General features: G+C 49.8%; 91 protein-coding genes and 6 tRNA genes (2 of these 97 cut by a window edge). 66 read left to right on the top strand and 31 right to left on the bottom strand.

Annotated elements, in window-relative coordinates; genetic code table 11:
• Window positions 1–1,187: the start of a transcription-repair coupling factor gene (gene mfd, locus L9P87_RS00300; RefSeq protein WP_237442688.1), read on the bottom strand. It extends 2,257 nt beyond the left edge of the window; the window shows 1,187 of its 3,444 coding nt (coding positions 1–1,187); its start codon is at window positions 1,185–1,187; its stop codon lies beyond the left edge, outside the window.
• Between the two features lie 283 nt (window positions 1,188–1,470).
• Here mfd and L9P87_RS00305 point away from each other — a divergent pair, with 283 nt between their 5' ends.
• From L9P87_RS00305 to nqrM, 9 genes are all read left to right on the top strand, one after another.
• Entirely contained in the window at window positions 1,471–2,934 is a 1,464-nt protein-coding gene (locus L9P87_RS00305; RefSeq protein WP_237442689.1) for a glyceraldehyde-3-phosphate dehydrogenase, read from the top strand.
• Between the two features lie 216 nt (window positions 2,935–3,150).
• The gene (locus L9P87_RS00310; RefSeq protein WP_237442690.1) at window positions 3,151–4,491 is read left to right on the top strand and encodes a Na(+)-translocating NADH-quinone reductase subunit A; all 1,341 of its coding nucleotides are present in this window, start codon (window positions 3,151–3,153) and stop codon (window positions 4,489–4,491) included.
• Window positions 4,491–5,720 (top strand): NADH:ubiquinone reductase (Na(+)-transporting) subunit B, encoded by a 1,230-nt coding sequence (locus tag L9P87_RS00315; protein ID WP_237442691.1) that lies wholly within the window; start codon window positions 4,491–4,493, stop codon window positions 5,718–5,720. The genes L9P87_RS00310 and L9P87_RS00315 overlap by 1 nt, the downstream gene beginning before the upstream one ends.
• A complete protein-coding gene (locus tag L9P87_RS00320; RefSeq protein ID WP_237442692.1) occupies window positions 5,707–6,495 on the top strand; it encodes a Na(+)-translocating NADH-quinone reductase subunit C in 789 nt (262 codons plus the stop codon). The genes L9P87_RS00315 and L9P87_RS00320 overlap by 14 nt, the downstream gene beginning before the upstream one ends.
• 3 nt (window positions 6,496–6,498) lie before the next feature.
• Entirely contained in the window at window positions 6,499–7,161 is a 663-nt protein-coding gene (locus tag L9P87_RS00325) for an NADH:ubiquinone reductase (Na(+)-transporting) subunit D (RefSeq protein WP_237442693.1), read from the top strand.
• A gap of 8 nt (window positions 7,162–7,169) precedes the next feature.
• On the top strand, window positions 7,170–7,778 hold the full coding sequence (nqrE, locus tag L9P87_RS00330; protein WP_237444337.1) for an NADH:ubiquinone reductase (Na(+)-transporting) subunit E: 609 nt from the start codon (window positions 7,170–7,172) through the stop codon (window positions 7,776–7,778).
• A gap of 49 nt (window positions 7,779–7,827) precedes the next feature.
• Window positions 7,828–9,063 (top strand): NADH:ubiquinone reductase (Na(+)-transporting) subunit F, encoded by a 1,236-nt coding sequence (gene nqrF / locus L9P87_RS00335; RefSeq protein WP_435531780.1) that lies wholly within the window; start codon window positions 7,828–7,830, stop codon window positions 9,061–9,063.
• 140 nt (window positions 9,064–9,203) lie between these two features.
• Window positions 9,204–10,133, top strand: coding sequence for an FAD:protein FMN transferase (locus L9P87_RS00340; RefSeq protein WP_237442694.1), 930 nt, complete (start codon window positions 9,204–9,206; stop codon window positions 10,131–10,133).
• 91 nt (window positions 10,134–10,224) lie between these two features.
• Entirely contained in the window at window positions 10,225–10,455 is a 231-nt protein-coding gene (nqrM, locus tag L9P87_RS00345) for a (Na+)-NQR maturation NqrM (RefSeq protein WP_237442695.1), read from the top strand.
• A 5-nt stretch (window positions 10,456–10,460) separates the two neighbouring features.
• On the opposite strand, the gene L9P87_RS00350 is transcribed toward nqrM, so the two are convergent.
• Together L9P87_RS00350 and L9P87_RS00355 are read right to left on the bottom strand one after the other, a co-directional pair.
• The gene (locus L9P87_RS00350) at window positions 10,461–11,183 is read right to left on the bottom strand and encodes a glycerophosphodiester phosphodiesterase (RefSeq protein ID WP_237442696.1); all 723 of its coding nucleotides are present in this window, start codon (window positions 11,181–11,183) and stop codon (window positions 10,461–10,463) included.
• Window positions 11,180–11,506 carry a hypothetical protein gene (locus tag L9P87_RS00355; RefSeq protein ID WP_237442697.1) on the bottom strand — a complete coding sequence of 109 codons (327 nt, stop codon included), beginning with the start codon at window positions 11,504–11,506 and terminating at the stop codon, window positions 11,180–11,182. Before L9P87_RS00355 ends, L9P87_RS00350 begins: the two co-directional genes overlap by 4 nt.
• Window positions 11,507–11,634: 128 nt before the next feature.
• Here L9P87_RS00355 and L9P87_RS00360 point away from each other — a divergent pair, with 128 nt between their 5' ends.
• Genes L9P87_RS00360 through L9P87_RS00370 form a run of 3 tightly spaced genes read left to right on the top strand, consistent with a single transcriptional unit; the run spans window position 11,635 to window position 14,846 of the window.
• Window positions 11,635–12,897 (top strand): lipoprotein-releasing ABC transporter permease subunit, encoded by a 1,263-nt coding sequence (locus tag L9P87_RS00360; RefSeq protein ID WP_237442698.1) that lies wholly within the window; start codon window positions 11,635–11,637, stop codon window positions 12,895–12,897.
• A gap of 16 nt (window positions 12,898–12,913) precedes the next feature.
• Window positions 12,914–13,609, top strand: a complete 696-nt coding sequence (gene lolD / locus L9P87_RS00365) for a lipoprotein-releasing ABC transporter ATP-binding protein LolD (protein ID WP_237442699.1) — start codon at window positions 12,914–12,916, stop codon at window positions 13,607–13,609.
• Window positions 13,602–14,846 carry a lipoprotein-releasing ABC transporter permease subunit gene (locus L9P87_RS00370; protein WP_237442700.1) on the top strand — a complete coding sequence of 415 codons (1,245 nt, stop codon included), beginning with the start codon at window positions 13,602–13,604 and terminating at the stop codon, window positions 14,844–14,846. Before lolD ends, L9P87_RS00370 begins: the two co-directional genes overlap by 8 nt.
• Window positions 14,847–14,862: 16 nt before the next feature.
• On the opposite strand, the gene L9P87_RS00375 is transcribed toward L9P87_RS00370, so the two are convergent.
• Complete coding sequence (locus L9P87_RS00375; protein ID WP_237442701.1) at window positions 14,863–15,372, bottom strand: DUF2062 domain-containing protein; 510 nt, start codon at window positions 15,370–15,372, stop codon at window positions 14,863–14,865.
• A gap of 131 nt (window positions 15,373–15,503) precedes the next feature.
• Between L9P87_RS00375 and L9P87_RS00380 the strand changes: the two genes are divergently transcribed.
• From L9P87_RS00380 to L9P87_RS00450, 15 genes are all read left to right on the top strand, one after another.
• Window positions 15,504–17,807 (top strand): DNA internalization-related competence protein ComEC/Rec2, encoded by a 2,304-nt coding sequence (locus L9P87_RS00380; protein WP_237442702.1) that lies wholly within the window; start codon window positions 15,504–15,506, stop codon window positions 17,805–17,807.
• A 101-nt stretch (window positions 17,808–17,908) separates the two neighbouring features.
• Window positions 17,909–18,544 carry a MotA/TolQ/ExbB proton channel family protein gene (locus tag L9P87_RS00385; protein ID WP_237442703.1) on the top strand — a complete coding sequence of 212 codons (636 nt, stop codon included), beginning with the start codon at window positions 17,909–17,911 and terminating at the stop codon, window positions 18,542–18,544.
• Between the two features lie 10 nt (window positions 18,545–18,554).
• Window positions 18,555–18,965: an ExbD/TolR family protein gene (locus tag L9P87_RS00390; RefSeq protein ID WP_237442704.1), complete on the top strand. Its 411-nt coding sequence runs from the start codon at window positions 18,555–18,557 to the stop codon at window positions 18,963–18,965.
• A gap of 45 nt (window positions 18,966–19,010) precedes the next feature.
• Window positions 19,011–20,825, top strand: coding sequence for a lipid A export permease/ATP-binding protein MsbA (gene msbA, locus L9P87_RS00395; RefSeq protein WP_237442705.1), 1,815 nt, complete (start codon window positions 19,011–19,013; stop codon window positions 20,823–20,825).
• A 4-nt stretch (window positions 20,826–20,829) separates the two neighbouring features.
• Window positions 20,830–21,861: a tetraacyldisaccharide 4'-kinase gene (gene lpxK, locus L9P87_RS00400; protein ID WP_237442706.1), complete on the top strand. Its 1,032-nt coding sequence runs from the start codon at window positions 20,830–20,832 to the stop codon at window positions 21,859–21,861.
• 16 nt (window positions 21,862–21,877) lie between these two features.
• Window positions 21,878–22,636, top strand: coding sequence for a 3-deoxy-manno-octulosonate cytidylyltransferase (gene kdsB, locus L9P87_RS00405; RefSeq protein WP_237442707.1), 759 nt, complete (start codon window positions 21,878–21,880; stop codon window positions 22,634–22,636).
• Entirely contained in the window at window positions 22,630–23,646 is a 1,017-nt protein-coding gene (murB, locus tag L9P87_RS00410; protein ID WP_237442708.1) for a UDP-N-acetylmuramate dehydrogenase, read from the top strand. The genes kdsB and murB overlap by 7 nt, the downstream gene beginning before the upstream one ends.
• A gap of 151 nt (window positions 23,647–23,797) precedes the next feature.
• The gene (gene uvrY / locus L9P87_RS00415) at window positions 23,798–24,451 is read left to right on the top strand and encodes a UvrY/SirA/GacA family response regulator transcription factor (protein ID WP_237442709.1); all 654 of its coding nucleotides are present in this window, start codon (window positions 23,798–23,800) and stop codon (window positions 24,449–24,451) included.
• A 179-nt stretch (window positions 24,452–24,630) separates the two neighbouring features.
• A complete protein-coding gene (gene uvrC, locus L9P87_RS00420) occupies window positions 24,631–26,472 on the top strand; it encodes an excinuclease ABC subunit UvrC (RefSeq protein ID WP_290368488.1) in 1,842 nt (613 codons plus the stop codon).
• A gap of 79 nt (window positions 26,473–26,551) precedes the next feature.
• Window positions 26,552–27,103, top strand: coding sequence for a CDP-diacylglycerol--glycerol-3-phosphate 3-phosphatidyltransferase (gene pgsA, locus L9P87_RS00425; RefSeq protein WP_237442710.1), 552 nt, complete (start codon window positions 26,552–26,554; stop codon window positions 27,101–27,103).
• Between the two features lie 138 nt (window positions 27,104–27,241).
• Window positions 27,242–27,316: transfer RNA gene (locus L9P87_RS00430), tRNA-Gly, on the top strand.
• Window positions 27,317–27,322: 6 nt separating this feature from the next.
• Window positions 27,323–27,396: transfer RNA gene (locus L9P87_RS00435), tRNA-Cys, on the top strand.
• A 70-nt stretch (window positions 27,397–27,466) separates the two neighbouring features.
• Window positions 27,467–27,541 (top strand) — tRNA-Gly (locus L9P87_RS00440).
• A 92-nt stretch (window positions 27,542–27,633) separates the two neighbouring features.
• Window positions 27,634–27,707, top strand: a tRNA-Cys gene (locus L9P87_RS00445).
• A 69-nt stretch (window positions 27,708–27,776) separates the two neighbouring features.
• Window positions 27,777–27,851, top strand: a tRNA-Gly gene (locus L9P87_RS00450).
• 107 nt (window positions 27,852–27,958) lie between these two features.
• Here L9P87_RS00450 and L9P87_RS00455 read toward each other — a convergent pair.
• The 5 genes from L9P87_RS00455 to L9P87_RS00475 form a co-directional block, all read right to left on the bottom strand.
• Entirely contained in the window at window positions 27,959–30,121 is a 2,163-nt protein-coding gene (locus L9P87_RS00455) for a PQQ-dependent dehydrogenase, methanol/ethanol family (protein WP_237442711.1), read from the bottom strand.
• 11 nt (window positions 30,122–30,132) lie between these two features.
• Window positions 30,133–31,047: an alpha/beta fold hydrolase gene (locus L9P87_RS00460; RefSeq protein ID WP_237442712.1), complete on the bottom strand. Its 915-nt coding sequence runs from the start codon at window positions 31,045–31,047 to the stop codon at window positions 30,133–30,135.
• 5 nt (window positions 31,048–31,052) lie between these two features.
• The gene (locus tag L9P87_RS00465) at window positions 31,053–32,351 is read right to left on the bottom strand and encodes a hypothetical protein (protein WP_237442713.1); all 1,299 of its coding nucleotides are present in this window, start codon (window positions 32,349–32,351) and stop codon (window positions 31,053–31,055) included.
• A 109-nt stretch (window positions 32,352–32,460) separates the two neighbouring features.
• Window positions 32,461–33,639 (bottom strand): helix-turn-helix domain-containing protein, encoded by a 1,179-nt coding sequence (locus tag L9P87_RS00470; RefSeq protein ID WP_237444340.1) that lies wholly within the window; start codon window positions 33,637–33,639, stop codon window positions 32,461–32,463.
• Window positions 33,640–33,803: 164 nt separating this feature from the next.
• Window positions 33,804–34,364 carry a VPLPA-CTERM sorting domain-containing protein gene (locus L9P87_RS00475; RefSeq protein ID WP_237442714.1) on the bottom strand — a complete coding sequence of 187 codons (561 nt, stop codon included), beginning with the start codon at window positions 34,362–34,364 and terminating at the stop codon, window positions 33,804–33,806.
• A 633-nt stretch (window positions 34,365–34,997) separates the two neighbouring features.
• Between L9P87_RS00475 and L9P87_RS00480 the strand changes: the two genes are divergently transcribed.
• Window positions 34,998–35,084: transfer RNA gene (locus tag L9P87_RS00480), tRNA-Leu, on the top strand.
• A gap of 250 nt (window positions 35,085–35,334) precedes the next feature.
• Here the strand turns inward: L9P87_RS00480 and L9P87_RS00485 are convergent.
• The 3 genes from L9P87_RS00485 to L9P87_RS00495 all read right to left on the bottom strand — a co-directional run bounded on the left by L9P87_RS00485 (window position 35,335) and on the right by L9P87_RS00495 (window position 38,947).
• On the bottom strand, window positions 35,335–37,803 hold the full coding sequence (locus L9P87_RS00485) for a TonB-dependent receptor (RefSeq protein ID WP_237442715.1): 2,469 nt from the start codon (window positions 37,801–37,803) through the stop codon (window positions 35,335–35,337).
• A 116-nt stretch (window positions 37,804–37,919) separates the two neighbouring features.
• Complete coding sequence (locus L9P87_RS00490; protein ID WP_237442716.1) at window positions 37,920–38,126, bottom strand: hypothetical protein; 207 nt, start codon at window positions 38,124–38,126, stop codon at window positions 37,920–37,922.
• A gap of 2 nt (window positions 38,127–38,128) precedes the next feature.
• The gene (locus tag L9P87_RS00495; protein WP_237442717.1) at window positions 38,129–38,947 is read right to left on the bottom strand and encodes a hypothetical protein; all 819 of its coding nucleotides are present in this window, start codon (window positions 38,945–38,947) and stop codon (window positions 38,129–38,131) included.
• Between the two features lie 239 nt (window positions 38,948–39,186).
• Between L9P87_RS00495 and L9P87_RS00500 the strand changes: the two genes are divergently transcribed.
• From L9P87_RS00500 to L9P87_RS00525, 6 genes are all read left to right on the top strand, one after another.
• Window positions 39,187–40,611 carry a carotenoid oxygenase family protein gene (locus L9P87_RS00500; protein WP_237442718.1) on the top strand — a complete coding sequence of 475 codons (1,425 nt, stop codon included), beginning with the start codon at window positions 39,187–39,189 and terminating at the stop codon, window positions 40,609–40,611.
• A gap of 435 nt (window positions 40,612–41,046) precedes the next feature.
• Window positions 41,047–53,775: a VCBS domain-containing protein gene (locus tag L9P87_RS00505; protein ID WP_237444341.1), complete on the top strand. Its 12,729-nt coding sequence runs from the start codon at window positions 41,047–41,049 to the stop codon at window positions 53,773–53,775.
• 55 nt (window positions 53,776–53,830) lie between these two features.
• Window positions 53,831–56,026, top strand: coding sequence for a type I secretion system permease/ATPase (locus tag L9P87_RS00510; RefSeq protein WP_237442719.1), 2,196 nt, complete (start codon window positions 53,831–53,833; stop codon window positions 56,024–56,026).
• A 1-nt stretch (window position 56,027) separates the two neighbouring features.
• Window positions 56,028–57,359 carry an HlyD family type I secretion periplasmic adaptor subunit gene (locus tag L9P87_RS00515; protein ID WP_237442720.1) on the top strand — a complete coding sequence of 444 codons (1,332 nt, stop codon included), beginning with the start codon at window positions 56,028–56,030 and terminating at the stop codon, window positions 57,357–57,359.
• 65 nt (window positions 57,360–57,424) lie between these two features.
• A complete protein-coding gene (locus tag L9P87_RS00520) occupies window positions 57,425–58,741 on the top strand; it encodes a TolC family outer membrane protein (RefSeq protein ID WP_237442721.1) in 1,317 nt (438 codons plus the stop codon).
• Window positions 58,728–59,459: an OmpA family protein gene (locus L9P87_RS00525; protein WP_237442722.1), complete on the top strand. Its 732-nt coding sequence runs from the start codon at window positions 58,728–58,730 to the stop codon at window positions 59,457–59,459. Before L9P87_RS00520 ends, L9P87_RS00525 begins: the two co-directional genes overlap by 14 nt.
• A gap of 37 nt (window positions 59,460–59,496) precedes the next feature.
• Here L9P87_RS00525 and L9P87_RS00530 read toward each other — a convergent pair whose 3' ends face one another.
• The 3 genes from L9P87_RS00530 to trhA form a co-directional block, all read right to left on the bottom strand.
• The gene (locus L9P87_RS00530) at window positions 59,497–60,342 is read right to left on the bottom strand and encodes an alpha/beta hydrolase (RefSeq protein ID WP_237442723.1); all 846 of its coding nucleotides are present in this window, start codon (window positions 60,340–60,342) and stop codon (window positions 59,497–59,499) included.
• A gap of 2 nt (window positions 60,343–60,344) precedes the next feature.
• The gene (locus L9P87_RS00535; protein ID WP_237442724.1) at window positions 60,345–60,785 is read right to left on the bottom strand and encodes an SET domain-containing protein-lysine N-methyltransferase; all 441 of its coding nucleotides are present in this window, start codon (window positions 60,783–60,785) and stop codon (window positions 60,345–60,347) included.
• A 67-nt stretch (window positions 60,786–60,852) separates the two neighbouring features.
• Window positions 60,853–61,503 (bottom strand): PAQR family membrane homeostasis protein TrhA, encoded by a 651-nt coding sequence (gene trhA / locus L9P87_RS00540; protein ID WP_237442725.1) that lies wholly within the window; start codon window positions 61,501–61,503, stop codon window positions 60,853–60,855.
• A 113-nt stretch (window positions 61,504–61,616) separates the two neighbouring features.
• On the opposite strand from trhA, the gene L9P87_RS00545 reads away from it, so the two are divergent.
• From L9P87_RS00545 to L9P87_RS00600, 12 genes are all read left to right on the top strand, one after another.
• Complete coding sequence (locus L9P87_RS00545; RefSeq protein WP_237444342.1) at window positions 61,617–62,129, top strand: MOSC domain-containing protein; 513 nt, start codon at window positions 61,617–61,619, stop codon at window positions 62,127–62,129.
• Between the two features lie 170 nt (window positions 62,130–62,299).
• Complete coding sequence (locus L9P87_RS00550) at window positions 62,300–63,520, top strand: hypothetical protein (RefSeq protein WP_237442726.1); 1,221 nt, start codon at window positions 62,300–62,302, stop codon at window positions 63,518–63,520.
• Window positions 63,521–63,522: 2 nt separating this feature from the next.
• Entirely contained in the window at window positions 63,523–64,401 is an 879-nt protein-coding gene (locus L9P87_RS00555; protein ID WP_237442727.1) for a hypothetical protein, read from the top strand.
• Between the two features lie 270 nt (window positions 64,402–64,671).
• Window positions 64,672–65,289: a hypothetical protein gene (locus L9P87_RS00560; RefSeq protein WP_237442728.1), complete on the top strand. Its 618-nt coding sequence runs from the start codon at window positions 64,672–64,674 to the stop codon at window positions 65,287–65,289.
• A 125-nt stretch (window positions 65,290–65,414) separates the two neighbouring features.
• Window positions 65,415–66,014 (top strand): class I SAM-dependent methyltransferase, encoded by a 600-nt coding sequence (locus L9P87_RS00565; protein WP_237442729.1) that lies wholly within the window; start codon window positions 65,415–65,417, stop codon window positions 66,012–66,014.
• Complete coding sequence (locus L9P87_RS00570) at window positions 66,011–67,147, top strand: HNH endonuclease (protein WP_237442730.1); 1,137 nt, start codon at window positions 66,011–66,013, stop codon at window positions 67,145–67,147. The genes L9P87_RS00565 and L9P87_RS00570 overlap by 4 nt, the downstream gene beginning before the upstream one ends.
• 2 nt (window positions 67,148–67,149) lie before the next feature.
• Window positions 67,150–68,631, top strand: coding sequence for a type I restriction-modification system subunit M (locus L9P87_RS00575; RefSeq protein ID WP_237442731.1), 1,482 nt, complete (start codon window positions 67,150–67,152; stop codon window positions 68,629–68,631).
• Complete coding sequence (locus tag L9P87_RS00580; protein WP_237442732.1) at window positions 68,632–69,936, top strand: hypothetical protein; 1,305 nt, start codon at window positions 68,632–68,634, stop codon at window positions 69,934–69,936.
• Window positions 69,936–71,411, top strand: coding sequence for a type I restriction-modification system subunit M (locus L9P87_RS00585; RefSeq protein ID WP_237442733.1), 1,476 nt, complete (start codon window positions 69,936–69,938; stop codon window positions 71,409–71,411). Before L9P87_RS00580 ends, L9P87_RS00585 begins: the two co-directional genes overlap by 1 nt.
• Before the next feature lie 2 nt (window positions 71,412–71,413).
• Window positions 71,414–72,514 (top strand): restriction endonuclease subunit S, encoded by a 1,101-nt coding sequence (locus L9P87_RS00590; RefSeq protein ID WP_237442734.1) that lies wholly within the window; start codon window positions 71,414–71,416, stop codon window positions 72,512–72,514.
• 2 nt (window positions 72,515–72,516) lie between these two features.
• Window positions 72,517–75,486 carry a type I restriction endonuclease subunit R gene (locus L9P87_RS00595; RefSeq protein WP_237442735.1) on the top strand — a complete coding sequence of 990 codons (2,970 nt, stop codon included), beginning with the start codon at window positions 72,517–72,519 and terminating at the stop codon, window positions 75,484–75,486.
• A 27-nt stretch (window positions 75,487–75,513) separates the two neighbouring features.
• Window positions 75,514–76,881 (top strand): cell envelope integrity TolA family protein, encoded by a 1,368-nt coding sequence (locus L9P87_RS00600; RefSeq protein WP_237442736.1) that lies wholly within the window; start codon window positions 75,514–75,516, stop codon window positions 76,879–76,881.
• A 155-nt stretch (window positions 76,882–77,036) separates the two neighbouring features.
• Here L9P87_RS00600 and L9P87_RS00605 read toward each other — a convergent pair whose 3' ends face one another.
• A complete protein-coding gene (locus tag L9P87_RS00605) occupies window positions 77,037–78,140 on the bottom strand; it encodes a hypothetical protein (protein WP_237442737.1) in 1,104 nt (367 codons plus the stop codon).
• 516 nt (window positions 78,141–78,656) lie between these two features.
• Here L9P87_RS00605 and L9P87_RS00610 point away from each other — a divergent pair.
• From L9P87_RS00610 to L9P87_RS00630, 5 genes are all read left to right on the top strand, one after another.
• Window positions 78,657–79,673 carry a type II toxin-antitoxin system RelE family toxin gene (locus L9P87_RS00610; protein ID WP_237442738.1) on the top strand — a complete coding sequence of 339 codons (1,017 nt, stop codon included), beginning with the start codon at window positions 78,657–78,659 and terminating at the stop codon, window positions 79,671–79,673.
• Window positions 79,661–80,371, top strand: coding sequence for a hypothetical protein (locus L9P87_RS00615; protein ID WP_237442739.1), 711 nt, complete (start codon window positions 79,661–79,663; stop codon window positions 80,369–80,371). The genes L9P87_RS00610 and L9P87_RS00615 overlap by 13 nt, the downstream gene beginning before the upstream one ends.
• A gap of 126 nt (window positions 80,372–80,497) precedes the next feature.
• Window positions 80,498–80,830: a DUF6482 family protein gene (locus L9P87_RS00620; RefSeq protein WP_237442740.1), complete on the top strand. Its 333-nt coding sequence runs from the start codon at window positions 80,498–80,500 to the stop codon at window positions 80,828–80,830.
• A gap of 48 nt (window positions 80,831–80,878) precedes the next feature.
• Window positions 80,879–81,142, top strand: a complete 264-nt coding sequence (locus tag L9P87_RS00625) for a DUF3081 family protein (RefSeq protein ID WP_237442741.1) — start codon at window positions 80,879–80,881, stop codon at window positions 81,140–81,142.
• Between the two features lie 76 nt (window positions 81,143–81,218).
• Window positions 81,219–81,470, top strand: coding sequence for a hypothetical protein (locus L9P87_RS00630; protein ID WP_237442742.1), 252 nt, complete (start codon window positions 81,219–81,221; stop codon window positions 81,468–81,470).
• A gap of 88 nt (window positions 81,471–81,558) precedes the next feature.
• Here the strand turns inward: L9P87_RS00630 and L9P87_RS00635 are convergent, their stop codons facing one another.
• On the bottom strand, window positions 81,559–83,256 hold the full coding sequence (locus tag L9P87_RS00635) for a DUF885 family protein (RefSeq protein WP_237442743.1): 1,698 nt from the start codon (window positions 83,254–83,256) through the stop codon (window positions 81,559–81,561).
• Window positions 83,257–83,564: 308 nt separating this feature from the next.
• Here L9P87_RS00635 and L9P87_RS00640 point away from each other — a divergent pair, with 308 nt between their 5' ends.
• A complete protein-coding gene (locus L9P87_RS00640) occupies window positions 83,565–84,131 on the top strand; it encodes a hemerythrin domain-containing protein (protein ID WP_237442744.1) in 567 nt (188 codons plus the stop codon).
• 34 nt (window positions 84,132–84,165) lie between these two features.
• On the opposite strand, the gene L9P87_RS00645 is transcribed toward L9P87_RS00640, so the two are convergent.
• Window positions 84,166–84,537 (bottom strand): VOC family protein, encoded by a 372-nt coding sequence (locus L9P87_RS00645; RefSeq protein ID WP_237442745.1) that lies wholly within the window; start codon window positions 84,535–84,537, stop codon window positions 84,166–84,168.
• Between the two features lie 205 nt (window positions 84,538–84,742).
• Window positions 84,743–86,272 (bottom strand): PQQ-dependent sugar dehydrogenase, encoded by a 1,530-nt coding sequence (locus L9P87_RS00650; RefSeq protein ID WP_237442746.1) that lies wholly within the window; start codon window positions 86,270–86,272, stop codon window positions 84,743–84,745.
• A 105-nt stretch (window positions 86,273–86,377) separates the two neighbouring features.
• Between L9P87_RS00650 and L9P87_RS17845 the strand changes: the two genes are divergently transcribed.
• From L9P87_RS17845 to L9P87_RS00660, 3 genes are read left to right on the top strand one after another with little or no spacing between them, the layout of a single operon-like run.
• Window positions 86,378–86,503: a hypothetical protein gene (locus L9P87_RS17845; protein ID WP_290368469.1), complete on the top strand. Its 126-nt coding sequence runs from the start codon at window positions 86,378–86,380 to the stop codon at window positions 86,501–86,503.
• Between the two features lie 10 nt (window positions 86,504–86,513).
• Complete coding sequence (locus L9P87_RS00655) at window positions 86,514–87,026, top strand: hypothetical protein (RefSeq protein ID WP_237442747.1); 513 nt, start codon at window positions 86,514–86,516, stop codon at window positions 87,024–87,026.
• Entirely contained in the window at window positions 87,026–89,122 is a 2,097-nt protein-coding gene (locus L9P87_RS00660; RefSeq protein WP_237444343.1) for a patatin-like phospholipase family protein, read from the top strand. Before L9P87_RS00655 ends, L9P87_RS00660 begins: the two co-directional genes overlap by 1 nt.
• Window positions 89,123–89,177: 55 nt before the next feature.
• Here L9P87_RS00660 and L9P87_RS00665 read toward each other — a convergent pair whose 3' ends face one another.
• From L9P87_RS00665 to L9P87_RS00685, 5 genes are all read right to left on the bottom strand, one after another.
• Window positions 89,178–90,347, bottom strand: coding sequence for an MFS transporter (locus tag L9P87_RS00665; RefSeq protein ID WP_237442748.1), 1,170 nt, complete (start codon window positions 90,345–90,347; stop codon window positions 89,178–89,180).
• 282 nt (window positions 90,348–90,629) lie between these two features.
• A complete protein-coding gene (locus L9P87_RS00670) occupies window positions 90,630–92,624 on the bottom strand; it encodes a flavohemoglobin expression-modulating QEGLA motif protein (protein ID WP_237442749.1) in 1,995 nt (664 codons plus the stop codon).
• Window positions 92,608–93,654: a glutathione synthase gene (gene gshB / locus L9P87_RS00675; protein ID WP_237442750.1), complete on the bottom strand. Its 1,047-nt coding sequence runs from the start codon at window positions 93,652–93,654 to the stop codon at window positions 92,608–92,610. The genes L9P87_RS00670 and gshB overlap by 17 nt, the downstream gene beginning before the upstream one ends.
• A gap of 321 nt (window positions 93,655–93,975) precedes the next feature.
• The gene (locus L9P87_RS00680) at window positions 93,976–94,677 is read right to left on the bottom strand and encodes an SDR family NAD(P)-dependent oxidoreductase (RefSeq protein ID WP_237442751.1); all 702 of its coding nucleotides are present in this window, start codon (window positions 94,675–94,677) and stop codon (window positions 93,976–93,978) included.
• Window positions 94,678–94,796: 119 nt separating this feature from the next.
• The gene (locus L9P87_RS00685) at window positions 94,797–95,819 is read right to left on the bottom strand and encodes a medium chain dehydrogenase/reductase family protein (RefSeq protein ID WP_237442752.1); all 1,023 of its coding nucleotides are present in this window, start codon (window positions 95,817–95,819) and stop codon (window positions 94,797–94,799) included.
• A gap of 284 nt (window positions 95,820–96,103) precedes the next feature.
• Between L9P87_RS00685 and L9P87_RS00690 the strand changes: the two genes are divergently transcribed.
• The gene (locus L9P87_RS00690) at window positions 96,104–97,846 is read left to right on the top strand and encodes an alkaline phosphatase D family protein (protein ID WP_237442753.1); all 1,743 of its coding nucleotides are present in this window, start codon (window positions 96,104–96,106) and stop codon (window positions 97,844–97,846) included.
• A 119-nt stretch (window positions 97,847–97,965) separates the two neighbouring features.
• Here the strand turns inward: L9P87_RS00690 and L9P87_RS00695 are convergent, their stop codons facing one another.
• Both L9P87_RS00695 and L9P87_RS00700 read right to left on the bottom strand, forming a co-directional pair.
• Window positions 97,966–100,365, bottom strand: a complete 2,400-nt coding sequence (locus tag L9P87_RS00695; protein WP_237442754.1) for a penicillin acylase family protein — start codon at window positions 100,363–100,365, stop codon at window positions 97,966–97,968.
• A gap of 170 nt (window positions 100,366–100,535) precedes the next feature.
• Window positions 100,536–101,405: a phytanoyl-CoA dioxygenase family protein gene (locus tag L9P87_RS00700; RefSeq protein WP_237442755.1), complete on the bottom strand. Its 870-nt coding sequence runs from the start codon at window positions 101,403–101,405 to the stop codon at window positions 100,536–100,538.
• A 388-nt stretch (window positions 101,406–101,793) separates the two neighbouring features.
• On the opposite strand from L9P87_RS00700, the gene L9P87_RS00705 reads away from it, so the two are divergent.
• From L9P87_RS00705 to L9P87_RS00720, 4 genes are all read left to right on the top strand, one after another.
• On the top strand, window positions 101,794–103,005 hold the full coding sequence (locus L9P87_RS00705) for an ammonium transporter (protein WP_237442756.1): 1,212 nt from the start codon (window positions 101,794–101,796) through the stop codon (window positions 103,003–103,005).
• Between the two features lie 269 nt (window positions 103,006–103,274).
• Window positions 103,275–103,577, top strand: coding sequence for a DUF6122 family protein (locus L9P87_RS00710; RefSeq protein WP_435531790.1), 303 nt, complete (start codon window positions 103,275–103,277; stop codon window positions 103,575–103,577).
• A gap of 113 nt (window positions 103,578–103,690) precedes the next feature.
• Window positions 103,691–104,356 carry an SDR family oxidoreductase gene (locus L9P87_RS00715; protein WP_237442758.1) on the top strand — a complete coding sequence of 222 codons (666 nt, stop codon included), beginning with the start codon at window positions 103,691–103,693 and terminating at the stop codon, window positions 104,354–104,356.
• Window positions 104,357–104,495: 139 nt separating this feature from the next.
• Window positions 104,496–105,230 carry a tRNA (adenine(22)-N(1))-methyltransferase TrmK gene (locus tag L9P87_RS00720; RefSeq protein WP_237442759.1) on the top strand — a complete coding sequence of 245 codons (735 nt, stop codon included), beginning with the start codon at window positions 104,496–104,498 and terminating at the stop codon, window positions 105,228–105,230.
• Here L9P87_RS00720 and L9P87_RS00725 read toward each other — a convergent pair.
• Window positions 105,220–106,287 (bottom strand): NAD(P)H-dependent amine dehydrogenase family protein, encoded by a 1,068-nt coding sequence (locus L9P87_RS00725; RefSeq protein ID WP_237442760.1) that lies wholly within the window; start codon window positions 106,285–106,287, stop codon window positions 105,220–105,222. The two genes, L9P87_RS00720 and L9P87_RS00725, sit on opposite strands and share 11 nt — an antisense overlap.
• 212 nt (window positions 106,288–106,499) lie before the next feature.
• Between L9P87_RS00725 and L9P87_RS00730 the strand changes: the two genes are divergently transcribed.
• Complete coding sequence (locus tag L9P87_RS00730) at window positions 106,500–107,396, top strand: LLM class flavin-dependent oxidoreductase (RefSeq protein WP_237442761.1); 897 nt, start codon at window positions 106,500–106,502, stop codon at window positions 107,394–107,396.
• Window positions 107,397–107,426: 30 nt separating this feature from the next.
• Here L9P87_RS00730 and L9P87_RS00735 read toward each other — a convergent pair whose 3' ends face one another.
• From L9P87_RS00735 to L9P87_RS00745, 3 genes are read right to left on the bottom strand one after another with little or no spacing between them, the layout of a single operon-like run.
• Window positions 107,427–107,879, bottom strand: a complete 453-nt coding sequence (locus L9P87_RS00735) for a hypothetical protein (RefSeq protein ID WP_237442762.1) — start codon at window positions 107,877–107,879, stop codon at window positions 107,427–107,429.
• Between the two features lie 11 nt (window positions 107,880–107,890).
• Window positions 107,891–108,271: a hypothetical protein gene (locus L9P87_RS00740; RefSeq protein ID WP_237442763.1), complete on the bottom strand. Its 381-nt coding sequence runs from the start codon at window positions 108,269–108,271 to the stop codon at window positions 107,891–107,893.
• Between the two features lie 10 nt (window positions 108,272–108,281).
• On the bottom strand, window positions 108,282–109,625 hold the full coding sequence (locus L9P87_RS00745) for a class II 3-deoxy-7-phosphoheptulonate synthase (protein WP_237442764.1): 1,344 nt from the start codon (window positions 109,623–109,625) through the stop codon (window positions 108,282–108,284).
• A 199-nt stretch (window positions 109,626–109,824) separates the two neighbouring features.
• Between L9P87_RS00745 and L9P87_RS00750 the strand changes: the two genes are divergently transcribed.
• Complete coding sequence (locus tag L9P87_RS00750) at window positions 109,825–110,226, top strand: NINE protein (protein ID WP_237442765.1); 402 nt, start codon at window positions 109,825–109,827, stop codon at window positions 110,224–110,226.
• A gap of 22 nt (window positions 110,227–110,248) precedes the next feature.
• Here L9P87_RS00750 and L9P87_RS00755 read toward each other — a convergent pair whose 3' ends face one another.
• The gene (locus tag L9P87_RS00755; RefSeq protein ID WP_237442766.1) at window positions 110,249–112,492 is read right to left on the bottom strand and encodes a mechanosensitive ion channel family protein; all 2,244 of its coding nucleotides are present in this window, start codon (window positions 112,490–112,492) and stop codon (window positions 110,249–110,251) included.
• Between the two features lie 243 nt (window positions 112,493–112,735).
• Here L9P87_RS00755 and L9P87_RS00760 point away from each other — a divergent pair, with 243 nt between their 5' ends.
• From L9P87_RS00760 to L9P87_RS00775, 4 genes are all read left to right on the top strand, one after another.
• Window positions 112,736–113,539 (top strand): META domain-containing protein, encoded by an 804-nt coding sequence (locus tag L9P87_RS00760; RefSeq protein WP_237442767.1) that lies wholly within the window; start codon window positions 112,736–112,738, stop codon window positions 113,537–113,539.
• A 44-nt stretch (window positions 113,540–113,583) separates the two neighbouring features.
• Complete coding sequence (locus L9P87_RS00765; protein WP_237442768.1) at window positions 113,584–114,000, top strand: hypothetical protein; 417 nt, start codon at window positions 113,584–113,586, stop codon at window positions 113,998–114,000.
• A gap of 69 nt (window positions 114,001–114,069) precedes the next feature.
• Entirely contained in the window at window positions 114,070–114,540 is a 471-nt protein-coding gene (gene ybaK, locus L9P87_RS00770) for a Cys-tRNA(Pro) deacylase (RefSeq protein ID WP_237442769.1), read from the top strand.
• A gap of 137 nt (window positions 114,541–114,677) precedes the next feature.
• Window positions 114,678–115,343, top strand: the 5' portion of a protein-coding gene (locus L9P87_RS00775; protein WP_237442770.1) for a DUF3581 family protein. It continues 45 nt past the right edge of the window; only the first 666 of its 711 coding nucleotides appear in the window; the start codon lies at window positions 114,678–114,680; its stop codon lies off the right edge, out of view.

Here is a 115,343-nt window from a genome sequence, read left to right on the forward strand (position 1 = left end):
CGGCCGGCGCTTTCGCAGCAGAATATAACCCGGCCCTGATAATTGGCCAGATATTCTGTCAGCCCCTCGTAGGGCGAGGCCGTCGGGGTGTCGGTGAAGCTGGTAATGCTGTTGATTGGAAGATTATGTTTGCCGCTGCCGGCGTCGATCGGCAGGCCGGACAAGCTGATATTGGTATAGTTTTTCAACTGCGCGAAAAGATCTTCGAGTGAGTTGAATAGATATTGTGGTGGCAGTATGGGCTGTCTGGGGTCGATTGCCCGTGTTTCGTAGCGTTCGCAGACGTCGTGCCAAAAGGTTTTGCCGGCGTCGAAGGCGCCTGTTTGAGACAGTGCCAGGGTGTTGTTGGGGAGGAAGTCGAGCAGGGTTTGGGTCTGCTCAAAGAATAGCGGTAGATAGTACTCGATGCCGGCGGGTGCAATTCCCTGAAAGACGTCTTTAAACAGCGTGCTGTCTTTGGCGCGATCACCAAAGAGTTCATAACTCTGGTTTTTGAACAGCCGGATGCCGGCTTTATCGAGGGGGTATTCCCGGGCGGGCAGTAGCTTGATTTCGTCAACCTTGCTGATAGTTCGTTGGCTTTCTATGTCGAAGCTGCGCAGTGTTTCAATTTCATCGTCGAATAAATCGATACGATAAGGGTGTTTGCTGCCCATAGGGTATATGTCGATTACGGCGCCGCGGACCGCAAACTCCCCGTGTTCGTAAACCGTATCGACGCAGCGGTAGCCAGATTCTTGCAGTCGGGTGCGGTACTGGTCGCTGTCGAGTGAGTCGCCGGTCTTGTGAACAAAGGCATTAGCTTCGATAAAGCTGGCAGGAGTCAGTCGATGCATTAATGTTGAGATGGGGGTTATCAGAACGCCACGGCGCTGTCTCGGTAATTGGTGTAGGGCCTGTAAACGCTCGGATACGATGTCTTGGTGAGGAGAGAACGTGTCGTAAGGCAGTGTTTCCCAATCGGGGAAGTGGATGACCGGGATGTCGTCCTCGGCGGCTAAGAAGAAACTGACTTCTTGCTCGAGTCGATTGGCTTCGGCACTGCTAATGGTGGTGACCAGTAGAATGCCGTCATAGGCGGCAGCGGTTTCGGCGATGGCAAGCGACTCGCTACATCCGGACAATCCGCCCCAGTGTATTTTGTTGCCTTTGATGGTGTTGTTAAGACTGGGTAAGACCTCGGCCACGGTGAATCCTTCAATTGATCTGTTGCGCGCAAGCGGGAGACGCGGTGATAAAGCGTTGGCGCTATTGTACTGAAACAGCGCTAATAGTTAAGGCAAAAAAGTCACTAAAACGCTTGTTGATATAGCGTTGTGTGATTCTTATACAGGCATAAGTTTAATAAACCGTAGCGACTGACGTTAATTGTCGTGTTGAGGGGTTAAGTGTCTTGCACCGAAGGCAATATAACACCATAATACGCGCAATTTGCTAACCGAAATATTTAACCACTTAGGGTATTTTACTGTGACCGAAAGAAAACGACAGAGACCTGGCGATTATTTTGCTGACTGGAAAGAGCGCGAAGAACTGGCTGAGCGCATGATTCCGCTTATCGGTAAGCTCTACCGTGAATGTAATGTGAAGACCTACATTTATGGTCAGTCACTGGCAAATATCTCTGTTCTCGACATCATGAAGGCGCACCGCGTTGTCCGTGAAGTTGAGCAGAACGAATTGTCAGAGTTTGAGACTTTTCCTGTTATTGAGGCGTTGGCCAAGCACGATTTGGGTACTTCCCATATCGATGCAGGTCGTATCGCTGTTAACTACGAAACAGTAAAAGATTCGGGTATCTCTGTCGATGACTATGTTAAACAGCAGGTTGAAGCGCTGATTGGCGGTAGTCACGACGAGAAAACGCATCGCGATGTCGTTCTTTACGGTTTTGGTCGTATCGGTCGCTTGATGGCGCGCTTGCTGGTTGAGAAAGCCGGTGGCGGTAACGCCTTGCGTTTACGTGCCATTGTTGTTCGTGATGGCGGTGCAGAAAACGATTTAGCCAAGCGCGCCAGCCTGCTACAGCGCGACTCAGTGCACGGCCCTTTCGATGGCACCATTCGTGTCGATGAAGAGCGTCAATCGATCGTTGCCAACGGTAACGAGATCCGCGTTATATACTCTAATAGCCCTGACAGTATCGACTACACCGATTACGGTATCAGCGATGCCATCGTCATCGATAACACCGGTAAGTGGCGTGATCGTGAAGGGTTGTCGTTGCACCTGCGTGCCAATGGTGTTGGCAAGGTTATTCTTACCGCACCAGGTAAGGGTGATCTGAAGAACATTGTTTACGGTATTAACAGCGATGATATTTTGCCAGAAGATACCATTATTTCTGCTGCATCTTGTACCACCAATGCAATTGCCCCACCACTGAAGGCGCTTGATGATAAGTTTGGTGTTGATCAGGGGCACGTGGAAACAGTTCACGCGTACACCAACGACCAGAATTTGATCGACAACTACCACACCGGGCCGCGTCGTGGCCGTAGTGCAGCATTGAACATGGTTATCACCGAAACGGGTGCTGCCAAGGCTGTTGGTAAGGTGTTGCCTAAGATGATTGGTCGTTTAAGCGGTAATGCTATTCGTGTACCAACCCCCAATGTATCGTTGGCTATTCTTAAACTGACTCTCGAGAAAGAGACAACGAAGGAAGAGCTGAACGAGTATATGCGTCAGGTTGCGCTACACTCACCGCTACGTAAGCAGATCGATTACTCGAACTCACAAGAAGTGGTTTCCAGTGATATGGTTGGCTCTCGTCACGCCTGTATCTTTGATGCAGAGGCAACGATTGTTAACGGCACCAGTGCCGTGCTGTATTGCTGGTATGACAACGAATTTGGCTATAGCTGCCAGGTTCACCGTGTTCTTGAGCAGATGGCCGGTGTTGAATATGCCGTCTACCCTAAAGAAGACTAAGTAAATCAGCGACGTTGCTCTCTTGGGGTACGTCGCATAAGCCGTATTGCTTTGAAGATATTGAGCTCAAAGTTATCTGCCAGAGAGTAAACCCTCAGCAGATAGTGTGCTAATAAAAATATCGATAAGTTATAGGGCTGTTGGAATCAGCTTTGTTCAGCCTGTGCTGGGCGAAGCTTTTGTTTTTTAACTAAAACTCAAAAACTAGGCTGAAGTATGATAAACATCAAGCGGGGCTTGGATCTGCCCATCTCCGGTGCCCCGGAGCAAGCTATTGCTGATGCTGCTGATGTCCGCCACGTGGCTGTAATCGGATTCGATTACATCGGTATGAAACCAACCATGGCGGTCAAAGTAGGCGATCAGGTAAAGCTTGGACAATTGTTGTTTGCTGATAAGAAAACAGAGGGTGTGAAATATACCGCACCCGGCGCAGGTAAGGTGGTTGCTATCAACCGCGGTGCCAAGCGTGTTTTCCAATCGCTAGTCATTGAACTAGACGGTAATGAAGCAGAACAGTTTGCCAAGTATTCCGAGGGGGAATTAAATGGTTTGAAACGTGATCAAGTCCAAGACAATCTGGTGAATTCCGGTTTGTGGACTGCGTTGCGCACTCGACCATTTAGCAAGGTTCCGGCTTTAAATAGCCAGCCGAAAGCGATTTTTGTAACGGCGATGGATACCAATCCATTAGCGGCTGATGCCGCCGTTGTTCTCGCCGCTAATAAGCAGGCGTTTAGCCAGGGTTTGACCGTGCTGTCAAAACTGACTGAGGGCAAGGTATTTGTCTGTAAGGCACCTGGCAGTGATATTCCTGCAGACGGCGACAATGTTGTCAGCGAAGAATTTGCCGGCCCTCATCCGGCAGGTCTTGCCGGTACGCATATTCATCACCTGTCGCCGGCAGCCACTGTGGCGCAGACAGTTTGGTCGATTAACTACCAAGATGTTGTGGCCATTGGTCAGCTGTTTACCACCGGTCAATTGAATGTCGAACGTGTTGTTGCACTAGCCGGCCCCAAGGTTAATCAGCCGCGCTTGCTGAAGACTCGTATTGGTGCCAGCTTAGATGAGCTAACGGCCTCTGAATTGGCTGCTGGTGACATACGTGTGGTGTCTGGCTCTGTGCTCAACGGCCGCGCTGCTGCCGATGTGACGGCTTATCTTGGTCGTTACCACCAGCAGGTCTGTGCTATCTCTGATGAGACTGACCGCCCAACATTCCACTTCTTCCGTGCCGGTGTTAACCGCCACTCGGTGACAGGTAGCTATATCTCTCGCTTCATGAAGAAGACCTTCGATTTCACGACCTCAACAAATGGTAGTGAGCGAAGCCTGGTACCAGTAGGTACCTATGAGCGTGTAATGCCACTGGATATTCTACCGACCCAATTGCTTCGTGCACTGGTAACCGGTGATATTACTCTGGCTCAGGATTTAGGCGCGCTTGAATTGGATGAAGAAGATTTGGGACTGTGTACCTATGCTTGCCCTGTTAAGTATGAGTATGGCCACATCCTGCGTAAGAACTTAACTACTATTGAGGAGGAAGGTTAATGAAGTTTTTGACTAACTTCTTCGATAAAATCGAACCCAACTTTGAAAAAGGTGGTAAGTACGAGAAGTACTTCGCACTTTTTGAAATGTTCGACACATTTATCCGTCAGCCCGCTGACAAGACCGTCGGCCTATCACACGTTCGTGATGGTGTTGACCTTAAGCGTATTATGATTACTGTCTGGATCGCCGCTTTCCCGGCGATGTTTTACGGTATGTATAACGTAGGTCTGCAGGCAAACACGGCAATGCTTAACATGGGTATTGACCCGTTAGCTGTTAATGATTGGCATGTGTCTTTAATTGCTCTTTTCGCTGGTTTCGATCCCAACAGTATTTGGGATAATATGATTCACGGTGCGGCTTATTTCCTTCCTATTTACCTGGTCACCTTTGTGGTTGGTATTGCTTGGGAGATGATTTTTGCCGTGGTTCGTGGTCATGAAGTCAACGAAGGTTTCTTTGTTACCTCTATCCTGTTCGCTCTTATCGTGCCACCCGATATTCCGCTATGGCAGGTTGCCCTGGGTATCAGCTTCGGTATTGTTATCGGTAAGGAAGTCTTTGGTGGTACGGGTAAGAACTTTTTGAACCCTGCATTGACCGGTCGTGCTTTCTTGTTCTTTGCCTACCCTGCGCAAATTTCAGGTGAAAACGTCTGGACAGCTGTGGATGGCTTCAGTGGTGCGACTGCATTAGGTCAAGCTGCCTCAGACGGCTACCAGAGCATTCAAACAGCCTTTGGTCAGCAAATCACTTGGATGGACGCCTTTATCGGTAATATTCAAGGGTCGATTGGTGAGACGTCTACGTTGGCCATTCTCATTGGTGCGGTCATTCTGATAGTGACCAAAATAGCTTCTTGGCGAATCATCTTCGGTGTCTTCATCGGCATGGTGGCTACAGCGATGTTATTCAATGTCATTGGCTCGGACACCAACCCCATGTTTGCCATGCCGGCTAGCTGGCACTTGGTATTGGGTGGCTTCGCCTTTGGTATGGTCTTCATGGCAACGGATCCAGTCTCTGCGTCCATGACTAACACCGGTAAGTGGTTATTTGGCATATTGATCGGTTTGATGGTGGTGTTAATTCGTGTTGCTAACCCAGCATTCCCCGAGGGTATGATGTTGGCAATTCTTTTCGCTAACTTATTCGCTCCTCTGATTGACCATTTTGTAGTACAGGCAAACATTAAGCGGAGGTTGGCACGCAATGGCAGCGTCTAAAGATAGTCTCAAGCAAACCATATTTGTAGCACTGATCATGTGTGTGGTCTTCTCTGTTATCGTCTCGAGTGCGGCGGTTATATTGAAGCCAATGCAGGAAGCTAACAAAGCATTGGATTTGAACAAGAACGTATTATCGGCAGCCGGCTTGCTTGAGCCAGGCATGAGTGCTGATGAGGTGAACGCTGAGTTTGCTAAGTTCCAAGTTAAACTGGTTGATATAGCTACGGGTGATTACCTTACCGACGATCAAATGTCTGGCTTAGGTATTACCGCTGAAGGTTATGATCAAAAATCTGCGGCAAAGGATCCTGCGTTTTCAAATGCGTTGGATTCGAAGGTAGATATTGCTCTGATCAAGCGTCAGGCCAACTATGCCACTGTTTACGTGCTGGAAGACGACAACGGTCAACTTGACCGTGTTGTACTGCCAGTTCACGGCTACGGGCTATGGTCGACCATGTATGGTTTTCTCGCTCTTGAAGGCGATGCCAATACAATCTTGGGTTTGAGTTTCTACAGTCATGGTGAGACTCCGGGTCTGGGTGGTGAAATTGATAACCCAAGCTGGCGCGCACAGTGGCCGGGCGTTAAGTTGTTCGATGCCAATGATCAGTTGATCATCACGGTTGACAGCAAGGCCAGTGGTGACAGCGTTATTGACGGACTTTCTGGCGCTACGCTGACTACTCGCGGTGTTGATCATCTGGTTAAATTCTGGATGGGTGAACATGCTCTGGGTCCGTACTTAGAAAAACTAAAGGCGGGGGTTTAAGACATGTCTGAAGTAAAAGCAAAAGAAGTATTGGTCAACCCAATCTTCTCAAATAACCCGATTGCGTTACAGATTCTCGGTGTATGTTCGGCGTTAGCTGTAACAACCGGTATGAGTACTGCAATGGTGATGAGCTTGGCGCTGACAGTGGTCTGTGCCTTCTCCAACTTGTTTGTATCGATGGTGCGTAATGTATTGCCTGGCAATATTCGTATGATTGGTCAGATGATTATCATTGCCTCACTGGTTATTGTTGTCGATCAGATTTTGCAGGCATATGCCTACGATATCTCAAAGCAGTTGTCGGTATTTGTTGGTTTGATTATTACTAACTGTATCGTCATGGGCCGTGCTGAGGCATTCGCCATGAAGAACCCACCAGGTGCCAGTTTTCTGGATGGTATCGGTAACGGTCTTGGTTACAGTGTGGTGCTGTTGGCCGTTGGTTTCTTCCGCGAATTATTCGGTTCTGGTTCACTGTTTGGTGTTGAGATTCTTCCTCTGATCCAAAACGGCGGCTGGTATCAGGCCAACGGTTTGATGTTGTTGCCACCGAGTGCTTTCTTCATTATTGGTCTGTTGATCTGGGCGCTGCGCGCATGGAAGACTGATCAGGTTGAAGAGAAAGAATACCAGCTCTATAAACACACAGCGAAAGAGGCGTAAGGGTTATGATTGAGCATTATCTTGGCCTCTTTGTTAAGGCTGTATTTCTAGAAAACATGGCGCTGGCCTTCTTCTTGGGCATGTGTACTTTTCTTGCTATCTCGAAGAAGATTCAGACAGCTATTGGTCTTGGTATCGCGGTCATTGTTGTTTTGACCATTACAGTACCAGTTAACAACCTGATTTATACTTATCTGCTGAAAGACGGTGCATTAGCTTGGGCAGGTTTGCCCGATGTTGATCTAAGCTTCTTAGGGTATTTAAGCTATATCGGCGTTATTGCGGCAATTGTTCAGATCTTGGAAATGTTTCTCGATAAGTACGTGCCTGCACTGTACGCCGCGCTGGGTGTTTTCCTGCCGCTGATTACCGTTAACTGCGCCATTATGGGTGCAGCGTTGTTCATGGTTAACCGTGATTATAACTTCGGTGAGAGTATTGTTTATGGCATGGGTGCCGGCTTAGGCTGGGCTCTAGCGATTGCGGCATTGGCCGGCATTCGTGAGAAGCTTAAGTACAGCGATGTACCTGATGGCCTTCGTGGCCTAGGTATTACCTTTATCACCGTTGGTTTAATGTCTTTAGGCTTTATGTCTTTCGGCGGTATCGCTCTTTAAGAGCGATATTGAAACCAATTTAAGCAACAGGTTATAAGGCTGTAGCAGAATGATAGATACACAAGTAATCGGAATTGGCGTAGGCATGTTCACCGTGATAGTAATGTCACTGGTATTCATTATCCTATCGGCCCGTTCTAAGTTAGTAAGTTCTGGCGACGTTACTATTGAAATCAATGGTGATCCAGAGCGTTCAATCACTGTACCTGCTGGCGATAAGCTATTAGGTACCCTGGCCAATGCTGGCATCTTCCTCTCGTCTGCCTGTGGCGGCGGTGGTACCTGTGCCCAGTGCCGTTGTCAGGTGACTGAGGGTGGCGGTTCAATCCTGCCGACCGAAGAGCCTCACTTCAACACCGGCCAGCGTCGCGAACACTGGCGTCTTGCCTGTCAGGTCGCGGTTAAGCAAGATATGAAGGTTGAGGTTGATCCTGAGTTCTTCGGTGTTAAGCAGTGGGTATGTAAGGTTGAAAGCAACCCGAACATGGCGACGTTCATCAAAGAGCTGACGCTGAAACTACCGGAGGGCGAAAACGTAGATTTCCGCGCCGGTGGTTATGTTCAGCTTGAGTGCCCGCCGCATACTGTTCACTATAAGGATTTCGATCTAGGTGACGAGTATATTGGTGACTGGGAGCGTTTTGGTTTCCTAGACGTCACCTCGGTTTGTACCGAGACGACTGTTCGTGCTTACTCGATGGCTAACTACCCAGAAGAGAAGGGTGTGGTTAAGTTCAACATCCGTTGTGCGACACCGCCGCCAAACAACCTGGCGCTGACACCAGGTATTATGTCCTCGTGGGTATTCGGCCTTAAGCCGGGTGATGAAGTGAATGTGTCTGGTCCTTTTGGTGAGTTTTTCGCCAAGGAAACCGATGCAGAAATGGTCTTTATCGGCGGTGGTGCGGGTATGGCGCCAATGCGTTCACATATCTTCGATCAGCTTAAGCGTCTAGAGAGCAAGCGTAAGATCTCTTTCTGGTACGGTGCTCGTTCGTTACGTGAAGTCTTCTATGAAGATGAATACGATATGTTGGCGGCTGAAAATGAAAACTTCGATTGGCATTTGGCGTTGAGTGATCCTCAGCCAGAAGACAACTGGACTGGCCTAACCGGCTTTATCCATAACGTCTTGTTGGAAGAGTACCTCAACAACCACGAAGCACCTGAGGACTGTGAGTTCTATATGTGTGGGCCACCAATGATGAACGCCGCGGTAATCAGCATGCTAGAAAATCTAGGTGTTGAGCGCGAGAACATCATGTTGGATGACTTCGGTGGTTAATCGTTACGATGATTAATCTACTCGACGGAGTAAACAAAGCGAGGATGCTGTTAGCATTCTCGCTTTTGTTTTTTATAGCCATCCTAATATCAGGCTGTGCCGAGAAAAATCCTCAGCACTGGTTGATAACCGGTTATACCATGGGTACCAGCTATCACATTACGGTAACCGCCCCGAGTCAACTCGGTGAACTGTCGCGGACGGACTTAGAGGCGTTGATAAGGCAGAAGCTCAAGCTGATTAATCAGCAGATGTCGACCTATATTGATGACTCTGAATTGTCGGTATTTAATCGGGCGCCAATCAATACCGATGTGCCGGTATCGGCTCCTTTAGCGTATATGATTGAACGTTCTTTGCAGATATACCATCAAACCGATCATAGTTTCGATCCGACAATCGGTGCGCTGGTGAACCTTTGGGGTTTTGGCCCGGAGAATCAACCAGAGCGAGTGCCATCGCAGCAGCGCATTGATCAGTTGTTAGCTATTCATGGTATGGACAAGGTTCAGGTCGATACAGCCAATAACACCCTGCGCAAAACCTCGTCGGTGTATGTTGATTTATCGGCCATTGCCAAGGGTGATGGTGTCGATCGTTTGGCAGTATTGCTGGATGAGCTTGGTGTTACTGACTACTTGGTGGAGATCGGGGGTGAGTTGCGAAGCCGGGGGCTTAACCCCCGAGGCTCGGCTTGGCGAGTAGCGATCGAAGTTCCCTCGGATGGGCTCAGCGAGGTGGTGTTACAGGCGGTATCTATTGCCGATATGTCGATAGCGACCTCAGGCGATTATCGTAACTACTTTGAGAAAGATGGCGTGCGTTACTCCCATACCATCGACCCTCGTACGGGTTACCCGGTGGGGCATACGCTGGCCTCGGTGACGGTGATTACTGCCAGTTCAGGGGACGCCGATGCCTATGCCACTGCGATCACTGTGTTGGGGGCTGAGCAGGGTATGGCCTTGGCTGAGGAGATCAATTTGCCTGTGTTGATGGTAGTGCGAAGCATCAATGGCTTCGAGACGATTAAAAGCACGGCTTTCGCGCCGTATATCGAGTCAAAATGATCAGGCTTTTGAGCCCGTAGTCGATATAGCGTAGAATGGACGTATTCATGGTTGGCCGGCAGCGGTCAGCCATCTTATTGTGAGGTGTATTATGGCTGTATTTCTTTTAACGCTTGGTTTTGTGATCTTGATGGTTGTTGGTATGTCTGCAGGTGCGCTGGCCGGCAGAGGTCCGATCAAAGGCTCTTGCGGTGGCATGAGTGCATTGGGTATCGATACCGCCTGTGATATCTGTGGCGGTAACCCTCAAAAGTGCGACGAAGAGCAAGAACGTATCGCCGACGAAAAAGTCGACAGTGATTTCTACGATGCCAGTAAGTAAACGCTTTAATTTTCTTTATTGAAGTGCTGTAGAGCCCGACTGGGGAAGTCCGTAATCATACTGTCGATCCCCAGGTGCAGGCACTTATCCATGTCGGCCACCTCGTTGACAGTAAATACAGAGACCTGTAATCCCTGCTGTTTGGCTCTGGTTATCTCCACGCTATCCAGTAATGGGTAATCCCAAATCACCCAGTTACAACCCAATTCTATCGCTGTTGCGACGGCGTCTATGTCTGCTTGCTCGCAGAGAAAACCGCGGGTTATGTTGGCGTCAATACGACGGGCAACCCGGAGTACATACTGGTCAAAACTGGTGATGACAACCCGTTGCTGTTGCTGGAATTTTTGCACTATGGCAATAATCTCTGGTACTAACCGATCAATCAAATCAGGGTAGTCTGTCTTTACTTCCAATTGGCTGAGTTCAATATCACTGCAGTGTTCAAACACTTGCTCAAGACTGGCAATAGTGGCCGCTGGCGATGCGATAAAGTCGGCATTGGCTGACAATGCTTGAAGTTGACTGAGCGTTTGAGTGGAGGCGACTGTATCGATGCCGCAGGTTCGCGCTAGGCTTTCATCGTGCAGTGTAAATACGGCTAAATCACGGCTGAGTCGCAGATCGTATTCAAGTTGGCGGATGCCAAGCGCCTGAGTGTATTCAAAGCCCTGCAGGGTGTTTTCGGGGTATTCGCCGCGCGCCCCGCGGTGGCCGACAATAATCAAGGCTGTCGCTCATCGTTTGTGGTGGTAGGGTGTTTTGGTCGATGAATCGTCACCGCGTGGATAACATGCTGGTGTTCAAACACCACGATAAATTCTTGATATTGCCAGCGTGTGATTGGCGGCTTGCCCATGGGGGGCTTTTTTTCTAATGGCTGGCCGAATTGTTCGCTTACCGACGACATGGTTTGGTGCTTTTTGGGCAGCTCAATAGTGTTGTCGGGCTGCTGTTGACTAACCGGTATGGTTATTGTTTGAGCCTGGCCTAAAATACTGACGTTGACCGCGAAGATAAAAATCAGTGATTTAATATGGGTGGTTATCATTATTGCAGCCTTATTAGCCAATTTGGTGCGTTATGGTAGTTTATGGTCGCTATCGTAGATTGACTTTGACACAATGTAAATTAGCCATTATTGACGGCATTAGCCATCTAAAATTAATAAGTTACTTTATGTATAGACCGTTAGAATTATTTATTGGATTGCGATATACCCGCTCGAAAGCTCGAAGTCAGTTCCTCTCACTTGTGTCACTGTTTGCCCTGTTGGGTATGGTCTTAGGCATTGCAGCGTTGATAGTTGTCAGCTCGGTAATGAACGGGTTTGGCGAGGAGTTACAGGGGCGGATCTTGCGTTTCGTGCCCCATGGCTATGTTGACCAGGTTGGCGGCGTCAAGGATTGGCGCGCTGTGATGGCCACCATTGAACAGCAGCCCACTGTTGTTGCCGCCTCGCCCTATATTGGCGGCGGTAGCATGTTGAGTTTTGCCGGTGAGGTAAAAGGGGCCGAGGTGAGGGGGATCATGCCAGCATTGGAGCATCGCGTTTCTGGTATCGCTCCGTTTATGACGCGAGGTTCGTTAGAACAATTGGTCGCCGGTGACTACGGTATTGTATTAGGGGCAATTTTAGCTCGACAATTGCGGGTGACAGTCGGCGATAAAGTCACTTTGGTCATCCCCAAGGTCAGCGTCACCCCCGCGGGTGTATTTCCTAGAATGAAACGCTTTACTGTCGTCGGTTTGTATCAGGTCGGCGCCCAGCAGGATGCCACCGGTGCGCTGATTCACCTGGACGATGCGGCGGTATTGTATCAGCGTGGAGACCGGGTTGATGGTTTGCAGCTCAGAGTGGATGATTTGTTCACTGCTGCGACGACGGTGCCCTCGGTGGTGTCTGTGCTCAATACCGGCAGTGACGAAAATAATAGGCCGTTTGATGGTCGAGATTGGACGGTAACTCAGGGCAGTCTATTCAAATCGGTCAAAATGGAAAAAACCATGGTGTCGCTGTTGCTCTTGAGTATTGTGGCAGTGGCAGCTTTTAATATTATTTCAATTTTGACCATGATGGTGGCAGAGAAGCGCAAGGATATTGCGGTGTTGAGAACCTTGGGGATGACGCCGTTGTCGGTGGTGAGAATTTTCCTGGTACAGGGCATGTTTGTCGGTCTTGGTGGCACATTACTGGGGTTGCTAATCGGCATTCCGCTAGCCTATAACATCGGTGAAGTCGTCACTTTTTTTGAACAATTACTGGGTTTCCATGTTTTTGATCCTCGGGTTTATTATATCTCTAAGCTGCCGTCGGTGGTTAAGATGGACGATGTTATTGTGGTTGCCAGCAGCGGTTTTATTCTGAGTATTTTGGCGACCTTATATCCTGCCTGGCGTGCGGGACAGATACAGCCTGCAGAAGCCCTCCGTTATGAATAGTAGAGTGAATCAATCAATGAACAGTGCAAGCGTATTAAGCTGCCATCAACTGACCAAGTCTTACCAGCAGGGCCCTCAGTGCTTGGTGGTATTAGAGCGGGTTGAGCTCGATGTTAAGGCCGGAGAGAAGGTGGCGATTGTCGGTGCTTCTGGTTCGGGTAAATCGACTTTGCTCAATATGCTGGGAGGGTTGGATACGCCCTCCAGTGGCAAGGTGGTTATCAGCGGCCAGAATATGGCAGATTTGTCGGCTAAGCAGCGCGGATTATTGCGCAATAGTAAACTCGGTTTTGTCTATCAGTTTCATCACTTGTTGGCGGAGTTTACCGCGCTAGAAAATGTCGCGATGCCGCTGATGATTGGCGGGGTAAAAAAGGCCGAAGCGCAGCGGGTGGCAACAGAGTTGCTGGTCAAGGTGGGGTTATCGCAACGCTTACAGCACAAGCCTGCAGAGCTTTCTGGCGGCGAGCGTCAACGGGTGGCCATTGCACGGTCACTGGCGACGTCACCGGGTTGCGTGTTGATGGATGAGCCGACAGGTAATTTGGATCGGGAGAATGCTGAGCGTATCGAGGCGCTGTTAAGCGACCTCAATCGCGATTTGGGCATTTCTATTGTTCTGGTCACTCATGATATGACTATGGCGAAGAAAATGGATCGTATTTTAAAGCTACAAAATGGCTGTCTAACCGAGGTGGTTGAGGGTGTTTAATTCGGTACCGGTGTTTATCGGGCTGCGTTATCTCGGCGCCGGCAACAAGAGTCAGCTGGTTGCTTTTCTATCTCGGGTGTCGATGTTGGGTTTGATTCTCGGCGTTGCCTTACTGATTACTGTGCTGTCGGTGATGAACGGCTTCGATAAGGAATTGCGTGAGCGTATTCTCGCTGTTGTGCCTCATTTAAGTGTTTATCATGCTCGCGGCATGGAGGAGTGGCAGCCGCTGGTTGAGCGCAGTGAAAAAATTGATGGCGTCACCGCCGCGGCTCCGTTTATACATCTGCAGGGGATGTTGATGCGGGGCAGTAAAATCGAAGGGGTTTTGGCTTATGGCATTGATGTCGACGCTGAAATCAAAGCTTCTGTCATTGATGATTATATGGCGAACGGGACCTTTGAAGACTTAAAACTGCAGCCCGATGGTATGGTTGTCAGCCAGAAACTAGCCGATGCTTTATCGGTAGAGATTGGCGATAAGATTACCTTGGTTGTGCCAGAAACGAATCGCCTACAGTCATCAGGTTTGGTGCCACGGTTGGTGCGATTAAACATAGCGGCAATCTACGATACCGGTACTGAACTCGATAATGCCTTGGTTTATCTCAACTTACATAAGGCGCAGACGTTGTGGGGTAATGGTCATTTGGTTGAGGGTGTCCGCTTACAATTGGATGACCTGTTTGTTGTTAATCAGGTGGCAATGTCTCTGACTGAGGGTCTGCCGCCGGGGACTTTTCTGCGTGATTGGCGTCGTACTCACGGCAATTTATACCAGGCTATTCAGCTGTCGCGTAACCTGGTCGGCCTGTTGTTGTTTATTATTATTGCCGTGGCTGCATTCAATGTGGTGACGACGCTGATTATGGTGGTAATGGACAAGAAGGATGCGATAGCGATATTGCAAACCCTGGGTTTGACGCCGGGGCAGGTGATGATTCTATTTATGGTTTATGGCAGCTTTATCGGCTTGCTTGGTTCGCTGTTGGGGCTTTTGCTGGGCGTGGTGTTGTCCTATTCGATTACCCCGTTGGTGGCCTCTGTCAGCGAGATGTTTAATGTCCATCTGTTGCAGTCGGATGTTTACCCAGTCAATTACCTGCCCTCGGATTTTCGCTTGGAAGATGGGGTGTTAGTAGCCGGTGTTGCCGTGGTAATGTGTTTTTTTGCCACTATCTATCCATCGTGGCGGGCAGCCAAATTGCAGCCAGCCGATGCCTTACGGTATGAGTAGGGGCGGTTAGCCGTCATTATCGGTGTTTGCGGTTTTTCCAGCGGGTAATCACATGGAAGCGCCAGGTGGCCCTCACCACGACATAGCCAATCGTGCCGCTGATAACGCCGCAGATAACAGAGCCGAGTAGTAATGGCTGCCAAACTTTTGCAATCTCCTCGATCAGCCATTCAAGAGAGAGTTCAAAGGCAAAGTCCTGAGTCGGTACCTGCAGAATAATCGCCCCAACTTTATAGGCACCGTAAAATATCGCCGGCATAGTCACGGGATTGGTGATCCAAACCAGTAACACCGAGATGGGGAGGTTGCAGCGCACTAGAATTGCCAGCGCAGCGGCAACAATCATTTGGGACGGAATAGGCAGGAAAGCGACAAATAGGCCGATAAAAAAGGCCAGTGACGCAGAGCGACGGTTGAGATGGAATAGGTTTGGATCGTGCAGCCAAGTACCCATAAAACGAAGCGACTTATTCGATTTTATTTTCTCGGGGTCAGGCATGTAGCGCTTGAAAAACTTACGCGCCATGATCTTTTATTCTATTCTGCAAAAGCGTCGTTACTCCTTAGTCGTTTTTAGCAATCGAGCTAAATAGTCGACGGCGGCACATTATGCCTTGATTTTTATCATTGCTCTATAGCTATTCACGGATGAACGCTATGAAGTTGTTGCTAGTTGTCTCTATTTTGACGCTGATTATTATTGTCTGGCTGCCAGCGTTCCCTGGCTGGCCGATTATCAGCGGGTTTTTAGCGGTTTTCGCTTTCATGTTTACAGTTTGTCATCGTCGTATTGGCCAGGTCATCGTAGGGCTGTGTCTTAGTATAGTGGTTGGTTTTTGGCATATGGAACGCGATGTCGAAGCATTATCGCTGAATCAATATGCCGATGAACCGGTCGTTATTGAGGGGCAGATAGTCTCCGTTGTTGATCGGCAAAAACGGTTCAATCAACCCTATGCTGGTTTCGACCTTGCGGTGTCAAAGGCCGATTCAGCGAATCTGGCCGATGATAATCAATGGCCATCATTGTTGGAGGGTAGACGAATTCGCGTGGCTTGGCATAACGTGACTTCAGTGCCTCAGTTGGGACAGCGATATCGGTTGGTGTTACGACTAAAGCCGCTGGTCTCACTGCATAATCGCGGGGGGGTTGACTATGTGCGGTCCAGGCTTGCCGAGGATGTTGTACTCAAGGGCAGTGTGGTGTCGACAACACCGCCGGTTTTGCAGCCTGCGGTTTTCAACACCTTTTGGCTAAGATCTTGGGTGAGACAGCGTTTATTGGTGGTGACGGCAGGTATGTCGTCGCAGCCACTGTTGATCGCTCTGTCAGTAGGTGACCGCAGTTTAATCTCGCCGTTTCTTCGTCAAAGGTTGATCGATCTTGGGGTGGCTCACCTTTTGGTGGTCTCCGGTTTGCACATTGGCTTGGCGGCGACAATTGGTTTTTATCTGGTGATGCTGCCGGCAAGACTGTTTATTCGACCGTTATTATGGCGTTATTGTGAGCTGACTGCCTGCATGAGTGCCGCCTCGCTGGCGTTATTTTATACCCTGATATCGGGCTTTGGTATTGCCAGTATTCGCGCCTTGATCATGGTTTTAGTGGTGCTTTTTTGCCGTTTGTCATGGCGCCGGACATTGGTGTGGCAAAGCTGGCTATTGGCTCTTTGGTTTGTGTTGCTGCTAGAGCCGTTACAGCTGTTTTCAGCGGGGCTGTGGCTGTCTTTTAGTGCTGTATTTGCGCTGATCTACCTGTCTATTGGTCGATATGGCAAAGGCTGGTTGGCACTGCAACTGGGTCTTTTTGTGATGATGGTCGTCCCATCGGCGGTGTTTTTTTCCCAGCTTCCGCTGTTGGCGCCGCTGGCCAATGTGGTGGCGGTGCCAGTGATCAGCTTTGTTGTCGTGCCTTTGCTGCTGTTGGCGACGGTAACGGCGATGGTGTCATTATCGCTGGCGATACCTATTTTCGGTGTCTGCGAGTTATTGATGTCGACGGCGCAGCAATTCATAGTCGCCATGCCTCTGTCGGCGACAGTGATAAAGCTACCAGCGTTATCGCCCGCGGTGTCGCTGTTTTTCTTACTCGGCGCCATGGTATTGTTAATCCCCCGCGGGCTGCCAGGGCGTTGGTTGGGTGGGGTGTTGATGTTGCCCTTATTCCTTGAGGTGTTATACCCGCCGCCACCGGCATTTTTCACCATGACGGTGTTAGATGTGGGACAGGGCTTGGCGGTGGTTATTCAAACGCCGGCTCAGGTGGTGGTTTACGATACCGGGTTTGGCGACGGTCAGGCGTTTAGTATCGGGGGGAGGGTGGTCGGTGACTGGCTGCAACAAAATGGCATCGACCACATCGATTATTTGATTGTCAGTCATGGTGACAGCGACCATGCCGGTGGTGTTGGTGAGTTAATTCGTCGCTTTAGCATTGGCAAAATTATCTCGCCGCAGCAAGACTGGCGCTGGCAATCAATGGCATCGCGCTGGCAAGCCTGCTCGCTGGCGCCGAACTGGTCTGCTGCTGGCACACGCTTCTCTTTGCTCCAAGCTAAGGCTGTCACTGGAGATAATAACCATTCCTGTGTGTTGCTGATTGCAACAGGCAATACTCGCTTATTGTTGACCGGCGATATCGAACGTGAGGCAGAACTCTATTTGCTGAACAGTGGGGTGCTGCTGTCTGCCGATGTGATGGTCGTGCCTCATCATGGCAGCAAGACCTCCTCCAGTCCCGCCTTTATTAATGCGGTATCACCGGTGCTGGCGATTATCAGCGCCGGTCAGCACAACCGTTTTTCCCATCCGAACCCGGCAGTTCGTCGGCGTTATCTCAACCGTGGCGTGAGGCTGTTAAGCACGGCGTCGAGTGGCCAGATAGATCTGACCAAATTAGCGCCGGATCAAAAAATAACCGTCCAGACGCGACGATGCTGCTATCGACATTATTGGCAATAGCCATATTGTTGATTAATGCGTTTTTGCTGAGACCTGTTGCTGGTTTATAAGCTTTTGATTGTGGTAGAGTTGGCTAATAATAAATGATCGAGGGTGTTTCCGTGTTTGAGATTTTACAGTCTGGTGGTTGGATAATGCTACCGATTTTACTGTGTTCAATTTTAGCCTTGGCTATTTCTGTTGAGCGCCTTTGGGCATTGATTCCCACAAAAATTGCGCCGCCGAATCAGCTGGCTGAGGTGTGGCAAAAGGTGAAGGCTAATAGTATCAATCCTGGCTATTTGCGAGAGCTAAAGGATTCATCGCCACTGGGTGCCTTGTTGGCATCGGGCTTGAGTAACTCTCGTTATGGTCGCGATATTATGAAGGACTCAATCGAGGAGACCGCCTCCCATGTTATTCATGATATGGAACGAAACCTGAATGCCCTCGGTACCATTGCCGCCATTGCGCCACTGCTGGGCCTCCTTGGCACCGTGGTTGGTATGATTGATGTATTTGCACAGATTGTAGATCTGGGTACCGGTAATGCAGGTGTGCTTGCCGGTGGCATTTCGCAGGCCTTAATAACCACGGCAACAGGGTTGGCGGTGGCGATACCGGCACTGGTGATGCACCGTTATTTACATCGCCGTATCGACAGCATGGTAGTCGGCCTAGAGCAGGAGTCGGTCAAGTTGGTTGACGCTCTGCACAGCGAGCGTAAAGTCGCTGTTAAAGCCAGTAAACAGAAATAAGGGGCCGACGGTGAAATTTAAACGTCAGGCCAATAGGGATGTCGATGTGAACTTGGCGCCACTGATCGATGTGGTGTTTCTATTGTTGATTTTCTTTATGGTATCGACCACCTTTACCGAAGAGACGCATTTAACCGTCGATTTGCCTGAGGCGGTGGGTGTCACCGGTGATGTTGCCGAAAATATAGAGGTCGCTATTAACGCTGCTGGCAATTACACTATCAACGGTAACGCACTTATTAATCAGCAGGCTGCGACGTTGAAGTCGGCGCTGGCTGAGTTTGCTGGTCAGGACTTACATCTGGTCATTACTGCCGATGGGCAAACGCCACATCAATCCGTAGTGACAGCGATGGATGTAGCCGGTCAGTTGAAATTTGTGCATTTGAGTATCACGACGCGCAAGCCGTTGGAGCAATAATCTACAGCGGTAACGCCCGGTATCTTGGGTTTATAGTAAGTTAACATGTCGAGCAAACAAGCAAACAAGAAAACCAGCGACTGGGCCACCTACGGTCGCTTGTTAAGCAACTTAGGCAGTTTAAAACTGCCCTTTATTGTCAGTATTTTTGGCTATCTCCTTTATTCATCCTCTCAAGTATTAGTGGCAGACTGGACCGGTTTTATTATTGACAGCCTCGGCGGCTCGGGCATGTCTGAAAAAGGCTTGATCAGCCAACTCTACGAGCGGATGTTTGATGCCGCCGAATTAACCGCCAACCAGAAAAATATGATTGTTGCCGGTGTCGCCATCCCATTGGCTGTCATGCGTGGCCTCGGTTTTTTCCTCGGTAACTATTGGCTTTCCTTCGTCTCGCTCAATATTGTCCATCGTATTCGAATGCAGGTGTTCAACAAGATGTTGGTCGTGCCGTCGCATTACTACGACGAGCATTCCAGTGGTCAGATGATTACCAAGGTGACCTACCATACCAGTCAGGTGACAACGGCAGCCACCGAATCGATTAAAACCGTGGTGCGCGAAGGTTTGTTTGTTATTGGCTTGCTGGCCTATATCTTCCATATCAACTGGCAACTGTCCTTGATATTCCTCGCGGTTGCGCCGATGTTAGGGATTTTTATTGGCTATATAGGCAAGCGCTTGCGCAAATACAGCCGTCGTATTCAAGACTCGGTCGGTGGCATTACCGAGGTCTGTACCGAGACTATCAATGGCTATAAAGAAGTACGGCTTTATGGTGAGAAAGAAAAAGAAGAGGCGCGTTTTCGCTCGGCCAGCCATCATAATATGACCCAATCGCTGAAAATGTCGTTGTTCAGCGCCGCCTCGTCGCCGATAGTCCAGGTCATGCTGTGGTGTGCCATGGCGGTGATTGTATGGATGGCGCTGGGCATGTTTGACACCGGCACCGCCGGTGATTTTGTGGCCTATATTGGCGCTGCCGGCATGCTGGCCAAACCTATTCGTCAGTTGACAGAAGTTTACAGTCAGATACAAAAGGGCCTGGCGGCCTGCGACGATTTATATGAATTCATCGACAGTGATGTCGAGGTCGACAGTGGCGATTACAGCGTCGATCGGGTACAGGGTAAGATCGAGTTTAAGAACCTATCCTTTGCTTACCGCAACAGCGACCAAGACGTGATCAAGAATATCAATCTGACCATCGAACCGGGGCAGACAGTGGCATTAGTTGGTCTGTCGGGCAGTGGGAAATCGACGTTGATCAGTTTGTTGGCACGTTTTTACGATCACGATCGTGGTCAGTTATTACTTGATGGCGTCGATGTCACCGAATACTCTCTGGTCAATTTGCGCCGTCAGATTGCCATTGTCAATCAGAGTGCGACGCTGTTTAACGATACTATCTACAACAATATTGCCTATGGTAATCCGACAGTTGAGGCTGATGACATTCATCGCGCAGCAGAGACGGCCCACGCCAATGAATTTATTGCCCGTTTGGATAAGGGGCTGCAAACCCCGGTCGGCGAGGATGGAACACTGCTTTCCGGTGGTCAAAAACAGCGTATTGCCATTGCTCGGGCCATTGTTAAAGATGCACCGATCCTGGTATTTGATGAGGCCACGGCTTCATTGGATAACAAGGCCGAAAACCATATTCAGCAAGCGATGGAAGCCGTGATGGCGAATCGAACGACGCTGGTTATTGCTCACCGTTTATCAACCATTGAGCAAGCCGATGTGATTGTGGTCATGGAGGAGGGTGAAATTGTCGAACAGGGCTCTCACGCGGATTTGATGGCACAAAATAAACGCTATGCTCAGTTGTACGACCGCCGCTTCGATGAGGGCTGATTGAATGGCTCGTCTACAGGACCGCTGGTATCAGCCAGAGTCTGTCGACGATTGGTCGGTGCGACTGCTCAAGCCCTTGGCGGCGGTGGTAAAAACCGTTGCCCGTCGCCGTTACCGCGATTTTACCGCCAACCCTGCAGCCCAGGATAAGCCCCGATGCCCTGTCATCGTGGTGGGTAATATTACCGTCGGCGGCACGGGTAAAACCCCAGTGGTTATTTATCTGATCGAATTATTGCGCCGTCAGGGTTTCACTCCTGGTGTGGTTTCTCGGGGATATGGCGGCAAGGCCGGGCATTACCCGATGCGGGTGACTGCCGATAGTCTCGGCAGCGAGGCCGGCGATGAGCCGCTGCTGATTGCCAGCCGCACCGGCTGCCCGGTTGTTGTCGACCCTAATCGAACGCAGGCGATTAGCGCGTTGCTGTCACAAACCGACTGCGACATTGTCATCAGCGATGATGGCTTGCAGCATTTTGCCATGGCGCGAGATCTAGATATTGTCGTCGTCGATGGCCATCGCGGATTAGGGAATCAGCTGTGCCTGCCGGCGGGTCCGTTGCGAGAGCCTGTGGAGAGGCTGGCCGATGTTGATTTCATTCTACACAATAGTACTGAGGCGACGTTGCCGACTGCTGCCAATGGCGTGGCGCAAGCGGTGTTTACCCTGCAGCCGGGTGATGCCATTAATTGCTTCGATCACAGCCGCCGGGGTGTCAAGACACTGGCCGAGCTTGGCGACATTGCTGCCATTGCCGGTATAGGTCATCCACAACGTTTTTTCAGCATGTTAACCACGCTGGGGTTGTCGACCACAAATACCGGCTATGCCGATCATTATGCCTATAGTGCCCAAGACTTAGCCGATAAGCACGAGCCCGTCATCGTGATGACGGAGAAAGATGCGGTAAAATGCCGTGATTTCGCCGATCGCCGCTGTTGGTATATACCAATAGAAGCGATATTCCCGCCATCGTTTGATCGGCAGCTAATCGATGCTATAAATCGTATTACCTCACTTACTAGTGCCCAATAGCCAAAAGAGTTTTGCCATGAGTTTTACTGTCATCATACCCGCCCGATATGGGTCCACTCGACTACCGGGCAAGCCGCTAAAAGACATCGCTGGCCAGACAATGATTGAGCGGGTCTATCGCCAAGCCTGTTTGAGTGAGGCCAAAAAAGTCGTGATTGCCACCGATGACGAGCGCATTGCCGCGGCGGCAAAGAGTTTCGGAGCCGAGGTGTGTATGACTCGCAGCGATCATGAGTCAGGCACTGACAGGCTGCAAGAGGCGGCGGCACAGTTGTCGCTGGCAGAGAATGACATTGTGGTGAACGTGCAAGGCGACGAGCCTTTGGTGCCGCCGACAGTGATTAATCAGGTGGCGGCCAATTTGGCGGCCAACCCCGTCGCCGATATGTCGACGCTGTCTAATCGAATCGAGCATGCAACGGAATTCTACGACCCTAACTGCGTCAAGGTCATTGCCGATATCAATGGCTTGGCACTGTATTTCAGTCGAGCCCCGATACCTTTTCCCCGCGATGAGAATCGGGGTGAACTGCCGTCGTCAATGACGGCACAGCGACATATCGGCATCTATGGCTATCGCAGCCGCTTTCTCAATGACTTCGTGCAATGGCCGATAAGCCCGCTGGAGGCCAGCGAGAAGCTGGAGCAGTTGCGGGCGATGTGGCAGGGCCGGAAAATACATGTCGAACAGGCCTGTGAACTTCCGCCCGCCGGTGTCGATACCGCCGAAGATTTGCAGCGGGTAATCGATATCGTCGTGGCGCAACAATGCTAGTCGAGCAACAATTCTCACTGCAGCTCTACAATACCTTGGGGCTGCCGAGTACGGCTAAGTTCTGCGTAGAGGTCAGCCATTCGAGTCAGTTACCTCAGGTCATTGCCCTTGCCAACAAGCATTCACTGCCGGTTATTGTATTGGGTGAGGGCAGTAATGCGATCTTGGCTCCGGTCATCGATGCGGTGGTGGTGCTGATGCGTATTCAGCATCGTCAAATTGCATTCGAACCACAGCTGCAGCAGGCTGTCGTCACCTTAGGGGCGGGTGAAAGCTGGCATGAAGCCGTGTGCTACTGCCTTGAAAACCACTGTTATGGTTTGGAGAATCTAGCGCTGATACCGGGGTGTGCCGGTGCTGCCCCAGTGCAGAATATCGGTGCCTACGGCCGTGAACTCAGCGATTTCTTGCTCTCAGTAACAGTGTTTAATCCCCAGACGCTGCAGCTGGAGGTCATGTCGGCAGAGCAGTGTCAGTTGTCGTACCGAGAAAGCATTTTTAAGCAACAGCTGAGAGAATTGATTATTGTCGATATCACACTCTCATTATCGATGCAGGATAAACCACGTTATGGTTATCAGGCGCTGCAGCAACAATTGACTCTCCCGGCCGATGAGATAACGGCAAATGACGTTTTTGATGCGGTGGTGGCAGTACGCAGTCGTAAGCTACCAAACCCGGCGATTTTGGCCAATGCGGGTAGTTTCTTTAAGAATCCGGTGGTCAGCGCCAGTCAATATCAACAGTTGCGGGCCGAATTTCCACAGTTAGTGGGATATGTTCAGGCTGATGACAATGTCAAATTAGCGGCCGGTTGGTTGATCGATCAGGCCGGTTGGCGAGGACGCTCACTGGGACCGGTGGCTATGCATAAAGAGCAGGCGTTGGTATTGGTCAATAACGGCGGCGCTACTTTGGCTGATGTTGTTGCCCTTGTGGAGCAGGTGAAGGCCGACAGTCAAAAACGTTACGGTTTGAGTCTCGAGGTGGAGCCAAGATGGCTGGGGTAGTGTTGGCCACTAGTTAATTTAAGGGGCTTGTTCCTTTTGGTGAAGAGGTGATAGAGTATATTTGTGCGCTAAGTCTCACAGCGTATGTCGGTAAATGGGACAACCACAAAAAAAATAGAAAAGTTATTTTTGCTAGTTTTAGGGGCATAAATTGATAAAAGTATTGGTTGCAGATGATCATGACTTAGTACGTAACGGTATTGTTCGTATGTTGCAAGACATCGACGATATTACCGTTGTTGCCGAGGCTAATTGTGGCGAGAGTGCCATCAGTCAGTGCCGTGAACAAGCTGTTGATGTTGTGCTGATGGATGTCCGTATGCCAGGTATTGGTGGTCTAGAGGCGACCAAGAAATTAGTCCGTTTGTCGCCGGATACCAAGGTCATTGCCGTCAGTGCCTGTGAAGATGACCCCTTTCCCTCTCGGCTACTCAAGGCCGGCGCCTCTGGCTTTGTCAGCAAGGGAGCCGATATCAGCGAAATCATTCAGGCAATCAGAGCGGTACGCATTGGTCAGCGCTATCTCAGCCCTTCGGTTGCGCAACAGCTGGCGTTAAAATCGTTTGGTAACGATAACCTCGACAGCCCTTTTGAGGCACTGTCAGAGCGTGAATTGCAAATCTGTATGATGATTGTCAATTGTCATAAGGTCGCCTATATCTCTGAAACCCTGCACCTCAGCCCTAAAACAGTGAATAGTTACCGCTATCGCGTGTTCGAGAAACTCGATATCAGCAGCGATGTGGAGCTGACTCTGTTAGCTATTCGTCATGGCATGGTTGAAGTGGGTGTGCAAGAAAGTTAAATCGTGCAGCAGCGTGATCTTGTGTTAACACTTTTATCCCTTGGTCGGCGGTCTGCCCGCGCGTTATGATGGGCTAATTATGATGCCAAAAAGTAGTGCCTGTGACTGACGATAGCCAAACTCCGACGCAAAAGAATCAACCCAAGGCCAAGCTCGGCAGCAACGAGCTTGATCAACCGTTGACCGACCCCACCGGTCATGACTTCAGCTTTGATTATAAAACCTATCTGGCAGATCTGACGCAAAAACCCGGTGTCTATCAGATGTTTGGTGCTGATGGAGCGGTACTTTATGTTGGCAAGGCAAAGAATCTAAAGCGCCGTGTTGCCAGTTATTTTCGCGCCACCGGACTCACCACCAAGACGATGGCCTTGGTGGCTCGTATTTGCCGTGTTGAGGTCACTGTCACCGCCAGTGAAACCGAGGCCTTGTTGCTCGAGCAAAGCCTGATCAAGACCCACTTGCCGCCGTATAATATTTTGCTTCGTGATGGCAAGACCTACCCGTATATCTTACTCAGTAAGCATGCTTCGCCACGGATTTCTTTTTACCGCGGCCAGAAAACCGGTGCCGGTGAATATTTTGGGCCTTACCCTAACTCTGGAGCGGTGCGGGAGAGCCTGCAGTTTTTGCAGCGTACTTTTTTACTACGCCCCTGTCAGGATAGCGTCTTTAAAAATCGCAGCCGCGCCTGTTTGCAGTATCAGATTAAGCGCTGTTCGGCGCCCTGTGTTGACCTGATCAGTGAGGCGGATTACCAGCACAGTGTCGACCAGGCCAAGCTATTTCTAAGGGGCAAGAATACCGAGTTGCTCAAGCAGTTGGCCGACGAGATGGAGGCGGCATCAACGGCGCTTGAGTTTGAGCAAGCGGCAGCACTGCGGGATAAAATAGTGGCGTTGCGCACCATCCAAGAAAAGCAATACGTCGATGGAGAAAGTGGCGACTTGGATATTGCCGCCTGTGTGGTCAAGGGTAATATCGCCTGTGTGCAGGTGATTTACGTCAGGGCGGGGCGGATATTAGGCAGCAAGAGTTATTTTCCTAAAATGCGATTGGTGCCGACGGCGGCGGAAGTGTTATCGGCATTCTTACCGCAATTTTATTTGGCCAGCAGTGCCCGTGAGGTGCCGAGAGAAATATTGGTGAATGCAGCCCCCGAAGACAGTGCGGTCATCGCCGCGGCACTGACACAGCAATCGGGTAGAAAGGTGGTGATCAATGACAAGGTCCGTGCCAACCGCGCCCGCTGGTTGCGCTTGGCGGCCAACACGGCGGAAACCAATGTGGCCGGGCGTATCGCCGATAAACAACACACCTACCAGCGTTTTGAGGCTGTGCAGCAGGCACTGTCACTGGCCGATATGCCAGAGCGCTTAGAGTGTTTCGATATCAGCCACAGCTCTGGTGAGTCGACAGTGGCCTCCTGCGTGGTATTCGATCAAAACGGGCCACTGAAATCCGACTACCGTATTTTTAACATCAAAGACGTCACCGCTGGCGACGATTATGCGGCCATGGAACAGGCGTTGAGTCGTCGTTTTAAGCGATTGCAGCAGGGCGAGGGTAAGATGCCCGATGTGTTGCTTATTGACGGCGGCAAGGGGCAGTTGAACAAGGCGCAGCAGGTGATGGATGAGCTGGGTATTGATGACGTGCTGCTGGTGGGTGTGGCCAAGGGGGTGACACGTAAACCGGGTTTTGAACAGCTCTTTATTGGCCGTGAGCAACGAAACCTGGTACTGCGCTCCGATCACCTGGCTTTACTGTTGATTCAGCATGTCCGGGACGAGGCTCACCGTTTTGCTATTACTGGTCATCGTCAGCGCAGAGATAAGACGCGTAAGACCTCGACGCTGGAAACCATTGCCGGCGTGGGACCGAAAAGGCGGCGTGAACTTCTGCGCCATTTTGGCGGTCTGCAGAAAATATCCTCGGCCAGCGTCGAATCATTGGCAAAAGTAGAAGGAATTAGTGAAAAATTAGCGGCAGATATATATGCTGCACTGCATAATGAGTAATGATTTGCTGATTATTTGTGGCATAGTAGCCGCGTAAAGTTAATTAGCTGACACCACCTGTGAGTGACTTGGGCTGTAAATGAATATACCAAATATTTTAACGTTGTTTCGCATCGCGCTGATCCCGGTTATCGCCGTTGTTTTCTATCTGCCTTGGCAGCATGCACATCTCGCCTCGGCGATCATTTTTATGGTGGCGGCTGGCACCGATTGGTTGGATGGTTATCTTGCCCGCAAACTCGATCAATCGACGCCATTGGGGGCCTTTCTCGACCCTGTGGCAGATAAGTTAATGGTGGCCATTGCCCTGGTATTGTTAACCGAAGAACAGACCACCTTTTGGTTTACCCTGCCGGCAATGATTATTATCGGTCGTGAGATTGTTATCTCGGCGCTGCGCGAGTGGATGGCTGAGCTCGGTGAGCGGGCCAGTGTGGCGGTCAGTTATATCGGCAAGGTGAAGACAGCAATGCAGATGTTTTCGATTACCGTCTTGTTAGCTTTTGGCTCTGTCGATAACGATTTTCTTCTAGGTGTTGGTTACTGTGCACTCTATTTAGCGGCGGCGTTAACCCTGTGGTCGATGGTGCAATACCTCAAGGCGGCAATGCCGTCGTTACGTAAAAGCTAAGATCGGTTAAATAATCGGCAAGTTGCTTGCAAAGCAGCGTCATATCGTTATTTTCTTTATAAATGTTACGATGACGCTTGACTCTAAAGCCCCAATCACTAGAATACACCCCGCGTTCAAGGGAACGTATTTGTTTAGGCGGGAATAGCTCAGTGGTAGAGCATCACGTTGCCAACGTGAGGGTCGCGAGTTCGAATCTCGTTTCCCGCTCCAAACAAAGGCTCGATGGCAGAGTGGTGATGCAGCGGATTGCAAATCCGTCAACAGCGGTTCGATTCCGCTTCGAGCCTCCATTATTATTTCTCGATGAGAAATAGGGTGGAGGGGTCGGCAGACAGTAAAATGCAGATTTAACTATTTTGTGCGGGAATAGCTCAGTGGTAGAGCATCACGTTGCCAACGTGAGGGTCGCGAGTTCGAATCTCGTTTCCCGCTCCAACTCTTTAAATCAGGTCGACGGACTTTAACCGTGGTCGGTAGACCCTAATTACGGTTCCATCTTAGGCGGCTTATTAGCTGGCTGTATCGATGGCTCGATGGCAGAGTGGTGATGCAGCGGATTGCAAATCCGTCAACAGCGGTTCGATTCCGCTTCGAGCCTCCATTATTATCTTGCAAGATATTAATTGAGACTGTGATAAACAGCAGTATCGAATAAAAGATGAACAATTTAGCGGGAATAGCTCAGTGGTAGAGCATCACGTTGCCAACGTGAGGGTCGCGAGTTCGAATCTCGTTTCCCGCTCCAAATTCTAAAAAACCAGCCTAGTGCTGGTTTTTTTTTGCCTGACATAAAGGGATTGGCGCCATCGCGTTAGGCCGGAGCAGCCCGGCCTGACAGGTGGTCGCATCGGACTAGGCCGACGAAGAAGAAGCGCCGAGGAAGGTGGCAATGGCCCAGGCAAAGAGGCTGTAAAACCACTGTTTGATCGCCACTATCCAGGGGTGATTGTTTCTCAGTTCATGGTCTTGATTGGCTTTGTCGATCAGGTAGGCATGAATATCATTAACCTCTTCCTTGCTCAGCTGCTCCCCAAAGCGGGGCATGCCCATGGTGGCAAAGGCGCCGCCGTGGACTATTTGCTCAAAGAACTGATGAGTCGACGGCTGCATGCGACGCAGATCGGGCAAGCTGCCGCCGCTGATGGCGCCGACGCCGTGGCAGTAACTGCAGTTGTTGGAGAACAGCACACTGCCGCGTTTGAGTTGGCCGGCACTGGCATCGGTACGGGGTGGTGGCACGGGAATGGACTCCGCCTTGGCTATGGGTGGCAGTTGGTGTTGGCCACCGAGCTTATAGGTTAGGAAGCGGCTCTTCTTCGGCCCCTGTGGCGGCTTGACGCCGGACATCAGGCCGAAGGCACCGCCACCACCGGCGGCGACGGTAATATATTGCTCGCCATCAATTTGATAGCTGATCGGCGCGGCGAGGATTGGGGATTGGGTCTCTGCCTGCCACAAGGTGTTACCGGTGGTGGCATCGTAGGCTACCAGGCGTCGGTCGCCGTTGCCCTGAAAGACGATATTGCCTGCGGTCGACAGCACGCCGCCGTTCCACGGCGTTGGCAGATCGATTTGCCAGGCGGCCTGTTGCTTCTCGACATCCCAGGCCAGCAAGTGCCCGCTGGCGATGCGCTTGGATATTTCGCGGTGTAGCAATTCATCCCCAGGTGGCGCATCGTCGCGGTCGATACCCTGATTACGTTGGCCGGGCCTAGGAGTAAATGACTTGGGGTTACTGTAGACGAAGGTCGCCTCCATCTTTGGGATGTACATCAATCGGTGTTCTGGGTTGTAGGCCATTGGCTGCCAGTTGTGAGCGCCGCCACTGGAGGGCTTGACTGCGGCGCTACCCTCAGCGTAATCCTGACCAGGGTTTTCGACGGGGCGACCATTATCGTCATAGTGGCTGGCCCAGGTCACCTCAGCAAAGGGTTCGGCGGAGAGATACTCGCCGGTGATGCGGTCGATAATCATGAAGAAGCCACTTTTCGGTGCTTGCATCAGCACCTTGCGCTCCTCGCCCTGCCATTCAATGTCGGCTAATACCATGTGTTGGGTGGCGGTATAATCCCAGCTTTCGGCGGGGACGACCTGATAGTGCCAGACGTATTCGCCGGAGTCGGGTCTGACTGCCACAATAGAGCTGAGGAATAAATTATCGCCGCCACCGGGGCTGCGCAGTCGACGGTTCCACGGTGAGCCGTTACCGACACCGATATAGACCAGGTCGAGTTCGGCATCGTAGGCCATATGATCCCAAGCCGTACCGCCACCACCGAGCTGCCACCACTCGCCATTCCAGGTCTCTGCGGCCATCGCCATGGCGGCGTTTTCGAAACCGAGCTCTGGGTTGCCAGGCACGGTATAGAAGCGCCAGGCCTGCTTGCCGCTGTCGGCATCATAGGCGGTGATATAACCGCGCACGCCGTACTCGGCGCCGCCGTTACCGATTAGTACCTTACCCTTAACCACCCGTGGCGCGCCGGTAATGGTATAGGGCTTGCCCTGGTCGACGGTGACAGTCTGCCAGCGCTCCTCGCCAGTGGCGGCATCGATGGCGATCAGGCGGCCATCGAGGCTGCCGATATAGACCTTGCCATCCCAGACGGCGACGCCGCGGTTAACCACGTCACAGCAAGCCTTGATGGCCATTTCCTTTGGTACCTTTGGGTCGTATTGCCACAGTAGCTCACCGCTCTTGGCGTCGAGGGCGTAGACCATGCTCCAGGTACCACTGAGGTACATCACGCCATCGACCACAATCGGTGTGGCTTCTAAGGCGCGGTTGGTGATGTCATCGAAGGACCAGACCAGGGCTAAGTCATCAATGCTGTCGGCGTTGATCTGTGTCAGCGGGCTATGGCGCTGTTCGGCATAGTCACGGCCATGTAATAGCCAGTTGTTTTGATCAGTATCGGCACTCTCAGCCCGCTGCTGGTCAATATTACCGGCGGCAAAGCTGGCTAGGGTAATGGCGCCGAGTAGTAGCCCGGCGCTAAGTTTCAATAGCTGCATGACGGCTCCGGTTATTGTTGTGACTGTGTCGATTGGCTGATGACGGTTGTCTGATACTTTGCCAGGTGACCGAGTACGAGACGGCTGACTTCGTCTGGCTGTTCCGGCAAGATGGCGTGGCCTGCGGTGTCGAGTTCAACAACGGTGACACGCTCAGGGTGTAGACGTTTTAACTTCGCCGCTCCCTCGGCGGCGGCGGCGTCAAAGCGTGGTTGTAGGATGAGAATGGAGGCGCTGCCACCATCGATCCACTGTTCAGCTGGTGTGGTTGCGGTGGCGTTACCCTGGGCCAGGCCTGCCTTGGGATACCAGCCGCGAATCCAGTAGTCGACCGGTGGATTCATCGGGGCGAAAAAGGCCAGTTCTAAGGCTTCGATACGGCTGCTGTCGGGAACCACGTTGAGTAGAATTTTGAAGATGGCATTGCGGGTTTCTGGCGGCGGCGCATCGTCACCGGCGGCCAGCAAGACTAATGATTTTGCCTGTTGTGGGTAGCGGCTGGCAAAGGCGCGGGCGACGCGGTTGCCGTAGGCGTGGCCGATCAAGGTCATCGGCTGTGTCAGTTGCTCTTGTTCGAGAATGACGGCCAAATCATCGGCATAGTCAAACAGCGTCGCCTGCAGTGATGGCAGCTCCGAGCCATCGATGCCTCTGGCCTGCATAATCAGTGTGCGGTAGCCGGCCTTGTTTAAGTCGCCGACGAGTTCGTTGAAATCGGAGCCGGAGCGGGCGTAGCTGGCCTGCAGAATAACCGTCCCAGCACGGTCGTCACCGCTGACAAAATACTGCAGTTGAAAACCATTGTGGTCGGCGTATCGAGCCTCGCCAATCGTCGCTCGGGCGGGGTTGTCTTGCAGTGCATAGATGATAAGACCGGTGAAGACGGCAATTAGAATCGCCAGTGACAGGAGTATTTTTTTCAGCATGGTAATCACTTTGTTGTAGAGGGTAAGAGTGGCGATTGATTCAGTTGCTGGATCAGCTTTTCAGCGGCGTGGCCATAGGGGGCTAACAGTTCGGTTGAGGTGACTTTGGGGGTGTCGCCGGGGCTGTGAAAAAATCGATGACTGCCAACAAAGCCGCTGGCCTTGTAACCGAGATTAATGATGGAGCCAAGTTCGGAGTGGCCGCGGTTTAACTGGCTGGCCGGAAGAATATCGAGGTCGGGCACGTCGGCAAAGCTCTGCTGAGTAAGGGCCATCACAGCGCTGTCGGCGTAGAGGTGGTTGTATTGATGGACGGTGTTCAGCGGCGTCAGCTGGTCACCGTCTTGCTGCCACTGGCGGGCACCGATGGAGGCGCCGAGGTGAAGCCACAGTGAAACCTGCTCAGCTGGTGGCGCCAGGGCAAGGCTGTGTTCTGTGCCCATAAAGTCCAGTTCATGGCCGCTGTTGGCAATAAATAACCAGTTAATATGCTGGGGCTGCTGGCTGGCGTAGCGCGCCATGCCCAGCCACAGAGCGACACCGCTGCCGCGCTCGCCGGCGGTTTGAAACCAGCCGCTGGTAGGCGTTGAAATAACGGCCCAGGGGGCGTCGGCTATGGGTGTTGCCGGGTAGCGACCAATGACATTGTAGGCGGTGGTGGCGCGGCGGCTGCCGGTGCTGATCAGCTCAACCGTTGTTTTTGCAGCGATGGCCTGTTCGATGGTGGTGGCATCAGCCAGCGCGGTAATCACCGTTGGTATGGCTGTCGGTGTTTGTCGGCTCTCAGCGTTGGCATTGGTGGCGTATATTTCACCGGAGGGATGGTCGGGGCTGATAATCAGGGCCAGGGCGCCTTTTTCTGCCGCGGCCTTGGCGAGCTCCGCCGGTTGCAGGCGGTACCATTGGCCAGCTTGCTGTGGCGAAAGATAGGCAATATGGCCGTTTAAATCATCGTCACTCATCGGCACTATGGTGGCGGACAGTTTGCCCCTGGTCGGTTGCGGGAACCAGTGCGGGAAGACGGCAATGTGTTGCTTGCCAATAGTCAGTTGCTGTTGCTCGGGAAAAAACTGCTGCAGTGCGAAGGGTTGCTGCTGCACGGCAAAGCCTGCGTCTGTCAGCGAGTCGGCCAGCCACTGGCTGGTGTCTATATCCTGCTGACTGCCGGTACGGTGTTCGCCGAGGCCGGCAAAGTGTTCGACATCGCGATACAGTGCTTCACCGTCAAGTGGTGTATCGGCGACGCTGATGTTGCTGGAAATCATCAAGCCAATCAGGCCGAAGTAAAACGCTCTGTCAATCATAACCGCCCCAAGAGAAATCTTATTGTTTTAATCTGTGAGGTTAACATAGCCTGTTTTAAGCAACTTAAACCAGCGCATGTGAAGGCGATTAAAGATTAAGACCCTTTGTTTATGCGGCTTTGTGCGTTTTTCTATAATGGCTGGGGGTTTGCCCTGTGCGTTTCTTAAAATGGTTGTTAAAGACGTTTTGGCTGTTGAAACCGGTGCTGAGTGCAATATCACCTATGCTGCTGTTGGGCTGTGTTAATAGCATTTCGCAGGCCGCTTCGATGCGGTGCCGGTTGATATAGTCGAAAAAGCTCTCGTCCGCCTTGGAGTTGATTACCTGGCTTAAATAGTTGGGGCGAGTGGCTAATTGCTCGGCCAGCTCGGCCAGTTTTATGCCGGCGGTCAGGAAAGGCTGCTGTTCTATCATCAGGGTGTCGAGATTGCGCCAGAGTGTATCAATACGCTGTTGGTCGAGGCCGGATTTAGCGTATTTTTCGGTTTCTTTGGTCACGGTATCAGGTCTGGACTGATTGTTGTCAGTGGGGCTCACTGTTGCCGGCTGGCGCTGGTCCTGATCGAAGACCCGGGGCTGTCGCAGCCCCATCAGGCCAATATAATAGATCAGACAGACGCTGAGTAAGACCGAGTAAAAGGCCCGGGGGCCAATAACGTTGAAGCCTATGGCTCGCAGCAACAGTGCTAGCAAACTGATCAGCGCCGTCACAAGGCAGATCCACACCAGCACTTTCAGCCAGTTGAGATTAATCGACTCCAGCGATGAAAATTGGTTTTTAATTGCCGCCTGATAAGGGCGCAGGGTGGCCAGCGACAGCAAGGAATAAATCACCAAGGTGGCAAACAGTGGCATGGTGGCCAAGGCTACGCGACTTTGTATCAACTCCGGCAATGCCGAGTAGCGATCGTAATCAGCGGTGTCGATATCGATAATAGGGCCGCCGGGGCTGAGGGCCAGAGCGGCAATTAAAACAGGGGCAAAGTGCAGCCACTGCTGCCAGTGAAACTGATAGTTCGGTTGCACCAACAGGCGTACATAAAAATAGAGTAGCGGGCCAATGCAGTAGCTGAGGTGCAGCAGGGAAAACAGTTGCTGGTGCGGGAGATATTGTCCCTCGGGCAGGTATTCGAAGGCGATGACAAAAAGGCGGAGGCTGAGCACACCAATAAATGCCGCCAATACACGATTGGCGCGTTGGTTGCCAAAGTTAATCGTCAGCAGTGCCAGTAGTAGCATCAAGCCTTGGGAGGCACCGAGCAGGGCAATATTAGAGAGGGAGAACATCAAATCACTATCATCTTACTGTTATAGGCCGCTATTTCAGCACTTGCCTGTCAGTCAGTAAACAACGCCTTTGTTAGCAAACAGTAATGATAACCATGGTAGGAAGGAGGAGAGGCGATTAACCGCCATCGCAACGATGACGGTTAACTGATAAATCCTGTTGCCTAGCGGCGCTTTTTGGCGATGCCGGCCAGGCCGATTAACGCAGAGCCAAATAACCAAGCCGCTGCAGGTACAGGTACCTGTGATGTCGCAAAGACATCGTCGAAGCCGGCAATCATGCTGTAGTTGTTATTGGCGGTAAACGTCATGCTGGTGATGTTGCTCAGCGTGATGGTATTCAACTGACCGCCGGTTTTACCCTGGACTGAGCCAATGCTACCGGTCAAGCCGTTGGCATCGGTCCAGCTGACGTTTGAGCTACCGTAGGACTCCATATTCACCTGGCCGATATCAACAGCAGAGGTAAAGTTAAACGTCAGACCTTCACCACCGGCCATGAGGTAGTTGAAGCCGTTAGTGCCACGACCTAAGCCCTGAGTTGTCCAGCTAACCTTGCTGCCGTTCACCGGCGTGACGTTAACGCCCAGCACGCCGTCACTGGCAACAAAGTTCAGGGAGTCGTGATAACCACCGCTACCCTTGACGAAATCAAAACTTGCGGCGCCCGCTAACGAACTTGCCGTCATCGCTGCTGCGCACACTAGTAAGGTTGTTTTTTTCATTATTATCCCTCGAATTCAGCAATATAACGCTGTTGCTTAGTTCTTTATTAATTCGGGACTGGAGGTATACCATTATTACTTCCAACTACATTATCCCTAACTCTGTAGACTAACGATTTACTACTCTTGTTAGCTTGACGAGGATAATTGCAAAAGCCGTGCCATAGGGCTAAGGGCTAGCGGAACAGAGTAAATCGGTCACTTGGTAGGTCAACAGAGTGGGTGAGTGTAAATATTGTCGACCCGGGGAAAACTGTGAGGGGGGTCACAAATCGGTGCGTGGCAGCCGTCGTATTATGACAATAATTTGTAGCTGCACGGCGCAAAAAATCAAGACAGAGGCTGAAATTACTGACGGGTATAATAGTGTACCGTTTATTCCCTTTTTGCATGCGTATTGTCGCAGTCGCACTCCGAGGTGACACGGTGTGATGTCGGAGACTTGTACAGGTTTTATTTAGCTGTGGCAGCGGCAATGGCCAGAAAATTCGGGGCTGTTGCTGCATTATTGGTCGATTTGGCCAGATCATTGAAAATAACTTAAAAAAATCCACAAACTCGCTTGCTCAAGGCATGTGGTTTCTATATATTACGCGGCATTCCAAGCAAACATGTGTGTGTTTGAAGCTCGATGCCCGAGTGGTGGAATTGGTAGACACAGGAGACTTAAAATCTCCCGATCGTAAGATCGTAACGGTTCAAGTCCGTTCTCGGGCACCACTTGGAACAAATTCAAAAACCCAGTAAATCGTAAGATTTACTGGGTTTTTTTATGCCTGTTGATATTGCAGGACGATCTTTGTCACTCATAAGTCGTGTGCCTTGGCTTGGGTGTCAACGCGGGGTTCTGCGGTGGCAGGGCAAGCCGATTAGCGCTCTGAGGGTGAGTGCTGCAATCGAAAAAACAGGGATAAAAAAAAGCCCTAAACGGGAGGGACCGTCCAGGGCTTTTAGAGAGAAATGTAGAGTTTTACTGGTAGTGGTAGCGGAAAGTTGTTCCGTAGGTTCTTGGTGGGGCCAGGGCGCCCATGTAGCCACCGTAAACAGGTAGATCAGTGCCCATTACGTAGACGGCTTCATCGCTCAGGTTTTTACCCCAGATAGTAATACCCCATGTATCGTCCGCGTTAGCAATACCCAGGCGAGCATTGATAATACCGGCATCATCCTGAATTAAATTGTCATCGAGGTCGGTGTCTAAATAGTAAGAGCTCGTATAGTTATATTCTAAGCGGGCAAAGCCATTTAGGCTGGTATCAAAAATGGGGAAATCGGACTGGGCAAAGCTGCTTGCCGTCCACTTGGGTGCATTATCAATTTGCTGGCCTGTTAAGTCTTGCGAGTAACCTATGCCGTTATCAACAATCTGCTGTACGGTGGCAGGGGCATTTTTGTAGTCACCGTAGGTGGCTCGGTTGTAGGCAGAGCTTAAGCCAACGGTTAAATACTGATGGGCTAAGTAGGTGATATCAAACTCAACACCCTTTGCTTGCATAGAGCCAGCATTCTGCACCAGAACAGTACCGCCTTCGAAGGTTTGCGCCTGGAACTCGTCGTAATCGGTCCAGTAGAGAGAGGTGTTAAATGCCAGACGGCGATTTAACCACGTTGATTTCATCCCTAGTTCATAGTTGGTTGACTCTTCATCTTTAAATTCATTGTTGGGGTTGTTGGTATCCAGTGAGATCGAAGAGAAACCGGGAATGACTTCACCAACGGTGTCAGAGGCGGTTCTTAATTGGTTAAAGCCTCCTGATTTATAACCTCTGCTGAATGAGGCATAAAGCATGGCGTCATCAGTAACATGCCATTTGACGTTGATAGAGGGTGTCCAGTTGGTCGTTGTTCGTGACTGGTTTTGATAGCTTGGTGGACCACTGACAGGTGGGGTATCAACAAAAACAGGAGGTAATCCACTGCCAATTGATGTGTACCAATCATTGTAGTCCTGTGCTAACTGATCGTAGGGGCCTTTTTGAGGGCAGCTGACCCCGGGTGGGTTTGAAGCTCCACCGAGGCTGGCGATATCATAAAAAGGACAGGAGATCTGCGAGCCTTCACGGTCTTTGGTTTCCTTATTCCAGCGCAGACCTGCGGTCAGGCTGACGGTCTCGGTCAGGTTTAACGTCATCTGACCAAAGGCTGAATAGCTGGTTGTTTGATGATTGTTGTAGCCGTAGTTGGTGGTGCCATCGGTAAAGAATGCCAGCGGGTCTTGTGTACCGGGGTCGCCATCGCCGACGGCGCCATTGGCGTGTAAGTCGAAGGTGTCATCGGTATCCATGTCTTGCTGGTAATAAAACAAACCGGCCTGGTATTCGAGGAATTCACCCGACGCTGAGGCAATACGGAACTCAGAGGTGAACTGGTCAAGGCCAACGTCTGCGGCCATTTCGACGGCATCAAACGGTGAAAGGTCGCCATCGTAACCACTGGTTGATTCATACTGTCTATAAGCATTAAGCCAGGTAAGAGTGATTTCATTTTTTAACTCTTTGCTCCACTCCAAAGACATGCCCTTGTTGAGCACTTCGTTGGAGGGGGCGACGTTGCCATAGTATTCATGGGGCTCAGGGATAATGCCGTCTATCGATGTACCTGGGTTAGCCGCGGCTAAACCGTCCCATGTTGCGTTCAGTGATGAGGGCCCGTCATAGGTGATGACGTTGAGATCACAACACTTAGAGTCTTCCTTGGCGTAGTCGGCGGCCAAGATAAACTCACCCAGGGTTTCTGAGCTCCAAGAAAACTTACCGCGAACGCCCCATTTGTCCGTTGCATTGACGTCTTCGTTGAGGGTTTTGTTGTCGCCATAGCCGTCATTCACCGCACGATAGCCTGATAATCGTAGCGCTGTGTTCTCTGTCACAGGCGTGTTCGCCATCCAGCGAACCTCTTGCTGGCCGTAGTTGCCTGCGGTTAGTTCTAGATCTGCTTCAACGATTTCTGTTGGGTTTTTGGTGATGACGCTGATGGCACCGGCGGCGGTATTTTTACCGTATAAAGTTCCCTGTGGGCCTTTTAGCACTTCGACACGCTGTATATCGGTCAAGTCGTTAATGCTCATGCCGGCACGACTCATGTAGACACCATCGACAAACATACCAACACTGGGGTCAATACCGGCGTTAGAGCCGATAGAGCCAATGCCTCGAATGCGAACAGAGGTTGAGCGGGAGTCATTACCGGTCTGAATCTTAAGATTGGGTACGTATTCCCCAATTTCATTAAAGTTAGTCAGGCCGGCTTCCTTCAAGGTCTGATCCGTGAGGGTGTTAATTGACATGGCAACATCAGAGAGGTTTTCCTCACGCTTAGTCGCCGTGACGATGACTTCTTCAAGTTGTAATTGTGTTTGCTCTACCTGAGCGGTCACAGTCAGTGGGCTGAGTAACGCTGCGACTCCCAGCGCCAAGCTATGGGTCTTAGTTTGGGACATATTGGGAAACTCCAAGCTTATTATTATTTTTTGTATATTTAATACGATACTAACAGGACTATTGACGGCGAACAAGAAACAAACAGTACTGATTGTATTTTTATTATTTTAATCTATCAGCGTTGCAAAACCTCAGCCTGTTGGCGTCGAATCACTTTGGCTTCAAGGCGGTAATCACAGGTTGTACAGTGCCGCATTGCCTTGCGCATACGCTGGTTTTTGTCTTCCAGTTGGGCGATTTTTTTTTGTAGTTGCGCAATTTCGAGTCGCTGCTCGAGCAGTTTTTTCTCACGATGAAGCAATGCGGTGAGTGTGCTAAACAAGACTATTGCCCCGTGTCCCATGACATCCTAACAGTACAAGATGTTTCCGGCAGGTGAGGATCGAACTCCATTTTTAAACCGCCATTGTGGCCGTTGAACAAGGCTTCAAATGCGCCTTTACAAATAAGCAGACAGCCCTCCTCAGGAAGGGCGTTAGGGTTAGGCAGGTCAGCTTGTTTACCGCAACTGTGCCAACCGCAGTCTGGAATCGTCATGATCATTTCGCCGCCGGCGATATCGGCTTTGGTAATCACCGCTGGACCGGTTAAAAAGCCGCCGGGGTTGAAATTATTAAACAGGAATTTCTCTATGGCGCTTTGTTTGTTGGGGTCTTTAGGCTTTTTCTTCGCCTTGGCTTTGGACTTATCTGACATGCTGTTCATCATATCTAAAAACTTGCCAGAATTCTCATGGGACAAGGAGACGCTGGTGCCGACGACGATCTCTTCATATTGCTTTTGGCTGAAATGCTTGCGCAATTCTAAAAGGGCCCATTCTGCCTCGCGAACAAAATTGCCATAGCTCTTACGCCACTTTTCACGGGGGGAGTCCGACCAGCGAATAATTTCTCGTTTGGTTTTAATCTGGGCCCAGCCCGCATCAATGGTTTCCGGGTCGTCCGATAGACGAAGAATAGGTAAGAAAGTGTGGGTGATAATAGGGTGGGCCTGCTTCACAATCATTGATTTGGACATCAGCATATCCAGCCACGCCTGTGTGCCCCACTGGTACCAAAACCCTGACGGCGCAACGTAATCGGTGATATCAATACTGGGTATAGTGGCTTCAGTTTTTTGCGTGTCAGAGGTGGGGCCAGTCATGATTTTAATACCTTTAATTGTCAGTAAGATACAGCAACAAAGAGGGCTGTATTCCCTGTGGTTTATCGCCAACGTTAAATAGACCCTAACAAAGGCGGGTCAGCGGGGCAATAAAAACAAACGTGACTGTATTTTTCGTTGGGGGCGGCGTATGGTATTTATTCAATATATACCCTGAGGCTTAGCGACAGTAAAGTCTTATTATCGATCATTGTTCACATAAAAATAAGGTGGTTATTATGGCGAAACCAATGCCTGAACATGAATATTTGACCGGCGCTTTTACCCCATTGCGCATGGAGTGTAATGCCCCAAACTTGCTGATAGAGGGCGAGATACCAAGGGAGATTCGGGGTAGTTTTTATCGCTGTGGTCCCAGTCCTCAGTTTGCCCCGCGTTCAGACGAATATCATTTGTTTGCCGGCGATGGCATGGTGCATGCTTTCCATATAGAGGATGGCAGGGTTGACTACTTAAACCGCTGGGTGAGAACCAATAAATTTAAGGCGGAACGTCGTCTGGGGCGGAGTGCGATAAACCCGATGAACCCATTTGACTGTGACCCTGAATTTTCTGATTTCGTCTTTAGCGATAAAGATGGCACGGCCAATACCGCCGCTGTCTGGCATGGCAACCGTTTATTGATTATGGAGGAAGGTCACCCTCCCTATGAGTTAGACCCGGATACCCTCGAATCTAAAGGCTCTTGGAATTTCCTCGGCAAATTGCAAACAGCGATGACGGCACACCCGAAGGTGGACCCTAATACCGGTGAGATGGTGTTGTTTGCCTATATGGCGACGGGACCGTTTGCAGCAGATTTGGCGGTTCATAAAGTGAACAAGGAGGGGCTTTTAACAGAGTCTGTTGTGATTCCAACACCTTACTCCGCTATGGTGCATGATTTTGTGGTCACCGAAAATCATATCGTGTTCGCCATATTCCCTCTCACCGGGGACTTGGAGCGCGCCATGGTCGGCAAACCACCTTTTGCGTGGGAACCAGAAAAAGGGGTCAAAATAGGGGTTCTTCCCCGTCAGGGTAGCAGTGCTGATAACATCACTTGGATCGATGCCGATATAGCGTTTGCCTTCCACTTCATGAATGGCTTTGATCATAATGGTGTTATTACTTTCGATTGTTGTCAGTCTGAACACGCGCCCTTGTTCCCCGATGCTGACGGCAATATGAGCGAGTTGTCGCCCCCTTACTTAACCCGTTGGGTGATTGACACCAATGCCGACACACCGGCGGCTGTTTTCAGCAAAATCGACAGCTATGAGTCTGAGTTTCCATTGTGTGACAGCCGCTATGAAATGGCTGATTATCGCTATGGTTTTTATTTGTCGCCTGTCGATGGCAGTGTGCGAGACGGTGGCAGCGATACCTATTATAATGCGATTGCGCGTTATGATCATCACGATGGCAGCTCTGAACGTTACGGTTTTGGTAATGCCTATGTTTCAGAGGCGGTGTTTGTACCGAAGTCTGAGCAGGCGGGCGAAGGTGATGGCTATCTATTAACCGTCGTCACAGACAATCATTCGATGAAGTCGAAATTGTGTATTATGGATGCCATGGATTTGACCAAGGGGCCGGTGGCGACAGCCTTTTTATCTCATCAAATTCCGGTAGGTTTCCATGGTCACTGGCGCCAAGCATAATTGATTATTGCAAACATAAAAAAACCTCGCTTAAGCGAGGTTTTTTTATGGCCGGAATCAAGGCAATCATTCAGACACTGTGCGGCGATATGTCACCGTCTAGCGGGCCAATAGAGAAGCCAAACAGAGAGGAATTGATGGCATAGGCTGCGCCGTGTTGTGGGAAGTAAAACTTTTTACCATCATTTCGCTTCTCCAGTTGAAGGGTGAGCGGAAAGTGGTGGCAGTATTTTAGTCGTTGCCATCGTCCGTATTTATCGATGCTAAACCGCGCCCTCAGCCACGGGCTAAATATCGCTATGGATTATTGACTTACAGCGGTTTTTAACAACTTGCTTTATGGTCATGCTGGGCGTATGTTTAAGGCAGTGCGAAAATAAAATGGACATTATAAACCTATAAATTACAATAGGTTGAGGCATTATCGTGACGGGAATGTTAAAGGTTGTCGCCGTAGAAGGCAGTGTGTTTTTTGTGGATGGCTCAGGCCATAGGGTTTATTTGCAGCAGGGCGACCAGCTGGCCGCCGATACGGTGGTTGAATCAGAGTCGCCGGCCAATATTATTTTGCAAGACGGTGACGGTGCTATGCATTCGGCAATCGTCAGCCACTCCACGGCATTATCTGTATTTATTGAGGGTGATGTCGCCAGCGCTGTCGAGCCTGAAGAGACTGGTGGTGACCGGTCAGATTCCCTCGAGGCAAGCGATCAGTTGTCACAGGCCGATGCCAAGTCGATCGATGACGCTGGCGCTGACAACGAGCCCCCACAGCAGCAGGCTGGGCATTATCATGCCGCCACAGAAACCGTTGAGCGTGTCGGCTTGGAAGTAACGGTGGATGCGGTTTCTTCCAGCGGCGGTCAGCCTGCCGCAGAGACATTTTTTGATACACAAAGCCAAACATTTCTGGCGGATGATGCTGCAAGCGCCTCGGCCAATAATGCGACGTTAACCATTGGTGGAGAGTTGTTGGGTAGTACCGTTGAAGACAAAACCATGACCGCCAACGGTGTGATGACCTTGCGGGGCGGCAGTGGGCAAATTCCCCCGCAAAGCTATCAGGGCGTTTATGGCGTATTGAGTCTGGCGGTGGATGGCCACTGGCAATATCGGTTAAACAACGGCTCGGCAAAGGTTCAGACACTGGCCGCCGGCGAGTCAGTGCAAGAGCATTTCAACGTCCATGCGATGAATATTAATGGCGTCGACTTCAATCGCGATCTAACAGTTAATGTTAGTGGTAGCGATGATAAGCCGGTTATAGATGCTATCTTTCCGCATGCCACCGTAGAGGGCGGCCGTCAAATTTCCGGCCAAATACACGCCGTCGATATTGATCATGGCGACACGCAAGTGTTTCAAACATCGTTTAAGCACGGTGGATTTTCCCTCAACCCAGACGGCTCTTATCATTTAGACCCCACCGACAAGTCGTTTAATCATTTGGCAGCCGGTGAGCATGAAATATTAACGGTTGCAGTGACTGTGACCGACTCTCAGGGCCAGACCGATACGCAAAACTTGGTGCTTACGGTTAATGGCAGTAATAACATCCCCGTGGTTGCATCCATTGCCACAGTTTCTGTCGCCGAAGGCAGCTCGCCAATGGCGGGGCAGATTACAGCAACCGATATTGATCATGGCGACACAGTCACCTTTAGCACGCCAATGCTACATCCAGGTTTTATCTTAAATACAGACGGTAGTTATACAGTAGATCCGTCGAATAAGGCCTTCGATCACCTTGCCGTGGGTGAACATCAAACTCTTACAATTCCAGTCATTGCCACCGATAATCATGGTGAAAATAGCGTCGCGAAGAACTTGCTCATCACCGTCAGCGGCACCAACGATATACCGGTGATCGGCTCAATTGCCACAAAGGTTGTCAACGAGGGCGATCACGCCATAACCGGTCAAATCACCTCAACCGATGTTGATCACGGCGATACAGCAACCTTTAGTACCCGTTTTCAGCACCCAGGCTTTGTGTTAAAAGCAGACGGTAGTTACAGTATTGATCCCTCTGATAAGAGCTTTGATCACTTAGCCGCGGGCAGCCATGAAACACTGGTTATACCGATAGTGGCAACGGACAACAACGGCGCTCAAAGTAGCGCGCAGAGCCTTACTATTACCGTTAGAGGCACCAACGATCTTCCTGTGGTTGGCGGTGTTGTCGCCGGCTCGGTAATTGAGTCGGATCCATTACATGCGACTACCCAGGGCAATCTGACGGCAACCGACCCCGATACCGGTGATACCGTTGCCTGGGGGGTAATTAACCCGCAGGGCAGTTATGGTTCGCTCACTGTTGACGCTAATGGGCGGTGGCACTACCAACTCGATAACCAAAACCCTGCGACCAATGCGCTGGCGGCTAATCAACAAGTTTCAGAGAGTTTTACGGTTACGGCAACAGACAGTTCAGGCCATCCGGTTCAGCAGATTATTACTGTGCACGTCACAGGTTCTAACGATTTGCCGGTTATTAGCGGCACGTCAACGGGAGCTGTATTAGAGGCAGGGTCAGCTAACCAAGGTGTCCCAGGTGCCTCGGGTGATTTACAGGTGTTGGATCCTGATGTGGGTGATCAGTCGGTTTGGGCGGTGGTAAAACCCGCCGGTACTTACGGCTCATTGACCGTCGACCAAAATGGCCATTGGAGTTATCAACTTGATAACAATAATCCTGCGACTAATGCCTTGGCTGCCAATCAACAGGTGTCAGAAACCTTTTCCGTCACCGCCACAGATAGTTCGGGACAGGCTGTGCAACAGCTCATAACGATTCAGGTGAATGGTTCCAACGATTTGCCGGTGATCAGCGGCACGTCAACGGGAGCTGTACTCGAGGCCGGTTCGGCTAATCTGGGTGTGCCAGGAGCCAGTGGTGATCTGCACGTTTTTGACCCCGATGTGGGTGATACCTTGGCTTGGGGAGTTGCTCAGCCACACGGAAAATATGGCACACTGACGCTGGATCAGCAGGGCCACTGGCAATACAGTTTGGATAACTCTGCCGGAGGGGCTGCGGATAAATTAGCGGCAGGTGAACACCGGCAGGATTCATTTTGGCTAACCGCAACCGATGGCTCAGGCAACGCGGTACCACAAAAAATTATTGTCAGTGTCACCGGCTCAAATGATTTGCCGGTCATTTCTGGTACAGCGACGGGCTCGGTGACCGAGGCGGGCACCGGCTCGTTGGGAGTGGATCAGGCGGCGGGTGTGTTAACGACTACCGATCCAGACACTGGCGATTCTATTACATGGTCCGTTGGACAGGGACAGGGAACCTTTGGTGCTCTAACCATTGATCAGCAAGGCCATTGGCAATATCACTTGGATAATGCAAGGCCGTCCACAGCCGCGTTAACGAACGGTCAGCCGGCGCAGGAGGTCTTTACTGTTTCGGCAACCGATTCATCGGGTAACCCTGTTAACCAAGTCATTACCATTCATGTGACTGGCTCTAATGACAATGCAGTGATTACCGATGCGCAAACAGCCCCGCAATTGATTGCTGTGACTGAAGATCAGGGTTTTGATGTACATAATCATCTGCATTATGACGGCCATCTAAATATCAGCGATGCCGATAAAGGCGAAGCTCAGTTTGATGTTAATAAGGGGCCGCAAACTCTCCAAGGGGTGGGCTACGATACGCAGTTAGGTGGTCATGTCGTATTGAATCCCAATGGGGATTACCGATATACGGTCGATAATCAAAAAACTGACATTCAGAAATTAGGTGATGGCGAAACGTTAACAGACCACGTTACGGTGCGTTCGATTGACGGCACAACCCATGTTATTTCCGTTGTTATCAATGGCACCAACGACAATCCAACCGTGAGTTCGGGTGTGGTTTTATCCTTGGGTACAGAGGATACGGACTTTACGCTAACCAGTGCTGATCTTTTAGCGAATGCCAGCGATATCGATCATAACGATGCGGGGCAATTATCTGTTCATGGTCTGTTAGCATCCAAACCCGATGGAAGCAGTGCCGGTACCATTGTAGATAATCATGATGGTACTTTTTCATTTCACCCTGAATCAAATTACAACGGCCCCCTGCAATTTACTTATGATGTGCAAGATGCACATGGTGGCAGTGTTGCAGCCAAGGCAACAACAACCTTAAGGCCGGTGGCTGATGGCGCAGTGATCGGAGGTCAAGACAAAGCTAGTCTAGAAGAATTTGGCGATCATGCTTCAGCTTTATCAGATATGACAGATCAGTCTCCTGATTATCATCAGGAACATCAGAGTAAGTTGTTTAATGAGATTTTATCAACTAAAGGCCATCTAACGATCACCGATCCAGACAGTGGTGAAGCTGGATTTCAGTGGAGGCCGACTGTAAATGGACAATATGGGCATTTATCGATTTGGGACAATGGCAACTGGGTTTATGAAGTTTCTGCAGGTGACTCTGCTGCGGGCAGAGCCATTGATAAATTGGGTGAAGGTGAAGAACTAACCGATACCATGACCGTTTACAGTAAAGATGGCACGCCACACGACATTGTGATTACCATTCACGGTGATAACGACCGCCCTTATTGCTCTTCTGAAGTTATCCTTAATTCAGGTACAGAAGATACCCGTCAAACTATTACTGTTGCTGACTTACTACAAAATACCGTCGATGTAGACCATAACGATGCTGGGTTGCTTACAATTGAGAATCTACATGCCGACCACGGCTCTATTGCTATCAATAAAGACGGCAGCTTCTCGTTTACTCCAGAGAAAGACTACAGCGGTGATGTGCACTTTACCTATGACGTTAAAGACGCACATGGTGGCGTAACCCATACTGGCGCTACAACTAACTTGGCGGCCGTTGGTGATGCGGCGGTAATCACTTCCGGCGCAACGCAAATGGTGACGGAAGATGCGTCGGGGACCAACCATGAAATCGCAAATGGACATCTGAGTATTACTGATCCTGATGCTGGTGAAGACAGGTTCAGGTTTTCCCAGTTCGGTGAGCAAGCTATTCATGATCCTTTTGGTGGTGAGCTGCGAATTGATCGAGCCGGCGTCTGGGGTTACTCCGTATCGAACAGTGCGCTGCAACACTTGGCTGCGGGTCAAACCGAACAGGTGAGCTATAGAGTGCATTCGTATGATGGCACTGCTCATACCATTACTATCAACGTTGTCGGTACTAATGATCAGCCCACTGTCACCTCTCAGGTAGTTTCTGCAACAGAAGATACTGCCCATACGTTTACCGCCGCTGAGTTTGGTTTTACCGATGTTGATGACGGGGCAAGCTTGGATCACATCACGATTAATTCAGTGCCAGGCGCGGCTGAAGGTTCGTTGGTGCTTAATGGTCAGTTAGTCCATGCGGGCGATACGATAGCTGCAGCTGATATCGCGCATTTAGTTTTTAATCCTGCTCAGGATGTCACCGGTCATATTCAGTTTGGCTTTACGGTGAATGACGGTTCAACCGATTCAGCGCCTGCTGTCATGACATTGGATGTGGCTAACGTTGATGATGTGTCAGTCATCACCGGTGATACCAGTAGCGCTATCAATGAAGGTGATCTGGGTGATACAACGACTGCGAGTGGGCAGTTAGTGATAACCGATGTTGACCAAGGGCAAACGCCGACGTTCCCTGATGTAGCCTCAACCGCTACGACCTTTGGTCATATTGCGATGGTTAATGGGCAATGGACCTATACCCTGGATCAAAGCAAGGTGCAGGATTTATCACCCCATGATCCCGATGTGGCCAAACAGTCCGTTACTGATACCTATACCTTTACTGCCAGTGATGGCTCGACACAACAGGTGAGTATCACAATTAAGGGAACGGAAGATGCACCGGTTATTAGTTCTGCACATGCAGCCCCGGCTGGTTCGAATCCAGCCTTAGGCATCACTAACCTAGAAGTGATCGGCCCCCACGATGTATCGAACATTGACCCTCATGCAGACTGGGGAAGTGATACCTCCCATATCAAGCATGGTTTAACCATTATCGGCCTCTATAAACCAGGCAGCACTCATAATGAATTAACCCCGGGTTCTGAACCGACGCTATCAACCGATCACAGTGGCAATGGCGGCTATAGTCGGATTGACAGTCATGGCTGGTGGCAGTCTCATCATATCCCCGATACGACGAATACCGGCTCCGGTGGCGCCTCGGGAACGGGTAATGCCTGGCAGAATGGCATCGTTCAATTTTCAGATGGCAGTATGGGTATTATCAATCGAGTGTGTGATGGCTCAGCTAATGGCGAGGTCGATTATTTATATTTTCACACCTATCAAAACCTGCAGAGTGGCGCCAACCTGCTGAGCGGCTCAGGTGTTGCGGGCGAAACCATTAGTGTCAAAGAAGGTTCGCATGTGATTGCGACCACCACGGTTGATGCGCATGGCCATTGGGAAGTAGCAGCGCAAGGCTTAGCCAATGGGCAGCATAATTTACATGTTGAAAATGCGCAGGGCGAAAGCTCGGCAGAACATGTTTATACCATTGCGGGCACTCAGGTTGATGATATCACACCGGCAGGTCTTGCCGCGGATATCAAAGAAGATACCAGTCAAACTGAAATCCAGGGCGAATTGAAAGTCACCGATGCGGATCATAATGATAACCCCACGTTTACCGCTCAAGCTCAGCATGCCGTAACCTATGGCACATTCTCTATCGACAGTGCTGGTCACTATCATTTCCATTTGGATAATACTAACCCCGTAGTTAATCAGTTAGGCGTTCATCAGACTATTCAAGAAACCATTCCCGTTGTGGCGACGACGGCTGATGGGGAGCATGTTCAGAGTAATGTTGTTATCACCATCAACGGTAGTGTCGATGCGCCGTCTCTATCGGCGACGACTGATATAGCTCAGCAAGGTAGCGAAATCCCTTTACATCTTCATGCTTCACTCGTCGATACCGGCGGTGATCATGAAACCCTGACCGTAAATATTGCCGGGTTACCGGATCATGCCACGCTTAATCACGGTACCTATAACTCAGTCTCAAAAATATGGACAGTGCATCAAGCGGATTTAACCGACCTAAAAGTTGACTTACAAAATCCAAATTTTCATGGTGATTTACATTTAAGTATTACGGCAATAGCTGAAGCCGGTGGTGAGACTGAACAAACGTCGCAGCCACTAACAGTTTCGGTTAATGCTCCGCCAGAAGTGGCTCAGGCTCTGACGGATAGTCGTGCTGAGGATAGTGCTGCTCATTCAATTGATTTATTGCAGGGCGCTACAGATAGTGATGGCGATACCGTGAGTATTGGCCAGGTGAGTTATCAGCTCAATGGTGGCGCGGCAGGCTCCAGCATCCCTGCTGGTTTATCCATGGCACCGGATGGACATACCCTGCTGGTTTCTCCTAAAGATGCGGCCTTCCAACATTTGGCTGTGGGCAGTACGACAACCTTAACGGTGACTTATGCGTTAAAAGACACCCATGGCGGCGTGACTCAACAAACCTCGACTATTTCAGTGACAGGTACAAATGATGACCCGGTCCTGGCGGTCCATGCTTCGACACATACGACGGGCTTATTACAGGGAACCGATATCGATGATGGCGATCAGCAGCGATTACAATACGATGCGATTCAGCCCAATGGACATTTTGGTCATTTAACCGTCAATGGGAATACTGGAGCCTATAGCTATCAACAGGGCTCTTCAGTGGCAGGGATGAATTATGACCCCTCGTCTGGGACTTATAGTGCCAAGGAAGTCTTTGAGGTGAGAGTTGCGGATGGTCGTGGCGGTGAGTCGAGACAATTTGTGACTTTTGACGTTACTGCAACCGTCAGTGCGCCAGTGACTCCAGGTGGACAGCCTGTGATTACCACTCAAGTGCTGACCCAGCCAACGGTCACTGATACGCATCCACCTACCAGTACCACTCAAACCACGCCGCCGCATAATACTGTCACCATCGATTTAGAGGCGGCTAGTGACACCGGCCAATCCCAGACGGATGATCTCACGAAGGACAATACGCCGACTGTATCCGGTGTAACGGATGTACCTTTTTCAAAAGTTGAAATTTTTGATGGCGGAAAGTTAGTCGCAACCACGACCTCTGATCAGAACGGCCATTACCAAGTCGACACCTCTGTGCTGACAGAGGCTTCTCATCAATTGGTCGCTCATGCGACGGCTCCATCGGCGACTTCAGCGGTGACGTCATCTCCGCTCGATGTGCTGATTGATTCTTCGATTGCAGCGCCTACCACCGATATTACGGATGCAACGGATAGCGGTGTTAGTCATACCGATGATTTAACAAACGTTCAAAACCCGGTGATCATCGGTCATGCGGAGGCCAATGCGCATGTTGAAATCACTGATCAGCAGGGTCAGGTGATTGGAACGGCTATCGCCTCTTCAACAGGTACCTATAGCATCACGACTTCCACGCTCGCAGAAGGTCAGCACGTCTTGACCGTAACAGCGACTGACAATGCGGGCAATGTGGCAACGGCAAGTCAATCAGTAGACATCGACTTAACGGCACCGGCTTTGGCTCGGGTGAATTTACGATCGGGAGAGTCCTCGGTGGTAAGCCTGACGGGCACCACCAGTGTCGATACAGCATCGGTTGATATTGTGATCAAACACAATGTGAATCAAAACACTATCGAAGTTCAGCATGTTCAGGCGCACTTGGATGGCAAGGGTGGTTACTTCGTTGACTCGGCGCAATTACCAGACGGTGCTTACACGGCCTATATTACAGCGACCGATAAAGCTGGCAATGTTGCTCCCGTGGTAATGGATCGGTTTGGGGTCGATACCCATGCCAATGCACCCACGATTAGTTTTGAATCGACAGGTACAGATGCTGTTTATAATGCTGCTGAGGTTGCTCAGGGTCAGGCGGGAACCATTACGGCAACGGTACACATTCCTTCAGATGCCCAAGAAGGCCATGAGTTAACGGTTAATGGTGTCAGTCATATATTAACGGCTGCTGATAAGTCTCACGGAAGCTTTACGGTTGCTGTAGAAGTAGCCCCTGGCAGTACCGTAACGGCCTTTGTTACTGATGAGTTTGGCAACGTGTCTGCAACGGTTTCTGAAACCGCTGCAGTAGCCGATACCGCTGTGTCTGCGTTAACGGTTGAACTTACTCATGATACGGGAACCAATGGCAGTGATCTAATTACCAACGACGGTTCACTGACTGTTACTGGCCAAGAAGCCGGTGCTCACGTTGAATACTCCGTTGATGGTGGAAATACTTGGGCCAATGCATTTACTCCTCAAACGGGCAGTAATACCGTCGAGGTTCGTCAAACAGACCCAGCTGGCAACACTTCAACGCCCACAAGCTTTACCTTTATCTTAGATAATCAGGTTTCAGTTCCATTAGTCGGCTTAGTCCATGACACTGGTGATAGTCACAATGATCTTATTACCAATAATGGTTCCCTTGCGGTAGTAGGCACAGAAGCCAATGCTGTCATTGAATACTCTATTGACAATGGACAACACTGGAGTACTTCCTTCACGGCAGTGGAGGGGGCTAATAATGTGCAAGTTCGTCAGACTGATGGTGCAGGCAATGTTTCTCCCAGTGCGCATTTGAATTTCATCTATGATTCTTCTGCCACGGTATCTATCACTGTCGATAGTATTACTCAGGATAATATTATCAATGCGGCCGAGTCAGGCTCTTCTGTTCTAGTGACGGGAACGGTAGGTGGTGATGTCAAAGATGGCGACACGGTTTCCTTGTTAGTTAATGGTCATACAGTGACTGGACAAGCAAGCGGTGGTGTATTTTCTATTCAGGTTCCAGGCGTTGATTTAGCCGCAGATTCGCATTTACAAGCCTCAGTGACGGCGACAGATACGGCCGGTAATTCCAACACAGCACAAACCGATCATGCCTATGGTGTTGATGTCACAGCTGCAACAGTGGCCTCGGGTGATGCGGGCTCTGTCACTGAAGATACCGTTACTTCTGCCTCTGGCACCCTAACGGCGACAGCGGGTGAAACCATCGTTTGGCAGGCCCATGCAGATCAAACCGGAAGCTATGGCAATCTTTATTTTGATGCAGCCTCAGGGCAGTGGGCTTATCAATTAGATCACAACAAAGCAGATAGTTTGACGGATAGCCAACATGAAACCGAACGTTTTAATGTGGTTGGGACTGACGCTCAGGGTAACACCGTGCATGAGCAGATTGTCGTTCAGGTAACAGGCACTGATGACCTACCCACGGTTACGGGATCTGATACTGGTAGCGTAATTGAGGCGGGAGCCGCAAACGCGGGTGCAGATGAAGTGAGTGGCATACTTGCAGCGACCGATGTTGATGCAACGGGTGCGATGCAATGGTCAGTTCAGCAAGGCACTGGCAGTTATGGTGCCCTTACGATTGATAATCAAGGCCATTGGCATTATCAACTGGATAATACTGCGGCTAACACCCTAGCTGAAGGGCAAAGCGTTAAGGACACATTTAACGTTGATGTTACCTCCCCAGATGGGCAGACCGTAACGCAGCAGGTGGTTGTCTCGGTACAAGGGGCGCTTGACCGACCAACCCTCAGTGCGACTCAGGAAAACACGCATTTTGTTCCAATGGATGCTGAGGTAGCCCAATCATCAACCCAGCAGTTGTTATCAAATATGGAGTTGCTAGGTTTTCAAACACAGAATATAGAAACAAATGGCCAGTTAGATGTAAGTGCCGCCAGTGCGGCGAACGTCACCCGAAATCACAGTGGCATTGGTGTGACGGGTACTGGTGCTTTGCCGTCTAATGTTGGACCCGCTGAGCTAGATATGGGTGAGACGCTGTTACTTCATCTTCAAGGTGCTTCTAGATCAGCTTCTGTTCAGTTGGCAAGTTTTTCCGCTGGTGACCATTCGTATAATGCTAATGATAAGGCTCACTGGATAGCCTATGACGCCGAGGGCCATAAAGTGGCGGAAGGGGATCTGTTGCCGAATACTGATCCAACACTAAACGGGCGTATTGATATTCATACTGCCACGCCATTTTCTTATATTGCAGTTCAGGCGATTGATAACCCCACGGGGCAAGGTAGTTCAAGATTCTATGTGACACATGCTGAAGCGCAATTGATTCAGTACGATACAAAAGTTGACTTAACCGGCGTGTTAACCGATCAAAGTACAACAGACAGTCTAAGTTATCGCGTCAGTGGTCTTGATGCCAAGTCTGGATTCAACGTTGGGACTAATAATCATGACGGCAGCTGGACAATCACTGCTGCACAAGCACAGAATTTACATTTATTGCATTCTGGTAATTTACATTTATCTATTGAAGCGATTGCGAGCGATGGAAGCATTGCTGCATCGAGTACCCCCGCGACTTTAGATGTAACGACCCAAGGTATGACCTACGAGTTAATCGGTGGAACGCATAATGCTCAGGTCACTGAAGATACTACGCAGGATGTGTCGGAGCAATTGAGCATCGATAGCAATGCGCCGGGTTCACATAGCTTTGTTGCGCAAACGGTGTCTAGCGCTTCCGGTGTTTTCGAGCTGAAAGCCGATGGTCATTGGACATATCATGTTAACAACCAAGCCTTACAGTCGATGGACAGCAATGATGTTGTCCATGAAACATTTACCGTTGCTACCAGTTCGGGTGTCACGCGTGAAGTGACCGTGGATATTAAAGGGGTAGACGATCAAACAATTTTAGGCGGTCAATTGACCGGCAGTGTGACAGAAGATGGCGTAGGTAATGGTCAGGCAACCGGGCAGTTATCATTAACAGATGTCGATACTGATGTTGCCAGTGATACCTTTGTGGATTTTACACCGGGCAAAGACGGCTTTGAATATACCGGTAAATTTGGTGTGCTATTAGTGCATACCGATGGCTCTTGGGTTTATACCCTCGACAACACAAAGGCCGATGCGTTGCAGGATGGTCAGATAGAGCAGGAACATTTTAATAAGGTCTATGCGGATAATGGCCGCCCCTATGCTTTAAGTGGTGAAATTGTCATTGATGTCCATGGCTCCAATGATGCGGCGCAGATCTCTGGTAAGGTCATCGGTGCGGTAGCTGAAGACGGTCAGGCTGACGCATCAGGTCAGCTGCATGTTGCTGATGTTGATACCGGTGCGGATGGATTGCAAAGTGAAGAATCATTTAAGGTGTTAACGAATCAAGCTGGCACTAACGGCTATGGAGCCTTCAGTGTCGATGCTACAGGACAGTGGCATTATCATTTGAATAATGGTGACGCCAAAGTGCAGGCTCTGACATCCCAGAGTCATGTCACAGATTCGATTATGGTTCAGTCGGCAGATGGCACGCAGCAAAAATTAGAGGTTCAGATTACGGGCGCTGATGATAATAACCACTCGCCGGTTGTAAAAGGGCAGTGGCTTAACGTCGATGAAGACACTGATATGCATTTTTCAATCAAAGACTTTTACTATACTGACGCTGATAGTGATGCATTAGATTACATCACTATTACTGACTTACCGGACGCTAGCAAAGGCAGTTTGTTACTGAATGGTGTTGCGGTTGCTGTTGATCAACAGGTTTCCGCTGTGGATATTCAACACTTGGTGTATAGCCCAGAGCATGATGTTAACGGTATGGCAATGTTTAAATTTACCGCCAATGATGGTCATGTTGATTCAGCGGAAGTCTCTAATATCATTAACGTGAGGCCAGTCGCTGATCCGTTAGTATCTCACGATGAGCCGGAAGATAGTGTGGAGACCGCTGAAGTAAGCGTTTTAGGTGCTGCACCAGAACCGCAGTTAGATTTTTCGAAAGCTGCCGAATTGGCCAAGCATGATCACCAGATTACGAATGATATTGATCATCATGAAAAAGCGGCGAGTATTCTTCACGATGCCCAGCAGGGTGATGATAAACCCCTATCCAATTTAATCGATGAGCACCTAAAGTCGCAACCTGACGCAGATAAAGCAGTAGCAGCTAAGGACAGTAATGGCGAATCGGCGGCAAATGGAGATGATAAAAGTGATGAGCATCAAGAGGTCGTTCAAGAGCCCGCTGAACACCATGATCAGGATGCGGGGCTTCATCACTCGGGAGGTTCTGCCAATCTAGATCATTTAATTGCTAATAATGATGATGACTCACAGCCGCTAATATAATGTGTTAGCGTCTGTTTAATAAAATAATATGTTGGATGTATAAAAGGAATAATGCGTGACGGATACAGTTCAAACACCGGGTGACACGAATGATGGCCCATCGGCACAGGCTGAGATACCTAAGGTCTGGCATACTGGCGCGCCAGAACGTTCGCATTTTGATCCACTGCTCGACAGCTTGGTAGTCATCAGCAAACTCTATGATAAGCCAATGTCGGCGACTGCGCTCAGTGCCGGTTTGCCACTGGTCGACAATAAACTCACACCAGCACTGCTGCCCAGAGCTGCGGATAGAGCCGGCTTGGCGGCCAGGCTGATTCAGCGAGATTTAACGGCCATCAGGCAGCAGGTATTACCAGCAGTGCTATTGCTTAATGGCGAGCAGGCCTGCGTGTTAACAGAGGTGGACACAGCGACGGGGCGGGCAACGGTTATTCGACCAGAGTCGGGAGAGGGTGAGAGCCAGCTGCCACTGACAGAACTTGGCCAATACTATACTGGCTTTGCCATTTTTATTAAGACACGGTTCGATTATGGTAAACAGCGTCGCTTAGTCACCGGCGAGAAAGAGAAACACTGGTTTTGGGATACATTGAAGTTGTCTGCGCCGATCTACAAGGATGTGGTTATCGCCTCCATCCTGATCAATCTCTTTGTGCTGACCAGCCCAATGTTTGTCCGTAATGTCTATGACCGAGTAGTACCAAACTCGGCGATCGATACGCTGTGGGCATTTGCCATTGGTGCGTTAATTGTGTTCAGTTTTGATTTCTTATTAAAATTGATTCGCACTCACTTTTTAGATGTGGCTGGAAGAAAGTCAGATATTATTTTGTCATCAAAATTGTTTGCTCAGGTGCAGAATATTAAATTAGAAAACCGACCTAACTCTGTTGGCTCTTTCGCCAAAACAGTACAGGATTTCGAGAGTATTCGTGATTTTATTACCTCGGCAACCTTAACGACTCTGGTTGATTTACCCTTTGTGTTTTTCTTCTTAATTGTTATTTTTATTTTTAGTGGCAATTTAGTCTTGGTGCCGATTGTTGGAATGTTGGTGATTTTGGCGATCAGCTTGTTTGTGCGCAAGCCAATGGATGAGGCAATATCCCACAGCTTTGGTGCCTCGTCGGTAAAAAATGGTTTGTTAATTGAAACGCTGACGGGACTGGAGACGGTAAAAACTAACCGTATGGAAGGTTTACACCAGCGTCGCTGGGAGCAGAACGTCGGTGAGGTTAGCGAATGGAGTAATAAATCACGGCTTTACTCCACGGTTGCCACCAGTACTTCCGGCTTTGTTCAGCAACTGACTACCATTGGTTTGATGATTGTCGGCGTCTATGAAATATCCAACCACAGTCTCAGCATGGGCGGTTTAATTGCCGCGATGATGTTGGCGGGCAGGACGATTGCTCCCATGGGGCAGGTCGCCGGCTTAATCGCTCGCTATAGTCAGACTAAGCAGGCCTATGAGGGGGTGGCCAAGGTGATGGAGATGCCGGTAGAACGGGGTCCCGATCAGCAGTTTGTTAGCCGCGATTCCTTTGATGGGGGCTTTGAGCTAGAGCAGGTCTCACTCAACTTCCCGGAGCAACTGGTTCCCGCCGTGGCCGGGGTTGATTTATCGATACCCGCGGGGAGCAAGATGGCAATTATTGGTCGTATTGGCTGCGGCAAGACCACCTTGCTGAGAATGTTGATGGGGCTGTATACGCCGACAGAGGGCATGATTAAACTCGATGGTATCGATCTGCGTCAAATAGACCCCAGTGACCTGCGCTCAGCGATCGGTTGCGTCGAACAGCAGCCGCAACTTTTTGCCGGTTCGATACGAGATAATATTGTCTCTGGCACGCCCTATGCCTCTGATGATCAAATCATCAGAGCGGCCTCAATTGCCGGGGTGTTAGAGTTCAGTAATCCACACCCCGAGGGCTTAAATCGTCAGGTTGGCGAGGGTGGCAGGCTGTTATCCGGCGGCCAGCGCCAGTGTGTGGCATTGGCCAGAGCTCTGCTGCGGGATCCGAAAATACTGATTTTCGACGAGCCGACCTCGGCGCTGGATCAGCAAACCGAGCGAACCTTGATTCAGCGTTTGGCTGACAACACGCCGGATAAGACCATTATTGTTTTTACCCAGCGAATGGCCATTCTTGATTTGCTTGATCATGTTGCAGTAATGGATCAAGGCAAGGTGTTAATGAGCGGCCCCAAGGCTGACGTAATGAAAAAACTGGCGGGGAAATAACATGGCATTATTCACCAACAGCCGCCGTCAAGATAAACAGCTGGCAGAAGATTTAGATTTTATCACCGATGCCTCGGCGGGGCAGCTGATGCGCTCACCCAACTCCAGCCATATTTTATTATGGTCGGTATTAGCACTGATATTGGTGTTGTTGTTATGGGCTTCACTGTCCACCATCAATGAAATTGTTAGGGGGCAGGGTAAGGCAATCCCTATTAGTCACACCCAGGTGATTCAAAGCCTCGAAGGCGGTCTGGTTAAATCCATTTTGGTGCGTGAGGGCCAGGCGGTTAATCAGAATGAACTATTGATGGAACTGGATGAAACAGAGGCCTCGACGGGTTTGGTGACATCGGTCGCGGAGACTTCGGCGCTGCTGGCTGAGGAGATCCGTCTGGCTGCTGAGGTGAATGAAAACAAACCCGACTTCACTGAAGAGCGCAAGGTACACCATGATAAGTATGTGGATACCCAGTTGCAGCTATACAATATCCGCCAGCAGGATCTGGTGAAAACAGTGAATGACTTGCGCCTAAAAGTGAAGAAAGCGAATCAGGATTTGGTCTCTGCCGAACAACAGAAAAAAGACTTATTACACCAGTTAGGTTTGATCCAACAGCAGATCAATATGAATAAACCGCTGTTAGATATGGGGGCTATCTCAGAAACCGCGATGATCGATATTCAGCAAAACTACAGCCGTGTAAAGACCGAAGAAAACAAGGTTGCCAATATGATCCCCGGCCTTGAGGCTGAGATTGAACGCTTGGAAGAACAGACTAAAGAAGTACTGATCAGTTTTAAAGCCAAGGCTCAGCAGCAGTTGGCCGAAGTGCGTACCAAGCTCGATATTGCCCAGGGTAAACAAACGTTAAAGCAGACCAGCGTCGAAAGAACCCAGCTACGGTCGCCGGTTAACGGTGTGGTTCAAAAACTCTATATTAATACCATCGGCGGCGTGGCTAAGCCGGGTATGCCGATTATTGATGTCATTCCCGTCGGCGATGAAATATTGGTTGAAGCCAAGGTCAAGCCAAAAGATGTGGGTTTTTTGCGCGTTGGTCAGCCCGCCATGGTGAAGATTACGGCCTTTGATTTTGCCGTTTATGGTGGCCTGGAAGGGGTGGTTGAAACGGTCTCGGCCGACACCATTACCGATCCCAAGGGCAACAGCTTTTATCTGATTAAGGTGCGGGTCGAAAAAGCCTGGTTTGATGATGGTGATCAACGCTTGTTGGTGATTCCGGGGATGATGGCTACCGTCGATGTCAGTGTCGCCGAACGCTCGGTATTAGAATTCATCTTAAAACCTTTATTGCGGGTGCTGCGTTAAATGTCTAACGATTGTGCTACTTTAAGTAAATAAAAATGCAGAGAAATAATCAAGGATGCCGAATTATGGCGAAGTTTAAACAAATGATATTGGCAGGTTGCTTTATGGCAGCTGGGCACACAGCTTCAGCTGATGTGTTAGAGGCAACTGTATTTAGAGCTCTGCAGGACAACCCGGATATGGCGGTGGCGATTCAACAGTATTACGCCAGCCGAGAAGATGTCGATATCGCCACCGGTAATTTTTTGCCCTCTATCGATGTTATTGCTGACACTGGCAAAGAAGATATTACCCGCGACCCCAACAGCGGCGCTGAAATTGAAACGGACCTCGACCGTACCAGCGCCCGTTTACAACTATCGTTGCCGCTGTTTAAGGGCTTTGCCAATCAGTCAGAACATCAGCGGGCCAGTAAGGATATGGAGGCCAGCTACTACCAAAGCTTGGCCGAGGCAGAGTCAATCACGCTACAAATATCGCAGGCTTACATCGGTGTTATCAGCGCCAAAGAAATCGTTGTGTTGTCGTTAGAGAACCTCGAACACCACGAGAAGACCTACGAACTTGTGCATGCCAGACAGCAGCAAGGGGTGGCCGACAAGGCGGATTTATCGCAGATTCGCGGCCGTATGGCTCGGGCTAAGGCCAACCTGGCCAACGCGCGTAATAATCTGCGCGATGCTGAAACCAGCTATCAACAGATTGTCGGAGAGATGCCGGTACAGCTGGTACGCCCGCAGTCTGATAGCTCGTATATCCCAGACAGCAATCAACGCTTGCTTGATTTGGCGATGGCAAACAACCAGTCGCTGTTGGCCAGTCGCCTGTCGGTAGAGGCCTCAGAGGCTAATTCGAAGGGGCAGAACTCACATTACTATCCGCAGTTCGATCTTGTGGCCGACACCAGCTGGAAAGAGGACGTTGCCGGCTTCGAGGGTAATGAGGAAGAGTGGCGGGTGATGCTGGAAATGAATTGGAACCTGTATTCTGGTGGCAGTAAGTCTTCAGCCCACCAGAAAGCTGTCTATCTAGAACAGGCAGCAAGAATGCGCAGTAATAAAGTGGTTAGGGAGGTAAAAGCCAATGTTGACTCTTCGTGGAGTGCCTATAAATCGTTAGAGCAAGAGCTGATTTACCTGCAGGAATACGTTACCGAGAGCAAGGAAACTGAAAAACTGTATGCGGCACAATTTAAGGCCGGAAGACGAACACTGCTCGACTTACTAGACTCGCAAAATGAACTGTTTCAAGCGCGTAAGGCCTACGTATCCGCTGATTATCAATACCTGTATGCCCAGTATCGAGTGATCGCCAGCATGAGCTATATTCTTGATGCGTTAAATGTCAATGTGATGGAGGGGCTGCACAATGAAGATGCATAGCCAAGGGCTGACAGCAGCCACAATACTATTGTTAATCACTGCCTGTAGTGCCACGGCGCCTGACGATCAACGAATGGATCGCTTTGGCAGCGGCCTGCCTGAGGGGGATGTTGAGCAGCTGACTGCAGAGTATGAAGCCGATTCACTGGTGCTCAAAGACAACGGCATTGGCGACAAAGACGGTGATGCCATTATTGATAAACGCGATGCTTGTGATGAGGTGACTGAGGCCGATATTGCCAAGGATAATAGCGGTTGTAGCAAAACCCTCAGCGAGGTAAAAACGGTCGATCTTACCATTGAATTCGCCTCGGCCAGCACCACAGTCGATCGGCAATATTTTGAAGAACTAGGCCGTTTAGCTGAGCTTTACCAGACCAACCCCGGCCAGAAAATTTTGGTGGAGGGGCACACCGATGCCACCGGCTCACGACAACAGAACACGGTTTTGTCGATGGATAGAGCGAAGTCTGTCGCCGGTATCTTAATCAGTGATTATGGGGTGAACAGCGAGGACATCTTAGTCAGTGGCTTTGGCCCAGACAAACCCATCGCGACCAACAAAACCGCTGAGGGGCGACAGCAGAATCGCCGCATGGTGGCTCATCTGGTGTATGAAGACCGAGTGGTCAAACATCAGTGGAATATTTGGTCGGTAGAGTTGGGCGATAAACAGAGTGAAATTCAGCAGTATTACACCCTGCTCGAAGCAGAATAGAGGCACTGTTAGTGCTAACTTAAAACCCCGGTTAGGTTCACTTAACCGGGTTTTTTTTCGCGATGCGGTCGAGTAACTGTGGCCACTGTACATCCCAGCAACAGCCGTGGCCGTTGTCGGTTTCAACCATTCGATTATTGATCGGTTGTGCCGCCTGGTAGCTCTGCAGTGTGGCCAGTGGCATGATGTTATCCTCGCTGCCGTAGAAGTGCCATTGCGGGGCGGTAATAGCGGTGACTGAATCGATAGGGTTGAGAGAAGTGGTAAGCGGTGAGATGTTTTTGATCTCGGTCCACTGACGATGGTTGAGGTTGCCAGCGACGGTAATTAACAGGCTGACATCATCGCGCCGTGCCGCTAACAAACTGGCAATGGCGCCGCCACCGGAATAGCCGACCAACACAATATGCTGGGCCGAATAATCACCTTTTAGCTGCTCGATGCCATCATCCATCGCCGCCACGACGGTTTCATTGAAGCGCCCCTGCAACCAATATTGCTTATCGCAGCCGGTGGATAGGGCGGCGCTGTATTGGCAGGGCCGGCCCAGATAAACCCGTTGATGCTGTTGATCTGCCATGGCCAGTTTAAGCCCCATGGCGGTGCTCGGCGTTGGGTCATCCGATGGCCTGCTGCGGCTGAGCCAGGCCAGGCCATCTCCCTCGATATACACCCACAGCGTATCACTGGTGATTTGCTGCTGTGGTGCCAGTGTGGTGAGGGCAAACATGCCGCTATCGATCGTCTTCGCCCGCCAACCCCGTTGCTCGGCCGCATCGATGATGTTTTTGCCTCTGTCGGCGCCGCTGGGTAGTGGCTGGCAGCCTCCGAGGGAGATTAAAACAAACAAGAGTGCGGCGCTGTAGTAACGCGATCTATTCATGGTTATTGGCTAATAATCGCTGTAATACCCAGTCGCTGAAACCAGTTGTCGTTGTCGGAAACAGGCTCGCCACCGGCGTTATTGTAATTGACGGTCAGTTCCTCATCCTTGGCGATATCACGGGCGGCAACATAGACCATTGCCTGCTGTTCGGTATCGGCGTGGTAGCGAATATTGGCCGGGTTATTGTGGTTATATAGGCTGCCATAGCCGTAGACTAAGGCAGAACCCGGCTCTTTACCGTCGGTCAGTGCCTGCCAGTGGTAGACCACATGTTGCAAACGCGGCGGTAATTTTTTAAACGGTTTCTCAATCACCAATACCGGGGCACATTCGATCAGCTCACCCTGTTGGAAGTTTTTGGCGGCAAAAACGCCGCGGCCTTTGCCATCATCGGTTTCTTTGATATAGGCTGAAGGCGGCGAGATTACGGTGTCAGTCATTGAAAAGTCCGCTTGAAATTGAGCGTTTACCTTAGCAGAGAACACCGGTTTATCGAAGCGGTGCAAGTCAAACCAGTACGTAGCAGTAAATAGCAATAAAGTGACAGCCGCTGGCGATTACCGTGGCGATATGAAAGATAGCGTGGTTGTACGGAATTTTTTTAATGCTGTAGAGGACGGCGCCGAGGGTGTAAATAATGCCGCCGGTTAACAGCCAAAACATGCCATCAGCGGCAAACGATTCGATTAATGGGGTATAGGCAAAAATAATTAACCAGCCCATGAACACATACATCGCCGTTGATAAAATCTTAAAACGGCCGGTGTAAAATAATTTTAAGGTAATCCCTACCGCCGCCATCGACCAGCTGACGGCAAACAGTGTCCAGCCAACGGGCCCAGCCAGTGTCACCAGGGTGAATGGCGTATAGGTGCCGGCAATCAGCAGGTAAATAGCTGCGTGATCAAACACCTTTAGCCGCAGCCTGCGATTAGGCTTGACCGCACTGTGATAGCAGCTTGAGGCGATGTACAGGCAGGTCATACAGCTGCCGTAAATAGCAGCGCTGATCAGCGGCAGCCAGCCCTCTAACGGAGCGGCACGAATGATTAAGGCGATCAAGGCGATGGCCGAAAGGACTGCAGCAATCTTATGGCTGAGTATATTGAGTCGTTCTTCCCGCGCTGAATAGGCGGCTAATTCTGTCGTTATGTTCATGGCGTTAACATAGCAGCTTGCCGCGGGCGCGACCACTACAATTGCAGTGTCTTGATACGGCTAGCAATATGTTACCTTATAGAAAACATCGGCAAGGGAGTGATAGCGACATGATGAGCAGCCAACAACGATTATTCAGCCGTTATGCCAAAGATATTAAGCCCGGTAAGCTCGAGTGGATCGGGTTGCGGCCGGCCCATTATCAGCCCATGCAGGTGCAGCAACAGGCACAGGCTTTACAGGGTTTAGGTTTGGAGGGTGATCATCGAAGCGGAAAAACGCCAGGTTCTGGCCGCCAAATCACGTTGATCTCACAGGAATACATCCGTCAAATAGCCCACTTCACCGGCCGCCAAACCGTCGCCCCAGAGCTACTGCGCCGCAACTTGGTGATCAGCGGCATCAACCTCACCGCGCTGCGTTATCAGCGTTTTCAAATAGGCACGGCGGTATTTGAAGCCACGGCACTGTGTCATCCCTGTTCACGAATGGATAAGGCATTAGGGCAGGGCGGCTTAGTCGCGATGTTAGGGCACGGCGGCCTCTGCGCCAAAATCATCACCAGCGGCACGATAACCGTCGGCGATGTAGTGACAGTGATGACGCCGCAGGGGGAATTGTTTTAGCGCTTGGCTGATGCGCCTATATCTGTCTGGCGGCATAAAATAGCTAATAAAATGAATAACATAATGCCCTTGTTTTGGGGTGGTCTAGGCATTGATTGGGCTCTGCCGGTGGGGTAGTATCGCAATAATATCTGCAATCACTGCCCATTTTATTGCTCAAGGATGACGCTATGAATCAATCTGCCCTACAGTCACATCGTGTAAATAATAATTTATTAATCTCGCCTAACGAGAAGCCAAAATTCCTAGAGCTACAAAAGCTATCCGAACAAGGGAACTACTGGGCAACCAATATTGTTAGAGAGATACGGCAGCTTGCCGCAGGAAAAACCAATCATGATAGCGTTTATCTCGACGTGAATGACCATAACAATGCACGCGATTTTGTTTTAAAGCTGCCCGGTTGTGAGGTAATTGCAACTCAAGAACTAGCGGGCAATTACATCGTGACTTCGATGAACGTAGATTTTTCGTATGTGAGCAGTCAAACCGAAAACACTAAGCCTGCAGTACATTGGGCGCAGAAACGTAAAGATTCTTGGATGGCATCGCCTAAGAAAGATGGTAGTTTGAAACGACAGTCGAAGGATGAGGAGAACTGGATATTGGCGGGAGTTTCGGATCAATATAGTGATGCAGAGTTTTCAGCCAAGGTCACTGCCGAGCATATAAAGGCCAGTCCCTTTAGTGATAACGGGAAAATTGATACCTATGGATATAACTTATTTTATAGCCCTGGCAGTGGCAGCTTTGCAGGGTTGAAGAATTTAAAAACTCAGCTCGATGCTGAAAATTCTGCGGAGATACGCGAGTCAGCCCAATTATTGGCGGGTGTGATGGAAAAAGCCCATAAGGATTATAAACGCAATCAAAGTAAAACAAGCCATAAGGTCGCTTGGGTGACGCAGCGAGGTGGTTCGGCGGTGATGACCCAAGCGCTCAGAATATTATCTGATAAATCGGTAAATCTCGAGGGCAGTCAAAAAGTATTCCTGAGTCACCCAACAAGTAGAACCGATAGATTATACAAACTGAGCCGGGATGTCGGCATGGCCAAGGACACGACGAATCTATCCAGTCATAATGCATTAAATGGAAGCCAACTATTAGCCAGCCTCAGTAATATAAAAACAACCGGGATGCGTGCAAGAACAGAGCGAGAAACAGGTGGCTATCAATGGCAGCATGAGGGGCGTGATCATTTGTCGAGTTTTAATGGAGGCAAGGCAGTCGGCAAAGCTGTAGGTGGTGTTTTCACTGCCGTTGCCGCATCGGGTGGAATGGCTGCAGTAGCCGGTGCTATAGCAGGTATAGCATGCTCAAATATCCCCGGTGTGCAAGAGTTTCCAAATATGAAAAGCGCTTTCGACCACTACGTCGCTAAGGTATAACTATGTTAAACCCATTCCGCTGGAAATTTAGGTCACTGGAAGAGCCCTGCACTCCAACCGGGCCCAATGTAAATAATGCAAAGCCATTTTTTATGGACTTAAGTGGTAATCGATTCTCTATTAGCTTACCCGCCCCAACCAGCGCCAAGTACGTGGATCAATTACGGCCGCATACGAAGTATAATATTAATCAGCAGTCGGATTACCACTCTGAGTACAGTCGGCCTGATGATCCGAGGCTGCCTATTTTGGCTTTTTCATGGGGATATTATGGCCCACTGTTTACAGGCTTGGTTGCAGAGCTGAACTGTGTTGCTGCCATTATATCAGTTAAGCCGAGATGTGAAGGTTTCACTTTGTTTCGATCTGCTCATTTAGAGTCTTATATCGAATCTGATCTTCGGCATGTATTTTCGAATGAAGATGAGATCAATTTTGGTCGTGCACGAACAATAGCACCGGTTAATTGGGCTGTTGTTACGGCAAATGAGACGATCGGAGTGCAGTATGAGGAGCACTCTGTCCCAGGCGATGCGGGAGTACGCCGTTCTCGAATTGTTACACTGCCAATATCAGAGGAAAGGTACTTGGAGTTAACTTTTCATTATCACCCTCAGGCCTACTTAAAAGATCTCAACGAATCCAACGCGCTGATCAACCCAGCCCCCATGGACGCCCTGGTCGATTCAATCATTGATAGCATCGATATTGAGCTCTCCGAGCAATCCAAGCAAGAGCGTCAGCAGGTACTGGATCAATACCCCGATGAGAAGCTGAGTGAATACCGAGCCCCTTTTAAGTTCACCACCGAAGCGCAAGACAAAGAGTGGGCGGACCATCAAAAAGAGCAGGTGCGATTAGCCAAGATCTTCGCTAATTAAGTTAGCCCAATTAATAAAGGCGGCCACAGGTCGCCTTTTTTGTGCCCGTTCGTTTTAAATACCGTTGCCCACTCCCTCATGTGAGTGGTGATAACGCGAGCCAAAAGCGGGTAAAATATGCTGATTGGCACCAAATGGCTAATGTTGCCGCCAATGTCACTCTATAGTCTTTGCCATCAGTAAAGACTGCGTTTAGCCGTTGTACGAGCAAGCGCATACAGCCCGATTGGCGGAGGATGATATGAGCGACAGCAAGGCGGTGATGAAGCGATGAAGGCAGAACCGTTGGCGGTGGGATTGATAGATTCGTTGTTAATCGAACCCTTGGCAAGCTACCCGTTATTGCTCTTGGTAATGGCGGCGGTGGTGGTCACGTTGTTAGTGTGGTGGTTTGATGGCAGCCAGGAGCGCAGTGAGCAAAAACAACTGTTAAAGCAGATACAACAACAGCAACAGCAATTGAATCAACTGAATCAGCAGGCCAGTGAACAGCAGCAAGAGCTGGATCAGCTAATCGCCATAATGCAGCGCCGCTTCTCTCGGCTGAATCACCGAGATTATCAGTTGATCAGCGGTAACCGCTTGGAGGCCGTAACCGAACCTGGGCTGGAGCATTATCCCGTGCTTAACGCACTGACAGCGGATGTGGGCGCTGGCGCAACAGTGGTTGAAGGGGATGGCGAGGGTGAGCGTGCTGACATTAATCATGGCCGGTTAGCGGATCAGGCGGCGGAGCTAGAGCACCTAAAAACACTCTACCGTGTTGAGCTACCCAAGGCCAAGCAACGGCTGCGCCAAAGCCGTGGTGACATCACCGCACTGCAATGCACCATCGCCGCCTTGGAGGCAAGGCATGCAGGTATCGATGGCAGGGCGGCTAAGCGCTAACGAAATAACTAAGTGTTACGCTGTCGGTTATCTCGTCAGTGATGTTGAGTCACCACGCAAGGTTATGAAAAGGCAGGTAAATTGGTAGTCAGCCATGGCTGAATAGGTCAGAATTTGATAAGGTGTTGAGTGACTTAAAAAAGGATGCAGAGTTGAGTACGGATTACTACCAGCAAAACGCCGCCACGCTGAACCAGCAATACCACGGGATGGCTGCGGAGCAGGTACACGCTAATTGGCTGCATAAGCTACCGGCAAAGCCGGGCAGGGCGCTGGATATCGGCGCCGGCAACGGCCGCGATGCCGCCTGGCTGGCCAAACAAGGCTGGCAGGTAACCGCCATAGAGCCCAGCAGCGCCTTGGCTGAATACGGTCGTCAGCATTGTCAGGGGCTCGGTGTCGACTGGCGCAGCGATCACTTGCCGGCGCTGACCAGCCTCGATCAAACCACGCAACCCTATGATCTCATCCTCGCCTCCGCCGTGTGGATGCATCTTACCCCTAACGAACAAACTCAGGCCTTACAGCGATTACAACAGCTGCTGACGCCGCAGGGCATGATCGTTATCAGCTGGCGTAACCAGGCCGATGACACCGCCCGCCAGTTTTACCCTGTCGATGTTGCGCAGTTTGGCGATGCTGAGCTGTTGGCATCAAACGATCAGGGTGGACGCAACGGGGTGGAGTGGCGGTGTGTGGTGGTGACAAATAAGGGTAACCCATGACGGCCATTTATCAGCAACTATCCAGCTTAAAAGTCGATCGTTCCAGTGGTCACCCCAAGCCTCATAAGGTGTGTTTATTGCTGGCGGTTATTGAATTGATCGAGTGCGGCAGTATTGCCGCTAACCGAATTGTTTTAAATACAGAGTTAGAAGAAGCATTCTCGCGCCACTTTTCCAAGCTCAAAAAGGGCAATGATAAAGACGATATCAGCAAGCCATTTTACCACCTGCAGACCGAAGGTTTTTGGCATTTCCATTATCTGCCTGGCGGCGAACACTGTTTGCAGCAAGCCAAGGCGCCTAGTAAAGCCAAGCTAAAGCAGGCGATAGCCTACGTAAGCTTGGAGCAATCCTTATTCGATGCACTGGTGTCACAGGACGCCCGGGCGCGCTGCAAAGAAGCTTTGTTTGCCAATTTAGAAGATTTATCCGAACAGTATTATCGTTGGATGATAGCCACAGGGCGCAGCGAGAAAACAGCGAATAATTATCTTGGGGCGATTCGCGGCAGTATCAGCAAATGGGTCAGTGCAGAGGGCATTACCGAGCAAAACTTGATAGCCATCACCGGTTACTCAAGCTTCACCGGTATCGCAGAGAAAATCGCCGAATATAAGGTATTCCAGTGCTCTGATAAGCGCGGCAAAGGTATGTATTCGGCGGCGCTGAATAGCTACCGTGACTTCCTTCTCGATACCGGCCAAGCTCATATCAAAGAAGACATCGCTGAGATAATCGGCAACGATAAGCTCACGACGACTGAGAAAACCCAGTGGGTAAGCACAAGAATTGGCCAGGGTAAATATCGAGAAAAGCTGATCAACCACTGGGGCGGCTGTGCCGTCACTGGTTATAAATCCACCAGCTTATTAATAGCCTCCCACATCAAACCCTGGCGTGCAGCAGATGATCAAGAGCGTCTCAGTGAGTACAACGGTTTACTGTTATTACCTAATCTAGATAAAGCCTTCGATTTGGGCTATATCAGCTTCAACGACAAGGGTAGAATAAGCCTATCCGAGCAATTAGAGACGCCAGCCATCTTAGGCGTTGATCAAGATATGTGCATTACCCTGGTAAAACAGCACCAGGATTTTCTGGCCTATCACCGCGAACATATATTTAGGCAGTAACTATGACCGTTGAAAAACTCACACTATCCGAGTTAGAGCAATACCTATCCAAAGCAGCCTGGATTCTTAAAGGTCCGGTAGACGCCTCAGACTTCAAGGTTTACATCTTTCCGTTACTGTTCTTCAAACGTATTTCAGATGTATACGACGAAGAGTATCAAACCGCATTAGAAGAATCTGACGGTGATACAGAGTACGCAGCTATGCCTGAAATGCATCGCTTCGAAATACCAGAAGACTGTCACTGGAAGGATGTACGAGAAACTACCACTAATGTGGGGCAAGCGATAGAAAAAGCGTTACGTGGCATAGAACAAGCAAACCAAGAGTATCTCTATGGCATATTTGGTGATGCTCAATGGAGCAACAAAAACAAACTATCAGATAAGTTACTGATAGACCTGATAGAGCATTTCTCCCAATACACGCTAGGCCGTGAGAACGCTAACCCCGATATGCTGGGTAATGCCTATGAATATCTGATAAAACACTTTGCTGATCTAACCAATAAAAAAGCGGGTGAATTTTATACACCACGTTCTGTTGTGCATTTATTAGGCTTGATACTCGATCCTCATGAAGGCGAAACCATCTACGACCCTGCCTGCGGAACCGGAGGTATGTTGCTGGAGTGTGTTGATCACTTAAGACACAACAATGAAGATTACCGAACGTTAAAGCTCTTTGGTCAGGAGAAGAACCTAACCTCCAGTTCCATCGCCAGAATGAATATGTTCCTGCATGGCATTGAAGATTTTAATGTATTGCGAGGTGATACCTTACGCCAACCAGGCTTCTTCGAGGCCGATGGTTTACAAACCTTCGATTGCGTTATCGCTAACCCACCATTCTCCTTAAAAGACTGGGGTGCAGAAAATTGGGCTAATGATCCATTTGGCAGAAACATTGCTGGTGTACCACCTAAAGGCAATGGCGATATGGCTTGGGTGCAACACATGGTGAAATCCATGAATAGCACCGGTCGTATGACTGTAGTGCTGCCGCATGGCGCATTATTCCGTAAAGGTGCTGAAGGTAAAATCCGTAAAGAGCTACTTGAGCAAGATATGTTAGAAGCCGTAATTGGTCTAGGCCCTAATGTGTTCTACGGCACCCAACTAGCCGCCTGTGTCATGGTCTTCAAGAAAAATAAAGAAGAAGAGAAAAAAGGCAAAGTATTATTTATTGATGCTTCCGATCAAATCCGTGTAGGTAGAGCGCAAAACCATCTTGAGCCAGAACACGTACAGCGAATACACGAATGGGTACAAGGCTACGCCGATGTAGAAAACTACGTAAAAGTCGCCACTATGGATGATTTAGAGGAAAACGATTTCAATCTCAATATCCCTCTCTACGTAGAGAAAATTATCGAAGACAATCTACCTAGCGTTGAAGAAGCCATGGCTGATCTAAAGCTGGCTTGGCAAGAAAGCTTAGAGGCTGAAGAAAAATTTAAAAGTGTTTTGAAAAGGTTTCTGTAAATGAATAAACACTTAAACATCTTTAAAACTTATGCCAAAGGCAATCGCAGTTATCAACTAGAGAATGATTTAACTAGAGCCTTGGCTATATGCTTACAAGAAGATGCTCTATTTTTTCATGAAGTATTGAAAACGATTATTGATGATGTGGGTTTATACAATCAGTTATTTGAAGATCTTGATGGTGAAACAGATATTCAAATAGAGATACAAAAGCAAACCAGCAAAATTGAGGAGTTTGACAAGGTCTTTGCTGTGTCATTAAGTGAGAGCTTAATGTCTGAATTCTGGCAACAAACGCATAACTCAGAATATGACCCAATCTGTGATTTAGTCATAACCATAAACGATATATTGATCGTTATTGAAGCCAAAAGAGACAATATTGATTGTACAGCGCAGCTGTATAACCAAATCCTTAATATTTTTAATAATCAGAACAAAAGCATTGATGACTATAAAGAAGCCATAACTCCATTTGACTTAAACTGGAGGAGACTCATGGCTATTACTGTAAAAGTTGCGAGCTTTGAAAAAACGACAGGCAACAGCAACAGATTTCTAACTGATTTTATTCAATTAGTTAAAGGCCATAACTTCAGCTGGCTGCCTGAAACACCAATAGGTTCATTAAAAAACATTAGCCGCAATGCGATTTATCGAAGAGTTGAATCTGCACTTACTGAGTTTTGTAACAACAATGCAGACATAGAAAAATTACCCTACAGAGATAGATTAGGAACCACCTTCTCAAAAGGTTGGGCAAATGAGCTTCTATTTAAAATAGACGCTGACTCTGGCGATTTGGTGATAGAAATATACCCCGGGAATACTAAAGGCCAGGGCTATCATATCTTCTATAAAGAGCCTCAATTTAATGAATCATTAAACATTAATGATGATCTTTACACTACAAGAAAGTGTTATCACATAAAAATCATGGGCCAATCTTACATTACAGGCCTATGGCTAACCGACGATGATTTCAGTGAGTCTCTTTATACCAAGAAAAATTTCAATAAACACACAGGCAGAGTAAAAAGAGCCAATTGGGGAGAGGTTGAAAGCTTATTAGATCAACACATAAGCTCTGATTGGAAAAGCCAGTGTAAATGGCAAGATAAAATCATTAACTCCAATCGTTCACAGTTTAATATTTCTTTTGGTTACCAAATTTCATTTCGAATCCCTTTCCAAAAGCTGAGACTGCTAGATGTAAATCATAACGATATTACGCCCCTAGCGAATTTGATTGAAAGTATTTACAACGCTTTTGAAGAAAACCTAATTAAAGAAGCCGCATAATGAAACACCAAGAATTAGACCAAAAATCCCTAGAGAAATATCTCTGGGGTGCGGCTACTGCCTTACGCGGCACCATCGATGCCGGTGACTACAAACAGTACATATTCCCGTTACTGTTCTTCAAACGCATCTCAGATGTTTACGATGAAGAGTTTGAAAATGCCCTAGCCGAATCTGATGGCGATATGGAATATGCGGCATTCGCTGAAAACCATCACTTTCAAATACCCGATGGTGCGCATTGGAAGGATGTTCGTGAAACAACGGTAAATATTGGCCTAGCACTGCAAAACGCCATGCGTGCTATAGAGCAAGCAAACCCTGATACTTTGCACGGTATTTTTGGTGATGCTAGTTGGACCAATAAAGATCGCCTATCCGATGCTATGCTCACCAACCTGATCGAGCATTATTCACAGCAACAATTGAATCTCAGTAACGTGCCCGATGACAAACTCGGTAACGCCTACGAATACCTGATTAAAGAGTTTGCAGATGATAGCGGCCATACCGCTGCGGAGTTTTATACCAACCGTACAGTGGTCAAGTTGATGACCATGATTATGGACCCACAACCGGGTGAGTCAGTTTACGATCCTACCTGTGGTTCAGGTGGTCTGCTATTGAACTGTGCCCTGCATTTAAAAGACGAAGGCAAAGAATACCGTACGCTGAAACTCTACGGCCAAGAGATTAATCTGCTCACCTCAGCCATTGCCCGTATGAATATGTTTATGCACGGTATTGAAGAGTTCGATATTGTGCGTGGTGATACGCTGGCTAATCCAGGCTTGTTAGAAAATGATGAGTTGAAGAAGTTTAATGTGATTCTGGCTAACCCTCCGTACTCAATTAAATCATGGGATAGAAAAGCCTTTGAAAATGATCCGTATGGTCGCAACCTTTGGGGCATACCTCCACAAGGGTGTGCGGATTATGCCTTTCAGCAACATATTCAAAAGAGTTTGGATTTAGGTAATGGCCGTTCTATATCACTTTGGCCTCACGGTATTTTATTCCGAGATGCCGAAACGGATATGCGACGTAAAATGATCGAGGATGACCAAGTTGAATGTGTGATCGGTCTAGGTCCCAACCTTTTTTATAACTCGCCAATGGAAGCGTGTTTGTTGATTACCAAAACCAACAAAGAGAAAAGCAAACAAGGTAAGGTGCTTATTATCAATGCCGTTAAAGAAGTGCGCCAAGACAAGAATATTGCTTACCTAGAAAACAGTCATATCGATCGCATTTACAACGCTTACACTGCATATCAAGATGAAGATGATTTCTGTAAGGTTGTAAGTATCGAAGATGTACTTACTCATAACGCAAGCCTCAATATGGCGTTGTATGTGAGTAATGTTGATAGCTCAAAAGAAGAGATCAGTTTGAGTGATGCTTTAGATAATTGGGGCGAATCTTCCGCTCAGTTAATTTCTAACATGAATCAATTATTTAAGGAGCTAGGTTAAGCATGGCTGTAGATAATATTGATCTAAATAACTTAGATAAGTCCGATTGGAAAACCTATCGTTTTGATGAGATTGCTCAGAATATTTCTGAGCGTATTGATCCTAATAATACAGATTTAGAAGTCTATATTGGCCTTGAACATATTGATTCAGAGTCACTGCATATCAAACGTTTTGGTTCACCTGATGATGTGAATGGACAAAAGTTGAAGTTTTATAAAGGGGATATAATATTTGGACGCCGCAGGGCTTACCAGCGTAAAGCAGGTATAGCTACATGCGATGGCTTTTGCTCTGCTCATTCATTGGTGCTTAGAGCCAACTCTGAAGTTATTGATCCTGAGTTATTTCCTTTCTTTCTTCATTCTGACCTTTTTATGAATAGAGCAGTAGATATTTCAGTTGGGTCTCTTTCTCCAACAATAAATTGGGGAACACTTAAGCATCAAGAATTTTTAGTTCCTCCAAAAGGCATTCAATTAAAGCTATCAAAACTTCTTTGGAAGGCAAATGAAACGGTCGAAAGCGAGGTGCAGGTAGAAAATAGGCTTGAGATACTGCGTAAAGCTTATATGAAAAAGTTTCGAACGCCTTCTTCAGATTGGAAAAAATATAAAATCAAAGACTTAATGAGCTTTAATTATGGAAAGGCATTAAAGGAGTCTGATAGAGTTGAAGGAGAATATCCTGTAGTTAGCTCTTCCGGTATACAGGGAATGCATAACTCTAGTTTTGTTAATGGTCCTGGAATTGTAGTTGGACGAAAAGGAAATGTTGGAGAAACAACTTGGGTAGATAAAGATTTCTGGCCTATTGATACAGCTTATTATATTGAGCAAAAGGAAGGCTTTAAAAACCTACCATTGAGGCTAATCTTCTTTCTTCTTCAGTCCACGGATTTCAAAAAGTTCTCCATAGCTACAGCGGTTCCTGGACTGAATCGTGATGATGCTTTAGCAATGAATGTGTATGTTCCTAATGACACTATAATTCCTACGATATTAAAAGATATTGATCTTATTGATTGTCAAATAACGTCAGTGAAAAAAAAATTACAGAGCTCAAAAATTTTACATAAAACTATAATGAATCAGGTATTTTAAGGATGAGTTTTACCGAATTAAATAGTGTAGAGCATTACATCATCAATCAATTGACGGGGGTAAATCTCAATATTGGACATGTCGCTGAAGCTCCTATACAGCCTTGTGGTGCTGAATGGCAGTTTCAATCGCCTGAGCAGCTTGGCCGTGGTGTTAATGAGGTGTTGGTTGAATCACAGGTGAAAGAGGCTTTGTTACGCCTTAATCCTGAGATACAAGCTAAGCCTGAACTGGCTGATGAGGTCATCTACAAGCTACGCGCTATTTTAATTTCGGTGAATCAAATTGGCTTGGTAAAAGCCAATGAAGAATTCTTTTTATGGTTGACGGGTGAAAAGACCATGCCCTTTGGCGAGAATAATCGCCATGTACCTGTACGCTTAATTGATTTTGAAAATCTTACTAACAATCAATATGTGATCACCAATCAATACCGTATTCATCATCGAGAAACCAAAATTCCTGATATTGTCATGATGATTAATGGTATTCCTGTGGTGGTGGGTGAAGCCAAAACGCCGATACGCTCCTCGATCAGTTGGTTAGATGGTGCGCATGAAGTCCACAATATTTATGAAAATGCTGTACCGCAGCTATTTGTGCCGAATATTTTGTCGTTTGCTACCGAAGGTAAAGAGCTGTTTTATGGGGCGATTCGCTGCCCATTAGAGTTTTGGGCACCTTGGCGCTTGGAGAATGATGACAACCAAGTGGCTAAAAGCCTTGGCCTGGGTGAAGTGGGTAAAGAACTAAAAGATTTACTTAAGCCTGCTCGCTTGCTGGATATCATGTGTAACTTCTCCTTATTCACCAGTAATAAGAAAAAACAGCGGATGAAGGTGATACCGCGTTTTCAGCAGTATGAAGGTGCTAATAAAATTGTTGAGCGTGTGATTGAGGGTAAGGTTAAAAAAGGCCTTATTTGGCATTTCCAAGGCTCGGGTAAATCGTTATTGATGGTGTTTGCTGCACAAAAGTTGCGTCGTGAAGCAGCATTGAAAAGTCCAACGGTTATTGTGCTAGTTGATAGAACTGATCTAGATACACAAATTACCGGTACATTTAATGCCGCTGATGTGGCCAATGTAGAAAGTACAGAGAGCATTAAAGATTTACAGAAAATGCTGGAGCGGGATACCCGCAAAATTATTATCTCAATGATTCATAAATTCCGTGATGCCAAGCCGGATATGAATACTCGCGATAATATCATTGTGTTAGTGGATGAGGCTCACCGTACGCAAGAAGGTGATTTAGGGCGTCAGATGCGTGCAGCTTTGCCTAATGCATTTTTGTTTGGTTTAACGGGTACGCCTGTCAATAAGGCTGATAAGAATACCTTCTGGGCCTTTGGCGCTGAAGAAGATCAAGGTGGCTATATGAGCCGCTATACCTTCCATGACTCTATTCGTGATGAGGCAACGCTGCCTTTGCATTTTGAGCCGCGCTTGGTGGATGTGCATGTTGATAAAGAAGCGCTTGATAAAGCCTTTGCTGAATTTAAAGAAAGTGCAGCACTTACCGATGAAGAAGCTGATGCGCTAAATCAGAAGTCGGCCAAGATGGCTGCCTTCTTAAAAGCGCCTGAGCGTGTGGCTAAAATTGCAGAAGATATCGCTGTGCATTTTATGGAGAAAGTTGATCCTCAAGGCTTTAAAGCCATGATTGTGACACCTGATCGACATGCCTGTGTGCAGTACAAAGAAGCCTTAGATGAGCACTTCCCAGAATCAGCCAGCAAGGTTGTTATTTCGACAACGGCCAATGATGACTTCGACTTCAAACAAAAATGGGGTGTTGATAAAAGCCAGCAAGAGAAGATTGTTGATGAATTCAACGATGCGACTTCAGAGCTTAAATTCATCATCGTTACCGCTAAGCTATTAACCGGCTTTGATGCACCAATATGCCAGACCATGTATCTGGATAAATCGATTAAAGACCATACCTTGTTGCAGGCTATTTGTAGAACTAACCGCTTATACCCAAATAAAACCTTTGGCTGCATTGTTGATTATTTTGGTGTGTTTGATGATGCCGCCAAGGCATTAGAGTTTGATGAAGAGAGTGTACAGCAGGTGATTACTAATCTAGCTGAGCTACGTGAAAAATTACCTCAAGCCATGCGTGATGCCTTGGCACACTTTGCTGGTGTAGACAGAAGCTTAGAGGGTTTTGAAGGCTTAGAGGCAGCCCAGAACGCCATTAATGATGATAAGAAGAAAGATGCTTTTGCCGCTGATTTCAAATTCTTAGCAAAACTGTGGGAGTCCTTATCACCTGATAATATGCTGGATATCTATAACGAAGATTATAAATGGCTGGCTCAAGTGTATGAGTCAGTAAAGCCTGCTTCGGATAATATCGGCAAGCTGTTATGGATGACCTTAGGCGCACAAACCACGCAATTGATTCACGATAATGTGCATGTGGGTGGCCTGCATGTGTTGGATGAGTTTGTGATGGATGCGGATGTTATTGAGGATATCTTTAATAACCCCAACCCTAGTAAAACCAAGCAACTTGAAAAAGCATTGATAGAGCGTTTCAAAAAGGCGGGTGATTTACCGGCTTTTAAATCACTCAGCGAGCGATTAGAAGCTTTAAGAGATAAAGCTGAGAAAGGTTTAATAGCCTCCATCGATTTTGTTAAAGAGCTTTGTAAAATTGCTAAAGAAACGGTTCAGGCTGAGAAGGATTTAGAAGCCGCAGTTCAAGAAAAATCGCCTAAGGCTGCGTTAACAGAGTTATTTTTAGAGTTGAAGACTGATCAAACGCCTGCTGTTGTTGAGCGTATTGTTGAAGACATAGATGCTATTGTGCGGGTCGTTCGTTTTCCTGGCTGGCAAGATACGAGTGGTGGTGAACGTGAAGTGCAGAAGTCACTACGTAAGGCATTGATGAAGTATAAGCTGCATAAAGACCAAGTTCTGTTTGATCAGGCGTATGCGTATATCAAAGAATATTATTGATAACCCACACATACGATAGAAATAATAATGAAGCTTATATCCGATTTAGCAAATTCCTTGCAAGGGAATGCTCAAGCCAAACTAAGTGACCCCTTTATAGGGGCATATTTTACGAGTTTTATATGCTGGAACTGGAGCGACTTCCTGTTGCTGTTTTTTGGTGGTGAACCCTTCGATCAGCGTGTTTCAAATACTATGGCAGCTTTTTCTCATGCTGGGCCGCAGGCTTATTCTTCATTTCTGGTCCCGTTGTTGTTTACCTTGCTCTATGTATTTGTATTCCCTTGGGTTTCTATTTTTATTTCGCGCCTTACTTCTAAGGCGGTAATAGCAAAGCATGCGGCTGCTGTTGATATTGAGCTGGAGCAGGCAGAGAAACAAAAGGCCTTAAACGCCGAGAAGCTATTGGCCAACCCCGATAAGGAGTTCCTCTCCAAGCACGTAGATATCCTTCTCGGCAACGAGAAGGCAAATGCTGAAAAACTGACGGCTGAGGCGGAAGCACAGAAAGATGCTGCGCGGGAAGCGAAAGCACGGGCTGATAAGGGTGAGCTGGATAGGAAGTCCGCGGAGAAGAAGTTAGAAGAGTCTAATGCGAAGGCGGAGCGGGAAAAGGCCGGCTTAGCGCAGGCGAGAAGAATCCATAATGCCTCTGCGCAAATGAATGCCTATATTGGTTCATACTCCATTTTAGAGTCCATATCGCGTGAATTGGCCGATTCGGGTGTGGCTATACCTATTGCCACTCTAGGGGATGTTGTCGCTGCTGTTTTTGGCTATGAAAGTTATCTCGATTTACTGAACGACAAATCATTTACTAATGCCACCTTAAGCAAGGTTAAGTATCTTGTTAGGGATGACGAGGTGATTGCCGATGCAATCGGGGGTATTACATTGCCAGAAGGTTTTGACCATAAAGATACTACCGGCTACCTGCATGACGCTTTATATGGCGTTTTTGAAGATATGCCCTTTGAGTTTATTACAGAGGAATATTTAGCCCAAGCAATCTTCGATGAGGTTGAACCAGATTCATATAGATTTACTGAGTCAGAAGCCGTTAGTAGCGCGCAGGCTAATACAGATACGATTCTAGAAGGGGCTTACATAGAGCCTATGAGCTCTTATTGGGACGACGATAATTTTATAGTTAGTATGAACGGTCAAGCCAGTGGCCACCATCGTAAGGAAGAAGGTATAGAGGGGCAGAGTGTCGACTTTGTTGTGCAGGTAGTTGCAAAGCCCATGCTAGGAAGTCACTGTTTCAATGAGTATGAGGTGAAAGTCACCAGTGCCAGTGTCCATTATGATGAGCCAGAGCCAGAGCCAGAGCCAGAGCCAGAGCCAGAGCCAGAGCCAGAAAGCAGAGAATATGAATTTAAACCGAATATTTGAGTGGTATATGCCGGTCAGTAAAGAGCATCCCGTGCAGTATTTGAGCTCAGAGTAAGAAACTGATAAATCAGTGGGGCAATGGCACCGACAAGGCGGCAGAGGCACTTTGCAAGAGTTGGCCCGATCTTGAGGCTAGTATCAATACTGCAGGGTAGTTAATTCTGCCCTGTTTGCGCCTCATGCTTCAAACACTCCAACAACCTCTTAGTCACCACCCATTTCTCTTGCTGGCACTTACTTTTTGCTGTGTCAGTAGATAAGGCTAACTGCTGCCCATTGATCATCAACTGGGCGCTGGCGGTGATGGCATCGGTTATTCGCTCGGTGGCAAAGTGGCGGTACTCGATAGGGTCAATCACATACACCTTATTACCGCAGCGCAGCTTGTGATCGCCAAAGCCGCCGCCGCGTTTGTTTTTGGCAGGCATCACTGGTTGATCTTTATCGGTGACATCGCAGCCGTAGTAGGAGAAACCATCGTTGGCGAGGTCTTGCGCATACTCACCCTCGCTTGGCCAGAGTAGACTCCATCGTTGTTTGGCTGTGTCCTGTTGAGAGGAGGAGTGCTGGTAGGGGCCTTGGTAACTATCGGCGACGTAGTAGTGTTTGATCGGGCTATTGATCGCTGCTTTTGTATCCTCTTTGAGCTTGCTGAGTATTTGCGCTGGCTTCAGTTCTTTACTGCTTTTAAGTGTGTCGCACACGTCTTTTTTTGTCACTTCATCGAGGTAAACCACTCCGGCCGTTGGTTGCGCTGTGTCATCACCGGCCCATTGTGCATAGCCCATGATGGGGATCTGTTGGCTGTCGAGGTTAAAGCTGTACCACTCGTCGAAGTTATCCCTATTCATCAACCGTGACGGATGAAAAATCGGTACCACATGGGCGGGTACGGCCATGTCTTGTACAAAGTGCAGCATCGCACCGATGGCGGGGGCGCGATCGATGCCTGTGTTTTGTAAGGCGATCTGTTGGCTGAGGTAGCTATACCACAGGCTAAAATCGGGTAGCACGGCCATGCTCTTATAAATGTCGTCACGGTGGCGCAGCTTGGGTGAGGTGTTATTGCCTGTAGCTCGATCGAAATGCCACATCAGCCGTTTCTTAAGCAGCTTATCCTGGGCGAGGTTGTAGTCGACATAGGTCTGGACCAGTTTTTCATCGAGTGGACTACCCTGGCATTGTTCGATCAGTGCGGCGGCACTGCGGGTGATCAGTTCGTGATTGGGCACGGAGTAGGGCAGGCATTGGGTGCTCATTAGCATCGCTGCGCCGCATAGGGTGGTAGTTAGCCACTGTTTGAGGGGGAACATCCTGTTTTTACTCTTATTTTTAGATGCTGATAGTGTCCGGCGATAGGGGCTGTTTGTCAAACCTTGGGGCGATGTAGGTATCGCGTGGCGACTGGCGATACCAGCCCAGAGCCATCTTCAGCAGGGAGGCTGAAGCTGAGCCTACAGGGAGGTATTGACGGCGTGCTCTGGGATGGTGTCGGTGGCGGGTTTATGGATAGGGGGTCAGGCTGTGGCGCTCCGCAGCGCCGCTCCGTTAGCCACAGCCCGCTCCTGTCGCTGCGCTTTTTGAAGTCACGGGCAATGGCTAACTGCGTGGCTTGAAGGTTTGGGTTTTCAGAAAGGTGGAGTGTTTTATGTTTTTAGTCATAACTAACTGAATTGCTTATTATTACACTCTGTTTTAATCTTCATGCAGAGTAACGGTTTAGATGGTTACTACACTCGAATTGTTTATTAACTCTACGTCAAAGGATGGACGTTATGGATAGTAATAATGGAGATTTTCGCCAGCGCTTTAGCAACACTAACTTAAGTGCGGATCAGGTGAGTAATAATGGTTACAAACTCTTTCTATCAAAAGAGGCGCAGCAGGTTATAGATGGTGCAGGCTCATACGAAAGCGCTCGGATTAATCAAAAACTGCAGTCATTAATCGCCATGCCACGTCCTGAATCAGCGGGTAAACGTATAGGCGGTGCCGATGGCTATCGGATGGCAGTGGGGTATTACCGCTTCGATTATGTTGTTTTTAGCGGCGAGATCACAGTCACTAACGCTAGTTTTGACCAGACTGATGCAGATACAGCGAAAAGGGAGAAGCCGGGGCTCTATCGCATTAGGAAGTCTAGGGATGGATGGGGCCCAGTTGCAGTTCGTGTCGAAGCGGTAGAGACATCCCATGCGGCTGTTAATGGCATGCAGAATGATTTGATAGCAGCAACGCGATTAATGCCCCTGCACATCGAGAGTGCCTTTGGTAAAAAGGTGAATACCTTTACGTTGTACCATAATCCATCGGTCGGCTTCTTTGGAGATTTGTGGGAGTCATCGAGGGATAAGTTGAGTATTACAACGCCACTCGCTAAACATTTGGCTGCTATTCTAGATGATACCCAAAAGAAGAAAAAAGAGGTTAAATGGGTGGTGCATAGCCAGGGCGGGGCTGTCTTCGTGCAGGCGGTCAATTATCATAATAAAACACGGGCCAAGCCACTGGATATGCATAAGGTGAAGTTCCATTCCGGGGCAAATAATGCCTTAATCAGTCAGCGTATATTAGATAAGGCCAGTGTTGAAAAGGTTGGCAAGGATAACAATCACCCCTATGACTTGGTGCCTAACGTCATAGGCATGAACACCATTAACCCTGTTAGAATTGTTGGATCGATAGTGGCTGCCCCGGCGTTATCATCCAGCGGCCCTTTAGCGCATCTTAAAAGCCCGCACACTCTCCCTAATAAAAGGGAAACTTGGAAGTTTTGGCAATGGAAAGATTAAGCGATGTGTTTCGGTATTATGGAATTACAGCATGGGTATTATTTATGACGATGTTTTTCAGTGTCTTCACACAGGCCAAGGGGCCTGATTTCGATAATATGACGCAGCACAAGCTTGATCTGTCTGGAACTGTCATCAACTACGAACTGCCGGGGCGTTTGGACAAGCGATTCCCGCTGAGGGGTGGGCAGACCAGGGTTAATATCTTTGATGTTGGCAGGTATGACGGCCTATTCTATGATTCTTTACTGCTGGAAAGAAATTGGACATATCGAGGTTTTTTCTGGCAAGGCTCTGGTAGCTACTATTGTATGAGCAGCCTTCGGATTCTCCTCACAAGGTTACCAGAGCCCTCAGCAGAGGGTGCTATTCTTCAGGTGGTAGAAGCTGCAGAAACGAAGGCAGTTGATGATACGTATCGCGAGCTGAATCTAGAGTTTGCTAAGACCTTCAATTATCAATTAGGTTTCTCGAAAGAAGACTTAAACGGCTTGCCAGTTTTGGTGGCAACTGAGATAGATGCTCGCACAAATGGTAAAGTGGTGAAGACTAGTTACCATATCCCCATTGGTGACAGTCATTATCTCAGTTTTCAATTCGATGCAGCGATGGTCAGCGATGCCAGTAGGGAAAAGTGGCTGGGTGAAGCCAAGCGAGATATGCGTCGGATAATGGAGTCAGTTGTTGTTAGTGATTAGTTGGCTCTAGGTTCTACATGCTTTAGTTTAAAGGCGGTCAACACATGTTCACCGCCAAACAATACATCCAATCCCCCATCCCCTGCGTACAGCATTACGACTTTATTGATTAAGCAGGAGCCTAGGATGAAAACGGTTAAACTCAAGCAACTCCCTCGCCACAGTATTGATGAATTACAAATTTTGTCACTTTGCCAAAGCTTATATACCGTCAGGATGATGGTGGCCGGTATTGAGGTGCAGGTGTTGAAGGGTCGCGACCCGTATCGTGCCCTGTCTATTGGCCAGATTTATCAAGATTTTTGTCGCTGCGATATTAAAAAAATGACCCTGATACAGGACAGCGCCTACGATGAAATGGTTGGCCAGCCGGTGTGCGATCACCCTAACACACTGAGTATTGCTGCCCCCATCCATGTCGATATGTTTGATGTTAGGCCTCAGCCTGGTGCCCATTAGTTCACTATGGCTGTGAGCATTTGAGCGTACTGGCTAAGGAGCAGACCTATGGATGAAACCTGTGTGGATGTGGTGCAGGCGCTGCGAGTGTTTAATTTAGTGCTTAGCCAGGGTGTTCGCCAAGGTGATGAATACTCTTGGCAGGGTTTAACCGCCAGCAGCGACTTTGATGGCTATAACGTCTGCCTGCAAGATGCCTTGGTGCGTTTGGATATTCACTTCCATAGCAGCTTTCATTTAAACAGCCCCAGCCGCCGCGCTTTAACGCTGTTTGTCAGCCAGTTGCAGGCTCTGGACGCGCAATACCACTAAACCGGCTATTGCTATCGGTGGTGGGCTGTTTACACTGATAAACTGGACTGTTGGACATAATAAAATAGGAAGTACTATGAAAGCATTATTTGGGGCGATGTTGGTCGCCGGTATGATCTCTGCACCCGTTTACGCTGTTGATTACAAAGGCCTGGCTGACTCTGTTGATACAGAGAAAGCTGCAGATTCTGTCGACCAAAAGAAGTTGGTTGAGGCGGCCACCAGCGAAGAGGTCGATTACAAAAAAGCCTATGATTCGGTCGATAAAGAAAAAGCTGCCGACTCTGTCGATGTCGACAAAGCCACAAAGGCGCTGCTGACTCAATAGCAAACCCAGCGGCCTGAGGCATTCGCCTTGGCCGCTCGTTGATTGGCGTCAGTTAATACACAAGCAGCCACTCTCCTTGCTTCCTCTGCTACAAATAGCCCAGCTCGTTAAACACCAGACGTAAATTCTCCACCGGCATGCAGCCCGATTGCAAATAGACTTTATGGAAGGCGCGATCCAGCTCGTTGCTGTTCAATTCTTTTCGATTTGCCTGCTGTATATCCTGTTTTAATTGCCACACCAATCGATTGCCTGTGAGGTAACTCAGCGGGTAGGATTGCTCGGTGCTGTACCAGTTTAACTCGGCCTGCACACGGCCATCGGTAAAACCGGTGGCTTCTTTTAACAGCTTGGCGGCGTTAACAAACACATCGTCACTGTCAAAGTCTAAATCCAGTCCAACGTTTAAATAGTCTTTGTTGGCCGTCATAAAATAGAGGTCGATACCCACGCGGGCAACCAAACGGGACATTTCGCGTTTGGCGATAAAGCGTACCTCGTCAACTAAATCATCGGCGATATAACCGACATCCAGCATGTAATCCTCCAGCATGGTTGTCCATCCCTCGGCATGTTCGTTAGCCGAAAAGATGCGACGAATAAACGACGGGTGCTGGGCGGCGGTGGCAAACTGCAGGTGGTGGCCGGGGATGCCCTCGTGAATCATCATCACCGGAATGCCCAGGGCGGTGTGTTCGGCCAGTTGGTCTTCTTTCAGCGTTAAATAGACCAGGCTGGTCTTACTGCCGGGGCGCAGTGCCAAGGGGGGCCACATGGCACCGGCGGGAATAACCGGCTCTAGAAACCCCGGTGTTTGCAAAATCTTCATCTGTTGCTGCTCGGGCAGGGCGAACAATTGCCTGTCGCTGACAAAGTCGTTGATGTCGCTGATTTGATCGGTGTAGTGATCGAGTATTGAATCCAAGCGACCATCTTTCAGCGTGGCGGCAAAGCGTTGGTTAAGATACTCGTGCAGCTCGGCCTCGGTGGTGGTCTCGGCCAGTTGGTACTTACGGTTCAGCTTAACCGTTAGCTCGGCCAGCAGGGCTTTTGTCTCGGCCATAAAAGTGGCGGCCATGGCGGCCAGCTGTGCTGGTGATTGCTGGATATTGCGTAGCGCTAATAGCTGGCAGACTTTCTCTTCACCGATGGCAAAGTTGGTTTTGGCGTCGCGGCCGGCTAAATCGGCCAGATAGCTGTCGAGGGCGGTATTACAGGCGATAACGGCGCTTTTTAAGGCGCCCAGCTGTGGGTAGGTCTCTGCTGCAGCCCAATCGACGATGGTGGCTAACAGATCGGCAATGCCGGCACCCTGATCAAGCTCGATATCACGCCAGCGGGCAATGGGCTGGGTAATCACCTCGGCCTCAACGGCGAGGTAGTGCGGCGCCTGTAATAAGCGGCTGAGAATGTTGTCTAACCGCTGTTCGGCGGGGCGCTCGTCGTTGACGAATAACTGAAAAATACCGGCGCTGATGCCGTCTACGCCTCCGGGTGCGCGGCGACGCTGTGGCTGGCCGTGCTGTTGTAAATCATCAAAGAACAGCGCTTGCTGAAGATAACGCTGCATTAAGTCGAGATCCAGCTGCTGGTCAAAGCCTTCTGTCTCGGCGCTCTGCAATTGTTGCAGCAAGGTTTTAGCCGCCTCATCTCGGGTTTTGGCCGCCGCCAGGCTGGGGTCGCCTAACTGGCCAAGGTGGTCGGTGGCGCCCAGTGCCATGCTGGTATCGGCATCGGCTAATACAAAGTCTTTAAATTGTTGCTCTATGGTGGCGAAGTTGGTCATTGTTGATCAGCCCTGTGATAGCCGGAAAAAGGCTATTTTCGCGTGCTTGCCCGATACTGTAAAGCACTGCTCACCACTGACAAAAATGTAAGCATAATACAGGCCAGTTTTCGTGTTTATGATGGCTTCGACGTCGTAAACGTAAAATAGTTTGTCGATTAGTTGCTCTGCCTCGTCCATTTGGACGAGTTATGGTGGTCGCTAGGCCGCTACTATGAATTTAACCCTGAAATCTATCAGGTTATTAGCTGCCTCTGATGCTTCTGCCACGGTTGGCCGAGCAAGAGGATTCGCGTAAGGAGACGATAATGAATAATTTATTTCATCAATTAGTCGACGATCATAAACACATTGCCCGTGTCTTACGGGTGTTAAAGGCGGCTGTTTATGCCTATGAAGATGTCGACCAAGAGCATGACTTACCGCTGATTCTTGAAACGCTGGATTATATACAGGCCTACCCTGAGCAATATCATCACCCCCTCGAGGAACGAGCCTTTACCTACCTGCTACAGCACTCCCTAGGCGATGGCGATGTGATTGCCCAGCTGCAACAGCAGCACACAACGCTGGAGCGAGAAACCCGAGATTTGCAGCAAAGTTTCGACGCCATTGCCAATGATGCGGTGGTACCGCTGACGACGATTCTGCGTCAGTTTGATCATTATTTAGATGATCAGTTGGCTCATTTGGAAACCGAAAACAAGCGTATATTCCCTGTTTTGGCCAAGCTAACAGATTCTCAGTGGTGGGTGATAGCCAGCGATTTATATGTCGATGATAACCTCGACGAGGCGGTCAATATCAGCCGTGATCACTTTTGCCAAATGGCGGCGGAGATTGAAAAACAGGGCAGGGCTATTGCGGCCCACTAGGCCGCAATAGGGTGACGCAGATCGGTGTCATGGCCTAGCCGAATTCAGCAAAGGCGAACTTGTTGCCATCGGGGTCGCGGAAGTAGGCGCCGTAGAACATATCGGGGATGCGCTGGCCAGGCTGGCCGTCACAGGTACCGCCGAGGCTGATGGCTTTTTGGTAGAGAGCATCAACCTGGGCTTTAGAGCCGGGGTTGATAGCAATCATATTGCCGTTGCCCGGCTGTGGGTCGCCCTCATCGAAGGGCACACAGATGCTCAGCATGGTACCGCCGTCTTCGGTGCCGATAAAGGCAATACGGCCCATATCCATCATCAGTTTTGCGCCGAGGTCTGCCAGCAGTTCAAGATAAAAAGCCTTGGCTTTTTCCATGTCACTAACACCAATGGTGACGTATCCAATCATAGTATTACCTATTTATTCGCTTATTGAGTGCGCTTAATGTGACAGATGCCAACAGGCTGTGCAACCGCTATTGCGCTGGATATGAGCGCGTGGCAGGACGGTGGTTAACGCATATCATGGCGGCCTATCGCCAGCAGGATATGCTCTCGCACAGTGAGGAGGCTTTACTGAACCTAATGTTTAAGCCGCTGGTGCAGGCTCACAGTCATTTGGGTTTCAGCGATTCAAAAACCAGATACACCGCCAGCGCTTTCTGATCCTCCTCGCTGAAGCTGTAGTTGGGCATCGGTGGCGTGGGTTGTATTAGCCGCTCGATGATCTGCTGATACTGACGTCGTTGGCCTATGCTGGCGAGATCTAAATTGCTGTTGGGGGTGGCGGTTTGATGACACCTGAGACAGGGCCGTTGAGCTACAATCGCTTGGCCTCGTTGATACAGCGCCTCGCGGTTATCATCGGTTAGCCAGCTCGGTGTGGTTAAGCTGATCGGTGTTAGCGCAGCCGAGGTGGCTGGTGCGGTAGCTGTTGAGGTGGCGGCATTCTGTTGGTTGTCGTTACCATCATACACCAGGCGATAGATGGCGCCGGCGTAATCGTCAGAGATATAAATGGCCCCATCGCTGCCCTGAGCAATGTCCACTGGGCGGCCTATCACATCAGCGTTTTTCTCAAAGCCACTGATTAAGTCGCGGCTAACAATTTCCCCCTGTTGCCAATGCAGTGAAACCACCTTGTAGCCGTCGGGTACCGAACGGTTCCATGAGCCGTGCAGAGCGACGAGGGCGGTTTTTTCAAAACGATCAGGCAGTGTGGCTGCGTCGATGAAAGTCATGCCCAGTGGTGCGTTATGAGCGGGGAACTCAAACGCCGGTGGTTGTGCGCTGCTGGCCAAGGCCTTAGGCGCCTCAGGGAAATCCGGGTCAGCCTGGTTGGCACCGTTAAAATATGGCCAGCCGTAGAATTGGCCAGCTTCAATTAAGTTGAGTTCGCAGGGCGGGTAATCGTCGCCGAGCATATCGCGGCCGTTATCGGTGCCATAGAGCGCGTTATTCCACGGTGCCCAATCAAAGCCCATGGTATTACGCAGGCCGGTGGCAATCAGCTGTTCACCACTGCCGTCGAGTTGATAGCGGCTCATGGTGGCGCGGCGGCTGTCCTCTTCTAAACAGACATTACAGGTCGAACCCTGAGAGAGGTACAGCATACCATCGGGGCCAATCTTGATTTGTTTGTAGGGGTGATTACCGTCGTCGGTTAGGCCGCTGACAAGGGTTTGATAATCGCCGCTGGTCGATGCCGTTGCGCTGTCGAAGGCAATACGACCAATGCGGTTGGCCTCACCAATATAAAGCCAGCCCTGGTGTATTGCTATGCCGGAGGGACGGGTCAACCCCTGTATTAGAATGTCGCGCTGGCCGCCGACAGTCTTGTTCTGTTGATCGGGCTGAATCAACACCACGTCGCCCTGGTGGGGCCTGCTGACCAGTATTGCCTGGTGTTCGCTGATGGCCATAAAGCGGGCATTAGGTAAGTCGCCGGCATAGACATTCAGGCTGAAGCCATCGGCTAATTGAAAACGCTGATCTAACACCTGCTGTTGTGGGGTGTCGATACCACTGCCGGTGAGGGTGTTCCACAACACCGCGACACTGGTAATAGGCACCAGACCGCCACCGATGATAATGACCGGGGTCAGCGCCAGTAAAAGGATGAACAGGAGTAGCCATTTTTTCATTATTGTTATGCTCTTATCTTTGGTCGTTGGTCATCAGTTAGACTTGCCGAGGTGAGGCTTTCTTACCCCAAATAAGCTTGTGCTCATCACCATATAATAATTATCATGGTGAGCATAATAATTATCGCCGATACCATGGAAGTGTTTGCTAATGTTAAAAAATTACCCGCCCCTGATGGCGGCATCAGCTTTTCTTATGATCGCTGGCTGTTCGCCTGCGGCTATCAATAACGCGCCACTAATGGCTGACACTGATTTTCCTCAAGGCGTCTATCGTATCGAGCTCTTTGCCCACCAGCGCTGCGCCCAGTCGGCAGTACCGCTGGTCAAAGACAAAAAATATCGGTTGACGGTTGTTGCTAAATCTCGCCTGCAGGACAGTGATATAGTGATTAGCCGGCCACCAGCGGCGACGGTTGAGCGCTGCCAAGATCATACGTATAGTGACCAAGACGCAGAAGGGGCTATCGATGAGACCGGTTTCTGCAATCAGTCACTGAGCACTTCTACCTTTATGTCACATTTTAAACAGTCTAAAAACCATGAGTGGTTTGAGTTGATAGTGGCGACGGACGAGTGCGCCAAGGATTCTATGATTGCAGTCTCGGATATGAGCAAACTGACCGATCAGCCGGCCAGCTATCAATTTACCGCCACCAAGAGCGGTAATTTCAGTGGTTTTGTCAATGATGCGGGTTGGTTTTACGGTAATAACAAAGGGTACTTACTGCTTGAATTGGAGGCTGTTCAGTGATGCGTTATATAGCGGTTGTGGTAATGCTTATGGCCCTGGTTGCCTGCTCAAGCTTTAAAAATGGTCAAGGGTTTCTGGGACAGAAGCCGGATGACAGGACTAAGTCACAAGACCAGGGTAAGAATAAGTCGTCCGATGTTTTGCTGGTGACGACAACGACCGAGGCTGCACGCGTGGATAGTGTTTTCCGCCTGCAATTCTGTAAAGAGCTATTTTTGCGTCACGGCTACGATGTTACCTCCGATAAGAGCACGAAACTGGATGCCGCATACAAAAAGTGCACCAATGCGCATACTCCCCCTAAACGTTTTGAAACCGATAGTTATGCCTTGGCGCTTTCGGGGGGCGGGACCCGAGCGGCCTCATACTCGATGGGGGTGATGAAGGCCTTGAATGAGGCAGATCAACTGGAGAACTTTGACTCAATCTCCTCTGTGTCCGGTGGCGGTTACACCGCTTTTTGGTATTTCATTCATCGCTATTATCAATATCTGCCAGATGATAAAGGCTTAGAGTATTACTCGACATTGCTCAATGATGTTGGGCCTGATGGCGACCTGAATAAATTTTGCCAGCGTATCGAACGACAACAATATAATTATTCGTTAGATGATATTTTTGCGACTAGGGAAGAGGGCTCTATCGTCGCCAAAACCGCGGCGCAGAATCATATCGGACGTCAATCTGACATCATCAACTATTCAACCTCAAGCTTTGTGCAGGGTGCAGAAACCACAGGCTTGGTAGCCACTCATCTCGTCACTCTGCCTTTTTACTGGGGCACCGATCTGTTACTTGATACTAATATCTATAATGGCTCGGTTTTTACCAACGCCTATCGCAAGGGGTTGGAGCGTACTTATGGCTTGGTGACCAACCCAGAGTACAGCGATTATGTGGATTACTTTAACTACGACAGAAAGCAGTATTACAACGGTGTCAACGGCGCATTTATGTTTTGGCGGCCGAACGCGCGTATTGATGAGTTAAAGTTTGGCCACTACCGAGATTTCATGACAGCGTATAACCACTGTGCTAATGAATCCCAGCAGGCTATTGCTCCGATGACATTGCCGATTATAAATACCAAGCGTTCTGACCGCGCTTCGTTGTTTGACAGCGATGAGGCCTACGATGACTTTTCACTGACCAAAAGTGTTTATAGCTTTACGCCGTTGGCCTATGGCAGTGACTACAGCGGTTATATTGACGATGCTGAACTTTGGTCTCCCAGTTATATGTCAAAAATATATGCCACCTCTGGCGCAGCTGCGGATAGTGGTGCACAGCAGGTATCGGGTCTACTTGATCCACTGTTAGCTATTTCAAATGCCAATCTGGGTTATAAAATGAGAGATCCCAGCAGTCAGCAAAGCTTTTGGGGGGGGATGCGATTTTGGAGCGATAAAGTAATCGGGGGCTTTCCCTTGGGTTTGTTAATGCCTGAGGATTATAAAACCACGCTGCGATTAAGTGATGGTGGTCATGCAGAGAATCTTGGCCTGTTTTCACTGATTAAGCGGGGTACGAAAAAAATAGTGGTTGTCGATGCGGAACATGATCCCGAGTATGGTTTCGATGCGTTAAATCGCCTGAAAGTAAAGCTCAAGCACGAACTTAACCTTAACCTGTCATGTGGTGAGACTGGCGAAGAAACCTGCCCGCTTGCCAGTGATTTTAATGCCCTCCAAGCCGCCCCGGTATTTTCACTGACAGTCACAGGTTTCCCTGGCAGGGAACAACTAGACATTCTTTACATAAAACTATCGGTCAAGAAGGATTTATTGAAACAGCGCTGTGATGGACGCCTACCGTACCCATCGGACATTGAAACGTTGTGCCGTGAGCAGCCAGGTTACCCTGAAAATGTTAGAGCGTACTATCAGAGTGAAATAGAGAAGCAACAGAATAGCTTTCCACATAACTCGACAGCCGATATTTGGTATAGCGAGGCGCAGTATCGCGCATACCGTGACTTGGGTTCTTATAATGCAAAAACATTTCTTGTCGATAAGATAAGGCGATGGGATGAGGATATCGAACGTCAGCGTAAGAGTGAAAAGGCATTTTACGATTCATTGGGGCCGAAAAAATAGAGAGGGCAATACCGCACCACCGTTGCGGTGGTGCGGTATTGGTTTTCTTTAGGCTTTAGCCCGCCAGAGTGGCTTTGTCACTGCGCATTTTTATTATTGCCTTGATGAGCATGTAAACCCCGCTGGTGATCAGGCAAATAGCCAGATACAGCAGCAGGCCTTTGTCGATATTACTGCTGACTTGGAAGGCCAATAACGGACCGAATACCGAGCCTACGCTGTAACTCAACAGCATGATTTGAGTGGTAATCACTATTTTGCCGACTTCTAAGGCATCACAGGCCAGCGTGATGGCAATCGGGTAGAGGGCAAAGGTACAGGCACCCAGTAACATATATCCCACTGCCAGCAGGGCAAAGCTGTTGGCGATAACAATAATAGCCACCGCCGCAACGCCGATCAGCGATAGCGCCGACATGAGAAATTTCTTACTCATTACCGGTGATAACAGGCTGATAATAGGCTGCACCAACATGCCACCGATAATAATCGAGGCCATTAGTATGCCGGTTTTATCGGTGCCTATACCGTCGCTGATAAACACCGGCATCAGACCGTAAATCGGCGCCAATAACATGCCTGAAATGAAACACCCCAGCATGGCGGCCCTGTTGATTTCCTTCAGTTGGGCAAAGCTCAACGGCTGTGCCTGGCTGTGTGCCGGCTGACCCTTGGTCACCATCAATGGCGGCATAATGGCCATTAATAGTAATGTGATAACCACTAAATAAGGCACCACACCCTCGATACCGACAGGGCCAATACCCAGCTGGCCAAGGGCGGTACCGCCGTACAGTGAGGCCATATACAAGCCGAGCCGCTTGGCCCGTTGCTTGGCGGTATTTACCATTAACAGCCAGGATTCAATAGCCACAAAGACACCGGCGACGGCAAAGCCGGCAATCAGCCGCGCTACCAGCCAAACGGCGGCCGAGGGCAGGGCAATCATCGCCAGGGTTGTCAGCAAAATAATGCTGAGAAACAGTAGCAACGACCGACGGTGGCCAAGTTTGCTGATAATGCTCTCAACCTGTGTCGCGCCCATCAGTAAGCCAAGATAAAAACCGCTGACCAGCCAAGGTGTCAGTGTCTCGCTCAAACCGAATGAGTGCAGTGACAGCGGAATCAGGCTCATTAAATAGCCCGATGCCATTGCGTAAAATGATAAACCCAGTACTGGCACAACAGTGCTGTTTTGGTCGGGGACGACGGCGGTTATATCCACCTTTTTTACTCCAATAAATACCGCATAGTAATGAATGTTGATTGACAACAGTGTTTGTTAATATAACCCGAGGGGCTATTTCGGCGCACTGTAAGGTCACATTCCATCAATGTAAACAACTTTTTTAAAAAAATTATATTTTTGTTCTGTCGTTGATTTTATGTGGTGGTATTTACTTATAGCTAACTGTTGAAAGGGGGTGTGGCAGTTTATTTTTTTAAATTTTATCCTTTTTGTTTCGCCTTTTCGCCGTGGGTTGGACGAAAAGGCGGTGGGGTTTTTCTATTTAATCGACGACACAAGGTAGTCGATAATTGCATTGCTTTTCGGTTGCACCGCAGCGATGGCGGGTACCTCATATTTTGGCGGGTTGATAATACCGCGTTCGATCAGCGAGCTGAGCGTATCGATATAATCTAAGCCGGTTTTGCCGACCAGCAACGAGGTGATGTCACGCTCTTTATACAGCGACAAAACATCTCTAAAACCGCGCAGATAGAGATAATCCTTGGTGAAGCCACCACCGCGGAAGACCCGCATGGTCTTGGTAAAGGCCTGGTCATCGCTGAGCCCATAGTCGGTGGTTAGTCGGTTAAACACCTGGCGAAAATTAAAGCCTTTGACCATCATGTCGACGGCCAATACCCGCAGTGACAGCATTCTCAACCGGGTCATGTTGAGGTTGCCCGACAGGTACTCGGCCAGAATGGCGATGCCCTCCTGGGTATAGGTATTTCCCGGCAACCCTAATTTAAACACCTTTAAAGGCTGTTGATTGGCGTTTAAGGTGGTCACCAGGTGAACACCAATTTCGTGGTGAATAAGCGCGTTGACATTGGTTTGGGTCAGCATCGCATCGCGATTAATCAGCACTGTTTTTCGGTTGTTATCGACCATGGCCTTGGCGACGATTTTTGATGAAATCGACACCTTGCAATCGAGTTTCATCTCGGCTGCGGCCAGCTGAAACATCTTTTTTGCCTGTTCGGCATTGATGTCTTCTGGCTCGTCGACAAAGCCTGGCAGTTCGGCTGCGTGCAGAAAGAACTCGGCGTTGGCAATATCGTTGGCACTGGGCTCACCGTAGTAGCGCATCGAGTTGTATAAAAACTCCGGCGTGCCCACCTTGCTCAGCATTTCAGCCTTGGTGGCGTAGCCGTTAATCACATCGCGATACAGGGCTCTCACCGTCGGGTCTTGAATGTCGGCCACGGGCAGGCTATAGAGCTGCTCTTTGAACTCATAGGGGTCTATGCGCAGTTGGTTGTAGGTGAACTGCGGGTCGTAGTGGCGGCGACTGAGAAAGCGTCGTTTTTCCTGACTGAGGTTGGTCGGGTTGACGTAACTCAGGGTGGCAAAGTTTTGGGTGAGCTTATGCAATGCCTTGTCGACGGCAATTAAGCCGCGGTCGGTATGAGTGGGCAGTAATTGTGATGGCGATAGCTTGGCTCGCTTAAATTTATCATTAAAAGCCGATGCCGCCGCTAATACGGCTAAATACAAACCTTGATGAATGGCGTCCAAGACTAATGGAAAGGCCTCGCCGGTGTATTCATCCATAAAAATCTTTTTGATTTCTAACGGGATTGCATAGGTGTTACCAAAATTACGGTTGATGAAATAGCTATGATAACCATTGCCCATAAACACCACATCACGCTGCACAGTGGTTGCAATATTGGGCAGTTCAATGTCGGCCAGCGTCGCCTCAAGCTGTTGCAGAATGCTTTTGCCGCGTTTGGTATTAATTCTGGCGGTGCCAATATTGAATACCGGGGCGACGGGGTAGTCTCGTGATTGCCAGTTGTAAGAGTGCACATCCATTAATAAGCAGCCACCAAAACGCAGCTCTAAATGACTGAGAATCGCTTTCAGGATGCGGAAGTAGCGGTGGTGCTTGGCCAGGCTGGTTCGCTTTTGTTCGGCGCTGATCGGCTCCGCCCATACCTGCTTGCCCCAGGCCGCTTGGTAAATGGCCTGGTCGGGTGCCCGGTTAACATCGTACTCGTAGCGCGAATCGTTAACACACAGGGTAATAGGGAACGAGGTGATCAGCTGGTCGGTGAACAGGTCTTCCTCGTGCTGACGCTCGTGGTAGCTCAATAAACAATTGGCCTGCAGCTCATCACGCAGGCGTTGGCCTGCGTGAATCGCCGTGCAAATATAGGGCACATACTCTTCAATCTTGAGGGTTAAAGAGTGGTCGTCCAGTGTTGCTTCAAAGCACTCGCCAGCGTCAATTGCCGCCAGCATTTGGGTTTCAGACAGCGTCTGCATCTTCGATTACCTGACGGAATTGACTTTTACGGTTACGAACGAGTTCCTTGGCGCTGACCACGCTTTCGACAAAGTCGATTACCTGGCCTTGCAGTTTCACTCGGTTGAGTTTATTGATTCGGGTAATACCCCCGGGGCTGAGCACGTTGATCTCTAATAGTTTTTCACCAATCACATCGATGCCGGTAAAATAGAGTCCATCGCGGACCAGTTTCGGGCCAATCAGGCGGCACAGTTTGCGCTCTTGCTCGGTCAGCTTGTGCTTGACGACCCGGCCACCAGCATGCACGTTGGAGCGTACATCGCCATCGGCTGGAATCCGCCGCATGGCGCCGATGGGTTCGCCATTGAGCATTAAAATGCGTACATCGCCTTGCTCCGCGCCGGGCACGTAATCCTGCAGGATGACATAGTTGCCATTCTGGCCGTTGGAGTCGCCACCAATGTAAAACTCCAGTAAGGACTTAAAACTTTGGCGGGCGTTTTTCTCAACCACAATGACGCCGCGACCACCGAAACCATCGAGGGGTTTGAGTATCATTTTCTCGCAGTCTGATTCATCGAAGATACGCTCTAAATACTCGCGGTTCTTGGACACGTGGGTGGCGGGAATAAACTCGCTGGCGGCATCGTTGAAAGAGGCGGTGTATAGCTTGTTATTGGCCACGCGTAATCCGTCGATATCGTTCATGATAAAGGTGTCATCACGAACAGAATCTAAGAAATTGAGGGCCAGCGTATCCAGCGGTGGATTGGCTCGCATAATAATGGCGTCAAAGCCGGCCAGCGGCAGCAGGCAGCGGCGAAACACGGTATTGCGGTAGAAGCTGATAATATTATCGGTCTGCTTGGTTTTCTTGCTGATGACGTCGCAAAAAGCACTGGCGGTATTATCGCGAATGGTGAGGTTTTGTAGCGTTGCGATGGCCACAGTATGTTGACGAGCAAAGCACTCGTGTACTAGTCGTAGGGTGGTATCGGTCTCGGCTTCGACGCGTTCCCAGGGGTACATAATAAAGCAGATTTTCATAGCCAAACTCCTGATAATAATAGGCTGGTTAGCCTGTGCAAAATACCGTTCTAATAACGAGAATAATCTCGATGAGACGCGATTTTGGCGAATTTATCGTATAGTTTTCGGCTGAGCAACTTATTTTTAATAAAGAATTATATTTTTATTTTTAGGCGTGCTTCGAGTATTGTATTTTTCGATAATTATCTGTATTAAACAGTATCTTAGTTTGTTTTCTGTGAGGGATTTTAGGGGCTAGGTAATTGTACTGACTCGGTATTTTCAGCCAATTTTTACCGTTATTTTTTTAAAAAATGGCGGCGTCTGCCGCCATGTTGATCAGCGCGGAAAGCTACCGTTGTTGAGATCGATGATGGTGCCGTTTAAATAGCTGGGGGCATCGGTGGCCAGCCAGACGATAGTCTCGGCAACTTCTTCGGCCTCGGCGAAACGACCGGCAATGGTATTTTGCTTGATCGCGGCCTTACGACTGTCGTCGATCGACGCCAGCATATCGGTATTGACTGGGCCGGCAGCCACGGCATTGACCAGCACATTATCGCCGCCGAGCAGCTTGGCAAAGCTTTTGGTGGCATTGATCAGCCCGGCCTTGCTGACGCCGTACCAGATATCGGGGTGGCCAATATGCCCGGCTATCGAGGTGTTGTTGATAATGCGTCCGCCGCCGCGTTGGCGCATTGCAGCGGATACCGCAGTAATCAGGGCGACGGGGGCGGCGATATTCAGTTGTAGTGTCTGCTCGATGGATGCCTGAGGATAGTCATCGTAGGGCAGTGACAGCATAATACCGGCATTGTTGACCAGTACATCGATGGGGGGCAGCGAGTCAATTAACGGTGCAATGGCATCGATTTGGCTGAGGTCGAAGGCGATGGCTTTGACATCCGGATGATCGGCCAGCTCAAACTCGTCGACGTTGCGCGCCAGAATAATCAGGCCAAAGCCCTTGTCCAGCAATAGCCGGCTGACAGCCAGGCCAATACCCTTGTTGCCACCCGTTACCAATGCTAATTTTTTCATGCCGTAAACCCTTATATAAAAATGCCTTTTAGCGTCGCCACAGCCTAACAGAGTTGAGCTGTCGGGTTTAACGTGCCAGATCAAAAGAGGGTGACATTACTCACCACACCATTATCACGTTACTGACAGATCAACACAGTCTTGCCGGTGATCTCGGCATTATCTATTTGGCGATGCACCTCAGCGGCATCGCTCAGGGGGCGACGATCGGCAATCACCGGTTTGAGCTTGCCCTCTTTAAGCCAGCCAAATAACTCTGCCATATCCTCTTTGAATTCTTCAGGGTGACTGATACGCCGCTGTTGAATGTTGAAGAAGCAGGAGTGCTTACCGTCGGGAATCAGTTTCCAGCCAGCCAGTAATTTGAAAAATCCCCACAGTAATGAAGGTAGTTTCTCTTCACCGGAGGTGAGCTGATAGGCGCCGAAGCCGATCAGCGTGCCGCCTTTTTTCAGGCATTGGTAAGATCGTCCCCAGTTTTTGCCGCCGATGGTATCGAAAACAACATCGACACCCTGGCCATCGGTAAGCTGATCGACGCGGCTGACAAAGTCTTCGTTTTGATAGTCGATGGCCTGGCAGTTGAATTGCTGTAGCAGCGGATGTTTACCCTGGGAGGCGGTGCCGATCATGTTGATGCCGAGTAATTGACCGAGCTCGCACATAGCAGAACCGACAGCACCACCGGCGGCATGAATCAGCGCCGTGCTACCGGTGGGAACAGGGCACACGCGTTTAATCATCTGGTAGGCGGTGCCGTAGGACAGTATCATTGCCACCGCCTCGGCAGGGTCTAAGCCGTCGGGTGCCGCAATGGCCTGTTGCTCATCGACGGTAAGGTATTGAGTGTAGCCGCCGATCATCGATAAGTCGGCGACGCTGTCGCCGACCTTGAAACGACTGACATTGTGGCCAATCTTATCGACCACACCATACCAGTCATAGCCGGGCACAAAGGGCGGCTTTTCTTTGTTATCGACATATTGGCCCTGGCGAATAATGGTGTCGGTAAAGCCGGTGCCGGCACTGAGTACCTTGACGCGTATCTCGTTGGCCTTGGGCTCGGGGAGTTGCAGTTCCTGCTTGAGTTTTAACACCTCGGGGCCGCCAAACTCGCTGACGATGATTTTCTGGTAAGCCATGGGCTTTATTCCTGCATATTATTGTTGTTCACTGCCGTTGCTGTAATGTTGTCCATCGTAGACAGTGTTTTTGTTACCTCTATAGTACGGTGATTGGTGCCAAACAGATGAATGTTTTGGCGCTATTTCGTGTTAATAGTTGGTAAGGTGGATAAAGTGACAACTGACTGGCAAAAAGGTTTGCAGCGACCGGTCTGTTATCTTAATGTGTTCGGTGTCACCTGGCTGTCATTGATCACTGCTAGTGTGCGACCTATATATAATAATGAGAGGCATGGAAGTAGATGAAACAGATATCACGTCGACATTTTTTAAGGCTATCCGCCATGGGCGTTGGCGCCGCGGTTGTTTCCACCGGCTTGCTGGGTTGTGCTGATCGCGATAGCGACGACGATAACAACGTCAGTTTTGCGCAAGGTGTTGCCAGTGGTGACCCGTTGGCCGACAGCGTCATTCTTTGGACGCGAGCCCTGCCCAATGACACCGATGCAGTGGTCACGGTCGATTGGGAAGTGGCCACCGATAGTGGTTTCGACGACCTTATCCATAATGGCTCGACCACCACTGATGGCAGTAAAGATTTTACCGTTAAAATTGATGTGCAAAACCTGTCATCGGGCACTGTTTACTATTACCGTTTCCGCGCTAATGGCACCACCTCTGCCGAGGGGACAACCAAGACGTTGCCCGAGGGCAGTCTAGAGCAAGCCAAATTGGCCGTGGTGTCCTGTGCTAATTTCCCCGCCGGTTACTTTCATGCCTACGGTGAAATTGCCGCCCTCGATGACATCGATGCGGTACTGCACCTGGGCGACTATATCTATGAGTATGCCGATGGTGACTATGCCACCGAAGATGCCGAGGCCTTGGGCCGTCAGTTCGCTGCAGGCAATGCCGGAGAATGTATTGAACTCGACGACTACCGCAACCGCTATGCGCACTATCGCGGCGATGAAAATCTGCAGGCACTGCATCGTAAACAGCCTTTTATTACCATCTGGGATGATCATGAGGTGGCCAATGACAGCTGGCGTGAGGGTGCTGAGAACCATAACCCAGAGGCCGGTGAGGGTGAATACCTCGATCGTAAATTAGCCGCGCTGCAGGCCTGGTTTGAATGGATGCCCGTGCGCCCGGCCAGCGAGGGTGATGAAGAAATTATCTATCGCAGCTTTGAGTTTGGTGACCTGCTTAGCTTACACATGCTGGATACCCGAATTATCGGCCGCGATGAGCAAATTGATTATACCGATTACCAGTTGGATGATTATAACGCGCCCGATTTGGCGCGTTTTAACAGCGATGTGCAAAGCAGCGATCGTACGCTACTTGGTGCCACACAGTTAAACTGGTTGCAGACGGCGATGCAGACTTCTAGCGCCACATGGCAGGTGTTAGGCCAGCAGGTGTTGATGGGTAAGCTGACGCTGCCGGTTGAATTACAGTCGCAGATACTAGACCCTAACCCCGATACTTTATTTCCTGCGTTTATCGAGCTTGCCGGCTTAAAGCAGCGCTACATCGATGGTGATGTGACACTGACCCAGGATGAAATAAAGCGTGTCACCACGGTGGTTCCCTACAATCTCGATGCCTGGGACGGTTATGACGGTGAGCGTGAGGCTATTTATGCCACGGCCAAAGACAGCGGCAAGAATTTGGTTGTACTGGCTGGCGATAGTCATAATGCCTGGGCTAATGATCTGGTCAACAACAACGGCGATACCGTCGGCGTTGAGTTTGCCACCGCCTCGGTAAGCAGTCCGGGTCTGGAGGAATATTTATCCCTGGGTGATGATTTGGGCGTGGCAGGCGTGACAGAGGGGTTACTTAAGACGCTGGCCGACGACCTGCGTTATGTCAATGTCGCCCAGCGTGGCTTTGTTATCACCACCTTTACACCGGATGAGGCGACTTCTGAGTGGTTTTTTATCGACACCGTTAAGAGTGAAACCTATACGCTGGATGATGACCGCAAGCAAGCGATGAAAACAGTGGCAGGTACGCCAGAGTTGGTGTTGCTTTAACGGTAGGATAACGCCTGTGCTGCCGGCATAAAAAAAGCCCTGTTAGCATCTGCTGACAGGGCTTTTTTGTGTCACTGAGCCTGGCGGCTCAGTGCTATCGAGATGTCAAACGCTGACGCTTAGTTGCTCAGCGTCATTGTCTCGCCAATCTGCTGTGCTTCGATATCGCTGGCGCAGAAGGGCATATCGACCCACTGCTTTGCACTGTACATTTTGGTTTGATCGTCGAAGTAAGGCGAGTCTTCATTGACCGATTGCGAGTAGGACAGCAGTGCATTAGCATCGGGGCAGTCGCTGCTATCGAAGCCAACAACCTGCATATAGCTGTTGCCGTGTTCGATATTGCTATAGCCTTCGCCATCGATTAAGTCCGAGATAATAACGCTGAAGCCAACACCGTTGGAGCCATGAATAGCAATTTTATCGCCATTGCGTTCGCTGTACTGTACCTCACCCCAAGGGCGGTCAAGCGGAATACCAGCTTGGTTGAGCTCTGCCACAGAAGCCAGCAGGGCTGCACGGGTATTCGCGATGACTGTCGCATCGCCACTGTTCATGGTATTGGGTGTGGTCACTGGGTAGGCGGGGTCGAAATCGTTCTGCCAGAAGCCGGCTTCTCGGTCGAGTTCAGCCCACAGGCCAATAAACAGCGCGTGGCCGACACTGTCGACATCGGATTCACGGTCCCAATCATCGAGTATCTGACAAGCGTGCTCTGCGTCAGCCGCCTCGCTGCCCCAATCGGCGCTGGTGGTGTTAGCGCAAACATCGAGCACGCCATCGAGAATCAATTCGGCGGCGTGATTTCGGCTGCCAAACATAATGTCTCTGACATTTTCGTTGGTAAATTTATCGCCGCCAGCCAGGCCGTCGTTATCGTCGAGTCGGTCTTGTAGTTGTACAAAGGCCAAGCGTGTGCGGGTCGATTGCTCAACTTCTTCGTTACCGATAATTGGCGAGAAGCCGGTCAGCAGGCTGTCGGGGTTGCTCAGCCAGTAGCTGTCGTTAGAGTTGGCAGCATAGTCGCGGTTTTGTAACACCGGTAGCTGACTCACCCCCATGACGCCATCGGCGGGAGAGTCTGCATCGGTGGCCCACTCACAGCTTGGGTCTGAGCCATCGAGAGTGGGGTAGCCTTCATCGGTCAACGAGGGGGCTGCCAGTCCTTTGACGCAGTTGTCGAAATGCCATTGGGTGATGCCGGGACGGGTGCTGATATCGCCATACATTGAGTTACCCTCACGGTCGACGGCAATGGTATTGGTCCATGGGTTGCCCATCTTTGCGGCAGCCTCGGTAACCTCATCCAGGTTCTCTGCCTGGCCCATACCGCGCCAAGTATCGAAGCCCCACGTGTTGTAGAGGTTGACGTCGCGAACAGTAAACACCGACTTCAAAATAGTTGGCCAACCTTCGAGTAGATCGCTGACGCCACCGAGATCGACAATCGGGCCATAGTGGGAGAAGTACAGCGTCTTTTCGACGGTCTCGATACTGCCATCGTCACGGACCTGTTCAGCAGTAACCTGTTCGCTGGTAATGTCGCGATAGATGTCGGCACCGGCATCATCCTGACCATAGACATATTGCATTGGGTTGTCAGGGTTGAGTTGCAGCTCGAAGAAGCTGAAACGACGACCGGTTGACACCGTGTGTGTCCAGGCGATGTCCTTGTTAAAGCCGATGTTAATCAGTGGGAAACCGTGCAGCGAGGCGCCCATGACATCGTATTCGCCATCGATGGTCAGGTGGGCCATATACCAGCGCAGGCGTCCAGACCATGGGAAGTGAGGGTTGCCGAGTAGCAAGCCACTGCCATTTTCGGTGACGTTGCCGCCGAGGGCATAAGCGTTGCTGCCCATCTGTTCAGGCTTGGGCATGTCGAAGGCATCGGTATTGAGGGCAAGTTGTTGAAACAGGTCGGCCATTGGGGCGTTGGCGACGCTCTCTGCCGGGCCGTTGACCGCCGAGATAAAGGGCGCGAGCGGGCCAGTACTGGCACGGATCAATAGCTTGTGCAGTGCCTTGTAGTTATCTAGCTGGTTGAGTGGTCGCACCCAGGGCTCGCCCTGACAGCTGCCGGCAATATTGTCGACGCCGGTATCCTCTATGTAGCGGTTGATACCCAGGGTATAGCCATCCATTACATCACGGGCATCCTGGTCCAGCTTGTCGATAAAGTTGCTTTGAATATTGGTATCGCTGTTGTAGTAGCGGTAGACAAAGTCTTCGTTGATATTGCCATCCAAATAACGGGCAGACTCGCCGTTGGCGCGCACGACTTCCTCCATCAATACGCAGAGGTTTTGCTTGGCGTATTGGTAGCCATAGCCGTAGCCCAGGCTGCCCCAGTCTTCGGCGTTGATGTGCGGGATGCCGTGTTCGGTTTCGGTGATGTCGGCACTGTAGAGAGCCGTACCGAACTCAGGGGCTGAGTCGTTGACGTCAGAATCACTGTCGTTGGAGCAGCCGGAGAGCGCCACGGCAAAAACCGCGGCACTAAGGAGTTTCATTTTCATTGTTATGCCTTGTAAAACTATTGCGTCGTACGCTTTTATTGTTAGCCACTTGGTCAAAAATGGCTGTAAGTTTACAGTTTAAACATACGTCCGTCATAAATCCATAGGCCGCTGTCACAAAGGCTGTCAAAAAGTGTTTTGGGTGCCATCGCTCTGTTCTGCGACGGCTATCAAAAGGTATTGGGGTAGTCCTGCCAGTAGTATTGGAGGTGTTGGTTTTTCCAGTCCTTATAAATGTTTGACCAATCGAGGTCGTCGATACGCCAGCCGTGATGAGGCTCGAGGTTGAGTGACCACAGCGGTGCCCCGTAATCACAGAATCGGGTATCGATGCTCAGCCTTGCCGCCGATTGGGCGGTGTTTGGCTCGGCCTTATGGACGCAGCACGAATGGAAGATAATCACGTCGCCTTGGCTAACGTCTGAGGTGTGCCAAAGAGTCTCGTCATCATAAATTTCACATTGTATGCCGCCAACCCCCTGCGCCTCAAAGACAGGTCTGACACCTTTTTTATGGGAGTGGGGCAATAGCTTGAGTCGGCCCATTTCAGTGGTGACATCGTGCAATGCCACCCACATGCCAGCCATGGTTTCTCCCGCTTGATGTGAGTGGGCGTCTTGATGGGGCGGCGTTTCATAGCCGATTTTTTTCGGTGTTGCCATCCGCGCCATTTTCATCGGGTAGACAAAGGGCTTGTCGCCGGCAACGATCTGCATTAACTGGTGCAGATCCGCTTGATGGAAGAAATCGTGAAACGCTTCCATCGACTGGATTTTTGGGTAGAGCTGATCCCAGATGGGGTCGGTCTCGAAAAACGGTTCACCGCCCAGTGCCGGTAGCCCGGTCTGCGGGTCGAGCACAATGTGGGGGGAGAGTGCGTCCAAAAACTGCAGCATTAGCTGCTGACACTTTTGCTTGTCGACATGGTTTTGAAAATAGAGATAGCCGTAATGTTGGAAGCGCTGCTGCAATAATACTGCGTCTTCATCACTGCGGGAGACGACGAGTGGCTGATTTTGGATCTGCAAAGTGTTCGGCAAAATAGTGTCCGTCATTTATAGCGTTGTTAATTCGCCCAGTATAAGGACAAAAGCCGAGGGTCACAAACGCATCCGCTGAGCGGTGTCGATGGCTAACTAACGGAATTGTTTTGTTGCTGTAATTAAAATCGCACTAATTGAAGGCTTTTTTTGGCACGGAAAATGCTTTATATCTGTGCGTAAACGGGCGGAATGCTCTATTAAAAACAATTAAAGCGTAATAAGTGCCTCAAATAAGAGCGGCGCACCGATAGAAGAGAGTAAAAGCGACAATAGTCCGTTTTTTTAACGAGACTGTCACCCATTGGTCGATAGGTTGGATTGATGGTGGTGCTTTATAATGGTGCGTAGTGCAACGGTTTGGTGCAAAGCTAAGGGTGGAAATATTTTGGATATTACTAGTGCAGTAGAATCGTTGGTATCGAGCAGCAATACCTATTTTATTTTAATGGGCGCGATCATGGTCTTTGCCATGCACGCAGGTTTTGCCTTCTTGGAAGTCGGTACTGTCCGTCTCAAAAACCAAGTGAACGCCCTGGTTAAAATCATGACTGACTTTGGTGTCTCTGCCATCGTCTACTTCTTTGTTGGTTACTGGGTTGCTTATGATGTGACCTTTTTCCAGGGGGCGCCAGCACTGGCCGAAAACAATGGCTATGAACTGGTTAAGTTTTTCTTCCTGATGACCTTTGCCGCTGCCATCCCGGCCATTATCTCCGGTGGTGTGGCTGAGCGAGCCCGTTTTTATCCAATGCTGATCGCCTCGGCCATTGTGGTAGGCCTGGTCTACCCCTTCTTCGAAGGCATTATTTGGAACGGTAACTTTGGCTTCCAGGATTGGCTTGAGGCCACTTTTGGCGCGCCATTTAATGATTTTGCCGGCTCTGTTGTCGTACACGGTGTCGGTGGTTGGATTGCCCTGTCTGCCGTCATTGTCCTGGGTATGCGACGTGGCCGTGAGCGCGATGGCCGTCTGATTGCCTTCGCCCCCTCCAACATTCCCTTCCTTGGTTTGGGTGCCTGGATTCTCTGTATCGGTTGGTTCGGCTTTAACGTGATGTCGGCTCAGACCTTAGACGGTATCAGCGGTCTGGTGGCGGTTAACTCATTAATGGCCATGGTCGGCGGCATTATTGCGTCGATGATTGCCGGTCGCAAAGACCCTGGTTTTATTCATAACGGTCCACTGGCCGGTTTGGTTGCAGTCTGTGCTGGCTCTAACTTAATGCACCCCATTGGTGCCTTGGCCACCGGTTTGGTTGCTGGCGTGTTATTCGTCATGATGTTCTCTTACATTCAAAACAAGCTACACCGTGTCGATGATGTGCTGGGTGTGTGGCCACTGCACGGTGTGTGTGGCGCCTGGGGCGGCATTGCAGCGGGTATTTTTGGCCTTGAGTCTTTCGGTGGTATGGGCGGTGTTACCTTTATGAGCCAGTTGGTTGGTACCTTGGCCGGCATTGGCTTCGCCGTTGTGGCAGGCTTTGTGGTTTATTTTGTGATCGATAAGGTCGTCGGTATACGCCTGAGCGAGGAAGAGGAGTATATGGGTGCTGACCTGGCGGTTCATAAGATCAGCGCGGTGAATAAAAGCAAATAAAGTGTGACATAGGTCACGCGATGTGGGAGATCTCTCACGTTGCGTGACCGTTATGTCTAATGGCATATAAACCTGGTTAAGCCATAATTAAGACGTACCAAGGAGGTACGTGCTAATACGGATGTTGGCGATGACTAGGGATGTTACGAAAGCCGCAGATGCGGCTTTTTTTATGGCTGATTTTTACTGTCGGCTCTTTGATTAATCCTGTTCGATCAGTAGGGTAGGCACTTTTTCTGCTCGCTTCAGGGGGTCTTGTTATCCACTTAATATTACATGCACTGGTGCCGCTGATTGTTGCCGTGTTGTTTTTTCGCCGCGATTGGAAAAAGGCCTACCTGATCATGATGGCCACCATGATTGTCGATGTTGATCATCTGTTGGCGACACCTATTTATGACCCGCTGCGCTGCAGTATCGGTTTTCATCCGCTACATCAAACTGTGCCTATGCTGTTGTATGCCGTCGCCTGTTTTATCCCTAAGTTGCGGTACGTCGGTATAGGCTTGGTCATTCACATGGCGCTCGACGCTATCGACTGTCAGTGGACTAACGGCATCTGGATGATGTAACCCGTTTTTGTTGATAGGCCCCTGCTGTGCGTCATATCACCCCGCCAGGCTTCACAGCCTCGGCCAGACGTTATATTCTGGCCAGATATGAACAGAGGATCAGGATTAACCCCATGACTCAGACAGTGTTAATCACCGGTGCCGCCAGTGGTATTGGTTTGGCTATGACGCAACAATACTTGGCACAGGGCAATCAGGTGACGGCCTGTTGCCGTAGTAGCAGCGATGCATTGGCCGCTCTCGACTGTGAGGTGGTTACCGATGTCGATGTGACGCAGCCGGAATCGGTCGACCGGTTAAAAAGTAAGTTGGCGGGGCGCAGCATTGATATTCTGATCAATTGTGCCGGCTTGTTGACGAATGAGAGCCTCGACGATCTGTGTTTTAATCGCATTCAGACCCAGTGGGAAGTTAACGCCCTTGGCCCGTTGCGAATGACCGAGGCGCTGCTGCCCTGTCTTAATGAGGGCAGTAAAATAGCAATGATTACCAGTCGTATGGGTTCTATTGGCGACAACACCTCGGGTTCACGTTACGGTTATCGCATGTCGAAGGCAGCACTCAATGCCGCCAGCAAGAGCCTGGCCGAGGACTTAAAACCCTGCGGAATAAGCGTTGCCATTCTGCATCCGGGCCTGGTATCGACAAGAATGATCGGTTTCAGCGGTGATATTTCGCCAGCAGAAGCAGCGCAGCGTTTGATGGTGCGTATCGAACAATTGGACTTGACCAATACCGGCACTTTTTGGCACTCCAACGGTGATGTTTTACCCTGGTAGCAGATGGTAACAATATTGCTGTCGACTACTACCGCCCTTGGGGCGGAGGAGTGTGTCGGCTCGGTAGAGGGCCGGCGGCGCTGGGGTTTGCCGGGCCGAGGGTTTATAATGCTCGCTCCATCCTCATCGACGCCATGTTATGCCCACCGATATATCCTCGCAGTTTGTTGCCATCAGCGCGCCAAAACTGACGCCGCGACTGGCTGAAATTCATCGTCAATTAGTCGATAATCAAGCGCAGCAGCAGTATCACAGTGTCTGGGATTGTTGCTGCGACCACGGCTACCTTGGCTTTAATCTCGTCGCCAGTGCCTTGTTTCAGCGCTGTTATTTCGTCGATCAAATCCCCCATATCACCGAGGAATTATTAACGGTTTTACAGCGCCATGGCGGCGACAGTTACCGGGTCATTACCGCCGATGTGGGCGAGCTACATTTCGATGGCAGCATCAAACACTGCGTGATCATCGCCGGTGTGGGTGGTCGAGCAATTATTGAGATGTTGCAGGGCATTCAAAAAAATAATGCGGCCGCCGAACTCGATTTTATACTCTGCGCCACCAATTATGTCTACGATTTGCGCCGATACCTCGGGCAGCAGCGGATGTCGCTGGTAGAGGAGGTTATTGTCGAGGACCGGGGGCGTCAGTATGAGTGTCTTTACTTGCGCGGGACACCTGTGGCAGGCGCATCAATAATCAGCCCTGTCGGTGCAATGTGGCAGGCTGACAACGCCATGCACAGACGCTATCAGGCGAAACTGTTAAAGCACTACCGCCAGCAGCAACGCAGCCAGGACAGTGAGTCGCTGCGTCAGACCATTGTCTATTACCAGCACTGCTTTGGCGCCGATTGGAACGAGGTTACGACTTAGGGCGATAGAGTCCCTTGCCAGTGATTTTGGCTAAGTCTAACGCCGCCACCATGCCCAGGGGGTGGTTGACGACGGCAGGAATGGCGTTGACGATGGCTGTCGCCGTCTGAATAACGCCGGCGACAGCATGATCGCCGTTTTTGTCTTCCATCTCCATGCTGATTTCCATTTTCGGCTCGCCCTCAATAATCACCTTATAACCCTTGCCATGGGGCCAGGCTGGGGCTACATCGTCACAGAGGCGGGTGATGTGCTCGAGTACGATGGCATCGCGGCCATCGATGACACCACGGACCTCGAAACGCATGGCGCCAGTGGTGCCTTTTTTGAACACACCCATGGCGTTTTCAATATCATCTTCCAGAGGTAATCGCTGGTGCACCTCATAAACGCGGTCGAGTTCGACGCCAAGACCGGCGGCAACTGAGCGTACCGAACCGCCCCAGGCCATGGACAGCATATTGGGTTCAAACAACATGCAGGGATGGTCGATGGGGTGGCCAAAACCCATTACCTCGCGAATAGTATGTTCCTGCTCATAGGTGGCGTAATTGATAATTTCTTGCATTCTAATTGTCTGCCAGTATTCACTGAGACCAGTGAACAACAGCGGCATCGTATCGTTGGCAAAGCCGGGGTCGATACCATTATTAAAGCAAGTACTGTTACCTTGTTGACAGGCGGCCTTGATCGGGTCGGCGATAAAGGCAACGTCGGGGTTGTCAGGGTATTGCAGCATAAAAAGGGAGGAGGCGACGACATTAATGCCGGCAGCCAAACACCTGGCTTGATCGGCGGCCGCCTCTATTAATCGCGTTTCAGAATGTGCGGTATAGCAGACACAGTCGGGCTGTAGTGCCAATACCTCATCGATATTGTTAGAACTGATAACGCTGGTAGGCTGTTCCAACCCAGTGAGTTCAGCAACGTCTTTGCCGACCTTTTCCTCACTGCTGACAATGTGTCCAATTAATTCGAGTTCGGGGTGATTAATAATAGCGCGGACGGCATAGCAGCCAACGTTTCCTGTGCCCCAGGTGACGACTTTGATACCCATAGATGACCCATTTATTCATTTTTTATTATTGTGCGGCGCAAAAAAACAAACCGCTATTTTGTTGATAATACATTGTGTATACAGCCTATCATGGCGGTTAAAAAACACCGACTTTTATGTCGGTAATGTAATGAATATTGATATCAAATAGTGGTGTCTTTCCATAAACTGTTGATCAAAGAGACTGACAATAGAAACAACAAGGAGCTGCGATGAAAATAAGTTTATGCCTGCCTTATATGGAAAAAGAGCTGGATCGAAGCCGTATTTTACAGTGGTGTAAGCGTGCCGATGAGGGGCCATTTCACGCCATATCCTGCGGCGAGCGGATTACCGGTTACACCCTCGAGATGCGAAATATGTTGGCCTTTGCGGCGGCGGCCACCGAGCGGGTTAGAATTGTTCCCTCACTCTATGTACTGCCAATGCACAATGCGGTTTGGGCGGCAAAGGAGATCGCGACACTGGACGTGCTGTCCGGGGGGCGAGTCTCCGTGGTTGTTGGCGTCGGCGGGCGCGAGGCTGATTACAATACTGTCGGCGCCAGTTTTACCCGTCGCCATCAACGTATGGATCAGCAGATTGCTGAGATGCGATCGATCTGGCAAAGCGGTTACCACGACAGTGAACAGGATGGCAGAGTGGAGGTGGGTCCGACGCCGGTGCAGCAGCATATTCCGATTCTTGCTGGTGTCATGGGTGAAAAACCGATGGCGCGGGCGGCCGAGTGGGCCGATGGTGTCTATGCCTTTGCCATGGATGGTGATGCCTCGTTAACCCGTCACTTTAAGCGGATGGCAGAGCAGAAATGGCAACAGGCAGGGCGACAGCAATCGCCATATTTTGCCGGTGGTTTTTGGTTTTCTCTGGTGCCGGGCAGCGAGCAGATCTTACAAAATTATGTCTACCACTATTTGCTGACCTTTGGTGAAGAGCAGGCTAAGCAGACGGCGCAGTCGATGACCCGCCACAGTAATGAAGCCGTTGCTATCGCTGTCGAGGCATTGGCAGAAGTGGGCTGTGATGAACTATTTATGGTGCCGGCCTCGGCGGAGGTGGCCGAGCTAGAGCAACTACAAACGCTGTTACAGCGGGCGGGTATTGCCTGAGGCGAGCCAGCGGTGATTGGTGGTCAGAGGTTAATCGGTGATGAACTCGAAATTAATTTTGGCACCATCGATGGAGTTTAGGATCTCGTCTTCCTGTTCATCGAAGATGAGCTCGGGAGAGATGGTGACACTCTGTTGCCGCTCTTGCTTGATAAACAGATTGCGCAGCCGATAGGGGGCGTCTTCGCTTAACGCGGCATTGAGCACGTGATCAATATTGGCCGGCAGCTTGAGGTTGAGCGGCTGTGATATTGGCTCGGGTTCTATGGCAATGGGTTCGACGTAGATTGGGGTTGAGGGCATTATTGCCGGCTCATTAGTGCGTGGCGGGCGCTGAGCTGGCAGTAACGGGGCAATAGCAGGCATAATCGCGGTGCTAAAGCGGGATTGCAAACGCTGCCGCTGATCCTGATCGAGCAAGAACAGGCTACCAATGATGGTTAGGCAAAGCAGGGTCAGCAAGGTTAATAGTCGCTTTCTCACCGGATGAAAACCTATTGCAGGGTATAGCCGGCACCGTCTTCACTTTCAAGATCGGTGATCGGGTCAAAGCCAAGAGACTTGGCATCCTCGAGGTTGTCGCTGGCCACCTGATGCAGATAGATATCCAAGGTTGGACCACCGCACATGGCAATGACAGCCATCTGACTTTTTTGACCGGTTTTCGAATCGCTGACTTCGACGCCGTGTGAGTTCAATATATCCGCGGATTCATCGATGCTCATGCCGCTGTCGGGCTCGCATTGTAGGGCGCCGGTATCGCTATAGACCCATAGTTTATCGAGCACAGCATCGGGGTCGGGGTGTTGCTCCGGCGGGTTGTTGGCGCAGGCCGTCAGCATCAGCACAGCCATAACGGTGATGATCTTGTTCATTTTATTATCCTTATAGGTGCTCGGCGACAAGAAAGGCCAGTTCCAGGCCCTGCTCGCCGTTTAAGCGTGGGTCACATTGGGTTTTATAACACTGTTGTAGATCGGCCTCACTCATCCCCTTGATGCCGCCAATACATTCGGTCACGTGTTCGCCGGTAAGCTCGAGGTGAACGCCACCGGCGATACTGTTTTCGGCCTGGTGAATGGCAAAAAACTGTTTGATTTCACTGAGGATGTTGTTGAAGTCTCGGGTCTTATAGCCGTTGCTGGTAGACTGGGTATTACCGTGCATGGGGTCGGATATCCAGCTGACATTGCGGCCCTCTGTCTGAATATCACGGATGATTTTGGGCAGGTGATCGGCGATCTTGTTGGCGCCCATGCGGGTAATCAAGGTGATACGACCCGAGCGATTATCCGGGTTGAGGCTATCGAGCAACGGTAAAATCTCATCGACGGTGGCTGTCGGCCCCACCTTGATACCGACCGGGTTGATAATGCCGCGAAGAAACTCGACGTGGGCGCTGTCGATTTGACGGGTACGCTCACCAATCCACAGCATATGGCCAGAGCCACCGTAGAACTGACCGTCGTGGTCTTGGCGAACCAATGCCTGTTCGTATTCCAGCAGCAGCGCCTCGTGGGAGCAGAATAAATCGACTTGATGCAACGAGGGGGTATTACTCGAATCGATGCCAACCACCGACATAAACTCCAGTGATTGCTCAATTTTCTGGCTCATCTGCAAATAAGCATCGGCGGCACGGCTGTGATTAAGAAAGTTTGGGTTCCAATCCTTGACCTTGTTGAGGTCGGCCTCGCCGGAATTGGCCAGCGCCCGCCATAGATTGAGACCGGTGGCCGAATATTGATAGGCCTGCAACATCCTCATTGGGTCAGGCTCACGGGCACTGCCGGTAAACTCGATGCCGTTGATAATGTCGCCGCGATAGCTCGGCAGGGTAATACCGTGCTGAGTCTCGCTGTCGCTGGAGCGAGGCTTGGCGTACTGGCCGGCAAAGCGGCCGAGTTTGACCACCGGTTTTTTCATGCCGTGGGTTAATACCACGGCCATCTGTAAAATCTGCTGGAAGGTTGCGCGTAGTTTACGCTCGCCAAACTCGTTAAAACTCTCGGCACAGTCACCTGCCTGCAATAAAAACGCCTCGCCGCGCTCGACGGCGGCAATTTGGCCCGTGAGGCGACGAATCTCCTCTGGCAATACCAGCGCCGGCATATCGCCCAGGGTTGCCGTGGTTTGCTGTAATAGAGTTTGATCGGCGTAATGGGGCATTTGCCGGCCGGTGTGCTGTCGCCAGCTGTCGGGCTGCCAGTGGGGCGTGGTATTGTTCATTATGCTCACAGAAATCGGGATATTCAGAGCTATAGTGTAGAGCGAGTGCAGGGTGATAAACAACGACTATCAGCGCGCTGGCGATAAATTAATGCATTGCGCTGGTGATCAGCCGACTGATCTTGATTTATAACAATTAATCGCAATATGGAACCGCGACGATTATGCTAGGTCAAAGTATTTTTTGCGGAGTATCAGTATGCAGGATCGTTCAACCCACTCAGTATTTCTTGGCTACATTATTTGGATCTTTGGCTTCATCGGTGCCCACCGTTTTTATTACGGCAAGCCAATCAGTGGCACGCTGTATTTTTTCACCCTGGGTTTCTTCTTTATCGGCTGGATTATCGATTTGTTTCTCATCCCCTCGATGCACGAGGAGGCCAATACCCGCTTTGCCGTCGGTGAGTGTGATTACTCGGTGACCTGGCTGCTGCTTACCTTTACCGGCATCTTCGGCCTGCACCGCCTCTACATGGGCAAGTGGGTCACAGCCATTGTGTTTTTCCTCACCGGCGGTTTGTTTCTGGTCGGGCTGCTCTATGACTTCTGGACCATGAACCGCCAAGTCGATGAGCTTAACCGCGGTATCATTGGCTAAGCGGCATTAGCCAGTGGGCGTATTACTGCGCCGCTGGCTGCTCGAGCTCGATGCCGTGTTGCTCGATCAGCTGGCTGATTTTCATGGTCAATTGGTGTCTGGCGATAAAGAAATCGCGCTCGATGGTCAGGGTCAAATAACAGCGTACGCGCAGGATGATACCTGAGCGGTGAAAGCCTTCGGCACCAACAAACAGCCACTTTCCATCGACTTCACTCTGCTCGTTTAGCATTGTCGTAATGGCCTCAGAGGCATCGGCAATGGCCTGTGCTGCGGTGCTGTTGGCGAGGTTAATGTGTAAGTCGACCAGGGATCGCTCCTTGCGTGTCTGGTTGCTGATAATATCCTGCGACACCATATTATTGGGGATGATGACGACGGTCTCATCCTCGGTGCGTATCTTGGTCGAACGCAGGCCAACACTTTCAATAAAACCAATATGATTGCCAATCGATATTTTATCACCGGGGCTGAAGGGGCGGTCGGCGAGAATCACTGCTGAGCCAAAAAAATTGGCAATGGTGTCGCGGGCGGCGATGGCAAAGGCGAGGCCGCCAATACCGAGACCGGCAATCATGGTTTCATAGGGAATACTGAAAATCTCGGCAAACATAATGGCACCGGTGATAAACAGTATCAATTTGGTCAAGCTGCCCACCAAAGTGACCAGGATGTCGTCGAGTACGGTATTGGTGGTCTGGGCCTTCGACAACAGAATGCGCTGTACCTCGTTGACGATAGACAGCGCCAACCAGATGCCACCGGCAACAATCAGCGAGTGACTGACGGTGCGGACCAGGGTGAATAAGTAGTCGGGAATGCCGAGCAGCACAAAACCATTAGACCACAGGCTACCGCAGATAATTAACATGCTGGGGTAGCCAAATTTACTGTCATTATCGCCGGCACTGTTCTGCAGGGTCAGGGGAAGCCGTTGCAGTGTTTGTGTGATTATTCGGCCGCTATACAGGGCGGTAAAAAAACCCATTAGGATAAAAATAATGGCCGCAATTATCTGCCATAGTTCGAGTAGGAAAATGTTGACTGTCAGTATCGGGGCGACACTGTGAATGACTCTTCTGAGGGTGAAGTAGAACGCCATATCATCGATGCTCACGGCGCCTTGCACCTTGGGCAGGGGCTCCAGCGTGTCGTACAGTTGACGGATTGTTGTCAGGGTGTCGGGGGTGAACTGCCAACGTTTTTGGCCATCGGCATCGACAGTGGGTGCGATGACAATATCGCCACGTGGGTGACTGAAATAGACATAGGGCTGGTCGCTGTCGGGGTTGTTCGGAATTTCTTGCCAGATTACATAGCTGATGCGATCGATAGACTGTTTCAATGACTCGGCCAGTATGGGTGTTTCCCACTGACGAATGTTATTCGGGATATCGCTTAGATCGAGGGTTTGGCGAACGTGCTCGCTGCCACCGCTATGCCATTGGGGGAGTTGCTGTAGAAAAGTCCGCATGGTGTCGCGCGGCGTACGTAGTTGCAAATAGGCCTGGCTATTGATCTCTCCCTGGTCGGTCAGCTTTAGGTAGTCGTCGAGTTGTTGTTGCAATATATCGAGGTCGGGGAGGAATATTTGCCACCGCTGACCCACTCGGTCAATTTGCAGGTAAAAGGTCAGACCGCTGTGGCCCAGTTTTAGTGGCAGGGTGAAGTGAGAGGCATCGAAGCCATCGCTGGCCGAGAACACCCGTAGAGTCGATTGGTCGATGATGCGCAGCAGTAAACGCGCTCGCTGGGTATAGCTATGGTATGAATCTCCCGAGTCGTAGTCGATCTGCAGAGTCGATAATAACTCGTCCATCAAGTTGGCCTCGCCACTGCGGACTTTGTTGCCGAGGGTTAAAAAACTACGCAGAGTCTCCCGCGGTGAGGTGGTATTGGTGTGGCTGCTACGCGGCGTGATTTGTCGGTCGACCAGTTTGCCGTTCCACCACTCGCCGTTATCAAAGCGACCCGAAAAAGTCTGTTGGTCAGGGGCGAGCACGAAAATAAAATTGCCGTTGGCGTTTTTCTGGGTCCAGACACCGGTTAGCGTATCGCCGTCGATAGTCGCCTGGATATAGCCATCGTACGGCTGGTAATAGCCAGTGACACCATTGCCGCTATCTTCCAAGGTGATCTCGGCGCCTCCATCGCGCCATACTGAGTCCCACCGTCCCTGCCAGGGTGAGTCGGCGAGGGTTGGCATGCTGCACAGCATGAATGTGGTGATAAAGCCGCAGCGTAGTAATCGGAACAGTGGTTTCATGGGGTCGATTTTATTAGGGTTGTCGCCGGGATGGACTTTGTGTTGATCGAGGTCAAAGCGCCTGAAAACAACCGTCGTGGATTGGTAAATATCTGTTAATCTTAACTTTAGTCTAGTTGCACTAATAATGTCGAGTGTTGTCTTATGGGCGTCAACAGTCCCGTTGCACAGCTTTTGCTTCGAGATCTGATCGAACCGCTATAATTATTTGGCCTTGAATCTAACCCTGCGAGAGAGCGTCCTATGTCGAAAACACGATTATTGAGTAAGTTAATTACCGCCACCGCCGTGTTCGGCGTCGCGCTGATCACAGCCTGTAGCAGCCAGCCAGAGGGTGAGGGGATGAAAGCGATTGAAACCGTTGTTGTGTATCGCGAGAAAATGGCATTACCGCCCAATGCCGAGTTGACGGTGAGTTTTTCAAATGTGGCGAAAATGGATGTGGCGGCCGAACTGATCAGTTCGGTGACACTGACAGCGCCAGGTAATCCGCCGTTTGATGTGACACTGCCCTATGAAGAGGCCAAGATCGACGAACAAGGCCGATACTCGGCACGAGCTGTGATCAAGGTCGATGGTCGTCTGATGTTTACCACGACCACAGCCAACGATGTTTTTGCGCCCAATGATGACGGTAAAACAGTATTGATGATGGAGCGGGTAAGCCACCGTGCCGCCGCCGCAACGGCACCGAATGCCTCATTAACCAACACCTATTGGAAGCTGATGACGCTCGACGGCAAGCCCGCACCGGTGGGAGCAGATGACCGTGAAGTCTATTTTCAAATGATGGAGCAGGATAATGCTGTGCGTGGCTTTGGTGGCTGTAATCGTTATATGGGCACCTTTAGTTTCGATGAGAACGGCCTCAATCTTAGCCCCTTGGCCAGCACTATGATGGCCTGCCCAGAGGGCATGGACTTAGAGCAACAATATCACCAGGCACTGGCTAAGATGAAGACGGTCTCGGTAGACGGTGAAACCCTTACGATGCAGGATTCCGCCGGCGTGGTCGTGGCAACATTTGAATCCCGCTATATGCAGTAGTATATTAAAATTAATAGATTAATTACCCTCACTCAGGAAGAACTATGAGAAAACTAGCCACTGTTGCAATATCGGCCAGCCTAATGACCCTCCTTGCAGCCTGTAGCAGTCAGCCCGCTGCAGACGATGAGCAAGAGCTCACTCTGGATGTGATTGTGCAGGCGGGGCGTGATGCCGCCGATACGATAATTGAAAACAACAGTGTTGAGACCAAGACCGATGAATATCTCGATTTAGAAGGCACGCAAAACAGTATGATTGAGTTGGGCTTGGTACACGCCAGCGATAATGTTGCGCTGGCCCGTGATAATGCCGATATGGTGTGCCGCTATGAACTCGACCATCGTCGTGGTATCGAGCTGGGTTTGATCGATCACGCCGGTGCTACTTACTATGGCCAGTGCGCGGAACTCGTCGCACAGTCGATCAAAGAGCAGCCCGCTGAACAGCAGCCCCAGTAATAGTGTCTGCTGTGCGAACAAACGTCTGCTTGCAGGCGTTTTTTTTTGTTATCGACAGAGAATGAGTAGATGACTCCCGCGTCAAAGGCGGCCAAGAGAGCCGGTATAGCGTTTCAATTACACCGTTACCAGCATGATGCGGCAGCTGCTTCCTATGGCTTGGAGGCGGTGGAAAAACTCAACTTGCCGGCTTCACAGGTGTTTAAAACGCTGGTGGTCGAACTGTCGTCCCAGGCGTTGGTCGTTGCAGTACTGCCGGTGGACCGGCAGCTAAATCTCAAGCAATTGGCCGCTTTATTGACGGCAAAAAAAGCGAAAATGGCCAACCCCGATGACGTTAAGCGCAGTACCGGCTATGTGTTGGGTGGCGTCAGCCCATTGGGGCAACGCAAGGCTTTGGCGACGGTGATTGACCGCTCCGCCTTGGCCTTTGACACTATTTTTGTCAGCGCCGGCCAGCGCGGCCTAGAAATTGAGCTCAGTGGCGAGGACTTACGGGATTTAACCTCGGCCACGGTGGCCGATATCGGCAGTGTCTGAGTTTTCACAAAGCCGGCATACCGATATGTGTTCGCAGGCAACATTGACCCGGTCGTCAAAAAAGTGTCTAACAGTGTTTTCATACCGATAAAACCTGTAGAATGCGCCAACCATCAATGAGTAGTGCTTTGTAAAACATGTTTTTAAAACCATATTACACCGAGCTAGAGGCGGGGCGTTTTTCGTTCACCCGTCAGCAGTCTAGCGATTTTGCCAAATTAATCTCCAATGACTTTAACCCTCTACACGATGTTGAGACCAAGCGTTTCTGTGTGCCGGGCGATCTTTTATTCGCCAAGATCCTGACCAGCAAAGGCTTATTTTCAAAGATGAAGGTCAGCTTTAGCGGCATGGTTACCGATGGCGTCGAGCTTGATTCGGTGGTGGATTCCGCTGAACGTTTGACCATTAACGATAGCAAGGGCAAAGAATACCTTGCCATTGAGCACAACGATCAGGTCACCCACGATTTGGCGCTGATCGAGCAGTTGGTGCGCAGCTACGTGTCTTTTTCGGGTGAAAACTTCCCCCACGTGCTGGTGCCGTTAATGCATGAGCAGAACGTGATGATTAACCCAGCGCGTCCGTTGATTATCTACGAGAGCATGTCGGTTGAGCTCGACACCTTGGATTTGGTTAAACCGGTATTGAAGGCGACGACATCGGAGTTGAAAATTGACGGTAAACGGGGGCGTGTGACCCTGAACTTTGCCTTCGAAGACGAGGGTAAGGTGGTCGGCAAGGGCAGCAAGTCGATGGCGCTGGCCAATCTGCGTGAGTACGATGACGCGGTGATGACTGCG

It is taken from the genome of Sinobacterium norvegicum, assembly GCF_923077115.1.
Taxonomy (GTDB): Bacteria; Pseudomonadota; Gammaproteobacteria; order Pseudomonadales; family Sinobacteriaceae; genus Sinobacterium; species Sinobacterium norvegicum.

Coding starts and splice junctions, on each gene's coding strand:
- L9P87_RS00555 (WP_237442727.1), top strand. CDS start 63,523: ATGTTAAACCCATTCCGCTGGAAATTTAGGTCACTGGAAGAGCCCTGC.
- L9P87_RS00630 (WP_237442742.1), top strand. CDS start 81,219: ATGAAAGCATTATTTGGGGCGATGTTGGTCGCCGGTATGATCTCTGCA.
- L9P87_RS00530 (WP_237442723.1), bottom strand. CDS start 60,342: ATGAATAGATCGCGTTACTACAGCGCCGCACTCTTGTTTGTTTTAATC.
- L9P87_RS00595 (WP_237442735.1), top strand. CDS start 72,517: ATGAGTTTTACCGAATTAAATAGTGTAGAGCATTACATCATCAATCAA.
- L9P87_RS00535 (WP_237442724.1), bottom strand. CDS start 60,785: ATGACTGACACCGTAATCTCGCCGCCTTCAGCCTATATCAAAGAAACC.
- L9P87_RS00680 (WP_237442751.1), bottom strand. CDS start 94,677: ATGAAAAAATTAGCATTGGTAACGGGTGGCAACAAGGGTATTGGCCTG.
- L9P87_RS00645 (WP_237442745.1), bottom strand. CDS start 84,537: ATGATTGGATACGTCACCATTGGTGTTAGTGACATGGAAAAAGCCAAG.
- L9P87_RS00470 (WP_237444340.1), bottom strand. CDS start 33,639: ATGTTCTCCCTCTCTAATATTGCCCTGCTCGGTGCCTCCCAAGGCTTG.
- L9P87_RS00310 (WP_237442690.1), top strand. CDS start 3,151: ATGATAAACATCAAGCGGGGCTTGGATCTGCCCATCTCCGGTGCCCCG.
- L9P87_RS00715 (WP_237442758.1), top strand. CDS start 103,691: ATGACTCAGACAGTGTTAATCACCGGTGCCGCCAGTGGTATTGGTTTG.
- L9P87_RS00765 (WP_237442768.1), top strand. CDS start 113,584: ATGAGAAAACTAGCCACTGTTGCAATATCGGCCAGCCTAATGACCCTC.
- L9P87_RS00600 (WP_237442736.1), top strand. CDS start 75,514: ATGAAGCTTATATCCGATTTAGCAAATTCCTTGCAAGGGAATGCTCAA.
- L9P87_RS00725 (WP_237442760.1), bottom strand. CDS start 106,287: ATGGGTATCAAAGTCGTCACCTGGGGCACAGGAAACGTTGGCTGCTAT.
- L9P87_RS00615 (WP_237442739.1), top strand. CDS start 79,661: ATGGAAAGATTAAGCGATGTGTTTCGGTATTATGGAATTACAGCATGG.
- L9P87_RS00625 (WP_237442741.1), top strand. CDS start 80,879: ATGGATGAAACCTGTGTGGATGTGGTGCAGGCGCTGCGAGTGTTTAAT.
- L9P87_RS00460 (WP_237442712.1), bottom strand. CDS start 31,047: ATGCTGAAAAAAATACTCCTGTCACTGGCGATTCTAATTGCCGTCTTC.
- L9P87_RS00505 (WP_237444341.1), top strand. CDS start 41,047: ATGTTAAAGGTTGTCGCCGTAGAAGGCAGTGTGTTTTTTGTGGATGGC.
- nqrM (WP_237442695.1), top strand. CDS start 10,225: ATGGCTGTATTTCTTTTAACGCTTGGTTTTGTGATCTTGATGGTTGTT.
- L9P87_RS00755 (WP_237442766.1), bottom strand. CDS start 112,492: ATGAAACCACTGTTCCGATTACTACGCTGCGGCTTTATCACCACATTC.
- L9P87_RS00355 (WP_237442697.1), bottom strand. CDS start 11,506: ATGATAACCACCCATATTAAATCACTGATTTTTATCTTCGCGGTCAAC.
- L9P87_RS00340 (WP_237442694.1), top strand. CDS start 9,204: ATGGGTACCAGCTATCACATTACGGTAACCGCCCCGAGTCAACTCGGT.
- L9P87_RS00520 (WP_237442721.1), top strand. CDS start 57,425: ATGGCGAAGTTTAAACAAATGATATTGGCAGGTTGCTTTATGGCAGCT.
- L9P87_RS00585 (WP_237442733.1), top strand. CDS start 69,936: ATGAAACACCAAGAATTAGACCAAAAATCCCTAGAGAAATATCTCTGG.
- lpxK (WP_237442706.1), top strand. CDS start 20,830: ATGGCTCGTCTACAGGACCGCTGGTATCAGCCAGAGTCTGTCGACGAT.
- L9P87_RS00685 (WP_237442752.1), bottom strand. CDS start 95,819: ATGGCTTACCAGAAAATCATCGTCAGCGAGTTTGGCGGCCCCGAGGTG.
- L9P87_RS00745 (WP_237442764.1), bottom strand. CDS start 109,625: ATGAACAATACCACGCCCCACTGGCAGCCCGACAGCTGGCGACAGCAC.
- L9P87_RS00670 (WP_237442749.1), bottom strand. CDS start 92,624: ATGCAGACGCTGTCTGAAACCCAAATGCTGGCGGCAATTGACGCTGGC.
- L9P87_RS00580 (WP_237442732.1), top strand. CDS start 68,632: ATGAATAAACACTTAAACATCTTTAAAACTTATGCCAAAGGCAATCGC.
- L9P87_RS00660 (WP_237444343.1), top strand. CDS start 87,026: ATGCGTTATATAGCGGTTGTGGTAATGCTTATGGCCCTGGTTGCCTGC.
- msbA (WP_237442705.1), top strand. CDS start 19,011: ATGTCGAGCAAACAAGCAAACAAGAAAACCAGCGACTGGGCCACCTAC.
- murB (WP_237442708.1), top strand. CDS start 22,630: ATGCTAGTCGAGCAACAATTCTCACTGCAGCTCTACAATACCTTGGGG.
- L9P87_RS00575 (WP_237442731.1), top strand. CDS start 67,150: ATGACCGTTGAAAAACTCACACTATCCGAGTTAGAGCAATACCTATCC.
- L9P87_RS00485 (WP_237442715.1), bottom strand. CDS start 37,803: ATGTCCCAAACTAAGACCCATAGCTTGGCGCTGGGAGTCGCAGCGTTA.
- L9P87_RS00550 (WP_237442726.1), top strand. CDS start 62,300: ATGAATCAATCTGCCCTACAGTCACATCGTGTAAATAATAATTTATTA.
- L9P87_RS00525 (WP_237442722.1), top strand. CDS start 58,728: ATGAAGATGCATAGCCAAGGGCTGACAGCAGCCACAATACTATTGTTA.
- L9P87_RS17845 (WP_290368469.1), top strand. CDS start 86,378: ATGGTGAGCATAATAATTATCGCCGATACCATGGAAGTGTTTGCTAAT.
- L9P87_RS00610 (WP_237442738.1), top strand. CDS start 78,657: ATGGATAGTAATAATGGAGATTTTCGCCAGCGCTTTAGCAACACTAAC.
- L9P87_RS00465 (WP_237442713.1), bottom strand. CDS start 32,351: ATGATTGACAGAGCGTTTTACTTCGGCCTGATTGGCTTGATGATTTCC.
- L9P87_RS00320 (WP_237442692.1), top strand. CDS start 5,707: ATGGCAGCGTCTAAAGATAGTCTCAAGCAAACCATATTTGTAGCACTG.
- L9P87_RS00515 (WP_237442720.1), top strand. CDS start 56,028: ATGGCATTATTCACCAACAGCCGCCGTCAAGATAAACAGCTGGCAGAA.
- L9P87_RS00760 (WP_237442767.1), top strand. CDS start 112,736: ATGTCGAAAACACGATTATTGAGTAAGTTAATTACCGCCACCGCCGTG.
- lolD (WP_237442699.1), top strand. CDS start 12,914: ATGAACAGTGCAAGCGTATTAAGCTGCCATCAACTGACCAAGTCTTAC.
- L9P87_RS00750 (WP_237442765.1), top strand. CDS start 109,825: ATGCAGGATCGTTCAACCCACTCAGTATTTCTTGGCTACATTATTTGG.
- L9P87_RS00695 (WP_237442754.1), bottom strand. CDS start 100,365: ATGAAAATGAAACTCCTTAGTGCCGCGGTTTTTGCCGTGGCGCTCTCC.
- L9P87_RS00590 (WP_237442734.1), top strand. CDS start 71,414: ATGGCTGTAGATAATATTGATCTAAATAACTTAGATAAGTCCGATTGG.
- L9P87_RS00380 (WP_237442702.1), top strand. CDS start 15,504: ATGAAGTTGTTGCTAGTTGTCTCTATTTTGACGCTGATTATTATTGTC.
- L9P87_RS00315 (WP_237442691.1), top strand. CDS start 4,491: ATGAAGTTTTTGACTAACTTCTTCGATAAAATCGAACCCAACTTTGAA.
- nqrF (WP_435531780.1), top strand. CDS start 7,828: ATGATAGATACACAAGTAATCGGAATTGGCGTAGGCATGTTCACCGTG.
- L9P87_RS00375 (WP_237442701.1), bottom strand. CDS start 15,372: ATGGCGCGTAAGTTTTTCAAGCGCTACATGCCTGACCCCGAGAAAATA.
- pgsA (WP_237442710.1), top strand. CDS start 26,552: ATGAATATACCAAATATTTTAACGTTGTTTCGCATCGCGCTGATCCCG.
- L9P87_RS00605 (WP_237442737.1), bottom strand. CDS start 78,140: ATGAGCACCCAATGCCTGCCCTACTCCGTGCCCAATCACGAACTGATC.
- L9P87_RS00455 (WP_237442711.1), bottom strand. CDS start 30,121: ATGCAGCTATTGAAACTTAGCGCCGGGCTACTACTCGGCGCCATTACC.
- L9P87_RS00500 (WP_237442718.1), top strand. CDS start 39,187: ATGGCGAAACCAATGCCTGAACATGAATATTTGACCGGCGCTTTTACC.
- L9P87_RS00740 (WP_237442763.1), bottom strand. CDS start 108,271: ATGAACAAGATCATCACCGTTATGGCTGTGCTGATGCTGACGGCCTGC.
- L9P87_RS00730 (WP_237442761.1), top strand. CDS start 106,500: ATGAAAATAAGTTTATGCCTGCCTTATATGGAAAAAGAGCTGGATCGA.
- L9P87_RS00560 (WP_237442728.1), top strand. CDS start 64,672: ATGAAGGCAGAACCGTTGGCGGTGGGATTGATAGATTCGTTGTTAATC.
- L9P87_RS00475 (WP_237442714.1), bottom strand. CDS start 34,364: ATGAAAAAAACAACCTTACTAGTGTGCGCAGCAGCGATGACGGCAAGT.
- L9P87_RS00620 (WP_237442740.1), top strand. CDS start 80,498: ATGAAAACGGTTAAACTCAAGCAACTCCCTCGCCACAGTATTGATGAA.
- L9P87_RS00655 (WP_237442747.1), top strand. CDS start 86,514: ATGGCTGACACTGATTTTCCTCAAGGCGTCTATCGTATCGAGCTCTTT.
- trhA (WP_237442725.1), bottom strand. CDS start 61,503: ATGAACATAACGACAGAATTAGCCGCCTATTCAGCGCGGGAAGAACGA.
- L9P87_RS00720 (WP_237442759.1), top strand. CDS start 104,496: ATGCCCACCGATATATCCTCGCAGTTTGTTGCCATCAGCGCGCCAAAA.
- L9P87_RS00650 (WP_237442746.1), bottom strand. CDS start 86,272: ATGAAAAAATGGCTACTCCTGTTCATCCTTTTACTGGCGCTGACCCCG.
- L9P87_RS00635 (WP_237442743.1), bottom strand. CDS start 83,256: ATGACCAACTTCGCCACCATAGAGCAACAATTTAAAGACTTTGTATTA.
- gshB (WP_237442750.1), bottom strand. CDS start 93,654: ATGAAAATCTGCTTTATTATGTACCCCTGGGAACGCGTCGAAGCCGAG.
- L9P87_RS00325 (WP_237442693.1), top strand. CDS start 6,499: ATGTCTGAAGTAAAAGCAAAAGAAGTATTGGTCAACCCAATCTTCTCA.
- L9P87_RS00495 (WP_237442717.1), bottom strand. CDS start 38,947: ATGACTGGCCCCACCTCTGACACGCAAAAAACTGAAGCCACTATACCC.
- L9P87_RS00640 (WP_237442744.1), top strand. CDS start 83,565: ATGAATAATTTATTTCATCAATTAGTCGACGATCATAAACACATTGCC.
- L9P87_RS00690 (WP_237442753.1), top strand. CDS start 96,104: ATGAAACAGATATCACGTCGACATTTTTTAAGGCTATCCGCCATGGGC.
- L9P87_RS00545 (WP_237444342.1), top strand. CDS start 61,617: ATGAGCAGCCAACAACGATTATTCAGCCGTTATGCCAAAGATATTAAG.
- kdsB (WP_237442707.1), top strand. CDS start 21,878: ATGAGTTTTACTGTCATCATACCCGCCCGATATGGGTCCACTCGACTA.
- L9P87_RS00570 (WP_237442730.1), top strand. CDS start 66,011: ATGACGGCCATTTATCAGCAACTATCCAGCTTAAAAGTCGATCGTTCC.
- ybaK (WP_237442769.1), top strand. CDS start 114,070: ATGACTCCCGCGTCAAAGGCGGCCAAGAGAGCCGGTATAGCGTTTCAA.
- L9P87_RS00360 (WP_237442698.1), top strand. CDS start 11,635: ATGTATAGACCGTTAGAATTATTTATTGGATTGCGATATACCCGCTCG.